The sequence below is a fragment of the Streptomyces sp. NPDC057280 genome, from assembly GCF_042668605.1.
In the GTDB taxonomy this organism is placed as follows: Bacteria; Actinomycetota; Actinomycetes; order Streptomycetales; family Streptomycetaceae; genus Streptomyces.
Genome location: NZ_JBHUYR010000001.1, coordinates 373,696 through 489,038 on the forward strand (window position 1 = coordinate 373,696; position 115,343 = coordinate 489,038).

The following is a 115,343-nucleotide window of genomic DNA, read 5'->3' on the forward strand; positions in this document are numbered from 1 at the left end:
GGCGGGGCGCCCGGCGGCGCCGGGGGGGGCCTCTCCGGCGGCCCCCGCCCCCCCCCCCGGCGCCGGGTACGCGCGACGGGACGAGGACGGCTCATCAGGACGGCCGGGACCGTTCCGTCCGTCCCCGTGCCGTCACGCGGTGGTGCAGGACGTGCCGTTCAGGCTGAACCCGGCCGGCTTGGCGAAGGCTCCGTTGTAGGTGCCCTGGAACCCGAAGGAGACCTGGCCGCCCGCCGGGATGGACGCGTTGTAGGCCATGCCGCCGGCCGTCACCGCCCCTGACGAGGGTGAGATCTGGGCGCTCCACGCACTCGTGATGGTCTGCCCGGACGGCAAGGTGAACGCGAGTTTCCACGCGTCCACGGGCGACGACCCCGTGTTGGTCACGGTGACGTCCGCCGTGAAGCCGCCCTGCCAGACGTTCGTGCCGTAGGCCACCTTGCAGGCCGAGGAGCCACCCGTACCTCCGCCGCCGCCATTGCCGCCGCCGCCGAGGTTCACGCTGGAGGAGAACGAGTTGACCGCCAGGCCCGCGCCGTTCTGCCAGGGCTCGAAGCCCGCCTGAATGCTCGTCAGGTACCAATTGTCCTGGGCGAGTCCGCGGGAGACGGCCTGGCGGACGAAGTCCATCACGTCGAAGTTCCAGCTGTCGATCGCCGACGGAGCGACGAAGGACAGGACGTCGTTGCCGCCGTTGTTGCCCGACCACACCTGCCACTGGCGTCCGCCCACCGTGGCGGAGCCGACGACCGAACCCACCGGCTGCACGGAGCCCACCCGGTTGAACCAGATCATGATCTCGGTGCGGTTCACCCCGTCGGTGCGGGGCGTCGGGTCCAGCCAGATGTCGTACGCGGCGTCGTAGGCCGCACCGCTCACATAGCTGTAGGAGATGCCCGAGGGCGCGCTGGAGATGGAGCTGAGCCGGGCCGGGAGGTTCGTGCCGGGCGAGCAGTTGGTGTAGTGGCAGCCGTTGTAGACGGAGGGGTACGACTTCGGGGCGCCGTTGGTGGGGACCGAGCCGTCGGCCTGGGTGATCCGGAAGCCGGAGTCGGTGACGGAGATGCACTGGGTGGCGCTGGTCCCCCAGCGGTTGTTCTGCACGACGTAGCGGCCCTGGATGGTGGTGGAGCCGAACTCCTCGCAGATCGTCGTGTCGGCCTGCGCGGCGGGAGCCGCGCCGAGCAGCGCGGCGAGTGCGACGAGAGTGGTGAGCACGGCGCCCCACAGGGCTCGTGCTCCTGGCTTGTGCTGTACGGATTGCATGCCGTTCCTCCGCGGGTGCTTTCAAGAAGTGGCCGAGCGTTGGCCAGAGCTTTGGGAGCGCTCCCAAAATTCGGACACACACGATTGCGTGCATGCCCCTGACAAGGGAGTGAGGGGCGTTCTCGTGCGATTCGGGTGCGCCGTCACTGATTTCGAGGTGCCGGACGGCCCCGAGGGGCGGGGCCGTCCGGCCAGGTGACCCCGTCCGCCTGGGGCGGGGTCAGGTACGCGGAGCCGTGGCGGGGGCTATTCGAGGAGCTCCGCGTACGAGCCCATGGCCAGTGCGATGTCGGCCTGGGCCCAGAACCGGTGGTAGGTGAAGACGGGGGCGGCGCCGCCCTTCAGGTAGGCCTCGATCTTCGACCACGCCGGGTCGTTCTTGTAGAAGGACCGGAGGGACAGGAAGGTCGACGAGGAGTTGATGGCCTCGCCGTTGGGCATCGTGCCGGTCCAGCCGCTCGGCACGTAGACGCTGTCGTTGAACCTGCTGTAGTCGGTGCGGGTCTCGGGGACGGCGATGCCCAGGCTGTCCCGGTAGTTGTTCCACATGCCGTCCAGCAGGGCCTTCGCCGTCGACTTGGCCGTGGCGTCCCCGGACTTGGCCCCGTAGTAGGCGAGCGTCTTGGCGTACGCGGCGGCCACCCCGACGTCGTTGGTGTAGTCGGCGACGGTGACGTGAAGTCCGCTGTTGGCACCGGGACTTGACGCGTTCCACGTGTCGGGCTTGCCCGACCACTGGAGCGTGGAGGGGATCTGGTAGGTGCCGTCCGGGTTGATCGTGGTCTTGGACAGCGCCCACTTGACCCACTTGTCGAGGACCGCCTTGGCCTGCGCGTTCCCCGTCTGCTGGTACAGCTCGGCCACCCGCTCCATCGACCACGCCTGGAACCCGAACCACTGGTTGGACGGCGGGTCGTGGTAGACCGGCTTCTCGTCGTAGTACATGCCGTAGAAGGTCGGTGTACCCGACGGCGGCGTGGCGTAGCGGCCCTGCCAGCTGTTGGTGGCCCCGCCCGCGATGGCGCCCTCGTCCGACTGCAGCCACCGGTAGAACTCGATCTGGCGCTGCAGGGACTTGCTCCAGTCACCCGCGCCCGTCGCCGACTTGGGCTTCAGGTCGGCGTAGGAGCTCAGCGCGTAGGCCGCCAGCGGGTTCTGGTAGCCGCTGTGGGCGTGGCTGGAGCCGATCCGCCAGGACCAGCCGGCGCTGGTGTCGGCGGCGCCGCCCCAGGCGTAGTACCAGGACAGCAGGTAGTGCGAGGCGTCCTTGCCGGTGCCGGCCGGGCAGGTGCTCGGGCCCACGCAGTTGCCGATCTTCTTGAAGTACTTGTCGAACATGGCGTACCTCAGGTAGTCGCCCATCTTGGCCGCCTTGGCGACGGTCGCCGACACGTCGCCGCCCTTGCCCTGTTCCTTCGCCCAGACGTCCGCCCAGTACGCGGCCTGCACGGCCCGCGCGTCGGCGTCCGGGGCGTCCGTGTACTTCCACTGCTTGGCGTAGGAGCTATCACCGGTGAACAGGTCCAGATAGCCGTTCTTGCCCCCGTACTTGAAGGCGTCGCAGGTCGGCTGCGGCACGGTCTCCCAGACCGACTCCTGCGGACCCCGCTGGAAGGTGTTGATGTACGACGGTCCGCTCGCCGTGGGGCCGGCCTCGCAGCTGCCGCCCGGCGTGTTGCCGAAGCCGTAGACGTTGTCCACGTCCTCGATCCAGTGCATGCCGTAGACGTCGTCCGTGCCGTAGGCGGACTTCAGCTCGCCGGCGATCGGGTCCGTTCCGACGGAGACCGACGCGTCGAGCTTCACGGGGTACTCGTTCGGCGTGTCCGCCTCCGGCGCGTAGGTGGCCGGCTTGGAGGCGTTGTAGGAGCCGCTGGTGGGCTGGTCGGCATGGGTGGGGATCATGTACTTCTCCATCAGCGCCCACGCACCGTTGAACTTGGACCAGTCCCCCGTGACCCTGCCGTACATCGCCTGCAGCCACAGCAGATAGCCGTAGGCCTCCGACGTCGTCTCGTGGCCCTGGTCCGGCGCCTCGACGATCAGTGTCTCCACCGAGTGGTACGGAATGCCCTGCGGGGAGAAGTAACCGTTCGCCGGGTTGGTGATCTTGCCGTAGAGGTCCAGGAAGCGCGCGTCGTACGTCTTGGACGCGGCCAGCTCCGTGACGGTGACGGCCGCCTTCGCGTAGCCGGTGGCCGATGCCGTGAACGTGGCCGCGCCGGTCCCCGAGGAGTCCGCGGTCACGGTCACCTGCTGCGCGGTGTCCCAGTTGGACGGCGTGAAGGTCAACGACGAGCCGCTGGTCACCGACAGTCCGGTGTTGCCGCTCGTACGCTCCACGCTCACGGTCACGTTCGAGGCCGGCTGCGTGGAGAGCTTCACAGAGAAGGTTCCCGACTTGCCCTGCTGCACGGCGAGTTGACCGGGCGACACGACAAGGGCCGGTCCCGCCGCGACGGTGACACCCACGGGCGTGGACTCACCGGAGGCGCCCAGGCTGTCGTACGCCTTCGCCACCAGGGAATGACTGCCCACGGTCAAATCTGAAACGGACAGCGAGTACGGGGCGCTCGTGTCGGTGCCGAGCAGGGTGGTGTCGTCGTAGAACTCCACCTTGCTGATCGTGGCGTTGTCGGCGGCCGCCGCGGTCGCCGCGAGCGGGACCGGGTCCCCCTTGGTGTAGACGGCGCCCGGCTTGGGGCTGGTCAGCACGGTCATCGGGGGCTGGTGCGCACCGTTGCAGGGCGTGCCGTTCACCGCGAAGGAGGTGGGCGCCGCATTGGTTCCGCTGTAGCCGAACTGCGCGCCGGCGGTCACCGCGGCGCCTGCGGCGATGGTGGCGTTGTACGGGGCGTTCTGCACGGTGACCGTCTGGCCGGACTGCGACCACGTGCCGTTCCAGCCGTTCACGAGCTTCTGGTTGCCCGTGTAGCCGTACGTCACGGTCCAGCCGTTGATGGCGTCGGTTCCGCGGTTGGTGAGGGTCAGATCGACGGTGAAGCCGGAGCCCCAGTCGTTGGTCTTGTAGTCGACGCTGCACTGAACACCTGCCGCCTGAGCAGGGGTTGGGGTGACGGCGAGCATCGACAGGGGCAGGGCGAACGCGGCCGCCACGGCGGTCCACAACCGCCGCGCGGCTCTGCGCTTACGTCCGGGATCCATGTGCTGGTTCCTCCTTGCCGTACACGGCTCGGTGGGGGATCAAGGCCTGAACCAGTGGGAGCGCTCCCATCTTGGGGACGGACACCGTGCGCGTCAATACGTTGAGGAGTTGAATCGTTCGAATGGGTTTCGCGTACAAAAAAGTTAAGCAACCACCCTGTGAAACCACGGCGGTTGGCGCTAGCGTCCCTCGCACCAGTGGGAGCGGTTCCATCACTAGGCGCAGCCATCACAATGCGCCCAGCTGAAAGGAGTCGCTCATGCGACACCCTCCGCACACCGCACCTTTCCGCGCCGACGCCTGCGGCGCGTGCCGTCGGTCGCCGAATCCGCATTCGGCGACGGCTACGGCTACGGCCGGCGCTTCAGCGCTTCTCAGCGCCTGATCGCAGGCCTTCCAGCACGCCGGCACCACCAACGCCTGTCCGCCACCGGGCAGTTGGCCGCCGTGCGGTGATCCGACGGGACCGCTCCACCCCGCCGGCATCTCGCCCGGACGCCTGCCCATGCCCTGATGGCGGCAGTCGCCCCCTACCGCTCCGGGTCTGCGATCACTTCCCCGCGTGGGAGCCGCTCGCACCCAGAAGGAGAAGGACTCCCCTCATGAGTCGCACGAGAATGTCACTGCTCACCGCGCTGGCCCTGCTCACCGGCACATCGGGCGCCGCGCTCATCGCTGCCCCGGCCGGCGCCAGCACGGCGGCCGCGCCCTGCACCGTGGACTACAAGGTGCAGAACCAGTGGGACACCGGCTTCACCGCCGCCGTCACGATCACCAACAACGGCGCTGCCAAGTCGAGTTGGTCGCTGAAGTGGTCGTACGCAGGCAACCAGAAGATCAGCAACGGCTGGAACGCGAAGGTCAGCCAGAGCGGCTCCGCCGTCACGGCCGCCAACGAGAGCTACAACGGCACGATCCCCACCGGTGGTTCGGCCAGTTTCGGTTTCCAGGCGTCCTACAGCGGGACCAACGCGATTCCGGCCACGTTCACGCTCGACGGCGTGACCTGCAACGTGGACAGCGGGCCCACCGACCCCGGACCGACGGACCCCGGACCGACGGACCCGGGGCCGACCGATCCCGGACCGGGCGGGAAGGCCGCCAACCCCTATGTCGGCGCGAAGGTGTACGTGAACCCCGAGTGGTCCGCGAGGGCGGCCGCCGAACCGGGCGGCAGCCGTATCTCCAACCAGCCCACCGCGGTGTGGCTGGACCGGATCGCCGCCATCAACGGCGTCAACGGCGGCATGGGCCTGCGCGCTCACCTGGACGAGGCGCTGAAGCAGAAGGGCAGCGGTGAACTCGTCGTCCAGCTGGTCATCTACGACCTGCCCGGGCGGGACTGCGCGGCGCTGGCCTCCAACGGCGAACTGGGGCCGAACGACCTCGACAAGTACAAGTCCCAGTACATCGACCCGATCGTCTCGATCCTCTCCGAGTCGAAGTACGCGGGCCTGCGGATCGCCACCGTCATCGAGCCCGACTCGCTGCCCAACCTGGTCACCAACGCGGGCGGCACCAACACCACCACCGACGCGTGCGTGACCATGAAGAGCAACGGCAACTACGAGAAGGGCGTCTCGTACGCCCTGGACAAGCTCGGTGCCCTGGCCAACGTCTACAACTACATCGACGCCGGCCACCACGGCTGGCTCGGCTGGGACAGCAACCTGGGTCCGTCGGTGCAGGAGTTCGCCAAGGTCGCCACGTCCAACGGCGCGAGCATGAGCGATGTGACCGGCTTCATCGTCAACACCGCCAACTACAGCCCGGCCAAGGAGCCGAACTTCAAGGTCACCGACACGGTGAACGGGCAGACGATACGCCAGTCGAAGTGGGTGGACTGGAACCAGTACGTGGACGAGCAGTCGTTCGCCCTCGGGCTGCGGGAGAAGCTGGTGGCAGCCGGATTCGACTCCGGGCTCGGCATGCTGATCGACACCTCCCGCAACGGCTGGGGCGGCACCGCCCGGCCCACCGGCCCCGGTCCGCAGACCTCCGTGGACGCCTACGTCGACGGCAGCCGCATCGACCGGCGCATCCACGCCGGCAACTGGTGCAACCAGAGCGGCGCCGGACTCGGCGAGCGACCCACCGCGGCGCCCGCCGCCGGGATCGACGCCTACGTGTGGGTCAAGCCGCCGGGTGAGTCCGACGGCAACAGCGCCGCCATCCCGAACGACGAGGGCAAGGGCTTCGACCGCATGTGCGACCCGACGTACGGCGGCAACGCCCGCAACGGCAACAACCCCACCGGCGCGCTGCCGAACGCACCGCTCGCCGGGCACTGGTTCTCCGCCCAGTTCCAGCAGCTCATGCAGAACGCCTACCCGCCGCTGCCGTAACCCTGTGACACGGTGAGTGGCCGCCGGGGCCGGTCGTCCAGCGACCGGCCCCGGCTCGGCGTGCCTCTGCGACCGGAAGAGCGGTGCAGGCGGGGCCGACCCTCCGCACCCCACTGGTCCGCTGCCTCTCGGCTGACGCCGCGGCCCGCGGACGCGCCCGCGGGCGCACGTCGCCGGTTCGGTCAGCCCTCGTCGCGCAGGCGCTCAAGTCCGCCGAGGAGAAGTTCGAGGCCGAAGGAGAACTCTTCCTCCAGCGGGACGGGCAGCTCGGAGGCAACGGTGAGGGTCGCCGGGAACAGGTTCGGATCCACGCTCTGGAAGAGAGCCGCCGCCTGTGCCTCGTCGGACTGGCCCGCTCCCCCCTCTCGGTTGACCTGTACGGCAAAGCCGAGAACGTAGCGGGCCAGGGTCGCATACGCGTGCGCGGCCTGCCGCGGCGGGAAACCGCCGTCGAGCAGCACCGCGACACAGCGCTCGCGCACTGCCATCGCCTTCGGCCCCAGGGGAACCTGCTCGACCATCAGGCGTGCCGCGTTCTGGTGCCGGGACAAGGCGTCGAACATGGCCTGTGCGCCTGTCCGCAGCGCCTGCTGCCAGGACATCGCCCGGAGCTCGTCGCCGTTGAGTTCCACAGCGCCGAACATGCGGTCCACGACGTGGGCGATCAGCGCTGACCGGCTATCGAAGTGCCGGTACAGCGTGGCCGTGCCCGAGCCCAGACGCTGGGCCAGCGTCCGCATCGACAGAGCGTCGGCGCCCTCCTCGTCCACGATCTGCAGGGCCGTGGCGACCATGCGTTCCAGCGGCATGGGCGGGCGCCCAGGAGAACGCCGCGCCGGTGCGGTGCCCGCTCGCCTCGGATCAGCTGCTGCCACGAAACGTCCCGCCTCCTCCGCAGACTCCATAACAGCAACACCGTATCCGGTATGAGGGCGGACCGGGCGCGCCGGCTGCCCGGAAGTCGACGTCCTCCGGCACCGCGCGGCCCTCGCCTACCGGTGGGTGCGGAGTCCGTCGAGGATGAGCGCGAGCATGTGGGGGGCCCGGTCCACGGGGCTGGACGCGGCCCGCCACAACGCGCCGGTCAGCTGGAGGAAGTCCTCGGGCGTGGCGTCGTCACGGATGCTTCCGTCCTTCTTGCCGGCGTCGAGGAGCTGGGTGATCGCGGCGATGACCGGGCCGTAGCTCTGCTCGTTGATCGCCTGGTGCACGGCAGGGGTGAGTGCGTCGCCGAGGCCGTGCTTGCGCCGCATGGCCTCGACGAGGTCCAGCGTCCAATGCCGGAGGGCTTCCAGCGGGGACATGCGGGCCAGCAGGTCGGACACGGTGCCGGTGATGCGGGCGACCTCGTCCTGGTTGACGGCCAGGACGAGCGCCTCGCGTGTGGGGAAGTTGCGGTACAGGGTGCCGGCGCCGACGCCGGCGCGCTGGGCGATCTGGTTCATCGACGTACTGCCGTCCGCGGCGAGCGCTTCGCGTGCGGCGGCGAGGATGCGTGCCCTGTTCTCACGGGCGTCTGAACGGACCACGGGACCTCACGTTGCTAAGTGGAGAGTTCTCCACTACGTTATCCGGAGAGCTCTCCACATACTTTAAGGAGCGTCATGCATTACATCAAGCTCGGCACGACCGGCCTCGACGTGTCCCCCATCGCGATCGGTGCGATGACCTACGGCGAACCCGACCGCGGGCATCCCGTCTGGTCGAAGGGCGAAGCGGACGCGCGCCCGCTCATCAGGCACGCGCTGGAGGCGGGGATCAACTTCTTCGACACCGCGAACATGTACTCCAACGGCTCCAGCGAGGAGATCCTCGGCCGCGCGCTCAAGGACTTCGCCGACCGCGATGCCGTGGTGATCGCCACGAAGCTGCGCCACCCGATGCGGCTGGGCCCCAACGGCCGCGGCCTGTCACGCAAGGCGGTCATGACCGAGGTCGACCACTCACTGCGCCGCCTCGGCACGGACTACATCGACCTCTACCAGATCCACCGCAACGACCACGCCACCCCCTGGGAGGAAACCCTCGAAGCGCTCAGCGACCTCGTGAAGGCCGGCAAGGTCCGCTATCTCGGCGCCTCGTCCATGCACGCCTGGGAGTTCGCGAAGGCGCTGCACCTGCAGAGGCAGCACGGCTGGGCGCGTTTCGTGTCGATGCAGGACCACTACAACCTGCTCGCCCGCGAGGAGGAGCGGGAGATGATCCCGCTGTGCCTGGACGAGGGCGTGGGCACGATCATCTGGTCGCCGCTGGCCCGCGGCCGTCTCGCCCGCGCGTGGGACGACGCCCGCTCGACGGCGCGCTCCGAGACGGACGGCGCCTACGCGGACCTGCTCTATTCGCCGGCCGAGGAGGCGTCCAACCACGCGATCATCGACGCCGTCGGGAGGGTCGCCGCCGCCCACGGCGTCACCCGGGCGCAGGTCGCGCTCGCCTGGCTGCGCCGCCAGCCGGTCGTCACCGCGCCGCTGGTCGGCGCCGGTTCGGTCCGCCAGATCGACGAGGCCGTGGCCTCCCTCGACATCGAGCTGACCGACGACGACGTACGCGCTCTGGAGGCCCCGTACACACCCCGTCACGACTGGCAGGGCATATCCGACGAAGCCGAGATGGAGGCCATCCGCCGTCGCGTGCCCGGGATGGCTCTGTCATGACCCCCATCGTCCGCTCCGGCGTCGCCGCCCGCGCCGGAGCCCTCCTCATCCTGCTCGGTCCGCTCGTGTCCTGGGTCGCCGAGTTCGTCACCGCCGCCGCATGGCAGGACCCGCCGTACTCGCCCCTGTACAACTGGGTCAGCCACCTCGGCCTGACCGGCCCGCCGCAGACCGCGTTCGGCCAGGCCGCCAACTCCCCCCTGGGCGCCGTCATGGACACCGGCTGGGTGGTCTACGGCACCCTCCTGATCGCCGGCACGTTCCTCGTGTTCGACCCGCGCAAGGGGGCACGCCCGATCACCATCATGATCCTCGCCGTCCTCGCCGGCACCGGGGTCTCACTCGTCGGCATCTTCCAGGGCTCCAACGCCAACGTCGACAACGGCCTCATCGCCTTCCACACCTTCGGCGCGCAGGGCGTCATGCTCGCCGGCAACCTCATGGCGATCGCCGTCGGAACCGGCGGCGCCCGCATCGGCCTCACCCGGCGCCGCTCGATCGCGAGCACGGCGCTCGGCACCGCCGGACTGATCGCGTTCCCCCTCTTCATGACCGACGTGTTCACCGGCTGGATGTGGAACATCGGCCTGTTCGAGCGCGCCGTCATCTACCCGATCATGATCGGCCACGCCCTCCTGGGAAGCAGCGTGGCCGCCACCCAGCGCCACCGCGCGACGCACCCGGTGGCCCCCCTCACCGCACGCACCAACAGCTGATGGAGAGACAGATGGCACACGTACTGGTCACCGGAGGGACCGGCTTCATCGGAAGCTGGTGCGTCCAGGCCCTGCTGGAGGCCGGGCACACCGTCCGCACCACGGTCCGCGACCTGCGACGCGAGCCGGCACTGCGGTCCTCGCTGCACGCGGCCACACCGTTCGACGGCGACCGCCTCACCGTCGTACGCGCCGATCTCGAGCAGCCCGAAGGCTGGGAGGCCGCCACAGCCGGCTGCGAGTTCGTCCTGCACGTCGCCTCGCCGACCCTGCGCCACACGCCGGCCCACGACGACGACCTGGTGATCCCGGCACGCGAGGGCGTCCTGCGCGTGCTGCGCGCCGCCCGCGACGCGGGAGTCCGCCGGGTGGTCCTGACCAGCGCCTTCGGTGCCATCGGAATCGGACACCCGCCGCGTTCGACCCCGTTCACCGAGGACGACTGGACAAACGTCGACAGCGACATCCCGCCCTACCAGCGCTCCAAGACGCTCGCCGAACGCGCCGCCTGGCAGTTCGTCCAGGACGAAGGCGGCGGCCTGGAACTGGCGGCGGTCCACCCCGTAGGAGTCCTCGGCCCCCTGCTCGGCCCGGACGACCCGCCCTCCCTGCGGCTGGTCCGCAGAATGCTCGAAGGACAGGTGCCCGCGTGTCCGCCCTTCGGGATGGGCTTCGTCGACGTCCGGGACGTCGCGGATCTGCATCTGCGCGCGATGACCGATCCGGCAGCCGCCGGCGAGCGCTTCCTTGCCATCGCCGGGCACAGCCTGCGCGTCATCGACATCGCCCGCATCCTGCACGACCGACTCGGTGCACGCGCCGCGAAAGCCCCCACCCGTGAACTGCCCCTGTGGGCCGCCCGCGCACTGGGTCTGGTGAACCCGGAACTGCGCCTGCTCCGCCATCAGCTCGGCCGGGACCTCGACGCCACAAGCGCCAAGGCGGAGAAACTCCTCGGATGGCGAGCACGCCCCATCGCCGACACCATCGAGGACACCGCCGAGAGCCTCCTCGCCCACGGCATCGGGGAGACGACAAAGAGCGCGTAAAGCGTGCTGGTCACGTGGCTGATCATCGCCTCTTCGGGACGGTTTTCGGACAATCCCGCGCCGAGGGCCGCGATGCCCCTGCCGACACATCCGGCCGCCCTATGCTTCTACGCACTTGTAGAAACCAGATGTGAAGGAGTGAACGCCGCGATGGTGTTCAAACGGCTGCTCGGCTCGCTCGGTGTGGGCGGCCCCACGGTCGACACGGTCCTCGATCCCGGCGCGGTCCGCCCCGGCGGCACACTCACCGGGCAGGTCCGTCTCAAGGGCGGCAACGTCGACTTCGACATCGAGCACATCGCCCTGGAACTGGTGGCCCGGGTCGAGGCCGAGCACGACGAGGGCGAGAGCGAGGGGACGGTCGCCTTCGACCGGTTCGTCGCCGGGGGCGGCTTCCGGCTCGGCGTGGGCGAGGAGCGGTCCGTGCCGTTCAGCGTGACGCTGCCCTGGGAGACACCGGTGAGCGAGCTGTACGGCCAGCCACTGGGCATCGTGCTGGGGGTGCGCACCGAACTGTCCGTCACCGGCGCCAAGGACAAGGGCGACCTCGACCAGCTCACCGTGGCCCCGCTGCCCGCCCAGGAGGCGATCCTGGAAGCCCTCGGCCAACTCGGCTTCGGCTTCCGCTCCGCAGACCTGGAGTACGGCCGTATCGGCGGCACGGGCCAGCAACTCCCCTTCTACCAGGAGATCGAGCTCACCCCGGCCCCGCAATACGCCCACCAGGTCAACGAGATCGAGCTCACCTTCCTCGCGAGCCCGGCCGGCCTGGAGGTGGTCCTGGAGGCCGACAAGCGCGGCGGTCTCCTCTCCGAGGGCCACGACACGCTCACCCGCTTCACGGTCGGGCACCACGACGACCGTGACTGGAACACGGAAGTCGACGGCTGGATCCGGCAGTTGGTCGAGCACCGGGCGTCGTACGGATCGCACGCGTCGTACGGGCACGAGGGCCCTTACGGCGGACACCACGACCATGACGACCACCACCGCTCCGGCCCCGGCGTCGGCACCGCGGTCGCCGCCGGTGCGGCGGGACTGGCCGTCGGCGTCGTCGGCGGCATGGTGGCCGCCGAAGTCGTCGACGAGATCGGCGACTTCTTCGAGGAAGAGGAGGGGGAGGACGAGGACTGACCCCTGCACCACCCGCTGCCCGGCGGCGCCCCGCTACAGGGGCGTCGCCGCGTGCAGCAGGACAGCCAGCGTGAGCGCGGAGTTGGCGGACGACATCGCCGATACGGCCGTGCCGGCGGCGGCCGTCCACGCCGCCATGCCCACGGCGGTGAACGCGGACGGCCAGGTACGGGCCGTGGGCGCCGGGCCGAGCAGCGCTGCCACGCGGCGTGGCACCGGGCCGGGGGCGGCGAGACCGGCGAGCGTCGGGACAGGAGTGCCTCGGGAGACGAGCGCCGCCTTGCCGATCGCGCGGGCCACGATGCGACGGCTGCCGACCGTCTCGGCCGCTTCCTCGTCCGCCCAGCGCTCGGCCGCATAGGAGACGGCCTTGCGCAGCGGGTGCAGGAACGGGTTGGCCTGTGCCGCCAGGCGTACCGCGAGCAGATGGCGGTGGTGGCGGGCGGCGAGATGGGCGCGCTCATGGGCGAACAGGGCGCGGCGTTCGGCCGGTTCGAGGCAGGTCAGCATCGCCGTCGACACGACGACCCGGTCCTGTGACGCGGCCCCGCCGGGCAGCGCGTACGCATAGGGCTCCGCGTCGGGCAGGACGGCCACCTCGGTGCGCGGCAGCCCGGCCAGCGCCTGGTGAGCGCTGCGGGTCAGACGCCGGTGCCGCGCCAGGGTGACCGCGCACGCGGCGACCACCGCGAGCAGTGCCGGTACGGCTGCCCGGCCGGCGATCCCGTCGTACGGCACCGCCGCCCGCACCTCCGGGTCGGACCAGCCGTCGGGCAGCGGGTTGCCGGGCAGTTGGGCCGTGCCCACCACCATCAGCAGACCCAGGCACACGGTGCTGCACACGGCCATGACTCCTGCCAGTGCGGTCAGCAGCCGAGTGGCGGCCCTCGGGTGCAGATGCCGGTCGGCGAGGCGGGCGATCGGCCATGCCGTGAGCGGCAGGACCAGTGGAAGAAAGACGAACACCCCCATGAGGCTTCAGTTTTCCCCTTCTTCCTTCGCGCGACCCAGCAGTTCCCTCAGGAGGCGCTCGTCCCCTGGCTCCAGCGAGGTGACGAAGCTGGCGAGGACCGCTTCCCGGTCGCTCTCGCCGTCCAGCAGCCTGCGCATCTTGTGCGCGGCGAGTCCGGCATGGTCGGACACCGGCGTCCAGACGAAGGAACGGCCCGCTCGCTCACGGGTGACCACTCCCTTGGCCAGCAGCCGGGTCAGGATCGTGATCACCGTCGTGTAGGCCAGGCCGCCGCCGAGCCGCTCCTGCACCGAGCCGGCCGTCTGAGGGCCGTCCGCCTCCCGCAGAGCAGACAGGACCAGCCCTTCCAACTCGCCCTGTCCCCGGCGCGGGCGCCGCTGCCGCTGGTTCGTCACGCCTTCTCTCCCTTCCGCCGCACCGCGGTTCATGAGCGGTCCATCGTAGAGGCGGCCTCTATCTACAGGAGTGTAGAAGATAGGCTGTCGGAACGTTCCTCCGCGGCGCGCGACGAGTACGCCGCTGACGATGGAGAAGGAGAGCACCATGGGAGTTTCCCTGTCCAAAGGCGGCAACGTCTCGCTCAGCAAGGAGGCGCCGGGCCTCACGGCGGTTGTGGTCGGGCTCGGCTGGGACGTGCGCACCACCACGGGCACCGACTACGACCTCGACGCCTCCGCGCTGCTCCTGGACGCCTCGGGCAAGGTCCTGTCCGACCAGCACTTCGTCTTCTACAACAACCTGCGCAGCCCGGACGGCTCCGTCGAGCACACCGGCGACAACCTCACCGGTGAGGGCGAGGGCGACGACGAGAGCGTCAAGGTGAGCCTCGCCGCCGTACCGGCCGAGGTCGACAAGATCGTGTTCCCGGTCTCCATCCACGACGCCGAGAACCGCGGCCAGAGCTTCGGTCAGGTCCGCAACGCCTTCATACGGGTTGTGAACCAGGCGGGCGGCGCGGAGATCGCCCGCTACGACCTCTCCGAGGACGCCTCGACCGAGACCGCGATGGTCTTCGGCGAGCTCTACCGGAGCGGAGCCGAATGGAAGTTCCGCGCGGTCGGCCAGGGCTACGCCTCCGGCCTGGCCGGCATCGCCTCCGACTTCGGCGTCAACGTCTGACGCACCACGGGCACCGCCCGGCCGGCGCCCGCGGTGCGGGCCGGGAGGCGCCCGGAACCGGAATGTGGCCAGAATCGTTTACCTGATCCGCTCACCCTTGGAGGAGTACCGACCGTGTCCGCCAGCCCGACGGACCCCTCGGGGCACAGTCCCCGACCATCCCGCCAGGACTCTCCTGAGCACGGCACAGGGCGGGGTGGTGTTCTGTGAGTGCCGTGGAAGCCTGGCTCGGCGTTCTGGCCGTCCTGGTGCTGACCGCCGGTACCGGCTATTTCGTCGCCCAGGAGTTCGCGTACGTCTCCGCCGACCGGCTGGCCCTGTCCCGTGAGGCCGAGGCCGGTGACAGGAAAGCCGCCCGAGCCCTGAAGGTGCTGGAGCGGCTGTCGTTCATGCTGTCCGGCGCCCAGCTCGGCATCACCGTCACCGGCCTGGTCGTCGGCTTCATCGCCGAACCGTCCGTGTCCGCCCTGCTCAAGCCCGTGCTGACCGGCATCGGCATCCCCGAGGGCGTGGTCGGCGGCGTCTCGGTCGTCCTCGCCTTCGTGGGCGCAACGGTCGTGCAGATGGTGCTGGGCGAGCTGGCGCCGAAGAACCTCGCGATCGCGGTGCCGGAACGCCTGGCCAAGTCGCTGGCGGGATCGACCCTGACCTATCTCAAGGCCGTCGGACCGGTCGTGCACATCTTCGACGGCGCCGCCAACCGGCTGCTGCGCAAGGCCGGCATCGAGCCCGTCGAGGAACTGCACCACGGCGCCACCCTGGAGGAGCTCGGCCATCTGATCGGTGAGTCCCATGAGCAGGGCGAGCTGCCCAAGGACACCGCTGTTCTCATCGACCATGCGCTGGAGTTCTCCGAGCGCACCCTGGACGAGGTCATGGTCCCGCGCGTGGACGCCGTCTTCGTCCGCAAGGACGCCACCGCGGCCGACGCCGTCGGCCTGATCGGCACACACGGCCACTCGAACTACCCGGTCCTCGGTGACCACCCCGACGACGTGTCCGGCGTGCTGGGCGTGCGCGAGCTGATGCGACTGCCCGCCGACGCGCTCACCGACACCCCCGCGGGTGCCGTCGCCCGACGTCCGCTGCTGCTGCCCGACACCCTGCCGCTGCCGGAGGCCGTGGAGCAGATGCGCGCGGCCGACGACGAGTTCGCGGTCGTCCTCGACGAGCACGGCGGCGTGGCCGGCATCGTCACCTACGAGGACATCGCCGAGGAACTGGTCGGTGACATCGCCGACGAGACCGACAAGGTCATCGAGGTGGCCGTGTCTGACGGCGAGGGCTGGCTGGTGGACGCCGGCCGCCGCCTCGACGAGGTCGCCGAGGCCACCGGCATCGAACTGCCCGAGGAAGAGGACTACGACACCGTGGCCGGTCTGATCGTGGACCGCCTCGGCCGCTTCCCGGCCGTCGGTGACCGGCTCACCGTCGACCTCGCCGACGGGGGTCGCGCCCTGATCGACGTACGCACCCTCGACCGACACGTACCGGAGCGGGTCCGCATCCAGCAGACGGCGGAGGAGCCGGCATGAGCTTCCCGATGGCGCTCTTCGTCACCGTACTGCTGCTGATCGGCAGCGGCTTCTTCGTCGCCGCCGAGTTCGCGCTCGTCGCCGCCAAACGGCACCGCGTGGAGAAGGCGGCCGCCGAAGGCCGCGGCGGCGCGAAAGCGGCGCTCGCCGGGATGCGGGAGCTGTCGCTGATGCTGGCGGGCGCCCAACTCGGCATCACCGTCTGCACCCTGGGCCTGGGCTCGGTCTCCAAGCCCGCCATCTCCCATGAACTCGACCCGCTGCTGCACAAGTTGGGCCTGCCCAGCGCCGTCAGCTACGGCATCGCCTTCGCCGTGGCCATGATCGTGGTCGTGTTCCTGCACATGGTGGTCGGCGAAATGGCCCCCAAGTCCTGGGCCATCGCCCACCCCGAGCGCTCCGCGATGCTGCTCTCGCCCCCGTTCCGGGCCGTGGTCAAGGTCGTACGACCACTGATCGGCGTCCTCAACCGGATCAGCAACGCACTCGTACGACTGTGCCGGGTGACCCCGCGTGACGAGCTGGCCTCGGTCCACAACCGCGAGCAACTCACGCATCTCGTCGAGGAGTCCGAGCGGCTCGGGCTGATCAGCGAGACCGACTCGGAGCTGCTCACCCGCTCGCTCGTCGAGCCCGAGACACCCGTCGTCGACCTCCAGATCCCGGCCGCCCGGATCACCTCGGTCGCCGGGGACGCCGGCATCGAGGAGATCCTTCGGGTGGCCGACGCCGACGACCGCACCCGGCTGCTGGTCCGTGACGGGGACACCGTCGTCGGCTCGGTGCACGCCCGCGACGCCCTCGTGGCCCGCGCGCGGGGCCGTACCGCCGTCGCCCGGGCACTGGCGCGACCGGTGCCGGAGCTGGCGGAGGAGACCACGGTCGGGGACGCGATCGAGGTGCTGCGCGGACGCCGTGCCTCACTGGCCGTCGTGCGGGACGGGTCCGGTCGCCTGACGGGCATGGTGACGCTGGACGACCTGCTCGCCCGCTATCTGCAGCCGCAGTCGGCCTGATCGTCTGCATCGGTGGCGTCCGGGCAGGGGCTCGGGGCGCCACCGGGGGTCAGGTGCGCGTCGGGGGCTCGTCCTGTTCCTTGAGCGCCTTCGCCTCGCTCTTGAAGATCCGGGCGGCCTTGCCCGCCGAACGCGTCAGCTCGGGCAGTTTCTTGATGCCGAGGACCACCACCACGACGAGAAGGATCAGGGCCAGTTCACTCATGCCGAACATCAGGGCTGCTCTCCCGGCGAGGCGATAGTGTCTACAGTGCTGTAGAAGTCTCTCCTGAATGTGATCGTTCAACAAGCCCGCCTTCCAGCCGCGTTGGCCGGCGGGGCTGCTCCCTTCACAAGTCACCCCCTTGGCTAGGCGGTGTCGCGGAGTCGCTTCCGCAGCAGGGCGGCGCCGGATTCGGCGAGCCAGTCCGCGAGCGTACGCAGTCCGGGATGGATGACCCGCAGCGCCTCGATGTCGGCGTGCCAGCGTGATCCGGCCGCCCAGCGTTCCCACGCCTGGGCGATCTCGGGGTTGAGGGCGGTCGCCTCGGTGTGGGTGATCTGCTCGTAGCGCATGGCGACACCCGTGGCCTCGCTGATCGCGGCGACCGCCGCGGCCGGGGTAGGTGCGTCGCCGGCCAGCTCCAGGCTCCGTCCCGCGAACCGGTCAGGCTGGTCGAAGGCCAGCGCCGCGAACTCGGCGATGTCCTCCACCGCGATGATCTGGGCAGGCTCGTCCGGCGGGAAGATGTGCCGGTGCATACCGCCGGTGATGCCGTCGATGCCGATGGCCGTCGACCCGAGATAGTTCGACATGAACCGCACGGGGCGCAGCACGGTCACCGACCGGATCCGCTCCCGCAGATGGTCCTCTACGCGCTTCTTCACCTCGGAGCCTCCCGGACGGCCCGGCGTGGACGCGACCCCCGTGAACACGACGTGCCCGACTCCCACCAGGGCCGCGGCGTCGGCCAGTGCCCGCCCACGGGCGAACTCCCGCTTCGTGTCGAGCCCGGTCGGCCCGACCGCCACGGGCGGTACGGCGAACAGTGCCGCTGCTCCCTCCAGCGCCGCGGGCAGACTCGACGGGTCGTCGAGGTCGCCGCGCACGAGCTGCGCTCCCGCGGCCTCAAGCGTCTTGGCGGCGGGGGCGGTCGTGTCCCGCACGAGAGCTCGCACCGGCCTGCCGGCCGCCAGGAGCCGGTGCGCGGTGGCGCCGCCCTGCCGACCGGTCGCACCGGTCACAACGACCAAGCGGTCTGTGGTCATGTCGTCCTCCACCCGGGATGGTCGGTGGGTGCGGTGCGGTTGGGCCCGGGATCGATGTGGAATGCTCCACCCGGTTGAGTGGCACGGACAAGGGATTACGTGACATGACGGCAGCTCCCCAGGACGCCGGCCGGGCCGATGCCCGCCGTAACCGCCGGAAGGTGCTCGCCGCCGCATCGAAGGCGTTCGACGAGCACGGCCTGGACGTCTCGCTCGGCGCGATCGCACGACAGGCGGGGGTCGGCGCCGGCACGGTGTACCGGCACTTCCCCAGCAAGGAGATCCTGCTGGAGGCCGTCCTCGCCCAGCAGGTCGACGACCTGGTGGAGACCGCTCGCCGGTGGGCGGCCCGTACCGATCCTGCCGGGGCATTCTTCGGCTTCCTTCTGGACGTCGTCGAGACGTCCCACGGCCGCAAGCACGCATGCGACGCCCTGACCGCGCAGACGAGCTGGCCCCGGCCGAGCCTGGCCGCATCGGCGCGACGGTTCCGCCAGGCACTTGAGCACCTGCTCCGCGCAGCTCAGCAGGCCGGCGAGGTCCGCACCGACGTCAGCACCGACGATGTCGCGGCCCTCACGGTCGGGTGCGCGACGATGCGGGCCGCCCACCGCGACCGCAACGGCGGCACCCGCATGGTGCGGCTCGCGCTGGAGAGCCTGCGGACTCCCTCCTCCGTCACGCAAGGGACGGGCTTTCGTGACAGCCCCGGCGCGCTTCACACAGCGCCGCGGTGCGAGGAGTGCGGGACCCGGATCGAGGCCCGGTCCACCGGCCGCCCGGCGCGCTACTGCGGGGCGACCTGCCGACAGCGAGCACATCGCCAACGCATCAGCACGGCAGCCCTTCCCAGCGGAGAACCTCGGCCGTAGGACCGTCCTGCAACAACGGGACGGCCTCGGCGGTCGCCCGTGCGGCGCATGGATGGCGGTCTCGTCAGTGACGGCGGAGCATGCTGGTGGGCGTACGAACGGCGGGAAGGGGCTGGGATGCGGTGGCGGGCCGGATGTTGCTCCATCGTCGCGGTGACGCTCCTGGCCGCGTGCGGCACGTCCGGCGAGGGTGGAGCGACAGCGAGCGGTGCCTCGTCGAGCCCCTCCACGACGCCTCCGGCCGGCACGCCGTCTCCCTCGGCCACGGACTGTGCCGCGGGCCGGACGGAGGTCACGGTCGCGCCGGGTGACCCGGGCCGGCGGCAGTTGTGCGTGCGGCCCGGAACGGTGATCTCGCTCGTTCTGAAGCCCCGTACGGACGACAAGCGGTGGACGGCCGCGCGGAGTTCGGCGCCGGTCCTCGTCCTGCTGTCGGGATGGCGGGTGGACGCGGACGGCACCGCGCACGCCTCGCTGCGGTGCGCGGGCACCCGGGGTGGCAGCGCCAAGGTCACCGCTTCGGCGAAGGCACCGGATGTCGCGGGTGCGGCACGCGTCGCGTTCACGCTGGACGTCGACGTGGTCCGGTACCCGCAGGAGGGGTGACCCCGAGAGCCGGGATCACCCCTGCGTTCACCCTCGTGTGTGCGTCAGCCGCAGTCGCGCACCTTGAAGGTATGGATGCCGCGTCCGTGGGTGGCCGCGTACAGGGTGCCGCCGTCCGGGCTCAGCTTCAGCTGGAGCACGGCGACGGCCGGGAGTGATCCGACCCGCTGCCACTTGGTGCGCCCGGGGGCGCGGTAGACGACGCCGAGGTCGGTGGCGACGGCGAGGCCGCCGTTCGGTGTGACGACCGCGGAGTTGGCCGGCACGTCGGGCAGGTCGGCGGAGATGTCCTTCCAGGTGGTGCCGCCGTCGGTGGACTCGAAGACGTGGCCGACGCCGGCGCCGGGCCCCTCGGTCCAGTGCCGGGAGAAGCCGTTGACGGCGAGGTAGACGTGGGCGGAGTTCTTCGGGTCGATGGCGAACCCGCTGAGGTAGCGGTTGGGCACGGTGCCGTCGACGGGCAGGGTGATGTCGTGCCAGCCGGTGCCGTCCGCGTTGCCGACGGAGATGCCACGGGCGAAGCCCTGGTTGTTGCAGGGGCCGCACCAGGCCGCGTACACCTTGCCGCCGGAGGACGCGACGGCGGTCGCGGTGCGGCCGGCCCCCAGGTCGTGGACGCTCTTCCACTCGTCGCCGCTGCGGATGGCGTAGCCGTGGGTCTGCACCCACACGTGCCGACCGCCCGCGATCCACGTCGAGCTGTCCTTCAGGTCGGCCGCGAGCGGGGCGATGAAGCGGGCCTCGCCGGTGGCGTTGTCGGCCGGGGCCACGTCGTACGACGTGATCTTGCTGGGGTCGTCGATCCAGGAGCCGTCGTTGACCGCGCAGTTCTGGGTGACCTGGACGGCGAGGTAGACGTATTCCTCGGCGATGTTGCAGCCGTTGGCCGGGTCCGTGAGCGTGTCGCCGCCGTCACCGCCGAAGTTGGAGCCCATCACCTTGTCATTGCCGCGCAGGATGGACTGGCCGTTGTCCTGCAGGCCGCCGGTGACCGACAGGCCACCGAACGTCGGGTCCTTGCCGACGCCCACCGAGTAGTACTGGAGGGTGTCCATCGTGCCGTCGTTGAGCGAGGTCCAGTCCGTGGCGTGCCCGGAGGCGTCCTGGGAGCCGGTGAGAGGGCGCTTGTAGACGCCGCCGTCGTTGCCCACGTACACCCAGGTCCTGCCGTGGTGGCGGCCGATCGCGACGGCGTGCTGGTCGGGGTGGGTGGTCTGGTGGCAGTCGCCGGTCTGCTTGGCCGGGTCGATGCTCCAGCAGGGGAAGCCGAAGTTCCAGTACGGGCCGACGGCCGACCAGCTGCTGCCGCCGTCCTTGGTCTCGAAGACCTCCTCAAGGCCGGCGTACACGTGCTCGGGGTCGCTCGGGTCGACCGTGAGGAACTGGTTGTACCAAGCCTGCACGCCCGGCATGTAGCCGCTGTCGGTCAGTGCCGAGCCGCTCGCGGCAAGCCCCTTGTAGTCGGCGATCTTCGTCCAGGGGCCGGTGGGAGAGCCGGACTTGGAGACGAAGATGCCCTCCAGGGCGCTGTCGGGGTTGGTGTTCAGCTGCTCCGGGGACTGGTCGATGGCGTAGTAGCGGGAACCGTCGGCGGAGCGGGCGAACGTGACGTTGCCGACGCCGTCCGCGTCCGTGGGCAGGTCGCCGAAGCCGCTCGTGATCCGCGTCCAGACGCCGTTGACCTTGGTGTAGAAGCCGTTGTAGTCGTCACCGCTGCGCCAGCCGATCGCGAGCACGACCTTGCCGGGGTTCTTCGGGTCGATCGCGATGTCGTTGGCGATGTTCTTGTACGCGGCCGACTCGTCGTCGGCCTTCGAACCGCCCGGCAGATAGTCCGGATTGGGGGCGAACTCCAGTTTCCAGGCGCCGCTGAGCGTCTTGGTGGAATGGCTCCACACGCCGGCGCTGGTCGCCGCCCACACCTTGCCGCCGCCGAAGCGCAGTTGGTGGACGGTGGTGGACTCCAGTTCGTCGCCGCCGACGCGGGTGCGCGCGGAGAACGTGCCGTGGTGCGGGTCGGACAGGAGATAGACGCCGCTGCCGAGGTAGGCGTCCGCGTTGGTGGTCGCCTCGCCGGTGCCCAGCCACAGCCGACCGGCCCGGTCGAGTGCGAGCGCTCCGGTGGACTGCGAGGACAGCCGGTCGCTGATGGGCTGCCACCGCCCGCCACCCGTCCGCGACCGCCACACCCCGCCACCGGCGCTGCCCGCGTACACGTACCCGTCGTCGTCCGCCGCCATCGCGGCCGTCCGGCCGGTGACATAGCCCGCGCCGCCACTGGAGTTGGAGGCGAAGTCGCGGTACCGCGGGTCGTCGGAGTCGTACGGCCGGTCGGTCACATGTCGCCAACTGCCGCCGGTGCCCGGCAGTTTGGTCAGGCTCGTCCAGGCGGCGCCGTAGGCGCCCGGCGCGACGACACCGGGTGAGGTGCGGGCTTCGGCGTACTGGGCCGCGCCCTCCGCTATCTCGTCCGCCTCGTTGCCGTCGTCGTCCTCCGCCGCCAGGCTGGGGCTCATGGCACCCACCGACTGCTCCCGCTCGGCGGCGAGTTGAGCCAGGGTACGCGCCCCGAAGGGACTGCTGTCTCCGCCGGGCGCCGCGCCGGCGGGTATCGCGACCAGCGTCGCGGATGCCGTGATGGCACAGACCGTGAGCCATCGTCTCTTACGGGTTGATGCTGACACCAGGTCCTCCGAAAACGGGTGGTTGTACAGCCGTCGTGGAGAACCCGACCACCGGCGACAGAGAACGTCCGGCATTTGACAAGCCTTTGACCGGAACCTGCCACAAGCCCGTGCCAGGAACGGACACCTGCGATGAGGAGCGCTGCCCGCAAAGCCCCCTGGATCGTTGCCCGCCCCGCGCAGGCGGCGATCGCGGTGGCCACCGTGGCGGACGTGTTCCGCGCGGCGACGGTCCGGGATCGCTACCTGCGCCCCACGGACGCGTCCCTGCACGCCTGGATCGTCATCGAGCGCATCACGGCGTTGCAGAGCGCCGCGCTGGGTGCCACCGACCCGGGCGCGGCTCTGGCCCAGAGGTGAGGCCGGTGTCTCTCATTTGCCGAACCCCGCCGTCAGTCCGCCGATGAGCTGGCGGCGGCCGAGGACGTAGAGGACGAGGATCGGCAGCGTGGACAGGACCACCGCGGCCAGGATCGCGGGGACGTTGATGGTGAACTCGCCTTGGAAGCTCCACACGAAGAGGGGCAGGACGCGCTTGTCGGGGCTCTGGGTCAGGATCAGCGGGAAGAGGAAGCCGTTCCAGACGTTCAGCGCGTCGTAGATCGTGACCGTGATCAAGGCCGGGCGTGACAGGGGCAGCGCCAGGCTCAGCAGCATCCGCCAGTGCCCGGCGCCGTCGGCGCGCATCGACTCGTAGAGCTCGTCGGGGATGTCCCGCAGGAAGTTGACCAGGATGATCACCGTGAGCGGGATGGCGAAGGCGGCCGAGGGGAGCACGATCGCGGGCAGGGTGTCGTACATCTGCGCCTTGGCGATCAGGTAGTACACGGGGATGATCGTGGCCTGCAGGGGGATGGCGAGCCCCAGCAGGAAGACGCTGAAGGCCCAGCGCAGGGCCCGGCTGGTGCCGCGGACGATGGCGTAGGCGGCCAGGAAGGACACCACCAGGGTCAGCAGCGTCGCGCCGGCGGTGACCAGGGTGCTGTTGAGGAGGTAGTGGGTGAAGCCGCTCTCCCAGACCAGGCGGTAGTTGTCGAGGGTGGGGCTGGTCGGCAGGGCGAGCGGGTTGGCGTCGAAGAAGCCTTCTCGGGTGCGCAGGCTGGTGACGAGGACCCAGTAGACCGGGACGAGGACGACTGACGAGGGCCCCATCGACCTGGACCCGCCCGCGCACCGGGCCATCGCCCGTGAACTGGCCGAACAGAGCATCGTGCTGCTGGACAACCGCCACGGACACCTCCCGCTGGCCGCGGACACCGGCTCCATCGCCCTCATCGGCCCGTGCGCCGACGATGCCAACGCCTTCTTCGGCTGCTACTCCTTCCCCAACCACGTCCTGCCCCACCACCCCGGCCACGACAACGGCATCGAGGCCCGCACACTGCTGGACGCCCTGGCCACGGAACTGCCCGGCACCCTCATCGCCTACGAACAGGGCTGCCCCGTCAAGGACGTCGACCGCGGCGGCATCGACGCGGCCGTGGCGGCGGCCCGGCAGGCGGACGTCTGCGTCGCGGTGGTCGGGGACCGTGCCGCCCTCTTCGGCCTCGGCACCTCCGGCGAGGGCTGCGACGTGGAGGACCTGTCGCTGCCGGGGGTCCAGGACGAACTCGTCGAGGCCCTGCTCGCCACCGGTACACCGGTCGTCCTGCTCGTCGTCTCCGGCCGCCCGTACGCGCTCGGCGCCTACACCGACCGCGCCGCCGCCGTCATCCAGGCCTTCTTCCCCGGCGAGGAAGGCGGCCCGGCGCTCGCCGGGGTGCTCTCCGGACGGCTCACCCCCTCCGGCAAGCTGCCGGTGCAGATCCCGCGGACTCCGGGCGGCCAGCCCGGCACGTATCTGCACGCCCCGCTCGGCGGCAACACCCAGGGCGTGAGCAACCTCGACCCCACCCCGGCCTACCCCTTCGGACACGGACTGTCGTACACGACGTTCACCTACCATGGGTTCGAGGTGAGCGCCGCGGAGATCGCCACCGACGGTGAGGTCGAGATCAGTTGCCTGGTCCGCAACACCGGTGACCGCCCCGGCTCCGAGGTCGTTCAGCTCTACACCGCGGATCCGGTCGCCCAACTGCCGCGCCCGGTGACCCAGTTGACCGGCTTCGTCCGAGTCCGCCTGGCGCCCGGCGAAGAACGCAGGGTCACCTTCCGCCTGCACGCCGACCGTCTCGCCTACACCGGCCCCGATCATCACCGCATCGTCGAACCGGGCGAGATCACCGTGCGACTCGGCGCCTCCAGCACCGACATCCGGCTGAGCGGCGGCATCCGACTCACCGGCCCGGTCCGCCGGGTCGGACACACCCGAGTCCTGCACACACCGACGTACATCACCTGAACCGTCGCCTGTGCCGCCGCGTCGGATCAGGCTCGGGCAGCAAGTCGCTTGCCGAGCGTTCTGTCGATGGCGATCCGCGTGAACCAGCCGAGGCCCGCGGTGAAAAGCGGTGGCCATACGACCGGCCCGAAGGAGTAGACGACCACTACCGCCAGCGGTATCCACACGCGATGCACCGCCTGATAGAGGAGGCCCGGTGGGCGGACCCCCGCCAGCCGGGCCAGGTCGGGCAGCGCGAAGAACACCAGCGCGGCAACTGTCGTCGCAAGGCCGTACTTGACACTCTCGAAGCCCGCGAAGGCGATCAGGAACAGCGCCAGAACACCCCAACCCACTGTCCGCACCCATCCGTTGCCACTTTGAGCGCCTTCGCTTGTCATGGCCCCAGCGTAGTCGCGAGGCCATGCCCCTCAGGCGTCCCGGGATTGCGTGGGTTCGACTACCTTTCCACCTCCCGAAATCGACCGCCACGAGCGTGCGGTTGTGATGAACTCGCGAAAATTTGACGGGGGTTGTGGAAGAGGACAAGAATTCGAGTCGCTCGCTGCGTCTGAAGTGAGCCAAGTGACGTGAGTGACTTACCACCGGCCTTCTTGGTCTCCGCCTATGTAGGCCACTCACGCCCATCCACCTCCCACACCCCCGATTCCACAGAGGCAGATCTTGACGCGCTCCCCCCGCTCCAGAACCTCGGCCGCCCTCGCCGCAAGCGCTCTCTTCGCCTGCGCCACCCCCCTTCTCGGGGCCGCTTCGGCGCACGCCACGACGGCAGGCGGCTGCCAGTCCGCCACCGTGCAGTACCGCATCGTCGACGCGGACGGAAAGCCGGTCGGCACCGACTGGACCTCGCAGGGCGGCTTCCACCAGTGGGACGCCGCCCCCGGCACGGTCGAGGTGCGTCTGGCCCCGGGACAGACGGTCGGCGACGACTGCAAGTACCCGGTGTCGCTGGCGGAATACACCACCGAAGGTTCCAACTGGTACACCTCCGGCCACCAGACCCTCGTCGACCACGCCACCGTGTACCTCACCGCCGCCGACGTCGCCGACAGCGACAAGCACACCTGGCAGAAGCTGAAGGTGAAGACGCCCGACTGCTACGGCCAGATCGACCTGTACGGCGACGACATCATCTACGACGGCAAGACGGAGGACGGCCACGGCCCGGCCCCGTACCAGCCCGACAACGTCGTCACCCCGTACCACCTCATCGCCGCGTGGAACGGCGGGGACAAGGCCTGCACTCCCGACAAGCCCGACTCCCCCACCCCGACGCCCTCGGAGTCGACGCCGGACACCCCGAGCACGCCTCCCACCAGCCAGCCGCCCGCCGAGGAGTCGACTCCCCCCGCCACCCCCACGAAGCCCTCCACCGAAACGACTCCGCCCACCACTCCGGACGTCCCCCCGGTGGAGTCGACGCCGCCCACCACCCCGACGCCCTCGCCCAGCGACAGCACCCCGCCGCTGGCCGAGACCGGCTCCAGCGCACCGGTCGGCCTGATAGCCGGCGGCGCCGCCGCGGTGATCGCCGTCGGCGCCGGCGCGATCTACACGACCCGCCGCACGCGTCGCTCCTGACCGCCGCCGCAGGGCAAGGCGTCACACCGTAGGACGCCCGACAGCTCCGCCGAACCCGCGCCTCCGTCCGACACGTAGGAGGTCGGGCGGCGGAGCTGTCGCAATCGAGTCGTTTTCGTGCTGCCTCAGCTCGGCTGGCTTCCTGTAAGCACAAGCCGCACGGCGGTGAGGACCTCAGCACCGCCGACGTGGCACTGCCCACCACCGAAACGCTGCTGAACATCCGCAGCGTGGGCGCCCGACCCGAGCTATCCGAACAGGCGCCGCTGGATCTCGCGCCGGTAGTCCTCCAGCGTCCTGTCGAGATGTGCCGCCGTGGCCTCGGCTGCCTCGTCGGGCCGGCCGTCGCGGATGGCCCGGTAGATCACCTCGTGCTCCGCGACCGCGGACTCGGTGCCTTCACCGAGCGTGTAGTGGATTCCGATCGCGCTGGACTGCCGCTGGAGTCGTCGCGCGTCACGCACCGCGCTGACGAGGAAGGCATTGTGCGAGGCCGTGGCCACGGCCCCGTGGAAAGCCTCGTCCGCCTCGTTGAACTCGTCGACCTGACCGTGGACGAAGCCGTGGCGGCACCGCTGCACGGCAACTTCGATGGTCCGCAGCTCCGCGGGGGTGGCGCGGGTGGCGGCCAGACTGCTCGCGGCCATCTCCTGAACCCTGCGGAACTCGAACAGCATGAACACGTGATCGAGGTCGACCGGGCGGAAGAAGCCGCCCCAGCGGCTGGTGATGAGCATGCCCTCGTCGTCCGCGACGAACAGTCCTCGCCCCTTGTGCGCCCGGACCCGGCCGAGGGCCGAAAGGATCTTCACGGCCTCCCGCACCACGGTCCTGCTGGTGTTCAGCCTCTGGGCCAGATCGTTCTCCGTGGGCATCCGGTCGCCCGCCACCAGACCCGACTCGGCGATGAACTCGAGAATCCGCTCCGCCACGACCTCGTAGGCGGGCCGGTACTCAGGCCGCACGTCCGCGCCGTTCACCGTGGCTGCCGCGGCACGAGAGGCCTGCGTCGGCAAGGCGGCGTCGGTCGCGGGTGTGTCGTTCATGTGACCTGCCTTCGGGATGACTGCTGCGAGGCCTTGACGGGGCCTTCGACACGACACCTGGTTTCTTCCCCACAGGGTTCCAGCGGCACATGTGACGGGCTCTCACCCCGAGGCGAGCTGTATCTCAAGGAGAGGTTCGAGCCGGGCGGCCAACTCCGGGTGCAGGGCGGCCTTTTCTCGTGCGGCGCCATGATGTCGTCGGCCAGTTCTGGGGCCATGTCGTCGGAAAGGTAACTTACGGCCGACGCGTGGACAACAGGCTCGGCGCCCTGTCGGTGGGACAGGGCGCCGGACCTGGTGCGGTGGTCTGCGTCCGGTCACCCGGTCACCCGGTCACTGGATCGTCCAGGTCTGGTTGGACTGGTTCAGGTGCATGTACTGGCTGATGGCGGCTCCGTTGGCCGTCGACGCGCCACCGACCTCCAGGACCTGCCTGCTCTCGAAGTTGCGGATGACGTACCCACCGCTGACCGGTTCGAAGTACCACAGCTGGTTGTTGCCGCCGTTGTACCCGTACTGCTGCACCGCGGTGCCCCTCCAGTGGCTGGCCCAGCCGAAGTCGAGGACCTTGCCGCTGTTGCGGTTCACGATCTTGAAAAGCTGACCGCTGACCGGGACAAAGCTCCACTGCTGGTTGGCACCACCGTTGCTCGGCCACTGGACGACGCTCCCGCCGTCGGCGGTGGAGTTCTGGTACACGTCCATCAGCTGTCCGCTGTTGACGTTCTTGATCGTGTAGTACGTCGACGGGTTGGTGTTCGGCGTGCCGGTCGCGTCCTCCAGCGCCCCGCCGCCCTGCTGCACGCTGAAGTCCGAGATGTAGAAGTACGCGCCGTCGGTCTTGGCGACCCGCACGTAGCGGAACTTCTGGCGGACGTCGATGTTGCCCGTGAGTGTCGCGGCGAGCGGCAGGTTGTCCGTCTGGCGTCCCACGACCGTGTAGCTGTCGAAGGACGGGTCGTTGGAGGCCCGGATCTCGAAGTGGCCGCGGGTCTCGGACTGGTCCAGGTCCTGCCGGGTGGTCAGGGAGAACTGTCCGAGCTGGTACGCCTGCCCGAGGTCGACCTGCCACCAGGCCGAACTGTCGCTGCCGGTCGGCGACCAGCCGGTCGAGGCGTTGTTGTCGTTGGCGTTCACCGCCGGCGTGCCGGAACCGTAGACCGACGACGCGGAAGTCGGCTTGTTGTAGGCCAGGTTGAGCTTGGCGACCAGCCCCTGGTAGGCGGACTCAAGACCGGACGCCTTGATCACCGAGTCGCCGGAGGACGTGTTGTTGGTGAGCGTGACGTTGGAGCCGTTGCGGTTCTGGTTGATGAACCCGTCCGTCCGTGACAGCACGTTGTTCGACAGGGTCATGTTGTTCGACCCCTCGTCTGTGTAGAGGCCGGCCACCGCCGAGCCGCAGGCGGCCGACGAACGCAGTACGTCGTGGATGTAGTTGCCGTTGAAGACCGTACCCGGGTCGTTGGAGAGGTGGTAGATGCCGGCGGAGTCGCACAGCCGGTTCATCACGTTGCCGATCCGGTTGTAGCTGACGCTGTTGTCGCCTTCGGCGTTGGCCGCCGACTGCCAGCCCCAGCCCAGCGAGATGGCGGCCCACGGAGTGTCGGAGATGTCGTTGTGGTCGATGGTGGTGCTGTTGACGAAGCCCGCGTCGATGCCCGCGGTGCCCGGGTAGTCCTCGCCGATCCGGGTGATCAGGTTGTTCTTGACGGTGACGTTCTTGACGACCTCCCGGGCGTCCTCACCGGACGGTGAGGTGGGCGGGTTGTAGATGGTGTGGTACTCGACAGTCGGGTCGGAGAACTTGCCGACCATGATTCCGTTGCCGGCGATGTCGTAGATGAGGTTGCCGGTCACGGTGCTGTCGTGCACGCCGTGGTGCAGGTCGAGGGCGCTGGCGCCCATCTGCGTGAAGGTGTTGCCGGTGAAGGAGAGCCGGTCGGCGTACGAGGCCTGGACTCCGGCCGGGGGACGGCCGACGTACTGGTTGTTGGAGGTGTCGGCCGAGAGGTTGTAGTTGCCGCCTTGGCCGTTGAGGTAGCCGTTGTCCGTCGGCTCCATCCAGGTGGTCTGGGCGAACGTGATCCCGGAGAAGCGCAGGTCGTGGGCGGGGCTGCCGAGGCTCGTGCCCTTGATGTCGAACAGCGTGGGCAGCGTGGGTGCCTGCACGGTGGCCGTGGACATGTTCTCGCCGGGGCGGGGCTTGTAGTAGACGGTCTGCGCGGCCGTATCGACGTAGAACTCGCCCGGTTCGTTGAGGAATTCGTGGGCGTTCTCGAAGTGCAGGGGGGAGCCGTCGGAGAGGACGGGGAAGGGCCGCTGGAAGAGAATGCCCGCCTCGTGGTCCTGGATCGACACATTGGCGGTGCCGCCCGCGGAGCTGATCGACTTCAGCCGCAGGTAGCTCTCGCCCCACTGCGTCTCCAGCATCATCTCGACCTTGCTGAGCTGGTCCCAGTTGGAGACCTGGGAGCTGAGCACCTTCAGCAGCTTGTTGGTCTTGTCGCTGCCCTGCAGCTGGAAGTCCGAGCCGACGTCGGGGTAGCGGGCCCGGGTGGCGCGGACCCCGTTGACGTACAGCTGCCGAAAGTTGAGGCTGCCCACCGACGCCTTGTACTCGCCGTTCGCGGACGCGGTCCAGCCGGTGATGGCCTTGCCGCCGGAGATCACGGGCGTCTCGCCGTTGTACGCCTGGTAGACGACCGTGTGGCCGTTCGTGCCCGAGTCGCTGGTACCGAAGGAGATCGGACCGGTGAGGGCGTAGGTGCCGCCGCGCAGGTTCACGACGATGTCGTCCGACATGTTCGCGTTGACGGCCCGCACCGCGGTCTTGGCGGCCTGGATGGTCTTGAACGCTGTGGTGGGGCTGGTGCCTGAGTTGCTGTCACTGCCGTTGACCGGGTCGACATAGAAGTTCGTCGTGGCCGCGTAGGCGGGTTGAGCGGGCAGCACGGCCGCGAAGACGACAGCCGCCGCTGCGAGCGCCTTGACCGTCCCCGCACCGATGCGTAGGGGTCTCATGTGGTGTCCTTCCTCCAGCCCCACTTCTTTGAGTTGCATTTATCGATGCATGGAGGCACACCGGTCAAGATATGAGGCAGACCTATTTTTCAGGGGGACAACATTGACGACATGAGGTTGTGACAGGCGCGGCACCGTGCGCAGTGCTCACGGTGGACAATAGTCGCAGGTAGAAGACGGGTTGCGCTTGATTGTCGGCCGCTTCTCGCCGGCCTGTCAGCGAACTGCCTCCTGAATGAGTAGTACTCATTCAGGAGGCAGTTAATCTCTTACATCTTTCGGCGCCGCACAGTCTGCCGCGGACCCACGTCAGCCGCTGCTGTCGGCGGGGGCGAGGACGATGTCGAAGCGGACCTGGGTCCAGGTGCCGTCCACGACCCGTCCGTCGGGTGTCGGCGTGCCCGCCGGGCGCTGGTCGAAGTCCTTGACCAGCGACTCCTTGACGCCGAACACCGTGTCGGAGTCGAGCAGTTCGTCGCCCCGGACGAAGATGTGCGTGACCAGGGTCCGGCACTGGGGGGCCTCGACCATGAAGTGCAGGTGCGAGGCCCGCATCGGTGAGCGGCCGGTCGACGCCAGCATCCTGCCCACCGGGCCGTCGTGCGGGATCGGGTACGGCGTCGGGGTGACGCCCCAGAAGCGGTAGCTGCCGTCGGCCTGGGTGAACAGGTGCGCGCGGGCGGCCACCCGGTCGTCGTCGTACTGGACGTCGTAGAACCCGTCCTCGTCCGCCTCCCACACCTCGATCTTCGCCCCGGCGATCGGGTTCCCGGCGGCGTCGGAGACGGTTCCCTCGACCCAGCAGGGCTCGCCCGCGGCACCGAAGGACATGTCCCCGCCCGGCTCGATCCTCGGGGAGTCCTCGACGAAGAAGGGGCCGACGACGGTGGCCTCGGTGGCATCGCCGTAGGCCTCGTTGTTGATGGCGATCGTCTGCATCGACGCCCCGAGCGTGTCGGAGAGCAGGATGAACTCCTGGCGCTTGTCGTCGGTCAGATGACCGACGGCGGTGAGGAAATCGATGCCCTGCTTCCACTCCTCCTCGGTGAGGCGGACGTCGCGCAGGAAGGCGTGCAGGTGCTTGACGATCGCCTGCATCAGCTCCTTCAGCCGAGGGTCCTCACAGGCGTCGAAGGAGCGCTGCACGCGCGCGATCAGGTCTTCCTCCCGGGCCGCCTGCTCGGAAGACACATCGTGGAGCGTCATACGGCGTCACTTCCTTCCCAGGCCGCACGCAAGAGCGCGGTGAGGTTCTCCTCGGTCACAGCAGTGGGGTTGTCGGCGGGGACGGCGGCGAGGACGGGGGTGACCGCCCGGGCGATGCCGTCCTCGGGCATGCCGTAGTCGCGCAGCGCCCGGGGGGCGTCGAGCGCCTCGCGCAGTGCGGCCAGTCCCGCCACCGCCGTCGGGCTGCCGAAGGCCTCGGCGATGCGCCGCTCGGTCTCCGGTACGGCCGGGGCGTTGAAGGCGAGCACGTGCGGCAGCACCACCGCGTGGGTCTGGGCGTGCGGGAGGTTGAACATGCCGCCCAGCACATGGCAGATCTTGTGGTGCAGGCCCGAGCCGGCCGAGGCGAACGCGACGGCGGCCAAGTAGGCCCCGTAGAGAGTCTGTTGGCGTCCTTCGAGCCCGGCCGGGTCGGCGACTACCGCGGGCAGGCCCTGGGCGAGGCCCCGGATCCCCTCCCCCGCCAGGGCCCGGTCGATCGGGTCGGCGCGCGGAGCCCACATGGAGTCGACACAGTGGGCCAGGGCGTTGAGGCCGCTGGCCACGGACATCTCCACCGGCAGGGTGAGCATCAGTGAGGCGTCGTAGACGATCGAGCGCGGCAGGACCCTCGGGTCGACGCCGGTGCTCTTCACCTCGCCCTCGGTCAGGCCCCAGACGTTCGTCGCCTCCGAACCCGCGTACGTGGTGGGGACGGCCACGATCGGCAGGCCGGTCGTCAGCGCCACCGCCTTGGCCAGACCGGTCGTCGAGCCGCCGCCGACACACACCAGCACGTCCACGGCGCCTTCCACCGCGGCCTTGCGGGCGCGCTCGGCGACGTCGACCGGGACATGCATCACGACCTCGTCGTGGCGCACCGCCACCGGCAGATCGGCGGCGACACGGTCGGCGAGGGCCGCCTCCGTCGACGCGGCGATCAGCATCGCCTTCGTCGCCTTCAGTGCGGCCACCTCGGCCACCACGGCGGTCATGGCCTCTCCGGGTGCGAAGACGACCCGTTGCGGCAGCGTCTCGTGGGTGAAGCGCACAGGTCAGGCCTTTCCGAGGAGCTGGGTGAGGGCGCCACGCAGCGCGGCCGCGGGGTCGTCGGCGAGGCTCATGGCGCGCCAGGCGACGTGCTTGTCGGGGCGCACCAGGATCGCGCCGGACTCCTCGACCTCACGCAGCTTGGCCCAGTCGTAGTAGAGGTCCGTCACCTCGCGGCCCGGGCCGATCACCACCGTGTCGAGCGGGATGCCGAGCTCCTGCGCGACCTTCTCGGCAGCGCCGGACCAGTCCTCACCGGCGATGCCCGTGAGCAGGGTCCAGCGGGTGTACGGCGCCAGGTCCATGAGGGCGAGTTTAGTGACGTTGTCGCCGACCCAGGCGTGTGGAAGGTGCGCGCCGGGGCTGGTGGACATGACGTGGTAGAGGTCCTCGTCCCTGCTCGGGACGGGCCGGGTGCCGTCGGAGACGACGGCGGCGGACTCGTAGAACTGGCCGAGTTCGACGCCGTGCGCGTTGAACTCGTAGTTCTTGGTCTCCATCGCCGCCACCAGGGCGGCCCGCTTGGCAGCGCCTTCGGGGGTGTTCGCCTTCCGCTCCTCGATCAGGGCCCGCATCTCGTCCTCGTCCTTGGCGTCGAGGACGCCGAGGGCCTGGAAGAGGTCGGCGAACTCGCGGCTGGACTTGTTGGCCCGGGTGACGATCCGCTTCGCGACCGGCGCCCGCTCCGCCGAGTACGTCTCCAGCAGCGACGGGTCGGCCTGCCCCCGCAGCACCGCCGCGAGCTTCCAGGCCAGGTTGTAGGAGTCCTGGACGCTGGTGTTGGAGCCCAGGCCGTTGCTCGGCGGGTGGCGGTGGATGGCGTCTCCGGCGCAGAAGACACGGCCTTTGTGCAGGTGGGTGGCGTACATCTCGTTGTTGCCCCAGAGGCTGGTGCCGGTGATCTCGACGTCGAGGTCCGGGATGCCGAGCAGCTGGCGCACGATGCGGATCGCCTCGGTCTCGTCGACGACGGGCGGCTCGGAGTTGATGTCGTAGCCCCATACGATGAGCCACTCGTTCCAGGGGCGGACCATCCGGACCAGACCGGCGCCGATGCCGCCGACGTTGGCGCCCGGCTGGATCACCCAGTACAGGACGGACGGCCGGTGGCCGACGTAGGAGGCGATGTCGGCCTTGAAGGTGATGTTCATCGAACCGGCGATGTCCATCGCGCCCTCGTAGGGCAGGCCGATGTCCTCGGCGACCCGGGAGCGGGCACCGTCGGCGCCGATGAGGTACTTCGCCCGGATGTCGTACTCGTGGCCGGTGAGCCGGTCGCGGACCCGGACGGTGACGCCCGTGTCGTCCTGGGTGTGCGAGAGGTACTCGGTGGAGAAGCGGGTCTGGGTGCCGCGGACGGTGGCGTTCTTGACCAGGATCGGTTCGAGGTAGGTCTGCGGGATGTCGACGGTGAGGCAGGGGGAGGCCAGCCGGTAGTCCGCCTCCCGGTCGGGCCGGGTGCCCCAGGTGTGGATGCGGCCGATCTCCTCGCCCGCGATGGAGGTGCAGAAGACGGTGTCACCGACGAGGTCGTGGGGGGTGGCGTCGGCCAGTACCTGGTCCTCGATCCCCATGTCGCGGAAGATCTCCATCGCCCGCTGGTTGGTGATGTGCGCCCGGGGCGTGTTCGCGGTCCACCGGTACTTGGTGATCACGATGTTGTCGATCCCCAGGGTCGACAGGAACAGCGCCGCCGAGGCGCCGGCCGGGCCGGAGCCGACGATCAGGACATCGGTCTCGACCTGCGACGATGTCGGGAGTCCGGTCTCTTGCTGACCGTCGTTGAACTCGGGCATGGGGCCTCTCACCTTCTTCTCGCGGTGCGTTGAAGGCAGCGTGCCCCCGGCCGCGGCCGCATCGGGCGGTACGGGCTGGAGGACGGCCGAAATCCGTATGACGCGGCTGTTTCGAAGGCGCTTCGTCGCTGTGGCGAGGGCGACGGTGGTGCGCCCGAGGTGGTTCAGTCCCGCTTCGCGGCCGTACGGCGCAACTCGCCCGCGGTGATGCCGAACCGGGCGTGGAAGGTCTGCGAGAAGTGGGCGACCGAGCTGAATCCGCATCTCGTCGCCACCGTCGCCGTACGCAGCTCGGCGGCGTCCGGGCCGGTCAGCAGCCCGTGGGCGACTTCGAGGCGCCGGCCGAGGACGTAGCGAGGGAACGTCGTGCCCGCGTCGGCGAAGACGCGGGTGAGCTGACGGACGCTGATGCCGACCGCGCCGGCGACCTCGGGGGCCGACAGGCGCGGATCGTCCAGCCGGTCCTCGACGAGGGCGCAGGCGAGCGCGCGATGCACGACGGGCGGGCGCGTGGCCCCGTCGCTCACGAGGACGGACGCCAGGTCGACGAGGGCCTGCTCGTCGGGGCGGGTCGCGCCCGCGACGCCGACGGCACGTCCGACGATGCGGGCGAGCGCGCGGCCGTAAGGATTGCTCTCGTCGCGCCGCACGATGAGCGGCTCTCCGACGTGCACGCCGTCCGGCAGCGCGCCGCGGTCCACGCGGACCGCCAGTTCGTCCAGCCCCTGGCCGAACCCGCGGACGAAGCTGCCGTCCGCGTCGCAGACCAGGACGTCGCCGGGGCGGACGACCTGCCGCCGGCCGGCCTGCTGGAACAGCGCCTCCCCGCGCAGGGAGACGTAGATCGCGACGGAACCCGTGGGCCGCCGTTCGATGAGGTCGGCGGGACGCTCGACCATGTGCGCCGTGGTACGCACCCGCGCCAGATGCACCCGCCCGAGGTCGAGGTTGTCCTCGCGCGCCCGGAAGTCCGCGCCGCCCGTGGTGCGGCACGTCAGGGCGATGAGGGCGTCGGCGTTGTGCTCCTCCCAGGCCCGCAGCCGCTCCCCCGGCGGCGTGTGTGCCGTCGAGAACACCTGCGCCGGACGGGGCGCTGCCGGGGGTGCTGCCGAGTGCATGGTTCAGAGCCTAGATCCGCGATGCCGCGTTCCCAACTCCTCAGGCCGAGACGGGGCCGGCTGAGCTCGGCCGAGGGCCGCCGGGTGTGATCGGCGGCCCTCGGTTTCACGGTGCTGTCCTGGCCGCATGGCGGCCGGTGCGGTCAGGCGTCGCCGGTGTCGGACGATGTCGCCTCACCGAGCATGGCGAGGGTCAGCACGTTGCCGGAGATGCCCCAGCCGCCGTCGGCGACCTCTTCGACCAGCACCATGGTGTTGGCGCGGGCGCGCTCGCCGTAGATCTCGACGTACAGCTCGGTGGTGCGGGTGACGATCTGCTCCTTCTGCTTCGGGGTGAGGGTCTTCTCGGGGACCTTGAAGTTCGCGAAAGGCATGGCTGGTTGTTCCTTCTCTCGGTGGGGCGTTACAGGGAGCTGCCTGCGGTGAGCAGGCTGTCCAGTCCGATGCGGCGGAAGAAGTCGGCGCGGACGCGGTCGGCGACCGCGGAGACGACTTCGCTGCCGTCGCGGCTGGGGTCTACGTGGGTGCGCAGCGGCCGAGTGCCGTGCGCCATCGCGACCAGGCGCACGACGGCTTCAGCGACCTCTGTCACATCGGCGTCCGGAGGGATGAGCGCGGCCAGACGCTTGCCCAGATCGTCCATCACGGGTCGGTGACGCTGGTCGTAGGCTTCGGCACGATCACGGTCCGCGGGGGCGCCGGCGTGGGCGAAGTGGTTGGTGCCGGTGGTGAACGCACCGGGCACCACGATCGCGGTGTCGATGCCGAACGGGAGCACCTCGGCGGCGTAGCTGACGGCCAGCGCGTCCATCGCGGCCTTGGCTGCGAAGTAGGGGGCCAGGAACGGGGGGCACCCGCCGCGGGTGCTGGAGCTGCCGATCCAGACCAGCAGCCCCGAGCCCTGCTCACGCAACGTCGGCAGGGCGGCGCGGTTGACGCGCTGTGTGCCCAGGACGTTCACGTCGTACAGGTCCGCGAGTTGGTCGGTGGTGAACGCCTCGGCGGCGCCCAGGACCATGTGGCCGGCGTTGTGCACGACCACGTCCAGCCGGCCGTGCTCGGCGAGGATCCGGTCGACCGCGGCGTCGGCGGACTCCTGGGAGGTGACGTCCAACTCAACGGCCTGTACGTCGAGTTGGTGGTCAGTGCCGAAGCGGGCCAGGTCGGCCACCGCGGCCACGTTGCGGGTCGCCGTCTGGCGGATGCCCGCGTACACGGTGTGACCGGCGAGGGCCAGAGCACGCACGGACAGCGCCCCGATGCCGCTGGAGGCCCCGGTGACCAGGATGACCTTTCGGGTGTCGTCGTTCCTCATGACAGGGCCTTTCGTTGATCGATGGGGTGGCTGCGGGCGGTTCAGACGATTCCGCCGTTGGCGCGGACGACCTGTCCGTTGATCCAGTGGCCGGCCGGGGAGGCCAGGAACGCGACGACCTCGGCGATGTCGGCCGGGGTGCCGAGCCGCTCCAGCGGAGGCTGGGCGGCCAGACGGGCGATGGTCTCCTCGTCCTTGCCGTCCAGGAACAGGTCGGTGGCCGTGGGGCCGGGCGCGACGGCGTTGGCGGTGACGTCCCGGCCCCGCAACTCCCTGGCCAGGATCAGCGTCAGCGCCTCGACCGCGCCCTTGCTGGCGGAGTACGCGCCGTAGTTCGGGAAGGCCAGCCCCACCACGGACGTCGAGAACGTCACGATCGCACCGCCGCGGCGCACCCGACGTACTGCCTGCTGGGCGACGACGAACGTGCCGCGGATGTTCGTGCGGTGCAGGTCGTCCAGGACGGCCAGGTCCAGCTCGGCGATCGGCGCCATGTGGGCCCGCCCGGCAGCGTGCACGACGACGTCGACACCGCCGAACTCCGCCTCGGCCGCGTCGAACAGAGCCTCGACGGCGTACTCGTCGGCGACGTCGGCACGTACCGCGATCGCCCGGGCGCCGGCGGTGACGGCCTCCTTCACGGCTGCTTCGGCCTCGCCGTGGTTGCCGGCATAGCCGACCACGACGTCGTACCCGTCGGCGGCCAGCCGGCCGACGGTCCGGCGGCCGATGCCGCGCGAGCCGCCGGTGACGATCGCGACTCGGGTCTGGGCCGGGGTTTCGAGCCCGTCGAGGGAAGTGGGGAGGGGCATGACTGACTCCTGGGGTGATTGCGGGTCGGGCCGCGGTCTCGCCGTCGCCCTGCTGCGCCCTCAACGATCAGCCGGTCCCCCACCCCTAGCCAGGGCTGCGTTTACCCAGGGGACGCCACCCCCTGGATACGACTCGACGCACGAGCGACCATGAAGAGGTGAACCTTCCAGAACTCGGCGCCTTCCTCCGGACCCGCCGCGACCGCATCCGCCCCGCCGAGGTCGGTCTCCCCCAAGGCCCGCGCCGGCGCGTCCCCGGGCTGCGCCGCGAGGAAGTCGCCCAGCTGGCAGGGCTGTCGGCCGACTACTACACCGAGTTGGAACGCGGTAGCGCGAAGAACGGCGTGCAGCCCTCGGCCCAGACCCTGGCCGCCCTCGCCCGGGCCCTGCGCCTCAACGGCGACGAGCGCGATCACCTGTTCCGCCTCGCCGATCGGCCGATCCCGCCGTCGGCCCATGGAACGTCGGCGCATGTGCAGCCCGCGCTTCTCGGGCTGCTGGACCGGCTGTCCAACACCCCCGCGCGCGTCATCACCGACCTGCACGAAACCCTGGTGGAGAACGACCTGGCCCGTGACCTGCTCGGCGAGTCCCCCGCACACCGCGGCCCGACGGCAAGCTTCGTGTACCGCTGGTTCACCGATCCGCAGGCGCGCGAGAGGTACCCGTCCGAGGATCACCCGCACCACTCCCGGGTGTTCGTGGCCGACCTCCAGGCGGCGTCCGCACGCCGCGGCCAGGACGCGGAGATCACCAGGATGGTCGCCGTACTGCGCCGCCGCAGCGAGGAGTTCGCAGCCCTGTGGGACACCCACGACGTCGCGGTGCGCCGCAAGGACCGCAAGAGAATCGTCCACCCCACGCTCGGCGTCATCGAACTCGACTGCTACAACCTGCTCAGCGAGGACGGACGCCAACGCCTGCTGTGGTTCACCGCGCCCCCCGGAAGCCGGGGAGCCGAGCAGCTGGAACTGCTGTCCGTGATAGGAGCCCAGGACCTGAGCGTCACCGACAGCACGTCGCTGCGACCGGGCCGGACTTCCAGCAGCTGGTGAGCCCCCCGGTGACCGCGCCGAAGTCACCTGAGCCGTGCGGCGGCCCCGGATCGGCCCGGCCGCACACCGGGCCGACGGGATTCACGCGGGGCCGATCGCGGCGAAGAACCGTTCCAGGCGCGGTTCGCCGGAGTGGTCGAAGACCGTCTCAGGCGGGCCCTGGGCCAGGATGCGGCCCTGGTTCATGAAGACCACCCAGTCCGCGACCTCGCGGGCGAAGCGCATCTCGTGGGTGACGACGACCATCGTCGTGCCGTCGGCGGCGAGGTCGCTCATCACCGACAGGACCTCGCCCACCAGCTCGGGGTCGAGGGCCGAGGTCGGTTCGTCGAAGAGCAGCACGCTGGGGTCCATGGCCAGGGCGCGGGCGATGGCCACCCGTTGCTGCTGGCCGCCGGAGAGCTGGTGGGGGTATTTGTGCGCATGGGAGTCGAGGCCCACCTTGCCGAGCAGTTCCCGTGCCCGGCGTTCGGCGTCCGCCCGGCCGCACAGCCGCTGCTGGAGGGGCGCGAGGGTGATGTTCTGCAGCACGGTCCGGTGCGGGAAGAGGTTGAACCGCTGGAAGACCATGCCGACGTGACGGCGCTGGGCGGCGAGTTCACGGTCCTTGCCGCCCATGAGCCGGCCGTCGATCTCCACACTGCCCTGGTCGGGCTGTTCCAGGTGGTTGAGCGTGCGGACGAAGGTGGTCTTGCCCGAGCCCGAGGGGCCGATGACGGCCACCACCTCACCACGGTGCACATCGAGGTCCACGCCGTCCAGGACGGTCACCGGGCCGAACGACTTCCGCAGTCCGCGGGCCCGTACCACCACCTCGCCCCCGTGCGGGGTGCGGGGCCGCGTCCGTGCCAGGGTCGCGGGGACGGCCTCGGTCTCCGGGGCGGTGTCGGCCCCGGCCTTCGTACGGCGTCTGCGGACGTCGAGGCGGCGTTCGAGCAGGGCCCGCAGCCGGTCGAAGACGGTGACCAGCATGACGTAGTAGAGGGCGACGGCCAGCAGCGTCTCCAGGACCAGGAAGTTCTGGGTGTACAGGCGCTGGCCGACCAGCAGCAGCTCGGCCAGGGAGATGGAGCTGACCAGCGAGGTCAGTTTGAGGATGCTGATGAACTCGTTGCCCAGCGCGGGAAGCGCGACCCGGAACGCCTGCGGCACCACCACGTGCCGCTGCACGCCCGCGTACGGGATGCCCAGCGCCTGTGCGGCCTCGCCCTGTTCCTTGCCCACGGCCAGCAGACCGCCGCGGTGGATCTCGGCGATGTACGCGGTCTCGCTGAGCACGAGGGCGACCAGACCCGCGGTGAAGGGGCTCGACAGCAGGGGCCTCAGCTCGGGGAAGAGCTGCGGCGAGTTGTAGACGAAGATCAGCAGGACCAGCAGGGGCAGGCTGCGGAAGAACCAGACGTACGCGGAGGCGAGCAGCCGCAGCGGGCGTAGCCGCGACTGCTGGGTGAGGGCGACGAGCAGGCCCAGCGCGGTGGACAGGACCCAGGCGGCGACGGCCAGTTCGACGACGAGCAGGGCCGCCCGCCACAGGTCGGCGTCGGCGAGCAGGCCGATGGTGTAGTGCCAGTCGAAACTGCCCATGATCAGCTCGCCTCGGCCCGGCCGAGGTTGTACTTCTTCAGCAGCTCGGCGTAGGTGCCGTTCTTCTTCAACTCGGCGAGTGCGTCGGTGAGGGTCTTCTTCAGGGCGGTGTCGCCCCGCTTGACCGCGAGTCCGGACTGGACGGGGTAGATCAGTTCCGTGCTGGAGATGGTGAGCTTTCCGCCGGTCTTGTCGGCGGCGGCCTTGGCGACCGCGCCGTCGGTGACCTGAGCGTCCACCTGGCCGGACAGCAGTGCCTGGGTGCCTTCGGGATCGGTGGCGAACTCCCGTACGTCGATGGCCTTGCCGCCCTTGGCCTCGCACTCCTTGCTCGCCTCGTCGCGCAGTTTCTGGACGATCTGGCCGCCCTTGATCACCGCGACGGTCTTTCCGCACAGGCCGGTGACCCCGGTGGGCTTCAGGCTGCCGGAGGTCTTCACCACGATCGAGTTGCCGGTGGTGAAGTACGGGATGAAGTCGACCTGCTTCTTGCGCTCGTCGGTGATGTAGAGGTCGGACGCGATCACGTCGAAGTGACCGGTGCCGAGGCCGGCTATCAGCTGCTCGAAGCGCGTGTCGACGAAGGTCGCCTTCAGCCCGGAGGCCTTGGCCAGGGCCCGGGAGATGTCCGGGTCGAAGCCCGCCGGGGTCTTGCCGTCCAGGTACGCGTACGGCGGATACGTCAGGTCCGAGCCGACGGTCAGGGTGCCGGCGGTCATGGTGCCTGAAGCGTCCGCCTCGGCCGTCGAGGAACCGCCGGAGCAGCCGGACAGGGCGAGGAGTACGCCGATGGCCCCGAGGGCCGTGGCGGAGCGGATGAGGGCGGGGACGGGGACGCGCATGAGGGGGCCTCTCGACCGGAACTGAGACTGTTGAACAATCTGGTTGCCGACGATGGTGGCGCCTCATTGTTTCAGCCAGGTAAAAGGTCAAAATTTCCCTGAATGCTGCATGTCGACAGGTCTCATCAGGCCAGTAGCGAGGCCTTTTTTGTTCAACAAATCCTGCGCTAGGGTGTGGCCATGTCGACTCAGAACAGTGCGGCGGCCGCCGGACGGCCCGTCCTGGTGACCGATGTGCTGCGCGAACGCATCGTCGAGGGAGACCTGCCACCGGGCACCCCGCTGCGGGACGTGGCGCTCTCCGCCGAGCTCGGGGTGTCCCGCAACACCCTGCGGGAGGCCCTGCGCACCCTGCACGACGAGGGCCTGGTGACGCAGCGGCTGCACAAGGGCACAGCGGTGAAGACCCTGTCCGCCGAGGACGTGACGGACATCTACATCGCCCGCCGGACGCTCGAACTCAGCGCCGTCGAGGCGAGCCCGCTCGCCCCGGAACCGCTGCTCGACGCGATGGAGACCAAGGTCGCCGCCGCCGAACTGGCCGTGTCCGCGGAGGCGTGGGACAAGGTCGGCACCGCGTCCCTGCGCTTCCACCAGTCGCTGGTGGCGCTGTTGTGCAGCGCCCGGCTGGACGGCTTCTTCCGGGTGACGATCGCCCAACTGCGCCTGGCCTTCGCCGTCATGGCGGACGAGGGCGCCTTCCAGGCTCCGTGGGTCGCCCGCGACCGCGAGATCTGCGACCTGATCCGCGGCGGCCGGCGCACGGACGCCGCCGCCGCACTGCGGCTCTACCTCGACGACTCGGAACGCACGGTGCTCGACGCCGTACGCGCCAACTCCCGTACGACAACAGCACCGAAAGGCAAGCGATGACCTCCCCCACCGCATCCGCGTCGTCCAAGGCGGCGGCCGCCTACCAGAGCACGAAGGGCGGCGCCCTCGACATCGACCGCGCCTTCTACGACCGCTTCGCCGGCGTGGAGCACGAGCTGGTGGACTCCTTCGAGATCCCGATACGCTCCGGCCGCGCCTGGACCGTCCCCCAGGGACACCTGTGCCGGATCGTCACCGTCGACGGCCCCCAGGTCGGCGACCTCAACGTGTGGAACCTCAACGACCCGCGCGAGCGCATGTGGGCCGCCCGCACCCGCCAGTTGCAGCGCGCGCACATCTCGACGTACGACCGGATCTGGTCGAACCTGCCGTTCCTGCGCCCCCTGCTGACCGTCACCGCCGACTCGCTGGCGGACTACGGCGTCGACGCCGACGGCGGACGCGTCCACGACCTGCTGGGCACCCGCTGCGACCCGTACGTCAACCGCATGCTCACCGGCGAGGACTTCGACTTCCACTGTCACTCGAACCTGGTCCGGGCCGTACTGCCGTACGGACTCACCGAGTTCGACGTGCACGACGTGCTCAACGTCTTCCAGTGCACCGGCCTCAACGACGCCGACCAGTACTTCATGAAGGACTGCCCCGCGCGCCCCGGCGACCACTTCGAGTTCTTCGCCGAGACCGATCTTCTCTGCGCCTTGTCCACCTGTCCCGGCGGTGACCTGTCCGTGCCGCTGTGGGGCCCGGACGCCCGCGACCCCCTGGACGTCTGCCGCCCCCTCGGCGTCGAGGTCTACCGCCCCGACCCCGCCCTGCTGGACGGCTGGACCCCACCCGCCAGGGCCGCCTACCGCAACCTTCACGGCCTGCGCCGGCCCGACCACACCGAGGCCGCCGGCATGTGAACCGGGCACGACCGGGGGGCCGCCCGTGCGTTCAACTAGCAAAGAAATGCACAGATCAATGCGGCACATCTTGTCAAAGGTCAAACGGAATCCTACAGTCCAGCGACAAGTGGAGCGTGGGATCGCTCCCAACCCCCCTCGTTCATCCAAGCAATGGAGCTGCGATGACCCTCCCACCTCGCCGGCCCAGCCGCAGACGCATACTCGGTGCCGCACTGGCCGTGCCTCCCGCGCTCATGCTGGGTTCGCAGACCGCACGGGCCGCATCCTGGGGCAGCCCGGTGACCGTCAACTCGTGGAACAAGATCAACGCGAGGTGGACCGCCAACAACGAGCTGGAGACGTACCGGCCGGACTGCATCTGGTACGAGGGCAACACTCTGGTGATCAAGGCGTACAACGCCGGGGGCGGGGTCTACTACTCGGGTCGTGTGGAGTCGACGGCGGCGTACGGGTACGGCACCTACAGCTTCACCGCCAACATGCCCAACGGACGGGGACTGTTGCCGGCCGTGTGGGCGGCAGCCCTGAATCCGTGGCTGCCCGAGTTCGACGCCGCTGAGATCGTCGGACAGAACCCGAACGTCGTCTACCAGACGTCCCACGACATCAACAACGCCCAGCAGCAGTTCTCCAGGACCAACTCCTCCGGCTGGACCAACGCGTACCACACCTACTCGTTCAGCTGGTTCCCGGACCACATCGACTTCGCCGTGGACGGCAACATCACGGGCACCACCTGGTACAGAACCCCGGCCGGGACGAGCCTGCGCTTCATCGCCAACATCGCCGTCGGCGGTGACTGGCCCGGCAACCCGGACTCCTCCACCTGGGCCACCTCTGACGGCGCCCGCTACCTCAAGGTCTCCTCCATCACCCACACGCCGTACAACCCCTAGGTGCCCCCCGCTGTGCCCTCTGGCTGGTCGAAGGGCTTCCAGGGGGCACGCGAAACGGGCGCGGGCGGCAGTCTCCACGTGCCGGACCCGTGTTCAGCCTTGGTCGGCGGCCAGAGCGGTCAGCCGATCCCGCAGACGGGTGTGCCGGAATTGATAGGTGGGGCCGGTCTCCCGCAGCACCTGCCGTTTGCAGGCGTCGTCCAGGAAACGCATGGCGCGCAGCGGGACGACTCCCTGCGCCCACAACTGCACGAACACGACCGCGGTCCGCCAGCTGTTGGACACGGTGAGCCCGGCCGCGGTCCCGGTGACGACCCCGATCACCACTCCGGTGATCAGTCCTACCGGTACCGCCACACTGAGCGGATCATGGCGGGCGGTGGCGAGGGCATCGGTGAGCCCTGCGGCGAACCCCATGGCGAGGCCGAAGACAACCCCCGTTGCCAGGCCGTGCCTTCGGTCCTGGACCCAGACCGACAGCGGGCCGACCGGAGAGTCCTGGTCGGGCGTGATGCGGGTGAAGCCGTCCAGGAGCCCGAACGCGAGGACGTAGGCGAAACCGATCGCCAGGCCGACACCGAGCCCGCGCTGCAGGCCCTGCGCGAGTCCGAGCGGGATACCGCCGGCCAGCCCGGCCGGTATCCCCGCGCCGAGGCCGGCCTGGATTCCCGCGATGAGCCGACCCAGAAACCGTTCCGCCGGCTTGGCGTTCGGGTCAGTGGTGAAGTGCGGAGGAGGCACACCATCTCCGCCTGCGGCCCTTCCCGTCGCGGTTCCGGCCGTCAGAGCGGCGGCCAGACCCACCGTGGCGGCTGCTGCCGGACCGGACGCAGGGCCGACGGTCAGCGCCACCGCGCTCCCGACAGCGAGACCGGCCATCAGCCCCATCCCCAGGTTGAACCGGGTTTCGCCGGAACCGCCGGGGAAGTTGACGTGCGTGGCCCGCCGTTCGGTCACGATCGCGGTGGCGAGTCCCAGGACGCCGCCCACCGCCGAGGCCGGGAGAAAACCGATGACGGTCCGCTCACCGAGATCATCGGTGAACCAGGAGACGAGTGCGGCAGCCAGCCCCGCGGCGAGTCCGCCACCGACCACACCCCCCGCGATCCGCCACGAGGCGGAGGCCCACTCGTGCATCTGCCACCATGCCAGCTCGGGCGTCCCGTGGGCGGTCATCCTGGCGGCGATGAGACGCAGCCAGCGCTCCGCTTGATCCCGGGTGTACGGAGTGGGGGCACCCGGACGGCTCGGGGGGTACGCGGCGGGCAGGACGCGATCGAGCAGATAGTCGTTGATCTCCTCGGCGGAGGTGAACTCCGAAGGCGAGAGGAGCTTGTCCACGACTTCCGTGGCCTCCGCAGCGTCCATGCCGCGGAAGGCGTCTCTGAGCAGGGTCAGCATGAGCGGCGTGCTGAGCGCCTGCCCCAGAACGCCGTCAGGATGTGCCCACAGGTGTTCCGCCAGGCGTTCGCGCAGACGGGGCGGCAGTCCGGCGGTCTGCCAGTCCGCGAAACAGTCCGCAGCCGTCTCGGCGGCCACCGGTTGAAGCTCGAGCACGGCGGCACCGGACAGCGGCTGTGCGTGCAGCGCCTGGATGAATTCCTCGCTCCTGCTGAAGATCACCACCCGGACTTGGCGACTGAGCCCGTGCAGAGCTTCCAGGGCCGCCACTCGTTTTCCGGTGTCGATCTCGTCGAAGCCGTCGAGGAACACCGCGATGCGCCCCTCGTCGATCAACCGCGCCGGCGTTCGCGGGTCGAAGCGGCGCCCTCGAAAGCTCTTGAAGTCGCTCACGAGCCGTTCGGCGAGCCATTCCTGCGCTGTCTGCCGCTCAGGGTTCCACCCGTACGGGGTGAGCAGGACCGGTACGGGCACCTGTTCACGGTTCGCCGGCTCGCGAATGTCTTCACGGTGCGCAAGCGCCTTTACCGCCAGGAGAACCGCAGCCGCCGACTTGCCGGCTCCGAGTTCCCCGAGTACGACCATGCGCCCGGTCTGGATACCGGCGTAGACATGGAACAGGTCGTCGAGCTCCCCCTCGTTCAGGGTGACCGGCGAGGCAGCCTCGGCGTCGGGCAGTACGGCGAAGGACGGCGTGCCGACGCCGGCCCCCGGCCCGACGACTGCCTCGGGCAGGCCGACGCCTTCATGGTGCGCCCATGCCCAGCGCACCGGAACCGGACGCTCTGTTGGGTCCAGACGCCGGTTTCCCTGCCGCTTCCTGTACAGCGCACTGGCATCCTTCGCCAGCGCCTCGGCCGCCTTCGCCAACAGCTCGGATGCCTCGTCACCGGTGGACCTGATGTTCTCCGCCAGGATGCGACCCGCCCAGAGCAGCGGCGCCACCAGAAGCGTCCCCGCGACGGCGACGACGAGGTCGAGCGCCTTCTCGTTCTCGACGAAGGTGAAGGCGGCCCAGAACCCCGCGGCCAGAATCAATACGAAGACACCAAGCGCTGCCAGCCTTTTCGGCTTCAACTCCCCCGTACTCCACGACACATGACGGAGTGTGGCAATGTTGGCGCGTTGCGGCCACCGTATTCGCGAAGCTGTACCCCGTCGTCATGCCGCTCTGCCGAGTCGGATCGCCGCCGCTCGCGTGCCCAGGGCCGTCACAGTCCCACTGGCTGCCATTCCTGGTTGGAGCCGCCGTTGGCCGGCCACTGGATGATCTTGGCGCCGTCGGCGGTGGATCCGCTCTGCACGTCCGCGCACAACCCGCTCCTGATGTTGACGAGGCGGTAGTAGCCGCTGGTGGCCGCCGGAACGAGCTTCCACCACTGGTGGCTGCCGTTGGCGTCCGACGACTGGTCCAGGGCTGTGCCGTTGCTGGTGGCGCCGCCCGGGACGTCGAGCACCTTGCCGCTGTTGACGTTGGACACGCGGAACGAGCCGTCGTGGTCGGGGAGCAGCTTCCACTGCTGGTTCGCGCCGCCGGACCAGGTGTTCTGGATGACGGGCCCGCCGTCGGCGGTGGACGAGCCGGAGACGTCCATGACCTTGCCGCTCCTTCGGTTGACCAGCTTGAAGGGGCCGGTCAGCAGGCCGATCGTGATCGTGGTGCGCGTTCCGGCGGTCAGCGACACCCTGCGGGCGTGGTTGCCCAGCGACGACGTGGTGACCGTCGCGCCGGTGCTGACGGAGGTGATGCCGCGCCGGCAGATGAAGGTGATGTCCTGGTCGACGTCGGAGGTGAGTGTGACGGTGGCCGTGCGGGCCGCCGTGTCCCAGGACAGCGACTGGACGGTGATGCGGTTGCGGCCGCGGACGCCGTTGATCGTGCCCTTGGCGAGCTGGGCGGGGAGGGCGGGGAGGATCTCCAGGACACCGGGGCGGGTGTAGACGAGTGCTTCGCCGAGGACGGCGGGGATGGTGTTGGCGGCGTCGCAGTTGTAGATGTCCAGGTTGGGGTTGTGGGAGGTCATCAGGGACCGCCACACCATGTTCTTGCCGTAGATCTTCAGCAGGTTGCCGTAGACGCCGGGGCCGTCCTTCAGGCGGGCGCGGGCCAGCGCCCGGTGGAGGCTGCCGTGGGCGGAATAGTTCTGGTCGGCTCTCTTGTCCAGGGCCTTGGCCGCGTACCTGACCAGGTCGGGCTCGTCCTCGGGGTTGATCTCGTGCAGCGGCCAGGCGCCGTACAGGTGTTGGACATGCCGGTGGTTGTAGTTGTCGGTCAGGCCGGGCCAGGACCACTCGGCGAGCGCCCCGTCGCTGTTGACGGTGTAGTCGGGCAGCGTGGCGAGCAGGGCGGTCCAGCGTTGTACCCCCTGGCCGTTGCCCTGTTCCAGGCCGAGGGTCTGGGCCGCGTCGATGGCGGCCTGGAGGGCGTGCCGGCCGGCCATGATGTCGCCGGTGGCGTTGATCGAGAACGCCTGGCGTGTGGTGGCCGGGCTGTTCTCCATGGAGTAGGAGGGGACGAAGACGGCCTTGCCGCTGGAGTCGGTCCGGGTGAGGAAGTCCTCGTAGAACAGGGCCAGTTCCATCAGGGCCGGGCCCAGTTTGTTCTTGTAGAAGGCCGCGTCGCCGGTGACCTGGTAGTACTCCAGAAGCGGGTAGAGCAGCCAGTCGGCGCCGCCGGTCCAGGCCTCGCTGGGGAAGCTGGTGTTGTTGAAGTGCAGCATGTGCCCGTACTCGCCGTCGGTCCGGGACGGGGCGAGGAAGCCGCGGGCGCCGTAGAGGTTGGTGGCGTTGTCGCGCCAGTGCTGCAACTGCCCGAGGATCAGGTCGAAGTAGCCCTGCATGGCGTCGGTGAGGTCGAGGATGTTGCCGCCGGCGACCTGGAGATTGATGTTGGCGTCGGTGGTGAAGTCGTCGGCCCAGGAGCCGTTCCAGGTGCCGGTCCAGATGCCGGTCAGGCGGGGTGGCAGGACGCCGCTGGAGCTGATGAAGAGATAGCGGCCGGAGTCGTACATCCGCTCCAGCAGTGCGACGTCGATGGCGGACGCGTTGCCGTTCTGGCGGGCTATGAGCTCGCTGGTGGCCAACTGGCGGTCGGCGGCGGAGACGTTGAGGTCGATGCTGGAGCGGTCGTACATGGCCTGGTGCTTGGGCGCGTGGCGGCCGAGGAGGGTGGCGTAGTCGGCCGTCAGCGCGGCGAGGGCCGTGTGCAGGGGCCGGCTGTTCCAGCCGGTGGAGGTCTCGTAGCGGCCGAGCTTGGTCAGCAGCAGCACCTTGGTGGCCTTGGCGACCACCAGGGTCTGCCCGTCGGCGGTGACGGAGGAGCCGTTGCCCAAGGCCACGACGCGGGTGACGCCCTCATAGCCGAAGGCGCCCTTCCCGGAGGGGTAGGTGCCGCGCAGGTTCAGGTATCCGTCGCCACTGGTGACGGTGGCGGTGGCGGAGAAGGCCACGCTGGTCGGCACGCCCGTGAGAGCGGTGTTGACGCTGACGGTGGTGTCCACGGTGCGCCCGGTGGCGGGCAGCAGTTCGTGGACGATGACCTGGTCGGCGCGGGAGACGAAGACGCGGCGCTTCCAGGTGCCGTACTGGTCGGTCCAGGTGTGGGTGATCTCGCCGGTGCGGAAGTCGGTGAGGCGGGCGAAGTCGTTGACGGTGGTCATGCCCGGGGTGCTGAGCTGGAGTTCGTAGCCGGGGTGGAAGGTCTGGGTCCAGCGCAGGCTCCAGCCGTGGGCGAAGGTGGTGGAGGCACCGGAGTAGTCGCCGGCCAGCGCCTGGTCCCGGGCGGCTTCGAGGTACGGCGAGATCACCGGGGGCATGACGCTCCGGCTGCCGTTGGGCAGCACGAACCGGTGATGATTGACGATCATCTTCTCGAGTGTCGGCTCCCCGTAGTAGACGGCCCCGTACTCGCCGTTTCCGCTCAGGAACCCGTCGGTCCAGGCAGAGGCGGTGGCGTGGTCCCAGATGCCACGGTCGGGCAGGGTGACCTGGGGCGGTACGGCCGCGGCGGCCCGGGAGGCGAAGACGGAGCCGGGCAGGCCGCGGCGCCGGCGGCGAGGGCGGCCGTGGTGAGGAAACGCCGACGGTTGAGGGGCGACTCGGGCAGGGACATGGGGCGGCTCCGTTGTCGGACGGCGAGTGCGGCAGAGCACAGGGGTGGGTGCGGTGGTGGGCAACAGCGCTGTGTCAGACCTGCGGTGGCCGGATCAGCCGTCGACGGCGGACCCGGACGGCTGAGGCCGGCCCGTCCCGCGGGGACGGACCGGCCTGGAGTGGCTACGGGGTCACGGTCACCCCGGGCGCCATCTCGGCGGTCCCGTTGGTGAGCTTTCCGGAGCCGGTGGCGCCTTCCGAGCTGACGAACCGCAGCTCGTGGTTGGTGCCCCCCGCGTTGCCGACGGCGAGCAGGAGTGTGGCCTGCTTGGCCGCGTAGGCGTCCTGGACGAAGGAGGTGATGTCGACGGTGATGTCACGGCCGTCGATGGCGTTGCCCTGGTGGGTCCCGCCGCCCTCGGGGACGAGGGTCGAACCGAGGGTGAACGTGGCCGACTTGGCGACGGAGGAGGCCGTGGCCGTGAAGCTCGGCCGGTTCTGCCAGGTCATCGTGTTGACCGGGCAGGACGTGCCGCCGCCGGTGCAGGTGGTGTCGCTGACCGGCTGTACGAGGAGCTGGTCGGTGTCGGTCGACGGGACCGACGAGTAGCGGTGGCCGACGTAGGTGAGATGGAGTGTCGCCTGGGTCGGTGCCTTGGTGAGACTGGTGAGGGGGAACTGGACGTAGGAGAGCTTTCCGTCCCCGGACCCGGTGGTGTACTGCTCGCCCATCAGGCCGACCCCGGTGTTGCGGGTGATGAGGGTCAGGTCCGAGGAGTTGTTCTTCGTCTGGTCGCCGGTCCACGCACCCACCCAGGTGTCACCACTGGTGAGGGCACCGGCCCTGACGTTCTGGGTCTGGCCGTTAGCGGCCGTGTAGGTGCTGGTCAGGGTGCCGATCCCGCTCGTCGTCAGTGGGAGCTGGCTGGTGTATTCGACGAGCCGGCCCGCGACGCGGATGTTGTTCAGCGTCGCGTTCGTGGTGCCGTTCAGCGAGCTGCTCGTGTTCTGCTGCGAGAACCACACGTTGTCGAGTGTGAAGGTGCCGATAGGGGCCCTGGTGTAGGTGTACGCGGCGCCCGACCCGTCGGGGTTGGGGGCGTACCCGTACGTCGCCTGCTGGTCGGCGGTGATGGTCTGGGTGGATCCGTTGCCGCCGTTGAGCCCGATCGGTCCCTTGGTGAACCGGGAGGTGTCGATCGAGCTGTTCTTCACCACGATGCTCTGGATGCGCGGGTACGGGTTGGGGCTGTTGTGGGTGAAGATGCCGCCGGCCGCCGGCGACACGGAGTTGAAGTTGTCGAACGAGTAGTTGGTGAGCCGGTACCCGTACGAACTCCATCCGATCCGGATCGCGTTGCCGGCCGCGACGGACCAGTTCAGGGTGTTGCTGACCGAGATGTTCTTCGAGTCCGCGTTGTCCCAGTGGTAGTTGTCGAACCCGAGATCGTCGGCGACGGTGTCGTGGGCGGCCACCGCGTTGACATAGCCCTGGACGTCGGCGCTGGAGGTGCCGAGCTGGAAGTTGTTCCACACGCCGGTGGCCAGCGGGGTGAAGCCGTCGCTGGGGTTGTAGTGGCCGGAGGCGAACGCGTCGTCGTTGCCGAGCGTGAAGACGCCGTTGGCGGTGATGTCCTGGCCGCTCGCGAAGTCCGTCCCGTCGATCCACGGCTGGCGGTACGGGGTGAGGGCCTTGATGTTGTTGAACGTCACGCGGTTGGCGCTGTGGGTCTCGTAGTTCCACTGCTTCGCGTTGCGCTCGTAGGTGTCGTTGAAGGTGATGTCCGACGAGTGCATGACCATGACGCCGCCCTGGTGCTGGCTGCGGTACGCGTCGTGCAGATCACCGCTGCTGGAGGCGTTGTAGTTCGCCACGCCGTTGCCGTCGAAGACGCCGCGGCCGTCGATCTCGATGTCGCTCGAGTTGATGATCCCGATCGCCGGCTCGAACGCCTCCATGTACGCCTGGATGCGGTTCTTCAGCAGGGCGCCTTCGTCGGTGTAGATCTTCAGCTTGCCGCCCTTGAGCTTGCCGCCGTCCAGACCGTTGACCAGGAGACCTGACCACACGTATGTGCCGTTCGGGAAGTAGAGCGTGTTCAGCGCCGTGGGGTTGGCCTTGATGGTGTCGAGGGCGGCCTGCAGGGCGTAGGTGACGTCGCCTGCGGCCATCGCCCGCACCTTCGGGTAGCGCACGTTGACGCTGCTCGCGCTCACCAGGCTCCCGGCCGAGCTCTGCTGACCGGCGGGTATCGCGGTGCCGTTGACGGTCTTGCCGGCCATGGAGCTCGTCGTCGCGGCGGGAGCCTTCTGCGCCGCGCTGTTGGGGTGCGCCGCGAGGTACTTGGCCGCGAACTCCTGGAAGTTGAGGACACCGGTCTGCAGGTTGACGCCGGAACCGTCCGGTGCGCTCGTGGTGTCCGGACGCTGCGCCGGGTCCTCCAAGGGGTCGTTGACGACCGCCAGGTAGGGCTGCCCCGTGGCGTTGGTCGAGTCGCCGTTGACCATCACGATCGCCTGGTTCAACCCGGCGGCGGCCGACATCTGGAACGTCAGGGTGTGCTTGTCCGCACTCACCGAGATGCTGCTGGAGGGGTAGTAGCGGGCCGGATAGACGTTCACCGTGTCGATCGTGGTGCTGGGCAGCGTGACCGTGATCGTCGGAGTCCGGGAGTCCGAGGCGAAGCGGGCGATGTCGAAATTGTGGCCGTTCTGGGTGTACTGGACGGCCTGGACGGGCGTGCCGGCGACTTGCACCTGGTACTTGGTGGACGCCACGTCCGGGGACGTCGTCGTACCGCCTCCCACTCCCGTCGGGGCATACGTGTGCACGGTGGTGGCCGCCTGTGCGGGGCCGACGGCGGTGAGCATGAGGCTCGCCGCCGTGATGGTGGCGCCGGCAGCGGCCGCGATGAAGCGCTTCACGCGCGAACTGCGGCGCGCCGGGACGGGGTTCGGGTCGGCGTCGCCGCCGGCCGGTCTGATCATGCCTGTCTCTCCTCCGGACGAGACCTTCCAGGTCTGTTGAGGCGCTCACCGCCTGCTGGAGACGGGGGCGGAGCATTCGCGAGGGGTCAGGGTGACAACAGCACCACGTTGACCGATCCATGGGATCCAGCGTGGCGGGGACGTTACTGCCGCATTTCCGGAGCCGTCAATGCTCCGCGCACGTCGAGTGGCGAAAAGAATCATGACCTGCGCCTGGCGCCCTCGCCCTGCTTCGTAACGGCTGGATCACTGCCGTGACGCAAAGTCTTGCCCTGCCGCGACAGCCGTCCTACAGTGACGCCACTTTCGTGGATCGATAAATGTTTCGGGGAGACTACGTGGTGACCATGGCGGACGTGGCCGCGAGGGCGGGCGTCACCAAACAGACCGTCTCCAACGTGGTGTCGGGCAAGAAGGTGCGGCCGGAGACCCTGGCGAAGGTGAACAAGGCGATCGCCGAACTCGGCTACAAGCCCAACCTGGTCGCGCGCTCACTGCGCACGGGCAGCACGTCGACGGTGGGGCTGTTCGTGCCGTCGGTGGCCAACGCCTTCTATGCGGAGTTGGTCGAGGAGGTGGAGAACCTCCTGGTCGGCCGCGGATACAACCTGCTGCTCGCCACGACGCGCGACGACCCCGACTACACGCGGGCCCACCTGGAGAACCTCACCGCGCGTTCGGTGGACGCGCTGCTGGTCGCCGGGGACAACGGCGTCGAACAGCAACTGCCGATGCTCGCCGAGGCCAACTTCCCGGTCGCGCTGTTCGCCTGGGAGGGCGACCCGCCGACCACACTGCCGGTGGTCTCCATCGACTACCAGCACGCGGGGTTTCTGGCCGGGTCCCACCTGCGGGATCTCGGCCACCGGAACGTCGCGGTGATCGCCGACCTTCCCGCACACACGCCGCGCGTCGAGGGGTTGCGCCGGGCGTTCGCCGCCGACGGGCTGGACGACCGCAAGGTGTTCGCCTGCACCAGCGACGACGCCGCCGGCGGTTACGCCGCGGCCCTCGCGGCACTGGAGGCGGATCCGGAGCTGACGGCGATCTTCGCCACCCACGACATCCTGGCCGTCGGTGCCATAGAGGCGGTGGCCAGGTCCGGGCGGCGGGTCCCTGAGGACGTCAGTGTCGTCGGCTTCGACGACATCGCCCAGGTCGGGAGGATCCGGCCGGCACTGACCACGGTCACCTTCCCCAAGCGCGAGATGGCCCAGCAGGCCGTCGAACTGCTGCTGCGAGCCGTCGACTCCGGCCGGCCGCCGACCAACGTCGTGTCACTGCTGCGCCCGACGCTGACCGTCCGGGACAGCAGCGGCCCCCCGCCCGGGGCGACCGCTTAGCGCTCTGCCTGCCACGGCACCGCTCCTGCGCCCGCCACCACGGGCATTTCGAGAGGAAACACCTTCACTGATGAACGCCCTCAACCCCCACGCCTATGTCGAAGACCGGTCGCCGGGCACCGGACGGCTGCGGCCGCGCGCCGCGTTCGCTTCCGACCTGCCCACGATCACGCTCGACGGCGACTGGAGATTCCGACTGGCGTCGGGGCTGGACGACCTCACCGAGGGCTTCGCCGCGCCGGACTTCGACGACGCCGCCTGGGACCTGCTCGCCGTGCCGTCCTGCTGGCAGATGACCGGCCTGCCCGGCGAGCCGCGCTACGGCGCCCCGGCCTACACCAACATCCTGTACCCGTTCCCGGTCGACCCGCCGCGGGTGCCCGGGGACAACCCCACCGGCGAGTACCGTCGCGCGTTCGACGTTCCGGACGGGTTCCCGGCTTCGGCCGCGGTGCTCCGGTTCGAGGGGGTCGACTCCGCGTTCGCGGTGTGGCTCAACGGGATCCGGCTCGGCGACGGCAAGGGCAGCCGTCTGACCACCGAGTTCGACGTCTCCGCCGCTCTGCGGCCCGGCCGGAACGTCCTCGCGGTCCGCGTGCACCAGTGGTCGTCCGGCAGCTACCTGGAAGACCAGGACATGTGGTGGCTGTCCGGGATCTTCCGGTCGGTGACCGTGGCCGCCCGCGGGGTCGAGGACTTCTTCGTCCACGCCGCCTACGACCACACGACGGGGCAGGGCACCCTGGCCGTCGACGTCACCGCCCCCGCCCGGGTGTCCCTGTCCGTGCCCGAGCTCGGCATATCCGCCGCCGATCCGGCCGGCCCGCACGTGATCGACGGCATCGAGCCCTGGTCGGACGAGCAACCGCGCCTGTACTCGGGGGAACTGGTCTCCGAAGCCGGGGAGCACATACCGCTGCGCATCGGCTTCCGCACCGTGGCCGTCGTGGACGACGTCCTGACCGTGAACGGCAGGCCGATCTCCCTGCGGGGCGTCAACCGCCACGAATGGCATCCGCTGACGGGCCGGACCCTGACCGAGGACACCATGCTGACCGATGTGCTGCTCATGAAGCAGCACAACATCAACGCGGTGCGCACCAGCCACTACCCACCCGACCACCGTTTCCTGGACCTGTGCGACGAGCACGGCCTGTGGGTGTTCTGCGAGGGCGACCTCGAGACACACGGCTTCGAACCCGGCGGCTGGCAGCGCAACCCCAGCGACGACCCCGCGTGGCGCGAGGCCTACCTCGACCGGACCGCACGGCTGGTGGAACGCGACAAGAACCACCCCTCGGTCGTCGTCTGGTCGCTGGGCAACGAGTCCGGCACCGGAGCCAACCTCGCCGCCGCGGCCGCGTGGATCCGGCAGCGCGACGACAGCCGCCTGATCCACTACGAGGGCGACTTCGCGAGCTGCGCGTACGTCGACCTGTACTCCCGCATGTACATCGATGCGGACGAGCTGTCCTCCGTGGGACGCGGCCAGGAGGCACCGACGCCCCGCCCGGCCGACGACGCGCACCGTCGCGCCCTGCCGTTCGTGCTGTGCGAGTACGGACACGCCATGGGCACCGGCCCCGGCGGGCTCTCCGAGTACCAGCAGGTCATCGAGGCTTATCCGCGTCTGGCCGGTGGGTTCATCTGGGAGTGGATCGACCACGGCATCGCCCGGCTCACCGGGCGGGAGGACCCCCACACGTTCTACGCCTACGGCGGCGACTTCGGCGAGGAGATCCACGACGGCAATTTCGTCGCCGACGGACTTCTCTTCCCCGACCGCACACCGTCACCGGGCCTGGTCGAGTACAAGCAGGTCATCGAACCGGTCCGGATCCACATCGCCCCGGCGGCTCGGCAGATCAGCGTGCACAACCTGCACCACGTCCGCGACACCGGCTATCTGGACTTCCAGTGGACCGTCGAGGACGGCGGCGAGCTGGCCGGCTCCGGCGGCCTGACCGTGCCCGCGACCGCTCCGGGCGCCACGACGACCGTCGACTGGCCTGCCGACGTCACCGCCGCGCTCGATGCGGCGCGCAAGAACGACTCCGGCCACGAGGTGTGGCTGACCGTGACCGCGATGCTCGCCGCCGACGAAACCTGGGCCGCGGCCGGTCACGAGATCGCCTGGGCCCAGGGGCTGGTCGTGGCTCCGGCCGCCGCGCCCGTCCCCTTCACGCCGGCACCGGCGACCGCCCACGACGGAGCCGTCACCCTGGGCGCCGCGCGGTTCGACGCCCGCAGCGGAGTGCTGACACAGCTCGGCGACCTGGAGCTCGACGGTCCGCGGCTGGACATCTGGCGGGCCCCGATCGACAACGACCTGCTCAGCGCCTTCGGCGAGGCGCAGATCGACGCCTGGCTCGCCGCCGGACTGCACCGGATGCGCCACGATGTCCTGAGCGTCCAGCCGGACGCACAAGGGCTCACGGTCACCGCCCGGCTCGCGGCCGCCGGATCCTCCTCCGCGCTCGGCGCGGTCTACCGCTGGACGGCCTACGACGGACCGGAAGCCGGTGAGAACCGGCTACGGCTGGAATGCACCGTCACCCCTGACGGCGCCTGGTCGGTGCCGCTGCCCCGGCTGGGGATCGCGATGTCACTGCCCGGCACCGACGCCGAGGTCGAGTGGTTCGGCCTCGGCCCCGGCGAGGCGTACCGCGACTCCCGTACCGCCGCGCGCACCGGCCGCCACCACTCGACTGTCTCAGCGATGCAGACCCCCTATGTCCGCCCGCAGGAGAACGGCAACCGCCACCAAGTCCGCCGCGCCCGGATCACCACCGCGGACGGCACCCTGCTCATCACGGGCGATCCGGTCATCGACCTGACCGCACGCCCTTGGAGCACCGCGGCCCTGGCTGCCGCGGCCCACCAGCACGATTTGGCCTGCGACGGCCGGCTCCATCTCCACGTCGACCACGCGCATCACGGCCTCGGCAGCGCGGCCTGCGGCCCGGGCCCGTCGGCAGCGGAGGTCCTCGCCGCGGTCCCGACGGTGTTCAGCGTGGAGTTCAGCACCGGTCGGTAGGCGGGCCTGGCCGCCCGCCCACCGACAGTCCAGCAAGTCAGTCCCCATCACGAAGGGTTCCCTCACATGGACAGCACCACCATACGCACCCGCAGACTCCTGGCGCTCGCCACCGCGACCGCCATCGCGTTCGGCGTCGGCGCGTGCAGCAGCGACAAGAAGGACTCCACCGAGGGATCGGGCCAGGCCGGGCCGGTGAACATGGAGTTCTGGGGCTGGGCCGGCTACGAGAAGATCGTCGACCAGTGGAACACCGCGCACCCGAACACCAAGGTCACCTTCAAGAAGATCCCGTCGGGCCCCAAGGGCGGCTACACCCAGATCAGCAACGCGCTCACCGCCGGCAAGGGCCCGTGCCTGGCCCAGATCGAGTACCAGAACATCCCGTCGATGCTGGTGAAGAACTCGGTCATGGACATCACGCAGTACGCGAGCGCCGACATGGACAAGTACATCCCGTCGGCCGTCTCCGCCTCCAGCGTCGGCGGCAAGATCTACGGGGTTCCGGTGGACGTCGGCCCGATGGTCCTCTTCTACCGCAAGGACCTGTTCGCCAAGTACGGCATCAGCAAGCCGCCGGCCACCTGGGCCGAGTACAAGGCCGACGCCGAGAAGGTCACCACCACCGACCCCGGCGTGAAGTTCGGCACCATGCTCGGCGACGCCAGCGGTTTGGCGTCCTTCACCCTGCAGACCGGCCAGTCCTGGTACTCGACCAAGGGGGACAGCTGGACCGTCAGCATCGACAACCCGGGCACCCGCAAGGTCGCCTCCTACTGGCAGGACCTCAAGGACAAGGGGCTGGTGGCGAAGACCGGCAGCGCCTGGGACCCGCAGTTCAACAAGGCCTCCGAAGCCGGCAAGGTGCTGACGTTCGTCGGCGCGGCCTGGGCCGCCGGCGGTCTGAAGTCGGACCTGCAGAACCTGTCCGGCAAGTGGCGGGTCGCCCCGATGCCGACCTGGGCGGCCGGCGACGGCAAGAGCGCCAGCAGCGGCGGCTCGGCCACCTCGGTGATGACCGGGTGCAAGACGCCCAAGGAAGCAGTGCAGTTCGCCGATTTCCTGTCCAGTGACCCGCAGGCCGTGAAGTCGGGCATCGAAGGCGGACTGTACCCGGCGTCGAAGGCCGGACAGGAAGACCCGTCGCTCACGGGCGGTGACCCGTACTTCGGCGGCCAGAAGGTCGGTGACGTGTACAAGGCCTCCGCCGCGCAGGTGCCCAGCACCTGGACCAACGGCCCGACCTTCCAGCAGGTCGAGACGGACTTCACCGGTGCCATCGGCAAGGGCACCCTGCCGGACGCGGTCACCACCGTCCAGGCCTCGACGGTCGCCGCGATCAAGAAGCTCGGACTGTCGGTGACCAACGGCTGAGGCAGCGGAACTCCAGCAGCCCCGAAGGATTCCCGCGGCCGCCCGTGTCCGGCGCCGCGGGAACCCGCTCCCTGACGACGAACCGCCCAGCGAGGTTTCCATGAGCAGTCCCAGCAGCACCCGGACCGCGTCACCGCCGCGACCGGCGCCCGCGGCCACGCGCCGCGTCTCCCCCGCCGGCCGGCCGCGGCGCACCGGCCGCCGCAGCGCGCTGACCGCGTCGGGTTTCCTGGCGCCGTTCGCGGTGCTCTTCCTGTCCCTGATGGTCGCGCCGATCTGTTACGCGATCTACCAGAGCTTCTTCACCGTCCATCGGGCGGGGCTGTTCGGCGGTGCGCAGAGCACGGAGTTCGCGGGACTGTCCAACTACGCCGACGCCTTCCGCGACCACGACTTCATCGCGTCGATCGTCCGGGTCGTGCTCCTTGGCTGCGTCCAGGTCCCGGTCATGCTCGGCCTCGCCCTCCTGCTCGCGCTCCTGCTGGACTCCCGCTCGGCCCGGCTGCGCAAGACCTACCGGCTCACGTTCTTCCTGCCCTACGCGCTGCCGGGTGCGATCGCCGCGGTGATGTGGTCTTTCCTGCTGGTCAAAGACCTCTCCCCGTTCACCGGACCGCTGTCCCACCTCGGGATCCACACCGACTTCCTGTCGCCTTCGTGGGTTCCGGTCTCGATCGGGAACATGATCACGTGGGGTTGGACCGGCTACAACATGCTGATCATCTACTCCGCGCTGCAGACGATCCCGGCGGAGGTGATGGAGGCCGCCGCGCTCGACGGCTGCACCGGGTGGCGGCTGGCGTGGGCGGTGAAGATCCCGCTGGTGCGTCCCGCGCTGGTGCTGACCACAGTGTTCTCCATCATCGGAACGGCGCAGATGTACACCGAACCGGCGGTGCTGGTCGGCGCGCGCATCCCGGGCGTCGATCCGAAGTTCACCCCGATCATGAACACGACCCTGGGCATGGACGTGGGCGGCCAGAACCTCGCCGCCGCCGAGTCCGTCGTGCTCGCGCTGATCACCCTCGTGCTCTCGTTCGGATTCCTCAAGTACAACCAGCGCAAGGGAGCGATGGCATGAGCGTGATCCGGGCCGACCGACCGACCCGACCGCCCCGCCGCGGCACCGACGTCGCGAGCAAGACCGTCGTCAACGGCGTGCTCGGCCTGATGGCCCTGTACACGCTGATCCCGCTGTGGTGGCTGTTCGTCTCCTCGACCAAGGCCTCGGGCTACCTCTACACCGGTACGCCGCTGTGGTTCTCCCACTTCGACCTGGTCACCAACATCAAGAACGTGTTCAGCTTCGAGGACGGCATCTTCTCCACCTGGCTCGCCAACAGCGCGCTGTACAGCCTCGTCGGCGCCACCGTCGGCACCCTGCTGTCCGCGATGGCCGGCTACGCGCTGTCCAAGTTCACCTTCCGCGGCCGCGAAAGCGTCTTCAACGTCATCCTCGCCTCGGTGCTCATCCCGGCGCCGATGTTCGCCCTGCCGTTGTTCCTGCTCATGGCGAAGCTGGACATCACCGACTCCTACTGGTCGGTGCTGCTGCCCAGCTGTGTCAGCCCGTTCGGCGTCTACCTGTGCCGGATCTTCGCCGTGTCGTCCGTCCCGGACGAACTCCTGGAGGCCGCTCGGATCGACGGAGCCGGCGAACAGCGCACCTTCTTCCGGATCGCCCTGCCGCTGATGTCCCCGGCACTGGTGACCGTCTTCCTGTTCCAGTTCGTCGCCATCTGGAACAACTACCTGCTGCCCTCGCTCATGCTCAACACCCCCTCTCTGCAGCCCGTCACGGTGGGTTTGGTGCAGTGGCGCGCGGAGTTCGCCAACGGCGTGCCCCCGCTGCTGCCGATCACCGGTGCCTTCCTGTCGCTGATCCCCCTGCTCGTCGCCTTCGTCAGCCTCCAGCGGTTCTGGCGCAGGGGCCTGACCGCAGGTGCCGTCAAATAGCTCACTCTCCAGGCCTATTCAAAGGACCACTGCAATGCCCCGCGCACACGTCATTCTCGACAAGCAGGCCGTCATCGCTCCCGTCCGGCGCCGCACCTTCGGCTCGTTCGTCGAACACCTCGGCCGCTGCGTGTACACCGGGATCTACGAGCCGGGACACCCGAGCGCGAACGACGACGGATTCCGTATGGACGTCGTCGAACTGGTCAGAGAGCTGGGCACCAGGACCATCCGCTACCCGGGCGGCAACTTCGTCTCCGGCTTCCGCTGGGAGGACTCGGTCGGCCCTCGCGAGAAGCGCCCGGTGCGCCGCGACCTCGCCTGGCATTCGCTGGAGTCGAACCAGGTCGGCCTGGACGAGTTCGCCCGCTGGCTGGGGCTCACCGACTCCGAGATGATGCTCGCGGTCAACCTCGGCACACGCGGCATCCTGCCCGCCCTCGACCTGCTCGAGTACGCCAACCACCCCTCCGGCACGGCGCTGTCGGACCTGCGTGTCGCCAACGGCACACCGGAGCCGCACAACATCCGCATGTGGTGCCTCGGCAACGAGATGGACGGACCCTGGCAGACCGGCTACATGACGGCCGACGACTACGGCAAGCTCGCCGCCCGTACCGCCGGCGCGATGAAGATGGCCGACAAGGACCTCGAACTGGTGGTCTGCGGCTCCTCCAACTCCGGGATGCCGACCTTCGGCGACTGGGAGCGCACGGTGCTCGAACACGCCTACGACCACGTCGACTACGTCTCCTGCCACGCCTACTACCAGGAGCACGACGGCGACCTCGGCTCCTTCCTCGCCTCGGCGATCGACATGGACTACTTCATCGACACCGTCGTCGCGACCGCCGACCACGTGGGCTACAAGAAGCGCTCCAGCAAGAAGATCAACATCTCGTTCGACGAGTGGAACGTCTGGTACCAGAAGGAGCACGAGGCCTCCGACGAGGTCAACGACGAGTGGCGGCACGCCCCTCGGCAGCTGGAGGACGTCTACTCGGTGGCGGACGCCGTCGTCGTCGGGAACCTGCTGATGACGCTGCTCAAGCACAGCGACCGCGTCACCTCGGCCTCGCTCGCGCAGCTCGTCAACGTGATCGCGCCGATCATGACCGAGCCCGGCGGCCCTGCCTGGCGGCAGACGATCTTCCACCCGTTCTCGATCACCAGTCGGCTCGCCGCCGGTGAGGTGATCCGGCCCGTCGTCGAAGCGCCCACCTACGCGACGGCACGCCATGGCGAGGCCTCCGTCGTCGACGCCACAGCGACCGTCGACGAGGACCGGGCCGCGGTCTTCCTCGTCAACCGCGAGCTCACCGAGACCACTCAGGTCACGGTCGATGTGCGCGGCCTCGGCTCCTCGCGGATTCTGGAGGCGCTCACCCTCGCCGACAAGGATGCGTACGCGAAGAACACACGCACCGAGCAGAACCGCGTGACCCCGCACCCGAACGCGAGCGCGACCCTGTCCGACGGGCTGCTCAGCATCGAGCTGCCGCCGGTGTCGTGGACCGCGATCTCCCTGGGCTGAGGACGACGAGTGAGGCCGGAAAGCGACCGCTTTCCGGCCTCACCGCCTGCTGTCCCGCGTCCCTATCCGGTGACGCGTCGGAAGGTCCATTGCTGGTTGGTGCTGCCCCTGTCGGAGTACTGGATCAGCGCGGCGCCATCGGCCGTGCTGCCTGCGCTGACGTCGAGGACCTTGCCGCTGTTGCGGTTGACCACGACGAACGCGCCCCCGGTCAGCGGGCGCAGTTGCCATTGCTGGCTGGTGCGGCCGTCGGCGGTCGTCTGTACGATCCGCGCGCCGTCCGCGGTCGAGGAGCCTGATACGTCGAGGACCTTGCCGCTGCGGACGCAGGTGATGGTGTGATAGCCGTCCCCAGTGGACTGGAAGGTCCAGTGCTGGTTCGTTGCGCCGGTGTCGGTTGCGGGCCACTGGATCACGCCGGCGCCGTCCGCGGTCGACCCGCCGGCGACGTCGGCGACCTTGCCACTGCGCACGCTGACGCATGTGTAGGCCCTGGTGGGCGCGATGGTGTACTGCACGGAGTCGAAGTCGACGTAGCCGGTGTTGTTGGGGTTGTAGGTGTACAGGCCGATCCGGTCGCCACGGTACCCGCCCCAGGTGAGCTGGTACGTGCCGCCGAAGGCGGTGTAGGTGGTGCCGTCGAGGCTGTAGGAGAACTGGCTGGCCCCGTTCACGTCCCAAGTGGTGCGCAGCCACACGGCGTTCTGCGTGATCACCGGGCCGCTGGTGAGGGTGCCGCCGGCGTTGTGCGCGATCGTGGTGGTGGTCCCGGAGCGGCGGACGCCCAACCCGGCGTAGCCGCCGGCGTAGTGGCACAGTCCGGCGTGCTGGCCGTCGGCGAGGCCCGTCAGTTCGAGGCGGACGGTCACCGTCCCCCCGCCCGCCGTGCGCAGCACCCGCTGGGTGAGGGTGTTGCCGACCTTGGTCAGGTTGTCGCCCGCCAGCGGTGCGAACGCCTTCAGCCGCAGACAGCCGGGACGGTCGGTCAGCGACCAATAGCCCGCGCGCGGCTGGTAGTACCACTCCCATTGGGGCTTGAGGCGGGTGTCGGTGAACAGGTCGCTGGTCACCACGGAGGGAAGCGCGTCGACCGGTAGGCCGGGCGTGCCGCCGGCGGGGACCTGGCCGGTCCACACCATGGTGCCGATCCCGTCCGTGCCGACCTGGCCCAGGATGGGCCAGCCGTCGATCCAGGTCACGGGCAGCAGGGACAGCACGCGCCCCTCCCAGTCGCCGTGGCCGTGATGGGTGACGAAGTACCAGGCGCCGCCCGGGGTTTGCACGAGCCCTCCCTGGTTGGGCTCGCGGTCCACCGAGGTGTTGACGTGTTCGAGCTGTTTGGTCTCGTAGGGGCCGTAGAGGTTGGAGCTGCGGTTCATCATCAGCACCCGGCCCTCGGACTTCACCTCGCTGTACAGGTGGTAGTAGAGGCCGTTGATCTTGTACAGCTTGTTGGCCTCGCTGCCCGACGACTGGTGGATGACGGTGGGCGAGCCGACCAGCGCCTTGCCGTCCGCGGACAGCTTGAACAGGTTGATCTTGTACCCGTCCGAGTAGTGCGAGGTGACCAGGTAGCCCTGTCCGTCGTCGTCCCAGAACGGGCACGGGTCGTCCCAGCCGGAGGTCCGCCACACCGCGGTCAGCGGGTCCCACGGCCCTTCCGGTGACGCGGCCGAGGTCATGAAGAAGCCTTCGTCGGGGGTGTTGAAGTACACCCAGTACCGGCCAGCGTGGTAACGGATGGCGCCGGCCCACACGCCGCGGCCGTAGCGGTTCATCCGGTCCCAGTTCAGCTCCGGCCCGATCTGGGTCACATCACCGACCGCGCCGCCGAGCGTGCGCCAGTTGACCAGGTCCTTGGAGTGCAGGACGGCCACGCCGGGCGAGTACCCGAACGTGCTGGTGATGCCGTAGTAGTCGCCGCCTACCCGGATGCAGTCCCAGTCGCTGAAGTCGCCCGGGAGGATGGGGTTGACGTAGGTGCCGTCGCCCTGGTCGCCCCACTTGCCGGCCGACAGTGGGGCCGCCGCCGCTCTGCCCGCTGACAGCAGGCCCGGCAGCAGGAGAGCCCCGGTGCCGACCGCGGCGAGTCGGCCGAGTTGTCTTCTGGTGATGTCCACAAGTCCCGTCCCTTGGTAGGGGTCATCACAGGTGAGGTGGTGCTGCTCGATGCGCACGCGCGGTGCTGGAGATCAGTCGACGTTGACGACCTTCCACAGCTGGCTGTCGGCGTTCGTGTCCGTCGACTGGACGAGCTGAGTGCCACCCGAGGACACGTCGAGCACCTTGCCGCTGTTCACGTTCTTGATCTTGTAGTAGCCGTTCCCGGTGGCGGTCAGTGTCCAGTGCTGGTTCGCGGCGTTGGTGTCGGACGACTGGATGACGGACGCGCCGTCCGCGGTGGTTGCACCGCTGACGTCCATGAGCAGGGCACTGTTCCGGGTGACGATCTCGTAGCTGCCGTCACCCACCGGGACGAAGCGCCAGTTCTGGTTCCCGGCTCCGGAGTCCGTCCACTGGATGATGTTGGCTCCGGCGGTCAGCGATCCGCCCGACACGTCGACGGCCTTGTTGCTGCTCTTGTTGACCACCTTGTAGTTGGCGTTCTTCGCGGGGAACTGGAGGGGGGCGAACGCGTCCAGCGCGCAGACGGCGGAGGAGGCGGCGGAGTTCTTCGTCCCCGTGCACACCACCTTGATCGTGTGCGGGCCCGCGGCCAGGTTCGTCTTCTCGAACAGCGGTACCTGCTTCGTCACCGTCGAGGCGTAGGCGTCGATGCCCGCCTGGGCGAGGGTGCCGTCGATGTAGACGTCCACCTTGCCCATGTTGGGCTGCGTCATGCTGAGATAGCGCACGCCCGTGCCGGTGAACGAGAACTCGGCGTAGTCGCCGGCGGTGTTCGTGAACTTCTCGGACCCGTTCATGTCCTTCGTGTCGTTCCAGTTCGACCAGGTGCCGGAGTAGGTCACGCCCGCGGCCTTGTCGTCGACGTGGTTCCAGCGCTGCCGCACCAGCGCCTTCGAGGCGGGGGACGCGTTGCCCTGGGCGTCCACGACGTAGAGCCGGTAGTCACCCGCCGTCTGCGGGACGGCGATGGCCGTCGCGGTTCCGGCCGCCTTCGTCATGGTGGGGCCGACGGCGAACGTCGTCGTACCGGCGGGAGCCAGCCACAGCGTCTTCGTCGCGTCCTTGGGGCTGCGCACCGGGACGGTCATCACGCCCGTGCCGGCGAACGTGCTCGCAGGCAGGGCATAGTCCTGCGGCGCCGTGACCGCGGCGGGCAGCAGGTTCTTGTAGGCCTCCTCCAGACCCGCGTTCAGGGCGATGCCGTACGCCTGCGACGGCCACACGTTGTCCCCGTAACCCCGCACGTCCTGGATCGTGCTGTTCGGGACGTTCCTGTCGAAGATCTTGTTGACGGTGCCGTAGTTGTTGGTGATGGTCAGGTCGTGCTGCCGGCCCCAGGTGCCGGAGTTGACGGTGTACGCCAGGCCGGGGTCGACGTCGAACACGTTGTCGTGGTAGCTGATCAAGGCAGAGCCTTCATCAGGGTGCAGGCCGTATTTGTGACCGGCCGGGACGCCCTTGATGTAGTTGTTGCTGATCTCCGTTCCCGGCTGGCTGCCCAGTGTGTAGATGGGTGCGGAGTCGCCCAGCACCTGCATGGTGTCGATGAGCTCGTTGTACTTGACGGTGTTGTTCCTGGCCGTGGTGGTCGGGTTGCCGGGGTTGACGGAGTTCGTCGAGCCGTCGAAGTTCCACCATCCCCAGCCGAGGGTGATGCCCGCCCACGGGGACTTCTCGATGCGGTTGTGCTGCACGGACAGCGAGTCCACGAAGTACGCCGACACGGGGCTGGAGCCCTGGAACAACACGGCGCTGTCGTAGAGGTAGTTGTCGGTGATGGAGATGTTCTTGCAGAGTCCCTCGACGCTGACGGGGTACTTTTCGTTGTTGGTCGAGGTGTAGTCACCGATGTACACGTGCTGGGGGTGCCCCACCGTGATGGCGGACCCGGCGATGTCGTTGGTGACGTTGCCGGTCAGCTGCGTGTCCGTCACGTCGTTGGCCAGGGTGATGCCGTCGGCTCCGGTGTGCTGAACGGTGTTGCCCCGCAGGACGATTCCGTCGGCGTTCTCGATCTGGACGGCCGCGGGCGGCAGGTCGACGTTGCGGTAGGTGTACGCGTGGAAGTTCTTCTTCGCGTACACGGTGGAGCTGGCGTTGCCCTGCGTTCCCTGCCGGAAGACGGAGCCGGCGACCTTGACCAGGTTCCAGTCGGAGTGCTCGACCGTGAGCCCGGAGAACGTGATGTTCCGCGCGTGGTCGGTCGTCGACGTTCCGGCGATCTCGAGGAGGGTGGACACGTTGTTCGGCGCGAAGGCCTTCGCCGTGGTCATGTCCTCGGAGCCGGACTTGTAGTAGTAGACCGTGTGTGTCGTCTTGTCGAAGTAGAACTCGCCCGGCTTGTCCAGGAATTCGTACGCGTTCATGAACGTGTGGCTGCCGCTGGCTCTGAACGGGCCGTACGGCGGTGCCTGGGCGATGGCCGCGCCCGGCTGCTGGAACAGGGCGACGCGGTTGGCGCCGTCCGAGCTGGTGGTGATCTGGCGGACGCCCACGATGGCCGTGGTCCAGGTCGTGGCCGACACGATCTCGACGTCGTCCTGGTTGGACGCGATGGCCGGCAGGTCGGAGAGGCTGTACTTGGCCCCGTCGCACTGCGAACCCGACTCCCAGGCCCAGGGAGCCTGGCCCGCCGTCACGGTGTAAGTCCCGTAGCAGCCAGCCGTGTTGATGGTCTTCGAGGCCATCTCGGCACGCTTGCCGTTGACGTAGAGCGCGCGGAGCTTGTCGTCCCGGTTGAGCGTGGCCTTCCAGATGTTTCCGCTGTGCTGGGTCCAACCGGACACCTGTACACCGCCGTCCAAGACCGGCTTCTCGTTCTGGTAGGCGGAGTACACGACGTGGTGGCCGTTGGTGCCGGAGTCGGCCGCGGTGAAGCCGATGGTGCTGCTCACCGGGTAGGTGCCGCCGCGGAGAAAGACGTTGATGTCTCCGGTCATGTTGTCGTTGACCGTGCGCACGACGTCCCGGGCGTGCTGCAAGGTCTTGAACGGCGCGGAAATCGTGCCGGGGTTGGTGTCGCTGCCGTCGGGGGCGACGTAGTAGGTCGCCTGGGTCGCGGCCGAGGCCGGGGTCGGTGTCGCGAGGGAGGTCAGCAGCACGGCGGGGAGTGCCGTCACGAGCAGTGCTGACAGTGTGCGGATCGAGGTGACGGGCTTCATCGTCTCCCTCTCCTGCTGGGGCGGACGGTCGGGTAAGCGTTCATGTGGCGGCTCCGTGGGCGTTGTCCGTGCGGTTGCCGTGGGACGGAAGCGATGGGCTTCGTCAGTTCACGGAGAACTGGCTGAACTTCGCGGTGCCGGGCGCTCCGCCGTGAGCCGTGAAGAACACCCCCGCGTCCTCGGTGCTGTTCGCCCCGGTCAGCGTCGCGGTGCCCACCGTGGTCCAGGTGGTGCCGTTGGCGGAGTAGGAGCCGGTGACCGAGGTGCCGTTCCTGACCAGGCGGAGCCAGACCGGGGCGACGGCGGTTGCGCCGGTGTTGGTGATGTTGGAGTCGAGGTAGCCGTCACTGTTGGAGTCCGACGACAAGGAGACGCCCTGGCCCGGCGTGGCCACGAGGACGGCGTATCCGGTGGAGGCGCCGGTGCCGGTGATGTCGTTGCGCAGTATCAGGCCGGCCTTGCCCCAGGTGTTGGTGTTGTCCTGGCTGTCGACGTGGACGGTGACGGTCGACGACGTTCCCGCCGCTCCCGGCTGGTAGGCGGCGGAGTACTCGTCGTCGTGCTGCGTGCCCGTGGCCCAGACGTCGATGCCCGCGTTGGTCAGGGAGGTCACTCCCTGGCTCTGGCTCACCGCGGCCGGAAGGGAGCCGTAGGCCTTGAAAGGCGAGGTGACGATCCGCAGGTTGCTGAAGGTCGCGCTGCCGGCTGTGGTGCTGTGGGCGGTGTGGATGACACCGGCGTCCTGGGTGGCGGCCATGGACGGCAGGGTCACCGCCGAGCCGATCTGGGTGAAGGTGGACCCGTCGGTGGAGTAGTAGCCGGACACCTGGGTCGCGGTACGGGTCAGCCGCACCCAGACCGGTGCCTTGACCGAGGCGGCCGTGGAGGTCAGCTGGTCGAGATAGCCGTCGCCGTTGGAGTCCCACTGGAAGCTCACTCCGTTGGACGGAGTCGCCACCACGGTCGCGTAGCCGGGTGAGGAGCCGCTGCCGGTGAGGTTGTTGCGCAGCACCACACCGGCCTTGGCCCAGGCGTTGGTGTTGTCGACGTTGTCGACCCGGGCGGTCACCGAGGTGCCGTTGACGGCGGCGCCTGAGCGGTAGACGGTGCCGTAGGCGTCGTCGTGCTGGCCGCCGGCACCCCAGATGTCGGCTCCCGCGTCGGTGACGGTGAAGCTGCCGCCGCTCTGCCCGGTGGCGGCGGGGGTGGAGGAGTAGCCGCTGTAGGGGGCGGTGACGGGGTCCGTGGTCAGAGGCCGGTACTGGGGCTGGATGCCCGCGTTGTTCATGACCGTGCGCGCGCCGGACGGCCAGGTGCCGTCGGAGACGACGACGGTGCCGCTCACGACGTTGCCACGGTTACCATCGGTTATGTCGGTCGAGGAGTTGCTCGTCCAGTTGTTCTGGACGGTCAGGGCACCGGTGTTGTTGGTGGAGTTGGCGTTCTCGTGGGCCCACTCGCCCACGTTGCGGAAGACGTTGTTGGTGTCCGTGAAGTGCCGGGATCCCTCGTCGTGGTAGAAGCCGAAGTAGCCGTTGTTGGTGTGGCAGTAGTTGCGTTCAAAGGTGCTGCCGGGCGAGTCCGACAGGGTGTACAGACAGCCGCCGTCGTTCATCTCCCGCATGATGTCGTGGATGTAGTTGTCGGTGACGTGGTTGTTCGCGGCGGTGGTGGGAGTCGAGTAGACGGGCTGGTAGGCGTACAGGCCGCGGTTCACGTAGTCCTGGCTGCCGCCCGGGTCGTTGACGCCCCAGCCGTAACCGATGGTCAGCCCTGAGTAGGGCAGGTTGTACACCTCGTTGTGCGCGATGGTCGCGCCGTTGACGTAGGTGGCCAGGATGGCCGACATGTCCCGGTAGTCGATCGCCACGTCATGGATGAGATTGTTGCTCAGGGTGATGTTCTTGTTGGTCATCCGGTTGTCACTGGGATGATGGGCGTCCGCCTGGAGCCCGCCGACGGCTATGCCTCCGCCGGCGTCCTGGGTGAAGACGTTGCCGTTGGCGGTGATGGTGTCGGCCCCGAGGCCGACCCCGGTGGCGTGGGCGTTGGCGTCCTGGCCGATGCCTAGCGCCACCTGCCCGAGCTGGGTGAACCGGTTGCCGGTGAAGGTGATGTGGTCGGCGGCCGAGACCTGGACGGCGGCCGGCATCTGGTCCCAGTGGGGGCGGGTCGCCTCGAAGAGCGGGCAGCCGCTCTGGCAGGAGGTCAGCGCGTCGGAGGGACGGTTCCAGGTGCCGGTGAGGTACGCGCCGGTCTGCTGGCTGGCGTAGCCGCGGGTGCTGGGGTCCAGCCAGCTGGTGCCCGAGAACTGCAGCCCTGAGAACGTGATGTGGGTGGCAGGAGAGGCATAGCTTCCCCCGACATCGACGAGCGAGTCGAGCTTGGGCACCTCGACGTCCGCGGTGCTCATGTTCTGCCCCGGCAGCGGCTTGTAGTAGAGGGTGCCGGAGCTCGTGTCGAGGTACCACTCGCCGGCCGCGTCGAGGAATTCGTAGGCGTTCTCGATGTAGAGCGGTGCCGCCCGGAAGGGCTGGGTCAGGGTGTCGTAGCCGAAGGTGTTGTCGTCCCAGGCCGGCTGATCCATGGTGATGGTGCCGTTGCTGATGCCGGACACCGGGGAGTAGCGGTCGGTGAAGGAGCCGATGCCGTGGATCTCGGTCCGGCCGGGCTTCGCAAGGCTGTTGAGGTAGTTCAGCGCGCTGTTGGTGAAGGTGTAGCCGCTGGTGGTCGCGGTCAGGTCGGCGCGGTTGACCGAGGAGCGGGCCCTGGTCGCGAGGACGCCGTCGACGTACAGCTGCCGGGTGTCGAACCCGGTCCCGACGTTGGCCTTCCAGATGTTCTTCGCGGAGTCCTGCACGGTCCAGCCCGTGGCCCGCTGCGCGCCGGTGATGACCGGATGCGCGCCCAGCGCGGCCTTCCAGATCACCGAGTTGCCGCCGGTGCCGGAGTCCGCCGCGGTGAACGTGAGGGGGGCCGTCAGCCGGTAGGTGCCGTCGGCGACCTCCACGACGATGTCGCCCGTCATGGAGTTGTTCATGGCCCGGACGTTGGTCTTGGCCTGGGTGAGGGAGCACGGCTGGCTGGTCGAGCAGGCGGTACCGGTGCCGTTGGGCGACACGTGGAGGGTCGCGGCGGTGGCGGCGGAGGCGGGTACTGCCTGCGCGACGACGGCCCCGGCGGAGGCGGTGAGGAGCGCGAGTGCGGCCAGACATGGTCTGAGCCGGTCACGCAGCGCGGTGCGGGAGCGGGTGGGGCGCATCTGAGACCTTCCGAATGTGAGGGAGGAGGGCACGCGCGGGGAGCCTCCGGCTGAGGGGAATACGGCCCTGCGGTGATTGCGGAGGCGATACGGCGACGTAACGTTAGTCGTCATACGTATGCTGTCAATATCTGCCGCAGAAATAGCTCCGCGCACCAAAAAGAAACCCGCCCCCGGCCTGACGGCTCGGGGGCGGGTTTCCGGTGTACGCGAGGGCGGGGGATGTTCCTCAGCCGGTGATTCCCGGGAGCGGGATACGGCGGCGGCTCCAGGCCGCTTCGATATGGGCCGTCATGGCCTGCGCGGCGCCCTCGGGGTCACGGGCCAGGAGTCGCTCGACGATCCGGCGGTGCTCGGCGTTCGCCTGCTCGCACGAGTGGCCGTCGGGAGTGCCGTTGTACAGGAACGTGCTGCGGGCCTGGGTGTGGACGGTCCGGATGATGGAACGGCCCAGCCGGTTCCGGGACGCCTGCATGATCCGGTCGTGGAAGAGCACATCGGTCTCGATGAACCGGGCAGGAGCGGCCACCTCCTCGTCGAGTCGGCCGAGCAGCCGCTCCACCTCCCGGAGATCGCCGTCGGTGGCGAGCTCGGCGGCCTGGGCGGCCATCTGCGCCTCGAGGACCGCACGCACGCCGACCAGCTGGTCCAGTACGACGAGTTCGTCGTCGTGCTGGACGGTGGCCGCCAGCACGACGGGATCCAGGAGATTCCACTCCTCGGACGGGGTGACCGTGGTGCCGGAACCCTGCCGGGCCCGCACCAGCCCCTTGGCCTCCAGCGACTTGACCGCCTCACGGATCGTGATGCGGCTGACGCCGAACGTCTCGCACAGTTCGGGTTCGACCGGCAAGGTGGAGCCCGACGGGACGGCGCCCGAGACGATGCTGTCGGTGAGGGACTCCACCACCGCTTGGGCCAGCCGCGCCGGACGCTTGGGCCAGGGTTTCAGGGCCGACGGATCCTCGACGCCGCTTCGACCGTTCTTCGCCATATGGCCCCCTCACCGGTGTGGACGATCGCCGAGTCTACTGCTCCCGACATCTTGACAGCATTCGTATGACGACTTACGTTACACGAAAATTACGCGGCAGTAGCTGCTGAGGCGGGGGGGACGGCGTGCGCATTACCGACGTGGAGAGCTATCCGGTCCGGGTACCGGGTGCCCGTCCGCCGTTCGTCTGGCGTGACGGGCTGCTGGGCAGCCCGCCGGACGGCGAGGCGGCGGTGCTGCGCATCTGCACCGACGAAGGAGCCGAGGGCGTTGCGATGGCCCCGCGCCGCGGCAGCGCCGTCATCCTGGCGGACCTGCTGGACCGCTTCCTGCGCAAGGAGCTCGTCGGCGAGGACCCGCTGCAGCGGGAATGGCTGTGGCACCGCATGTGGGAGCTGGACCGCACCGAGGAGCTGCCGCTCTATCTGCTCGGCCTCGTCGACACCGCGCTGTGGGATCTGGCCGGCCGCCTCGCCGACCGGCCCACCTGGCAGGTGCTGGGCGGTTTCCGCACCTCCATCCCCGCCTACGCCTCGACCGTCACCTACTCATCGGTGGCGGAGTACCTCGACATCGCCGACCAGGCCCTGGAACTCGGCTACCCGGCCATCAAGCTCCACGCCTGGGGCGACGCCCGTCGCGACGCCCGGCTGTCGGCGGCCCTGCGCGAACACGTGGGAGACGCCGTCCCCCTGATGTTCGACGGGTCCGCCGGATTCGACCTCCCGGACGCGATCTACCTCGGACATGCCCTGTCCGACGCGGACTACCTCTGGTACGAGGAGCCGATGCGGGAGTTCAGCATCACCGCCTACAAGCGCCTCGCCGACGCGGTGGCGGTACCCCTGCTGGTGGCCGAGACCTCCGACGGGGCTCACATGAACTCGGCCGACTTCATCCAGGCCGGTGCCGCCACCTTCGGCGTCCGCGCCTCCACCCAACTTCGCGGCGGCTTCACGGGCGCCCTGCGCACCGCCCACCTCGCCGACGCCTTCCGGCTGCGCGCCGAGGTGCACGGGCCGGAGATCCCCAACCGGCACCTGTGCATGGCGATTTCGAACACCACCTACTACGAGTCCCTGGTCATGGGCAATCCGATCAGCCGCGAGAGCGGCATCGACGCCCAGGGGCTCGTCCACGCCCCCACCGGGCTCGGCGTGGCCCTGCCCGCCGGCCTGGACTACCCGCCGGCCCTCCAGCAGTACGTCGACAAGGAGACCTTGACGCCGCCGCAGGCCTGACCAGCCCGATCCACACCGTCCCGGATGCTGACCGAACACGGCGCCACGGTGGCTCCGCCACGGCCGGCCGCACCGAGGTGTCGTCGCCGAGGTCGGCCTTGATGCCGACAGCGACTCGGGGGCGCGGCAGGGGTCGAGGGGCCGCCGAGCGGCTCGATGGCCTGGACATCCTGGTCAACAACGCAGGCGTCCGCGCCACACCGCGTCCTCGACGTCAACGTCCTCGGGACGGTACGCACCAGGCGGGCCGCTCTGCCGTATCTGCGGCGCTCGTCGCACGCGGCGGTCGTCAACACCTGCTCCATCGCGGCCACCGCGGGCCTCCCCCAGCGCGCCCTGTGATCCGCCGGCAAGGGCGCGGTGCTGCCACTGACCCTGGCGAGCCCCGCCGCGGCCTCCGTCACCGGCATCGTCCTCCCCGTTGACGATGGCGTGCAGGGGGCCCGGCTGCACCCGGCGGCCGGCTCATGAGAACGACCACGCCGGCCACCACCGACGTCAGGGGCACGTCCAACCTGGGTGGGGCCGCGGGTGGTTGTGGCCGCGGCCCCGCCTTAGGGTCCTGGGGTCAGGACGGGTCGCCGTACTGCAGGCCGCGTCCGTTGGTGCCGATGTAGACGCGGCCGTAGGTGTCGGGGTCGCCGGTGATGATGCCGAGGCTGCCGATGGCGCCCCACTGGTGGGCGTCGTCGTTGACGCGGACCCAGGTGGCGCCCTTGTCGGTGGAGCGGAAGACGCCGGTGACCTTGTCGACGGTGCCGATCAGGTAGAGGGCCTGGTAGCCGGTGCCCGGCTTGGCCTTGCCGAAGCCGAGGGCGGAGGCGGACTTCACCGTGGTGAGTGTGGTGAAGGTGCGGCCGCCGTCGGTGGAGTGCAGCAGCCCCCTGTCGCCTCCGGCGAGCCACAAATCGCCGTTGATGCCGGGGACGGCGGTGAGCCGGCCGGAGGGCAGGCCCGTGGCGCGGGGGGTGAAGGTCGCGCCGCCGTCGGTGCTGGCGTAGAGCTTGCCGTCGGACAGGGAGTAGAAGGTGTCCGCCGAGGAGCGGTCGGCGACGACGACGGCGTCGGTGCCCAGGCCGCTGACCTTCGACCAGTGCGCTCCCTTGTCGGTCGAGCGATAGGGGGCCTGGCCTGATTCGGCCCAGACGATGATGGAACCGTCCGCCGAGAGGGCGACATGGCCCATGTTCGCGCTGGGGACCGGTTCGGCGGTGAAGCCGGTCCAGGTGCTGCCGCCGTCGGTGGAGTAGGCGCCGTCCTGGTCGCCGCCGGTACCGACACGGACCATCATCGACGGCTTGGACTGGGCGAAGTCGATGTCGGTGCTGCTGCTCATCAGCGGGTTCTTCATTCGTCCGCCGGGCACCTCGGTCAGGGAGTCGTGGCGGAAGCCGCCCTGGTCGCCCATGGAGGTGATGACGGTGGCGCCGCCGGGAGGAGCGATCGCGTCGGCCAGCGCGGTCTCCTCCAGCCCGCGGGCCCCGGAGGCGGCCCAGTGGCTGGTGCCGCCGCTGTCGGAGGCGTTGGCGTCCTTGCTGCGCCAGATGCCGTTGCCGGTGCCGTACAGCACGTGCCCGGAGTTGAAGGGATCGATGGCCAGGGCGGTCATCCAGTGGCCCGTGTGCGTGCCGACGAACGGAGCACCGGAGGCATCGCGCTGCGACTTGTCGGCCAGTGCCTTCCAGGTCGCGCCGCCGTCGGTGGTGCGGTAGATCTCGTCCTCCGGCCACCAGCGGTCGAGGGTGGTGACCATCACCGTGGAGGGCTTCTGCGGATCGACGGCCAGACCGGAGAACCCGTAACTGCCCTGCGAGGGCGAGATGTTCTTCCACGCGCCGCCCGACGGGGTGTACTTCCACACCGAGCCCGCCGTCGCGTCCATGGGGCCGATGCTGTTGCTGTAGGTCAGGTACAGCGAGCCGTCACCGGTGACCACACCGTGCTGCGGCATCTGGCCGGTGGGCTGCCCGGAGACGGCCTGCCAGCTGCTGCCGCCATTGGCCGAACGGTACAGGGGCGTGGACTTGTCGTTGACGCCGACGTAGACCGTGTTGCTGCCGGCCGGGCCGTACGTCACGAAGGAGATGCCCGCGCCGCTCCCCGCCCCGTCCTTGACGGGGAACGACGACACCTGACGCCACGTCACCCCGTAGTCGGTGCTGCGCCACAGGCCGTTCTTACGGGTGCCCAGCAGCAGGGTGGAGTGGTCCGCGGGGTCGATCACCAGCCGCTCGCCCGCCCCGCGGCCGGGTTCGTTGCCGCCCAGCTTGAACGGCAGATCGGTGCGCTGGAAGGTGCGGCCCCGGTCGGTGGAACGCAGGATCGCGCCGTTGCCCGCCCACTCGTTGGTGTAGGTGCCTGTGCCGAGGTAGAGCCGGTCGGGGTCGACGGGGTCGGTGGCCAGCGAGTCGATGCCCAGCAGGTTCCAGTCCTTCTCGCCGAGGAAGTCGGTCAGCGGGATCCACTGCTCGGCCCCGGTGTCCCAGCGGTAGGCGCCACCCATGTCGGTGCGCGCGTACAGCAGGCCCTTCTCCTTCGGGTTGAACACCAGCCCGGTGACGTAACCGCCGCCCGCCACCTGGGCGTTCTTCCACACATACGGCCCGGACGCGGCCACCGTCTGCTCCCCGGCGGACCCGGAGGCCTGGGTCTCGGCCACCTTCACCAGCTTCCACTGCTGGTTGCTGCCGCCCGTGCCCGGATACTGGATGACGGCCGCGCCCTCGGCCGTGGAGCCGCCGGAAACGTCCAGGACCTGCCCGCTCCTGCGCGAGACGAAGGTGACGGCTTCGGAACCGCTCACCTCCTCGATCTTCCACTCCTGGGAGGTCGCGGACGTGTCGGTCTGCTGCTCGGCGGCGGCCTTCTGAGCGGTGGATTGGTCGGTTATGCCCAGCACTTTGCCGCTGTTGCGGTTCACCAGCTCGTAGTAGCCGTCCCCGGTGGGCTTCAGCCGCCACTGCTGGTTGGCGGTGTTCTGGTCGGTCCACTGCTGGATACGTGTGCCGTCGGCGGTGGAGTACCCGTTGACGTCCAGCACCTTGCCGCTGCGCACCGAGACCAGCCGGTAGTAGGCGTCGGCGTCGACCGTCGCGGCCTGCGAGTCCTCCTGTGCGTAGAGCAGGTACGGCACGAGAACGGCGGGCACGCCGAGCAGCAGACCGGTCGCGGTCCAGCGGCGGCGGTGACGACCGCGGCGCCCGCCGTTCGTGGGGTTGTTCATGAAGGGTGTTCTCCTTGCAGGCCGTTCTCAAGGTCAGCGGAACCGGGCACCGGAACTGGCCGGATCCGCCCCCTTGTTGTCACAGGCCACGTCAGGGGTTGCCGCGAGCCGGGAACTTTCTTTCCGTTGCTGCCTCTCCGCGGCGTCCTCTCCGCGGCGTCCCCTCCGCGGCGCAAGCCCCGTAAATGTTCCGGGTCGCGAATCCTGCGCGAAGTATTGACGGCACCCGCGGGTTCTCTCATGATCCAGTCTGCTCGATATTCCGACACGCATTCGTAATATCGAACGAACCACCTACTCGAGGATGATGAGGTCCCCATGCGCAGACGTGGTTCCAGCCCCAGACGGCTGTTCGGGGTGTTCGCAGTCCCCGTTGCGGTCATGGCCTCGTTGGCGGCGATGCTCGTCGCCACCCCGGCTCAAGCCGCAACCACCAGCGCCGTGCGAGGCGTTGCCTCCGGCCGGTGTCTCGATGTGCCGGGCGCCGCCCAGACCGACGGCACGAACGTGCAGATCTGGGACTGCCATGGCGGGACCAACCAGCAGTGGACGCTGACGGACAGCAACCAGCTGACCGTCTACGGCAACAAGTGCCTCGACGTCCCGGGCCACGCCACCACAGCCGGTACCCGGCCGGTCATCTGGTCCTGCAACGGCGGCACCAACCAGCAGTGGCGGGCGAACACCGACGGCACGATCGTCGCCGTGGAGTCCGGACTGTGCCTCGACGTCTCGGGGGGCGGCACGGCCAACGGCACAGCGGTGCAGCTCTCGAACTGCACTGGCAGCAGCAGCCAGAAGTGGAGCGGCCTGTCCGCCGCGTCCAACTCGTGTGCTCTTCCCTCGACGTACCGGTGGAGCTCGACCGGCCCGCTGGCGCAGCCGGCCAACGGGTGGCTCTCGCTGAAGGACTTCACCACCACCACGTACAACGGCAAGCACCTCGTCTACGCGACCTACTCCGACGGCAACTGGCACTCGATGGGCTTCGCCCCGTTCACCAACTGGTCGGACATGGCGTCGGCCGGGCAGACCGCGATGAACTCGTCCGCCGTGGCGCCCCAGGTGTTCTACTTCGCGCCCAAGAACGTCTGGGTGATGGTCTCTCTGGGATGGGGCACCGCCTGGCCCTTCACCTACCGCACGTCCAGCGACCCCACCAACCCCAACGGCTGGTCCGCACCGCAGGCGCTGTTCACCGGCACCCTCCCCAGCGGCGGCCCGATCGACCCGACCGTGATCGCCGACGACCAGAACATGTACCTGTTCTTCGCGAACGACAACGGCGGCATCTTCAAGTCGACCATCCCGATCGGGAACTTCCCCGGCAGCTTCGGCTCGTCGTACACCACGGTCATGACCGACACGGTCAAGAACCTCTTCGAGGCGCCGCAGGTCTACAAAGTCCAGAGCCAGAACCAGTACCTCATGATCGTCGAGGCGCGCGGTGTGAACGAGGACCGCTTCTTCCGCTCCTTCACCGCCACCAGCCTCAACGGCCCGTGGACCGCCCAGGCCGCCACCGAGTCCAGCCCCTTCGCGGGCAAGGCCAACAGCGGTGCCACCTGGACGAACAGCATCAGCCACGGTGACCTGGTCCGCAACAACCCCGACCAGACCATGACCATCGACCCCTGCAACCTGCAGTTCCTCTACCAGGGTCTGGACCCCAACACCCCGAGCAGCACCCCCTACGAGAAGCTGCCATACCGGCCGGGTCTGCTCACCCTGCAGCGCTGACCCCCTGATCCGCGGCACCCGCCGCATCGCGGAACCCCAGCCGTACACCGGCTGGGGTTCCGGGATGAAAGAGGGGCGATGCCGGAGTTGGGTCTGACGACAGGGCGGTCGCCGATCGCCATGTCACCGTCGGACCGCCGTCGAAAGGCACTCTCATGCCCCTGCGCCTCGGTGTTTCCCTCCAGCCTCGCTGGCCGGTCGACGACGGAGCCGCCGTGCTCCGCGCCGCACGCCACGCGGAGGACCTGGGCTTCGATCATGTCGCGGTCGGCAACCGCCTGCTGGACAGCGGTTTCGGCCTCGACACGGATCCGCTCGTTCTGCTCTCGGCCGTGGCGGGGGCGACGACGCGCCTGCGGCTGCTGACGTCCGTACTCGTCGCGCCGTTCTATCCGGCGGTGGTGCTCGCCAACCAGGCGGCGACGCTGGATGTCGTGTCCGCAGGGCGCTTGCTGCTGGGCGTCGGCACCGGCTGGAATCCCGACGAATTCGCCGCCGTGGGTGTACCCGCCCGTGAACGTGGTGCGCGTACCGACGACCATCTCGCCGCTGCCAAGGCCCTGTGGGCCCAGCGCCCCGCGGACTTCGACGGACCGTTCACGACACTGCGCCAAGCGCAGTTGGGAGTGCCCCCGATCACCCCCGGCGGTCCGCCGGTGTGGGTCGGCGGACACAGCGACGCCGCCCTGCGCCGGGCGCTGCGTTTCGGTGACGCCTGGTACGGCACAGGCGCCGACGCCGAGGAGCTCACCGACGTACGGCGCCGCCTGCGGGACCTCGGCGGCGCGGAGAACGCCGACCGGCTGACGCTCGCTTCGGCGCTGTTCCTCACTCCTCCTGGTGTCCCCGCGGTCATCGCGCCACCGGGACGGCCGCTCGGCGGCACCGCGCCCACCGCGTCGAGTGTCGCCGACGACCTCGGGCGGCTCGCCGAGGCAGGGCTCACCGCCGGCACCCTGTGGCTGCCCATCGCGGCCGAACACGTCGAGAAGGCCATGGAGTGGGTCGCAGCCGAGGTGGCACCCCGACTCACCTGACACCAGGGGCCGTCGGGGCCCAGGCCGTTCTTCAGATCGCCGGACGCGGCACAGTACCCTGACCGTCGAACAGACCGGGTCCGGCGGCCCGGTCTGATGGGGGAACGTGGAGCTCATCGGGCGGGCGGCAAGGCTCTCGGGGTTCTGCCGCGCTTCCTCGACGGTGTCGGGGTCGCCGGGCCACCCGGGTGCGGAGGGTGCGTAGCCCTCCGCCCGGAACAGATCGATCCAGGGTTGCCAGGAGGTGCTGTGCAGCCAAAGGCCGTGGATGAAGACCACGGGATGCGGGACTGTCATGGGCGGGCCTCTCTTGGGTGGGTGCGCTGACCCGGCATGCGCCCACGAAACCCGAACCCCGCCGCCCTCGCACCGGGGTGACACCCCAGTGCTCAGGGGAGAGGCGGAAGGGGCAGTCCTGCTCGCGCTCCGGCACACCACAGCGCCGCTATCATCCAATATGAGTAATTTGTACGCGTCCTTTGTGTCGAGCACCCTCAAAACGGTGCAGATCGTTCGGAGCGGTCCATGTCCCGCAAGGGCCCGGCGCACGACGGCGACGAGCTGCTGGCCAGGCTCGGCTCGCTGACCGCGCAGGCGCGTGAGCAGGCGGAGCTGCAGCGGTCCCAGGTCGAGCTGGCCATCGCCCTGCAGCGCGGCATGCTGCCCGCGAAGATGCCCACGGTGCCCCGCTACGACCTCGCGGTGCGCTACGTACCGGCACACCACGGCCTCAATGTGGGCGGCGACTGGTACGACGCCTTTCACCTGCCGGACGGCCGGATAGGGCTGTCCATCGGGGACGTACAGGGCCACAACATCGAGGCCGCCGCCTTCATGGGACAGGTACGCGTCTGCCTGCGCGCACTCGCCTCCGTGACGAGCGACCCCGGCGAACTCCTCGCACAGACCAACGATCTCCTCCTGTCCCTCGGCGCCGACCTCTTCGCCACCTGCACCTTCCTGCGCCTCGACCCGACCACCGGGACGCTCGAGAGCGCCCGCGCCGGCCATGTCCCCTCCGTCTGGGCGACGGCGGACGGCAAGTCCGGCATCGGCAGCGACGAGGGCGGTCCGCCGCTGGGAGTGGGCGCCGGCATGACCTACCCCGTGACCCGGTACCGGCTCACCACGGGCGGCGTCTTCGTCCTGCTCACGGACGGCGTCGTCGAGGGGCCCTCGATGGAGGTCGACCAGGGCCTGGACCAGGTCGTGCGCCTCGCCGGCATCGCCGCCGTGGCCGGCCTGGACGCGCACGCCCTCGCCACCGCCGTGATCCGGGGCGCCGACCAGGTGGGACACGAGGACGACGCCGCCGTGCTGGTCGTCGGCCACGAAGGAACCGAAGCTCAGCTGTAGGGCGGTATGCCGCCGCTCCCACGTCGCCGGAACGGCCGCGCCGGTGTCTGATGGCTTGTGTGGTGGGTACCGAGAATCTGCGCCGGACCGGCGTCGTCGCCCTCCAGGTGCTGGCCGTCGCCGGCTGCTACTACGCCGCGGGACGGCTCGGGCTCCTGCGCAACCTGGCCGTCGAAGGGGCGGTGTTCACCCCCATCTGGCCGCCGACCGGTATCGCGGTGGCCGCCCTGCTGATCTTCGGGCTGCGGGTCTGGCCCGGCATCGCACTCGGTTCCCTGCTCGTCATCATGCACCTCACCTCGCTGCAACCCGAGGTGCTCGGCAACCTGGCGGGCAACACGGCCGCGCCCGTCTGTGCCTGCCTCATGCTCCGTGCGGTGGGCTTCCGTACCGACCTCAGCAGGTTCCGGGACGGCCTGGCCCTGGTGTTCCTCGGGGCCCTGACCGGCATGCTGATCAGCGCCACGGTGGGCGTCGGCATGCTCGTGATCACCGACCGGCTCCACGGTCACGGCCTCTGGGAGGTGTGGCTGGCGTGGTGGGTGGGTGACGCGATGGGGGTCCTGATCATCACACCGCTCCTGCTGGCGCTCCACCGGGCCAGCTGGCCTCCCCATCTGTCCCGCTGGCAGGAGGCCACCGGGCTCGCCCTCATCACGTGCGGCTCCGTATGGCTGGTCACGCACAGCAGCCTCAGTGTGCTGTTCCTCGTCTACCCGCTCCTGATCTGGACGGCGCTACGCTTCCAACTGGTCGGCAGCATGCTCTGCGCACTCGTCACGTCCGTCATGGCCACCGTCGCCGCCACGGAGCGGGCCGGCCCATTCGAAGGCCTGGACCGCATCGAAGTGATGCTCAAACTGCAGGCGTTCAACGGCACCATGGCCCTCACCGCCCTGCTGCTCTCCGCCGTGATCACCGAGCAGCGCAACACCCGGCGCTCGGTGGAACGGGCCTGCCAGGAACTGGTCGAGGTGCTCGAGCATCTGACCGCGGGCAACACGCCACCGGGCGGCCCGACACGGCCGGGCGGTGAGCCCGAGGGCAGGCCCCGTCAGGGGGAGACAGGCGGTTGAGCCGCGGCCGCGCCTGGCACGTCAGGATTCCGTCGTGGGTTCGGCGGTACAGCCGGTGAGTGCGGCCGGAGTCTGCGTGAGGTGCTGGACCAGGACCTCGGCCGCGGTGTCGGCGTCGCGGGCCAGCGCGGCCTCCTCCAGCCGGCGGTGCTCGTCGACACCCACCTGCTCACCGATGCGCAGCGCCGCCCAGCGGCGGGCGAGCTCGCTCGCGGTCCACATCCGGTCGAAGGTCTCCAGCAGCACGGAATTGCCGCACCCTTCCAGCAGGGTGCGGTGGAAGACCCGGTGGGCTTCGGACCATGCGCTGCTGTAATAGGCCCCCTCCTCCGGCACGTACGCCGGGGTGCGGGCCAGACGGTGGTGTGCGGCCCGTAGGCGGGCCTCCCAGTCGACGTCGCCGCGCTCGATGGACATGCGCAGCACCACCGGTTCTACGGTCCGGCGGGCTTCGGCGATCTCCTGCCAGCGACGGTCGGAGAGGGCCGGGACGGCGAAGCCCCGGTTGGGCAGCCGGTCCGCGAGGCCCTCTCCGACCACCCGCACCAGCGCCTCGCGCACGACGGCCAGGCTCACACCCTGCTCCCTGGCGAGATCCTGCGGCTTGAGGGCGTCACCGGGGGCGTAGTCGCCGCGCATGATCGCGTCCCGCAGGTGTGCGTAGACCTGCTCGGAGAGCATCTGCTTGCCCGGCGAGGCCGAGGTGTGGGCCGTCTGAGTCATGCCGTCATCATAGACGATGCAGACAATAATCGATTATCAATGCTAGGGTCGATTAAGACGGCCGCCGACGACCGCCCACAGCACGTCCGGAAAGGAACGACACGATGAGCGCCAACGACCCCTTCGCCCGCCTCCCCGAGGCGGCCTCCTTCACCGTCACCAGCAGCACCGTCAGCGACGGCGCCCCCTGGCCGCCCGAACAGTTCTCCGGCATCTTCGGCGTCCCCGGCGGGAAAGACCTCTCCCCGCACCTGTCCTGGAGCGGCGCGCCGGAGGGCACCAAGAGCTACGCCGTCACCGTCTACGACCCCGACGCCCCCACCGGCTCCGGGTTCTGGCACTGGGCGGTCGCCGACATCCCCGCCGCCGTCACCGAGCTGCCCGAGGGCGCCGGCGACGACACCGGCTCGGGCCTGCCCGAGGGCGCGTTCCAGCTGCCCAACGACGCCCGCGCGGCCCGCTTCATCGGCGCCGCCCCGCCGCCCGGCCACGGCCCGCACCGCTACTTCGTCGTGGTCCACGCCCTCGACGTCGAGTCCATAGGCGTCCCGGCCGACGCCACGCCGGCCGTCCTGGGCTTCACCATGACCGGTCACGTCCTCGGCCGCGCGGTCCTCACCACCACCGCGGAAACCCCCGCCTGAGACACGGCATGTCCCGACTCATCGACACCACCGAGAGATATCTCCGCACCATCCTGGAGCTCGAGGAGGAAGGCGTGGCCCCCCTGCGCGCCCGCATCGCCGAGCGTCTGCACCACAGCGGCCCCACCGTCAGCCAGACCGCCGCCCGCATGGAGCGTGACGGCCTGCTGCACGTCGCCTCCGACCGGCACCTGGAGCTGACCGAGGAGGGCCGGCGGACGGCCGTCCGCGTCATGCGCAGGCACCGGCTCGCCGAATGCCTGCTCATCGAGGTGATCGGGCTGGAGTGGGAACAGGTCCACGCCGAGGCCTGCCGTTGGGAGCACGTGATGAGCGAGGCCGTCGAACGCCGCATCCTCAAGCTGCTGCGGCACCCGACACGGTCGCCGTACGGCAACCCGATCCCGGGCCTGGAGGAACTCGGCGAGAAGCCCGCCGCGGAGCCGTTCCGGGACGAGGGCGTGGTCAGCCTCAACGAGCTGGAGCGGGGGCCCGACGGCGCGAGCGCGGTCGTGCGGCGCATCGGCGAGCCGCTCCAGGCGGATGCCGAGGTGATGCACACCCTGCGGCACGCCGGAGTTCAACCCGGCGCGGTCGTGAGCGTGACGTCGTCGCCCGGCGGTGTGACGGTCGGCAGCGGCGGCCGGACCGCCGAACTCCCCGTGCGGACCGCCGCGCACGTTCTGGTGAGCCGGCACCGCAGGGGCTGTGCGGATCCTGCGCCCCAGCATGTCGGTTGACTGACGGCCGGGACCAGGCGAAAAGGAGGTTTACCGGCGCGTTGCCGCGCGCCAACGACTCGGGGGCTCGGGGGCGACCGACGCGGTCGCCCTCGACCAGGTGTCTCAGACCCCTGGCTTCCTCACTCCTGCTTGTGGCCGTCGCCGTGGCCGTCGGGATGCAGCACCACCTTCGTCCAGCCCTCGTCACGGGCGTCGAAGTGCTCGTAGGCGGTAGGAGCCTCGTCCAGGCTGAGCTCGTGGGAGACGATGAACCCCGGCGTCGCCTTCTCACCGGCGATCAGGTCCCGCAGCGCCCGGTTGTACCTCTTCACCGGTGCCTGCCCCGTGCCCATGTGCTGGCCCTTGAACCACATCATGCCGAAGTCGATCGGCACCTTGCCCTGCGCCTCCAGCTCGCCCTGGGCCTCTTCGCCACCGGGGTCCTGCGGCAGGAAGACGCCCACCACACCGATGTCGCCCGTGAACCTGACCGCGTCGATCAGGCCATTGAGCGTGAGGCCGGCGTCCTCCCGCCCCTCGTGGTCGTGTGCCTGGTAGCCGACACACTCACACCCGTTGTCGGCGCCGAGACCGAGGGTGGCTTCCTTGACGACCTCCGCCGGGTCCTGCTCTGCGGTATTGATCGGGATGGCCCCGATCTCCTCCGCAACGCGCAGCCGGTCGGGCTGATGGTCGGCCACCCAGACGCGGCCGGCGCCCTTGAGCAGGGCGGAGTAGGCCGCCATCAGTCCGACGGGACCGGCGCCGAAGACGATCGTCTGGTCGCCCGGCTTGACGTTGGCCATCTCGGTGGCGTGATAGCCGGTGGGGAAGATGTCGGCGAGCATCACGTAGTCGGTCTGCCGCTCGGCGGCGTCCTCGCCCAGGCGCAGCGCGTTGAAATCGCCGTAGGGCACACGCAGCAGTTCCGCCTGACCGCCCTGGTAGGGGCCCATGTCGGCGAATCCGTAGGCGGCTCCGGCGAGGGCCGGATCCGGCTGCATGGTCAGGCAGTAGTTGGTCAGACCCCGCTCGCACTGCTTGCAGAAGCCGCAGGCGATGTTGAAGGGCAGGACCACGTACTCGCCGACCTGGACCTTGCGGACGGCCGGGCCGACCTCCACGACCTGGCCCATGTTCTCGTGTCCGAAGGCACGGCCGGTCTCGAACGAGGTGCGGCCCTCGTACATGTGCAGGTCCGAACCGCAGATGTTGGTTGTGGTGATCTTGACGATGATGTCGCAGGGGTGCTCGATCTTCGCGTCCGGCACGTCCTTCACCGCGACCGTTCGCGGTCCTTCGTATACCGCTGCTTTCATGATGACTTCCCTCGGTGTCACGGCAGGACCGCGGCACGGCGATGATGAGACGTGCGAAGAGCCTGACGCTCGTGAGTGCTGCGACGGGCTCCGTGGCTCCGGCACGCCTCTGCGGGCCGTCCACCAGGACCAGGTGGATCGGCGGTTCGGGCCGTCGGCCCGCCAGGCGCTGCTTCGGCGCTCCGACGGCGTGCGGTGCGGGTCCCCGTGGGCCTTCGACGCGAAACAGCTTTCACCGATCGATCAGCCGACCCTTTTGTACCGGACCACCAGCGGTCGAGGATCGCCTCTCCGAGTCCGGTCACCCGCTAGTCATCGTCCTCGAGCGTGCGGCGACGCTCCTGTTCACGCTTGGAGTAGGCGGCCGAGCGGATCGCCTCGTCACTCTCCAGACCCGATCCCAGCGCACCGCCCACCGTGGCGACCGAAGCGACGAACCAGGCCAGCGTCCAGTACTCCGCGGCGCGCAGCGGAGTTCGCGTCATGGAGGCGAACACCGGGCCGTTGAGGATGAAAAGCGCCCACAGCAACGAGATGAGGAGCAACCCCACGTAGCAGATGAGCACTCCGATGCACACGGTCACGACCGTGGACGCGTTGTAGAGGACCGCTCGCTTCCTCTCCTCCGGCGAGTGCCCCGCCGCTCGATGCCACAGGTGCGCGTCCACGATCAGCCAGCCGATCATGAGTGCGACGGATCCGACCGTGGCGATCACGAGTCGTGGGGTGTCGAGGGACACGGCCAGACTCCAGATGGTGGAGTTCACGATGGCGATCGCTCCTGCCGCGAGTGCGGCCGCGAGGGCCTTCGACAGGCCCGGGACCAAGCGCCACGGCCGATTGGCCCGGACCATACCGCCGAGCACCCTCAGATAACCGCCGAGCCCGCCGACGACGTACCGGAGATCCGCCGCCTCGTCGTCACCGACCGGGGCCTGGTGAACCGATGACAGGCGACCGGTGAAATCGGCCAACGGCCCACGGTGCCCGGCCCCCACGGCCTCAGCTTGCGCGTCCGCCAGGCTGAGCACGGCCCCTTCGACCGCCCGCCGGGCCTTGCTCTCGAAACGCAGTCCGCCCAGCGAGGGGAGGGACAGGAGCGCCAGACCGTGTTCATGGCTCAGATCCACGACGAGCTTGTGCCCCCGGGAGTGCAACGGCAGGTCGGTGAGGGCTACCACGATGTTCCACCTCTCCTCACCGACACGGTCCATGAGCCGTCGTGTCAGTACAGTCGGGTCCTCGGTTCCTGCGGTGAAAGGCTCGCTCACGACCTCGACGTCGAACCGTCGGTGCCGACCGGAGGCGTCCGCGAGTCGAGCGGGCAGCTGCCGGGCCATGCGCCGCGCGACCTCGGTCGGCGCGTCCGGATCCGCCAGGAGAGCAACGACCGTGACGTCCTGCGACGACTCCACCATGACGGCCCCTTCTCGTCGTCCGCCCCGGCGTTCAGCAGTGCCCAGGATGTCCCCGCCGTAACATCGGCGCCGCCCGGATCGGGGATCCGGGCGGCGTCGTTCGGTGGGACCGGATGTCAGGGGGTCAGCTGCCAGCGGGCGATGTACCCGACGTCGATGGCTGCCCAGTCCTGCACGCGCAGGGTCCAGGTGCCGTTGATCGGTTGCGCGGAGGCGTCGACGGTGAAGGTCTGGTCGACGTTGTCGGCGGAGCCGCCGCTGCGGTTGAGCAGGGAGTAGACGGTGCCGTTGGGGCCGACGAGGTCGACCGTGAGGTCACCGCGGTAGGTGTGGACGATGTTGACGTAGACCGAGGTGGTCGCGGAGGCGTTGCCGTCGCGGCCGGTGATGGTCAGCGGTGACTCCACGGCGGGCCCGACGTCGGGGATGTCGACGCGGGTGGTGCTGGCGTAGACGTAGCCGATCTTCCAGGTGAAGGTGTCCGTGGCGGTCGCCCCGGTGCTGTCGGTCACGGTGACCGTGACGTCACTGGTGCCGACGGTCGTCGGGGTGCCGCTGATCAGACCGGTCGGGCTGATGCTGAGGCCGGCGGGCAGTCCGGTGGCCTCGTAGGTCAGGGCGGCGCCGGTGTTGGTGGTGTAGGCGTCGAGTTGGAGGCTGACGCTCTGGTTGATGCCGCTGATCTGGTCGGCGGTCGGCGCGAGGTTGACGCCGAGGGCGATGCGGTTGCCGACGTTGATCGCGGCCCAGGCGTCGGCGACGGCGAGGTAGGTCGGGCTGTAGGCGCCGAACAGGTCGCTCGCGGCCGACAGGGTGGCGGTGCGGGCGCCGGCGTAGTTGGTCGTGGAGGTCATGTACGTCGTCAGCGCGCGGTACCAGATCGCGGCGGCGTTCTGGATGCCGATGCCGGTGACGGGCCGGCCGTCGTAGGTCGGGCTGTCGTAGGCCACGCCGTTGACGGTCTTGGCGCCGCTGCCCTCGGAGAGCAGGTAGAAGAAGTGGTTCGCGGGGCCCGAGGAGTAGTGGACGTCGATGCCGCCGAGGGTGGAGCTCCAACTGTCCCGGGAGTCACCGTCCTTGGAGGGCTTGTCCATGTAACGCAGCGGTGTGCCGTCACCGTTGATGTCGATCTTCTCGCCGACGAGGTAGTCGCCGGGGTCGGCCGGAAGGTTCTCGTAGAACTCGACGGCGGCGGCGAAGATGTCGGAGGTCGCCTCGTTGAGCCCGCCGGACTCCCCTGAGTAGTTCAGTCCCGCGGTGGCCGCCGTGACACCGTGGCTCATCTCGTGGGCCGCCACGTCGAGCGCGGTCAGCGGGTGGGTGTTGCCCGAGCCGTCGCCGTACGTCATGCAGAAGCAGGAGTCCTGCCAGAAGGCGTTGACGTAGTTGCTGCCGTAGTGGGCGCGGCTGTAGGCGGCGACACCGTCGTTGCGGATGCCGTTGCGGCCGTAGGTCTCCTTGTAGTAATCCCACGTGGCCGCCGCGCCGAACGCCACGTCGACACCGGCGGTCTGACGGTTGGACGGCAGACCGTTGCCCCAGACATCGTTGTCGTCCGTGAACAGGGTGCCGGTGCCCGAGGTGCCCTGGTTGAGGTCGTACGTACGCTGCCCGGCGCGATCGGGGTCGACGAGCTGGTACGTCGAACCGGACAGGGTGGTGCCGAGGGGGACCTCGCCGGCGTACTGGCCGGTGCCGGTGCCGGTGTGGACGTGCTCGGCGGCCAGGAGTTCCTTGCCGGTGCCGGCGTCGGTGACGACCTGGAGTTCGCTGGGGGTGCCGTCCTTCTGGACGCCCTCGACGAGGGTCTCCCAGGCCAGCACGGGCTTGCCGGTCCCGGCCCAGACCACCAGGCGGGGCGCCTGTTCCGTCTCGGCTCCCTTGACCTTGGTCTTCTTCGAGATGCCGAGGGCCTTGGTGGCGGCACCGGCGGCGGTGAGCTTCGGGTGGAGCGAGGGGACCTGGAGTCGGGCGGGGCTCGCCTTGGTGACGGTCGTACGACCGCTCTGGTCGTGGACGACCAGGTCACCGCCCAGGACGGGCAACCCCGCGTAGGTGCGCTCGTAACGGGTGTGCGTGGTGCCGTCGGCGTCCTTGATGACGTCCTTGACGACGAGCTTCTCCTGGGCGCCGAGGCCGATCCGCTGTGCTGTGCGGGGCGCTGCGGACCGGGCGCTCTTGATGAGGGCGGCGCGGCGGGCGGGCGTCAGGGACGACTGGGCGGCGCCGGCCCTGGGGGTGGCGGTGATCTTCGTGGGGCCCGGATCCGCCGGGACCGCGGTGGCGAGACCGGGGGCGGCGAGGGCGAGCAGGGAGCCTATGGCCGTGAAGGCGAGGACGGTGGTGTGTCTGCGCCCGATGAGAGCGCGGCGTCGCTGGGGCAACGGGTTCTCCTTCGATACAACGGACGGCCCGGGGTGGGGGGTCGTGGCGGTGACGGAGCGGCGGTGTGTGCCGGTCCGGAGTGCTGCACGGCATGCGGGTTGAAGGAGGTGGGGGGTGGAGGGCGGAGGCTTGCTCCGTGTGGGGATTCCGTCAAGGAAGCGTGAACTTCCGCAGAAGAGTGGCATCGCGCGCACAGTTTTGTCATGGGAATGCCAAAGCAACGGCTGGAATTGACCTTGCCGGGCGGGCATATCGGCACAGACGGCGTCGGTTTTCGGCCTCGCCTCACGGAGAGGTCCCGGATGCGCCGCGTCCTCGAACCCGGGACGCGAACTCCCCTACGAATGCAGCCCACTTGGAGCAGTCGGTCGCAGGCGCCGGGACCGCGGTCGCGGCGGTGACGGCGACACCGTGACGGTGGCCATGGTCGCCGGCGCCCACAAGCAGTCGACCAGCGCGGCCCGCCCTCCGTGGGCGGGCCGCGGCGGGCGCCTCCGGCATGGTCGCCCCGGCTGCGGCGTACACCGCCGCCGAGGCCCATGTTCCTTTCGCTGCCCGGCAGTTCGTACCCGGACCTGTGCTAGAAGGTCAGGTTCCAGGCGTCGATCTTGCCCGTGTCGGAGGCGGCGTTGTCGTTGACGCGCAGCTTCCAGGTGCCGTTGGCGACCTCCGAGGAGGCGTCCACGGTGTAGGTCTGGGCGATGTTGTCGGCGCTGCCGCCCGCGCGGTTGTGCAGTGTGTAGACGGTGCCGTCCGGCGCCACCAGGTCGACCTTGAGGTCACCGATGTAGGTGTGCTTGATGTCCACACCCACCTTGAGGGTGGCCGGGGCGTTGCCGGTCACACCCGTCACGGCGATCGGGCTCTCCACGGTCGCGTTGTCGCTGATGGCGAAGTCCGCGAGGTTCTCGAAGTACTTGCCGGGCGGCGGGGTGGCCCCGACGGCCTTGAGGGCGTCGACCTGTCCCTCGCCGAAGAAGGAGTTGTTGGCCGTGGTGCCCGTGCAGCGGCTGTCCGAGGGGCAGGCGATGTCGTTGGCCTGCTCGGCCAGCTTGGCGCGGATCTGCGCAGGCGTGATGCCCGGGTTGGCGCTGGCGATGAGTGCCGCCACACCGACCACGTGCGGGGTGGCCATCGAGGTGCCGCTCTTGCTGCCGTAACCGCCGCCGGGGACGGTGGAGTACACGTTGCTGCCCGGCGCAGCGACGTCGATGACGCCCTGGCCGTAGTTGGAGAACGAGGCCTTGGTGACACCGGTGCCGTTGGCCGCGACCGTGACCACGCCCGGCAGCTCGGTCGGGATGTCGAGGCAGGCGTTGGTGATGGTGCGGGTGACCGGCGTCGAGTCGTTCGGGCTCGCGGAGTCGGTCGTCTTGTGGGCGAGGTCGTAGTTCTCGTTGCCCGCGGCGGCGATCTGGAGGGAGCCCTTGCTCTCGGCGTACTCCTGGGCGCGCGTGACGCCCTCGATGATGGCGGCCTGGTCGATGTTGTCCGGGCAGTTGAACTGCCACGGGTCCGTGTAATAGCTGTTGTTGGTGACCTTGAAGCCGTGGTCACCGGCCCAGACGAAGCCGCAGATGGTGTTCTCGGCGAAGAAGAAGGAGTTGCCCGGCTCGGCGACACGCACCGCCGCGATCTTCACCCCGGGGGCCACACCGACAACGCCCTTGCCGTTCTTGGCCGCGGCGACGGTGCCCGCCACGTGGGTGCCGTGCGTGTCGACGTCCCGCCACGCGCCGGTACGGGTGTCGGGCTTGCCGTAGGCGCAGGAGACCGAGTCGGCCGCGTCGAAGTTGGGCGCCAGGTCCTGGTGCTGGTCGTCCACACCGGTGTCCAGGATGCCTACCTTGACGGAGGCGGAGCCCGGGTTCACGGCCCAGGCCTGGTCGGCCTTGATCTGGCTCATGTCGGCCCGGACCGGCTCTCCGGCCGGCGTCGAGGACTGGGCCGGGTTGGCCGGGAGCGCCGGGTTGTAGGCGTCGGCCGGGACGTCCGAGGTACGTGTGGCGCCGACCTGCTGCACACCGGTGACGCCGCGCATGGTGGCGGCGAAGGTGCCGGACGCCGAGTGGGCGACGATCACACCGATGGCGTCGAAGCTCGAGAAGACGGTGCCGCCGTTGGCCGTGATCGCCGAGCGGACCGCCGAAGTGTCACCGGGCGCGGTGATCACGAGGTAGGCGCGCGTGCCGGCCACCCAGGCCGCACTCTGCGAAGCCGACGTGGCGGCCGAAGCGTGGGACTTCGCGGCCGGCGCGGGCGCCTTGGCGGCCGGGGCGGCGGAGGGGACGACCGGAAGCGTGCCCGCGAGGGCGCCCGGGGCACCGAGCGCGAGGGCGGCGCCGAGGGTGGCCGCCAGCACCAGCGTGCGTCTCGGTCGGCTGGATCTGTGGGGTATCAATGCGTCCTCCGTAGACGGCCCGGCCGTGCTGGTGGCACTGACCGGGCCGTACGAAACCAGTGGTGGGAGCAAGATGTCAGGTGCATGCCTGGGTAGGGAAGTACCTTTCCGTACAGGGACGTCAGGGAGGCATGGCTGAAAAGCGACGCACTGTGTTCCGACGTGGAGGCGCGGGTGTCAGGCGCGATCGGCACGCCGTGGTCGTCGTCGCCCGGGGCGCGGTGCCTGGCTCGTTCGGCGGCTTGCGGGTCCAGGATCGGTCGACGTGCGGCGCCCCTGTTCAGCGCTCCGACGGCTTGGCCTCGCCCGTGCTCACTTTGCGAGCGTGTTGCTGAAGTGGGTGACCGGGCGCTCGAGGAGTTCGTCGTCGACGGTGATGGCGACCGCCTCGTTGTAGAAGGCGAGCAGTCCCTGGATGGCGCCGACCGCCGGCAGGGGTTCCGGGTAGCTCCAGACGAGGTTCGAGGGGATGTCGGTCCCGCCCTGCCATGACCAGTACTCGGCGGTCCCCTTGTAGGGGCAGCCGGTGTGGTGGTCGGTGGGGGTCAGCAGGTCGAGGCGGACGTCCTCGCGCGGGATGTAGTAGCGCGTGGGCAGGCCGGTCTCGAACAGCAGCACGGGGCGGTGGGTGTCCGCGACGACCGTGCCGTCGATCTCGACCACGACGTGGCGACTGCTCGCGATGGCGTCGACGCGTTTGTGCGGGTCGCGGGGGTGGATGAAGATCTCTTCCTCCTCCTCGTACCAGTGGTCGAGGCCCCGGCCCACGCGCCGGAACCATTCGAAGGCGATGTGATCGGCGAGGTCGGCGGCCGGGAAGGTCCAGGCCGCGTTCTCCAGCAGGTCGCCGTCGACGCCGAGGTCGTAGAAGATCTGCGAGCCGGTGTGGGTTCCCATCGGGGGATTCTTCGCGGGGCGGAGCAGGTCCTCGCGGACCTCCGCGCGCGGGAAGGCGTACAGCGGGACGGGGACACCCGGTTCCCAGACCAGGACGGGGTGGCGGCTGTCGACGACCGTGACCTCGCCCTTGCGGCCGCGTACCCAGCGCTCGCTGGGTTCCCACAGGAGGCCTTCCGGGGTGGTCCGCACGCCCTGTGCGGTGGGGAACGTGGTCATGAGCGGCTCTCCTCCGGCCGGCGAACGCGGTGACGTCGGCGACGTACGGGCGGTTCTCGCGCCAGAACGCGAGTTGCTCGGGGCGGCCGAACACGCGCAGGTACTCCTCGACGTTACCGCCGGCCCGTTCCCCCACCGACGGGTTCGAAGTCGGAGCCGTCCGGGTCGGCGAACTCGGGCAGCGGTGCGACGGCCGTATCCAGACTCGGGTGGACGAAGACCGGTGGAGGAGCGCCGGGTCGCCGAGCCACCGGCAGCTGCGGCCGACCGAGATGTGGCAACGCCACCGCTGGAACGTCGTGGCCACCCGCGACCTCCACGAGGCGGTCCTGCTCGCGGACACCGTCCATGTGCTGTCCCCGCGCCCCGCCACGGTCGTGGACCGCGTCGAAGTTCCGCTCCCCCGCCCGCGCGGCGCGGCGGACTTCACCGCACCCCAGTTCGCGGCGACCGAACGCCGCGCCCTCTCGATCCTGCGCGGCACAACGGCGGTGAAAACGGCGCGAGTTCGCATCCGGCGCACGGCCTGGGCACCGACCCGGTCGGACCCCACTGGGCATCGCTCACCCGATGCCGCTCGCCTCGCCGCCGTGCCCAGATCCACGGACACCCTGCGGCCACCGTGTGAAGCTCGTACAGGAACGGGTCGTCCTGTTGCGGCATTGACGTTCGACAAGTCCGCTCCGTACGATCACGAACGGCATTGAGTGTCAGCGTCAAGCCCTGGCTCGCTGACCGGCAACCCTCCCGCGCGGTGGGGTGCTCCAGGTGAAAGCCCGGCGGGATCACCGGCGATCCCCGCAAGCGCGTGGCCCCTTGAGCGGGGCCGGGATGGGGAGGACCGGCATGCGTCGTCACAGCGATGACCGCAGTGCCTCCTTCGCCGTCGCTGTGGTGTTCTCCCGGCTCTCGCGCCGTCGGCACATCGATCTGAAGCGTTCGACCAGCTGCCTGTGTCAGGCGTGACGCTCTGACGGACATTCCGTCCGCCGGTCGACGTCCGGCACCGGTCGTCGCCGCGCTCCTCTCCGTCTGATCCGCACTTCTGCCGGATCTCCTTTTCCCAGTTGGTCTTTGCTTGCACAGCGCTCCCCCGTCACCGGCACCACGTCGGCCGGGGCCGCACTCCCATGCACGCCCGTGCCGCGTACGGCACCCCGTGCCTGGTGACACACATGAGGAGAACCACCCCGTGACTGCACTTCCGGATTTCAGAACCTCCCGATGGGCGTCGCTGACCGCCCTTCTCACCGCCGGCGTGCTGCTGACCGCCTGCGGATCCGGCTCCGACGGGGGCGGATCCGGCAACGACAGCGGCAAGCCGAAGTCCGGCGGCACGCTGACGTTCGCGGTCGGTTCGGATGCCGGCTGCGTGGACCCGCAGCAGGTCGGCAGCAACGAGAGCATCTACTCGGTACGCCAGACCGTGGACTCCCTCACCGACCAGGACCCCGAGACCGGCAAGATCGTGCCCTGGCTGGCCAAGAGCTGGGACATCAACTCCGACGCCACGGAGTTCACGTTCCATCTGCGCTCGGGGGTCACCTTCAGCGACGGCTCCAAGCTGACCGCGCAGGTCGTCAAGGACAACTTCGACGCGGTGCCGAAGCTCGGCGCCCTCGGCGTCCTCGCCCAGGGCTATCTGAGCAGCGTCAAGAGCACCACGGCGGTGGACCCGCTCACCGTCAAGGTGTCCTTCAAGGAGCCCAACGCCCAGTTCCTCCAGGCGACTTCGACCCACTCGCTGGGCATCGAGTCGTCGGCGAGCGTGAAGAAGACCCCGCAGCAGAAGTGCAGTGACGGCGTGGTCGGGTCGGGGCCGTTCGTGCTGAAGCAGTACGTGCAGAACCAGTCGATCACCCTGGCCAAGCGCGCCGGTTACGACTGGGGCTCCTCGCTGTGGTCCAAGAAGGGTGAGGCCTACCTGGACAAGCTCGTGTTCAAGGTGGTGCCCGAGGCGGGCGTGCGGGCCGGCAGTCTCCAGTCCGGTCAGGTGGACGCGATCAGCAGCGTCGGCAAGGCCAACGAGGCGGCGCTCCAGGGCGGCCAGGTCACGCTCCTGCGCCGGGCCAACCCGGGCGTGGTGTTCGGGCTGGGCATCAACAACTCGCGGCCCGCCCTGAAGGACGTGAAGGTGCGCCAGGCGATCCTGGCCGCCCTCGACCGCAAGCAGGTCGCCGACACCGTCTTCCCCACCGGCACCAAGCCGGCGACCAGCGTCCTGGCACACACCACGCCCGACTACGCCGACCTCTCCACGGACCTCGCCTTCGACGCGGCCAAGGCCAAGTCCCTGCTGGACGAGGCCGGTTGGAAGGCGGGCGGTGACGGGATCCGCGCCAAGGGCGGCAAGAAGCTGAGCCTGGCCATCAGCTGGTTCCCCAACGCGGCCACCAACCAGCCCGCGCTGGAACTCGTCCAGCAGCAGCTGAAGGCCGTCGGGATCGACGTGACGCTCAAGCAGGGCCAGGTCAGCCAGTTCGCCACCACCCTCCAGGGTGGCGACTACGACCTGGTGTGGGGCAACGTGACCCGCGCCGACCCCGACATCCTGCGCAGTTCCTTTTCCAGCAAGCTGGCCAACTTCTACCGCCTGCCCGCCAGTTCGCTCGACACGGTGCTTTCCGGGCAGGCCGCGACCACGGATACCGCCAAGCGCAAGCAGCTGGTGGCCGACGCGCAGAAGCTGATTGTGCAGAACGCGTACAACGTGCCGGTGGTGGAGCTCCAGACCCAGCTGGCCGTGGCGAACAAGGTGCACGGCCTCGCCTTCGACTCGGGCAGCCGCATCCAGCTGCACGACACCTGGATCGGCTAGCGCGTGCGCCGCTATGTGATCAAGCGTCTGGCGCAGGCGGTCGGGGTGCTGTGGGCGGCGTACACGCTGTCGTTCCTGGTGCTGGACTTCCTGCCCGGTGACCCGGTCACCGCGATGGCCGGTGCCGGGATGGACTCGGGGGACGTCGACCCGGCCCGGCTGGCCGCGCTGCGGCACGAGTACGGCTTCGACAAGCCGATCCTGGCGCAGTACGCCGACTATCTGGGCCGGGCGGTGCGCGGGGACTTCGGCGACGCGGTCTCCACGGGCCGCCCGGTGACCTCCACGCTCGCCGAGGCGCTGCCCCAGACCCTCCAACTGACCGGTGCCGCACTGCTGTTGGCGGTACTGCTCGGCGGGGGCCTCGCGGTGGTGGCGACGTACACCTCACAGCGGTGGCTGCGGCAGCTCCTGCTGTCGCTGCCCCCGCTGGGGGTGTCGGTCCCGACGTTCTGGGTGGGGCTCCTGCTCGTGGAGGTCTTCTCCTTCCGGCTGCACTGGTTCCCGGCGTTCGGCAACGACGGGCTGCGAGGGCTGGTGCTGCCCGCGCTGACGCTGGCGATCCCGACGGGCGCGCTCGTCGCCCAGGTGCTGGCCAAGAGCCTGCTCACCGCGCTGGACCAGGCCTATGTGGAGACCGCCCGGGCCAAGGGCGCCGGCCGGTGGCGGGTGCATCTGCGGCACGCGCTGCGCAACGCGTCGCTGCCCGCGCTGACGGTCGTCGGCCTGCTGGTGGGGCAGCTGATCGCCGGTTCGGTGGTGGTCGAGACGGTGTTCTCCCGCGACGGCCTCGGCCGGGTGACCGCCGCGGCGGTCACGGTGCAGGACATCCCGGTGGTCCAGGGGGTGGTGGTGTTCGGAGCGCTGATCTTCGTGGCGACGAACCTGCTCGTCGACCTGGTCTACCCGCTGCTCGACCCGCGGATCGTGGTGGCCTCGAACAGAAGGGCGAGCTTGGTATGAGTCAGAGCCTTGTCGACGACATCGACGACCCGGCCGAGGCCGCCCTGGGCCTCGCCCGGCCGGTCGAGACAGGACCGGAACCGTCCTCCGCACCGGGCCGTGGCGCGGGCGTGGGACGGTTCCTGCTGCGCCGCCCCGGTCTGCTGCTGTCGGGTGCCGTTCTCGTCCTGGTGGTGCTGGCCTCGTTCTGGCCGGACCTGTTCACCTCGCAGGACCCGTTGAAGGGGGTGCCCTCGGAGAACTTCCGCGCCCCGAGCGGCAGTCACTGGTTCGGCACGGACGAACTGGGCCGCGACGTCTTCTCCCGGGTCGTGCACGGTGCCCAACTCTCCCTGAAGGCAACGCTCATCGCGGTCCTGGTCGCGTTCGTGGTCGGCGGACTGCTCGGCGTGGTCGCCGGGTTCGTCGGCCGCTGGGTGGACGACGTCCTGATGCGCTTCGTCGACGTCCTCCTCTCCATCCCCGCGCTGTTCCTGTCCCTCGCCCTGGTCACCGCGCTCGGCTACGGGACGGTGAAGGTGGCGGTCGCGGTCGGCATCGCCAGCGTCGCCTCGTTCGCCCGGGTGGCGCGCGCCGAGGTGCTGCGGGTGCGGCAGGCGGTGTTCGTCGAAGCATCGCGCGCGAGCGGCGCCCGCTGGTACGCGGTCCTGGGCCGGCATGTGCTGCCCAACGCCGCGGGCCCGGTGATCGTCCTGGCCACCTTGGACTTCGGCGCCTCCATCCTGGCCGTGTCGGCCCTGAGCTTCCTCGGCTACGGCGCGCCGCCGCCCGCCCCGGAGTGGGGGACGTTGATCTCCGACGGCCGCAACTACCTCGCCAACGCCTGGTGGCTGACCGCGCTGCCCGGCCTTGCGATCGCGGCGACCGTACTGGCCACCAACCGCATCGCCCGGGCGCTGGACGGCGAATGGTCCCGGCGGCGATGACCGACGAACGTGAGAACGGTGAGGACGTGACCACACCCCTGCTGGAGATACGGGGCCTGTCCGTGTCGTACCGCACCCGCGGCGGCGCGGTCCCGGCCGTCCGAGGCGTGGACCTCGACGTCCTGCCGGGACAAGTGACCGCCGTGGTAGGCGAGTCCGGCTCCGGCAAGAGCACGACCGCGCACGCCGTCACCCGCCTGCTCGCGGCCAACGCCACCATCGACGCGGGCACGGTCCGCTTCGGCCGCCACGACCTGGTCACCCTGTCGGAGGCGGAGCTGCGCACCGTGCGCGGAGCGCGGATCGGACTGGTTCCCCAGGACCCGACGGTCTCCCTCAACCCCGTCAAGCGGATCGGCGAACAGGTCGCCGAGGTGCTCCGCATCCATGGGCTGGCGACCCGCCGCTCGGCCCCGGTGGAGGCGATCGCCGTCCTGGACCGGGCCGGACTGCCCGACGCGGCCGTCCGGGCCCGGCAGTACCCGCACGAACTGTCCGGCGGCATGCGGCAACGCGCCCTGATCGCCATCGCCATCGCGGCGAAACCCGAGCTGATCATCGCCGACGAGCCCACCAGCGCGCTCGACGTCACCGTGCAGCGGGTCATCCTCGACCATCTCCAGCACCTCACCGAGGAGTCGGGCACGGCGGTCCTGCTCGTCACCCACGACCTGGGGGTCGCCGCCGACCGGGCACAGCGCCTGGTGGTCATGGAGCAGGGCAGGGTCGTGGAAGCGGGCCCGACCCGTGACGTCCTCGCCGACCCCCGGCACGAGTACACCCGCCGACTGCTGGCCAGCGCACCGAGCTTGACCACTCCCCGGCCCCGCACCCCAGCCGCCGCGCCGAAGGCGGATGCGGTCCCCTTGGTCGAAGCGCGCCATCTGGTCAAGGAGTTCCGGCTGCCCCGCACCGGGGACGGGCCCCAGGTCCTGCGCGCGGTCGACGACGTCAGCTTCACGCTGCACCGCGGTCGGACCCTGGCGCTGGTCGGCGAGTCGGGCTCGGGCAAGTCCACCACCGCCCGCCTGGCCCTCCGGCTCACCGACGCGAGCGCCGGACACATCCTGTTCGACGGCACCGACATCACCACCGCGCGCGGCGCCCGGGCCAGAGAGCTGCGCCGCCGCGCCCAGCTGGTGTACCAGAACCCGTACGCCTCCCTCGACCCGCGCTTCTCCATCGGCGAGGTGATCACCGAGCCGCTGCGCGCCTTCAAGGTCGGCGACCGCGCCTCCCGGCTCGCCCGGGCCCGCGAGCTGCTGGACCGGGTGGCGCTTCCCGCCGCCACGCTGGAGCGCCGTCCGGCGGAGTTGTCGGGTGGTCAGCGGCAGCGCGTGGCGATCGCCCGCGCCCTCGCCCTCTCCCCCGACCTGGTGGTGTGCGACGAGCCGGTCTCCGCGCTCGACGTGTCCGTGCAGGCCCAAGTCCTGGAGCTGCTGGCCGAGTTGCAGGCCGACACCGGGGTGGCGTACCTGTTCATCTCCCACGACCTGGCCGTCGTACGGCAGATCGCCCACCAGGTCGCCGTCATGCGGGCCGGCCGGATCGTCGAGTCGGGCCCGCCGGAGGAACTGTTCACCCGCCCCGGCCACGCATACACCCGCGAACTGCTCGCGGCGATCCCCGGCGGCCGCGCCCCCTCCCCCGCCGCCACCGTCGAATCCACCACGAGCTGAGGGTCGTATGAGCACTCCCACCATCACGTCACTGGCCTTCCTCACCCCGGGCAACTTCGCCGACGACGACCCGTACACGGGCCTGGAGGAGACGCTCCAACTCTTCGAGTACGGCGAGCGGTTGGGGTTCGACGGTGCCTGGATCAGGCAGCGCCACCTCGAACACGGCGTCGGATCTGCGGCCGTGTTCCTCGCCGCGGCCGGCCAGCGCACCGAGCGGATCGAACTGGGCACGGCGGTCATCCCGATCGGCTACGAGAACCCCTTCCGCCTCGCCGAGGACCTCGCGCTGGCCGACGTCCTGTCCCGGGGACGGCTCCAGGTCGGCTTCAGCACCGGGATGCCGCACGCCGACCTGCTCGGCGATCTCGTGCACGACGGTGACTGGCGCGGCTTCGACCTGTCGTACGGCAGGATCGCCCGTGTCCTCGACAACCTCCGGGGCGACTACCTCGGCGGTCCGGACACCGTCATCCACTCCCCGGGCAACGTCCAGCGCCCGCGCCTGCAACCGCACAACCCCGGCCTGGTGCAGCGCATTTGGTACGGCGGCGGCAGCCTGCGGTCGGTCCGCTGGGCGGCCGAGCACGGGCTGAGCCTGCTGTCCGGCAACATCGTCACCGGCGAGGGCACCGACGACTTCACCACGGCCCAGCTCAACCTGCTGGCCGAATACCGTCGCACGCTCTCGGCGGGCACCGCGCCCCGGGTCGCGCTGGGCCGGGTCGTCGTGCCCTTCGACAGCGCCGACGCGGCCGGCCGGGCCCGCTACCGCGCCTACGCCGCCGGCCGCCACGAACGGACCCTGGCGCCCCAGGGCCCGAAACGGACCCTGTTCGCCCCGGACGTGGTCGGCACCGCCGAGCAGATCCTCGAACAGCTCACCGCCGATCCGGTCCTCGCGCAGGTGTCGGAGCTGCGGCTGGAGCTGCCGTACGAGTTCCACCGGGAGGAGTACGAACAGATCCTCCATGACGTACAGCGCCTGATCGCACCGGAGTTGGGCTGGCGCCCCGCCTCGGTGGCGGCGCAGGAGACAGCGGTCCGATGAGCCCCGTCCCGGAGCCGTCCGTGCGCCTGGGCCGGTACCGCCTCACCTGCCGCCCCTGGGGTCGGCGCCGGACAGCGCCGGGAAGGTGGCGCGGGTGAGGTCTTCGGAGATCTGCCAGACGCGCCGGGCCTCCTCCTGATCGCGGAGCCGGGAGTAGAGGGGCTGTTCGGCGGGCGGGCCGGACAGGTGCTGGAAGCCGCTGGGCCCGTAGAACCGGCCCCCGCGTGCGTCCGGGGAGGTGGCGGCGTACAGGGCCGGCAGTGCCGCGCTGTCCACCGTGCCGAGGATGCCGCGGCGGGACAGCAGGCGGATCATGCGTACTGCCGTGGTGTCCCTTGACCGGCCGACCTCGGGGCGGGCCGCCAGCAGGCTGGTGGGTGCGATACCGGGGTGGGAGATGTTGCTGGTGATCCCCCAGTCCGCGGTCCGGCTGCGGACGTCCAGTTCCAGGGCGAAGAGACCGAACGCGATCTTCGACTGACTGTACGCGCGGCGGCCGTTGTAGGACCGCTCCCAGTTCGGGTCGTCCCAGTTGATGGAGCCCTCGTTGGCGGCGACGCTGAGCTGACTGGTCACCCGCGCGCGGCCCGCGCGCAGCAGCGGCAGCAGGTGGGAGACCAGCGCGAAGTGACCCAGATGATTGCTGCCGAACTGCAATTCGAACCCGTCCGCGGTGGTCTGCCGGTCCGGTGGCGTCATCACGCCGGCGTTGTTGACCAGGATGTGGATCGGACGGTTCTCGGCGACGAGGGCGGCGCCCAGCGCGGCGACCGAGCTCAACGACGACAGGTCGAGGTCGCGCAGCGACAGGACCGCCTGCGGGTGCTGCCGCTTGACCTCGGCGATCGCTGCCTCGCCCTTGTGACGGTTGCGGACGGGCATGACGACCTCGGCGCCGGCGGCGGCCAGCCGGCCGGCCAGCACCAGTCCGACACCGTCGCTGGCGCCGGTGACGACGGCCAGCTTCCCGGAAAGGTCCGGAACGGTGATGTCCGGTCGGGTACGTGCCATGGGTCTTCCTCGCTTCTCTCGTCGCTGCCTACGGCCATGCGGTTCAAAGCTGCACCTGATCAGCGCCGGTATCCACGGCCTCTCGATCCGAGGCTGGGCCGGCCGAGGAGGGCCGCCCAAGGGGGGATCGACAAGCCCAGGCTCCGGTTCGGAACGGGTGGTAGAACGAAAGAGCACTGGCGCTCAGGGAGGAAAAGCCGTGATCGATCGAGGCGGGCTCGCCGAGTTCCTGCGTCGCCGCCGGGAGTCACTGCAGCCCGAGGACGTCGGCCTTCCACGGGGCCGGCGGCGCAGGACAGCCGGTCTGCGCCGGGAGGAGGTCGCCGCGATCTGCCACATCTCCGCCGACTACTACAGCCGGCTGGAGCGGGAGCGCGGACCGCGCCCGTCCGAGCAGATGATCGCGTCGATCGCGCAGGGTCTGCATCTGTCCCTCGACGAACGCGACCACCTGTTCCGCCTCGCCGGGCACAACCCACCCACCAGGGGCGCCACCAGCGAACACATCAGTCCGGGTCTGCTGCGCATCTTCGACCGGCTCACCGACACCCCGGCCGAAATCGTCACCGAGCTCGGCGAGACGCTCCGGCAGACCCCACTCGCCGTCGCGCTCACCGGCGACCTCACCCACTACACCGGCCCGGCCCGCAGCATCGGCTACCGCTGGTTCACCGACCCGGCCGTCCGCGCCCTGTACCACCCCGACGACCACGCGCTGCACTCCCGCGTCTTCGCCTCCGGACTGCGGCGACTGGTGACCCTGCGCGGGCCCGAGTCGCCGGCCGCGCACCTCCAGCAGCTGCTCATGGCCAGCAGCGAAGAATTCCGTGCCGTCTGGAACGAACACGAAGTCGGTATCAGCTACAACGACACCAAGCGATACGTGCACCCTGATATCGGCGATCTGGAGCTCAGTTGCCAGGTGCTTCTCGACCCCGATCAGTCACACATGCTGCTGGTCTACACCGCCGTCCCCGGCAGCGAGAGCTACGAGAAGCTTCAGCTTCTCTCCGTCATCGGGGATCAACAGATCTTCCAGACGTGACGCGCTGGCCACGTATCTGCTACCCGAGACCCACACCGCACCGCCGGCGCGGTCCCGCGTGCGTAAAATCTGGCCCCGCATCTCGAACGCGGATCGCCCTCCATGAGAAACGAAGACGTCAAGAGCATTAAGTCGGAGTTTCACAGGACCCGCAAGCTAAAAACCTTCAAAAAACCCTGCAAACGCAGGGTGTTTGCGGGAGCGTTTTGATCAATGCCTGTTGCACTCATGTAACGCTGAGGGGGGTAGGCTCGAGGTGCCCCGTTGTGATCCGACGGGGCCGCATCACGTTGACGGGGAGTACACCATGGCAATTGCCGAGCAGCAACGAAAAGAGCTCGCCGCCTTCCTTCGCAACCGACGCGAGCGGGTTGCACCGGAAGCCGTCGGCATCAAGAACTCGTACGGACGCCGTCGTACGCCGGGGCTGCGCAGAGAGGAACTCGCACAGCTCGCCGGCGTGAGTGTGACGTGGTACACGTGGCTCGAACAGGCCCGCAGGATCAGGGTGTCCAGTCAGGTCCTGAACGGTCTCGCGCGGGCCCTGCAGCTCGACACGACGGAGACCGGACATCTGTTCCGGCTGGCCGGTGAGTTACCGCCGGCGGGGCGGGTGCCGTGCTCGCGGGAGCACATTCCGGAACAGTATCTGACCTTCCTCGAATTCCAGGATCCGCTGCCCGCCTTCATCGTGAATCATCGGTTCGATGTGCTGGCCTGGAATCAGGGATTCTGTGCACTGTTCCCCTATTTCGAATCCCTGGAGCACTACCGTCGGAACACTCTCGTGATGATGTTCGACGAACGGGCCCGGGAAATGCACCCGAACTGGGAGCAGGACGCCCTGGAAGCGGCGGCCCTTTTCCGCGCGCAGGCCGCCGATCAGCTCGCCCATCCCGCATACGCGAAGATGATCGAAGACCTGGAGGCCGAGCACCCCGAATTCCGGGAACTGTGGGAGCGACTCGACCTGGCCCCGTCCGTGCCGTCCGTCCGTTGCTTCGACCACCCGACGCTGGGTCGGATCGAACTCGGATACGTGAAGCTGCGGCTCGCCGGCGTGGACGCCACCCTCGTCGTCTACCAGCCCGTTCTGGACAGTCGGCTGATCGACCGCTTCCGCGACCTGGTCGAGGCGCGGATCCGGGTGCGGCTCCGCTCGGCCGGTGGCTCAGTCGGACGCCCGTACCGACAGAGCGTGCCGGAAGACGTTCCGCGGATCCCAGACGGCCTTGACCCGCTGGAGTCGAGGGTAATTCCCTTTGAAGTACAGCCTGTTCCAAGGAACGCCTGAGGTGTTCCAGCGCGGATCGGCCAGATCCACGTCCGGATAGTTGATGTACGAGCCGTCGGTGCGTGCGTCGGAGACGGGTACTCCGCCTGTCTCCGCGTACAAAGCCCGGTAGAGCTCCCGGAGTCTGCGGATGTGCCGCTCGTCGTCGGCGGGATCGGTCCAATAGGTCCCCAGATAGCTCTTGAGGACCGAATCCCGCTGGGCGACCGCGGTCGCCGCGGGGTCCACGGTGTTGACCTTCCGGCCGTAGGAGAACAGCACCACCGTGGTGTGACCGTCGTAGTCCGGGTCGGAGAGATACCGAAAGAGCAGCTCCGTCTCGGCGGCCGCGTACGGCCGGCGCAGATAGGCACCCTTGCTCTTGGATCGTGTCAGCTCTCCCCGGTTCTCCACGTCCCGCTGCGTGGCCCGCAGCCAGGGCATCTGCGTGTACGTGATCCGGCACGGGGTCCGCACACCGCTGCCTATGGCGGCGACGTACTCCTCGAGCCGGCTGCGGGCGCCGGGAGCCGAGCCGTCCAGCTGCGCGCTGAGGGTGATCCGGCCGACCGCGTGCTGGTTGAGGTAGAGGGCGCTGTACAGACTCTCGTACGTCGGGTCGGTGGGGTCCTCCGTGGCGTGCCAGTCGCCGTGGTTGCGGACGAGCGTGGCGAAGTCCCGCTCGCTCAGCGACTCCCAGGGCCATTCGGCCGAAGCGAACAGGACCGTCTTCGGCGGCCGGGGCAGCACATCCCACGGGGCGTCCGAGGCCGCCTCCGGGGAGCGGAACCAATAGCGGGTGACCACGCCGAAGTTGCCGCCGCCCGCGCCGGTGTGCGCCCACCACAGATCATGGTGCGGGTCGGAGGGGGAACGGGAGGCGACCACCGTGCGGGCCTGCCCCGCGCTGTCGGCGACGACGACCTCCACCGCCTCCAGGTGGTCGACGATCAGCCCGTGCTGCCTGCACAGCGCGCCGAAGCCGCCGCCCTGGACATAGCCGCCGAGTCCGACCGAGGGGCAGGTGCCGCCGGGCAGGGCCACGCCCCAGTTCAGATACAGGGAGCGGTAGACCGAGCCGAGCAGCGCGCCCGCCCCGATGCCGAAGGCCGCCCGGCCTGCGTCGTACGTGATGTCGTCGAGCGCGGAGAGGTCGATGAGGGTGCGCACCGCCGGATCGTCCACCAGGCCCTCCAGGCCGTGGCCGCCGCCCCGCACCGCGAGCCGCGCCCCGTCGCGGACGGCGGCGGCCACCGCCCGGCGCACCTCTTCGGCGGTACGCGGCACATGGACCCGGTCCGGCCGGCCGGTGAAGCGCGTGTTGCGGGACCGCGTGGTGAGGGAGAGGTAGCGGGGGTCGCCGGGGGTGATCGCCGGGATGCCCTGTGCCGGGATGCCGGGCGCCGCCACGACCGGGTCGGATATGTCAGTCATCGATGGCCGCCATCGCCTTTCGTGAGGTCGCTGCGCGGCGCACCGCCGCGTGGCCGAGAAGCAGGAGCAGGGCGGCGGCGCCCGCGGCACAGCCGAGCAGGGCGGTGTCCGGCCAGCCGCCGTGCGCCCAGAGGGGACCCGTCAGCGCGGAGCCCGCTGCCCCGCCGAAGAAGTAGCAGGTCATGTAGACGGTCGTGACGCGGCTGCGCATCTCGTCGCCGACCTGGGCGAAGACCGTCGTCTGGTTGGAGATGTGCGCGGCCTGGACCGCGAAGTCGATCAGGAGAATCGCCGTGCCGAGCATGAGCAGTGAGGACGACAGGACCGACACGACGGCGAACGACACGGTGATGAGCGCGAACGCGGCGGCACTGACGGTCCGCTGACGCCCCCGGTCGGCGAACCGGCCCGCCAGGTTGGCACCGAGGGCCCCACCCGCGCCGAGGAGGCCCATCGCGCCGATCGCGGCGGAGCCGTAGTGGTAGGGCCCCTGGATCAGGCGGAGCGGCACGGCGGTCCACAGCACGGTGAAGGCGGCGAACCCCAGGGCGCCGTACAGGCAGCGCTCCACGATCACCGGGCGTGCCCGGAGCAGGGAGAACAGCGAGCCGATGAGTGCCGCGTACCCGCGCAGGGTCAGCGGCGTGACGGCGGGCTGCGGGGGCAGGATGCGGCGCAGCATCACGCCCACCCCGAGCATCAGGGCCGACGCCCCCCAGAACACGGCCCGCCAGTCGACGAGGTCGGCCACCACGCCGGCGAAGGTCCGGCACAGCAGCGCGCCGAGGATGACACCGGTCATCACGGTGCCCACCACCTGCCCGCGCCGCTCCGGCGGTGCCATGCCCGCGGCCTGCGGCACGATCACCATGGCGGCCACGCTCACCAGGCCGAGCAGGAAGAACAGGCCGACGAGGAGCCCGCCGTCGGCCCAGGGAATCAGCGCGAGCACCGCGGCCGCCGTGGTCACCAGAGCGGTGAGCAGCCGTCTGCGGTCGACGGCGTCGCCCAGCGGTACCAGCGCCAACAGGCCGAGGGCGTAGCCGAACTGAGTGGCCGACACGGACGAGGTGAGCGAGCCGGGGGTGCGGTGCAGCGAGGCCGCGAGCTCGGGCAGGATCGGCTGGAGGTAGTACAGGTTGGCCACGCACAGACCGCACGCGGCCGCGAGCAGCAGCACAGTGATCCGGCCGGCCGGCGGCCGCGGCGGCGCGGCGGGCCCCGCCAGGCCCGTCGCGCCGCCGTGTGCCGCCTCGCTCACAGCGTGCCGCCGCCGTCGACGTGCAGCACCGCGCCGGTCACGAAGGTGTTCTCCAGCAGGTGCAGCACCGTCGCCGCGACGTCGTCGGGCTGTCCGACGCGGCCCACCGGGGTGCTCTGCGCGGTCTGCTCGAAGAGGCCGGCGCGGGCGTCCTCGGGCAGGAAGGACCACAGCGGGGTGTCGATCAGACCGCCGACGACGACATTGACGCGCACCGGGGCGAGCTCCACGGCGAGGGAGCGGCCCATGCCGCCGATGCCCGCGTTGGCGGCGGCGGTCGCGCTCATGTCGGCGTACGACTTGAAGCCGGCCGCACCGGCGATCAGCACGATCGAACCCTGGCCCGAGATCTTCTTGCCGGCGTGCCGAACGCTCAGCAGCTGGCCGACGATCTTGGTGTCGAGGGCGGCGCGCACCGCGTCGAGGGACACGTCGTAGACGGAGCCGACGGCCATGTCGCCGGGGCAGACGACGAGGTGGTCGAGGGAGTCGATGCCCGCGAAGAAGGCGGCGACGCTCTCCTCGTCGGTCACGTCCACGACACCGGTGGTGATGCCGTCGATCTCCTTGGCGGTCTGCTCCAGCTTGTCCTTCGAGCGGGAGCCGACGACGACCTGCGCACCCGCGGCGGCGGCCTGCCGGGCCACCGCCTTGCCGATGCCGGACGAGCCGCCGATCACCACGACACGGGCGCCGGAAAGGGAAGAGGGGGAAGTGGACAAGGCTGTCTCCTGGTGACGAGCGAACGGGATGCGTAGCGGCCGACCGGAGATGACCGCCCGGCCTGGAACGAGGCTGTCAGCCGACGCCAGAGGCAGGGAGACGAAGTTTCATGCTAGTTGGAACACCACCTGGTTAGGCCTCCGCGAGCGGGCCACCATGAGTTGTTGTCGGGTGCATCGACCTGCCCGGCACCATCGCGTTGTTCCGATATTCCGAGGCGGTTGTCTGTGCGTACGGAAAGTCCCCTCCCGCACGACCCGGTGCCGACGGTGCGCGGGCCGGTCGCCGCGGCGGACCTGGGTATCACGCTCGCGCACGAGCATCTGTTCGTGCTGAGTTCCGAATTCCAGTCGAATTTCCCCCACTTGTGGGACCGTGAGGCCGGAGTGCGCGAGGCCGTGCGCCAGTTGGAGGAGGCCTACGCGGCCGGGGTGCGGACCCTGGTGGACATGACGGTGCTCGGACAGGGCCGCGACATCAACCTGGTGCGTGCCGTCGCCGAGCGCACCGCGGTGAACATCGTGCTCGCCACCGGCGTCTACAGCGTCGACGGCATACCGCTCTTCGCCCGCTTCCGGGGCCCCGGCGCCGCAGTCGAAGGGGACGACCCGCTGATCGAGCTGCTCCTGCGGGACGTCACCACCGGCATCGCGGACAGCGGAGTCCGGGCGGGCCTGGTGAAGTTCGCCTGCGAGCGCACCCCGCCTGACGCGTCCGCGCACCGGATGGCGGCCGTCGTCGCCGAGGTGCACCGGCACACCGGCGTACCGGTGGTGGTGCACTGCGACCCGTTCGAGGGCAACGGCGTCCACCTGGTGCGGCTCCTGGAGAAGGAGGGCGTGGCGGCGGGTTCCGTGGTCGTCGCGCACGCCGGGGACTCGGCCGACCTCAACGGCCTGCGCGCCCTCGCGGACACCGGCTGCGTCCTCGGCTACGACCGCTACGGCATGACGCCCTTCGCCTCCGACGAGCAGCGCAACGCCACCCTGGCCGCGCTCGTCCGGGCGGGCCACACGGCCCAGTTGCTCGTCTCGCAGGACCACCCCGTGCACATCGACTACCTGACGGTCGAGCAGCGGGAACGGATCTACCCGGGCTGGAGCTACGTGCATCTCTTCGAGCGCGTCCTGCCCCTCCTGCTGAAAGAGCCGGGCGTCGACGAGGAGACCGTGCGCACCTTGCTGGTCGACAACCCCCGGCGGCTGCTCTCGCGGATCGCCGCGCCCCGCCCCTCCGGCGAGCGTCCGGAGGTGCGGGATGCCGCTTGAGCCCTGGGAGGAACTGGGGGCCGAGCTGCTCATCGACGACGAGCAGGTCAAGTGCTGGGTGGAGACCGTGCCCCCCGGCGAGCAGCGGCCCGCTCACACCCACCGCCACCCCTGGGTGACCGTAGTGCTCTCCGGGGCGCACGGTGAATCCCTGGACGAGAACGGCGACTTGATCAAAGCGGTGTCGCTGGAGACGGGTCAGGTCGTGCACAACCGCGGCGAGCACCTGCCCATGCGGCACTACGTCCACAACCTTTCCGACCGGACTCTCGTCATGGTCGCCATCGAACTCCGCACGCCCAGCGCGCCGGAGGAAGGACCGCACTCATGAGCCGACACGAGCGCTCAGCACGACACCTGCCGCCGAGCGCCCCCGCCCTGGTCACCGGGGCCACCTCCGGTCTCGGCCGGAGCCTCGCGCGGGCCCTCGCCGACCGGGGCTGGACCGTTCTGGTGCACGGCAGGGACGAGACCAGGTGTGCCGCTGTCGTCGACGAGTTGCGAGCGGCGGGCGGTACGGCCCATCCGTACGTCGCGGACCTCGCCTCGCTGGAGGAGGCCGCCGAACTGGGCCGGCGGGTGGCCGCCGACCACCCCTCGCTGGGACTGCTCGTCAACAACGCAGGCGTGGGCGCGGGGCGTGACGCACGCCGCCGTGAACTGAGCCGGGACGGCTACGAACTGCGGTTCGCCGTCAACTATCTGGCGCCGGTGGTCCTCACCCGCGCACTGCGCGCACCCCTGCGGGCGGCGGGTACGGCACAGGTGCTCAACATCGGTTCGATCGGGCAGAGCCCCGTCGACCCGGACGACGTGCAGTTCACCCGGCGCTACGACGGCATGGAGGCGTACACCCGCAGCAAGTTCGCGCTGGCCGCCTTCACGTTCACCATCGCGGAGGAGTACGCCCGCGACGGCATCAGCGTCAACTGCGTGCACCCCGCGAACTACATGGACACCACGATGGTCGTCGAGGCCGGGGTGCGTCCCTGGTCCTCGGTGGCCGAGGGAACAGCCGCCGTACTGCACGCCCTCGACGAGGGCGCAGGGGGCGCGAGCGGCCAGTACTACAACGAGAGCCGAAGGGCCAAGGCGCACCGTCTCGCCTACAGCGCCGACACCCAGCAGCAGCTGACCTCCCTCACCGACCAGCTCATCGCTCCCGCGGAACGGGCGGGCGGCACGTCCTGGTGACGGACGACGGACACGGGGAAGGGCCCGGTGCGGCGATCGCACCGGGCCCTTCCCCGTCTTCTCAGTCCTCCTGGACCATGGCGAGCAGGTGCTCGGGGAACCGCTCGCCGGCGAAGGCACCGGGCGGCGCGATCTCGTCGACCTCCCGCAGCACTTCGGGGGTCAGGGTCACGGCTCCGGCGGAGGCGTTCTCGTTCATGTGCGTGCGCTTCTGAGCCCCCGGGATCGGTACGACCCCCTGCGCGACCAGCCACGCGAGCGCGAACTGTGCAGGTGAGCAGCCCAGTCGGGACGCCAGCTCGCCGATCCTGGCGACCAGTCGCTGGTTGACGTCCAGGTTGTCCTCGAAGAAGCGGGGCAGACCGCGCCGCAGGTCGTCCGGGGCCAGCTCGGCCCCGGAGAGCTCGCCGGACAGCAGCCCGCGGCTGAAGGGGCTGTAGGCGACGAAGCCGATGCCGAGTTCCCTGACCGTGGGCAGCACCGAGCGCTCGGGGTTGCGGCTGGCGAGGGAGTACTCGGTCTGCACCGCCGTGATGGGGTGTACGGCGTGCGCGGCGCGGATCGTTTTCGATCCGGCCTCGGAGAGTCCCAGGTGCCGGACCTTCCCGGCGGCGACGAGCTGCGCCATGGCGCCGACCGACTCCTCGACGGGCACCTGGGGGTCGACGCGGTGCAGGTAGTACAGGTCGATGCGGTCGGTGCCCAGGCGCTTGAGGCTGGCGTCGACGGCCTCGGCGATGTGCCGGGGGCTGCCGTCGACCCGTACGCCGTCGGGGGTCCGGATCAGCCCGCACTTGGTGGCGAGCGTGACCCGGTCGCGTCGGCCGCCGGCCAGCGCGCGGCCGACGATCTCCTCGCTCAGGCCGGCGCCGTACATGTCCGCCGTGTCGAGGAAGTCCATGCCCCGGTCCAGGGCCGCGTGGATGGTGCGGACCGACTCGGCTTCGTCGCGGTCGCCGTAGAACTCGGCCATGCCCATGCAGCCGAGGCCGATCGCGGACACCTCCAGCCGGCCGCCGAGCAGCACGCGGTCCAGGGTGTGCGGTGTGGTGGTGGTCATGCCTTCTCCTCGTGGGCTACGGGTGGTGGGTCGAGGTGGTGCTACCGGGGCCGCCCTGGCGGGCGGGCAGGAGCTGTTCGAGGCGGCGCAGGGCGGTGGGGTCGGCGAGGGCGGCGGCCGCGGCGACGACGCCGTCGGGACGTACGAGCACGGCTCCCGGACGCCGCGCGCCCAGGGCGCGGGCGGTCCGCGCGTCCAGATGCGTGCAGACGGGTACGTCCCGCTCGGCGAACGGGGTGCGCCCCGCGAGGACGAGCAGCGCGTGCCGCCCCTCGCGCAGCAGGTCGTGGGTGCGCCCGCCGGACGGAAGGGGGATGTCCGGCAGCCGGGTTCCGGGGCCGAGGGGCCCGAGTGCGGGGCCCTCGGCGGGATAGCGCAGGTCCATCTGCGCGAAGCGGGACGGCAGGACGCGGTCGAGGACGCCGCTGCGCTCGGCGGCGGACGCCGCGAGGTCGCGGGCCCGTTCGCGCCAGCCGCCCCAGGTCCACAGCCGGGTCTGCCAGTCGGTGTCGGTGACCACGGCTCGCGCCACATGCATGCGTTCGCGCTCCCACGCCCCGAGCGCGGCCTCGGGCAGCCGGCCGCGGATCACGTCGGCGAGGCGCCAGGCCGCTTCGTGCGCGTCCTGGATGCTGGTGTTCAGGCCCTGCCCTCCGGCCGGGCTGTGCACATGCGCGGCGTCGCCCGCGAGCAGCACCCGCCCCTCGCGGAACCGGTCGGCCATCTTGCGGTGCACCCGGAAGTGGCCCGAGCCGGCGACGGAGGCCAGCCGCAGCGGGACCGGGCTGCGCTCGGCGGCGATCGCCCGCACCGTCTCCTCGACGTTCTCCTCGGTGGCGCCCTCCGGGGCGCTGCCGAAGACACGTATGAGGCCACCGGGGAGACCGACGACGACCAGAACGCCCGCGGGGCCCATGAAGTAGTGCGCCTCGGCAGGGGCGAGCGGGGTCTCCCACTCCCCGTCGACGAGGACGAACGACTGGGGGTAGGTCGGCCCCGTGAAAGCGACACCGAGCTGTTCGCGGACCGCGCTGTACGCGCCGTCGCAGCCGAGCAGCCGGCCCGTGCGGTGGGCGGTCCCCGACAGGTCGGCCGCCACGCTGTCGGCGTCCTGCGCCAGGCCCGTCAGCCGATGACCGTACTCGACCCGGCCGCCCGCTTCGTGCAGCGCCTCGAGCAGCAGTCCCTCGGTCTCGTTCTGCGGGAGGGAGAGGGGGGTGCCGAAGCGACTGCCCTTCAGACCGCGGAAGTTGATGCGGGCGACGCGGCGGCCGCGGGTGTAGTAGTTGGCGGCGACGAGCGGCAGGGCCGCGTCGCGGATGCGTTCTTCCAGGCCGAGGCGGGCCATCACCTCCAGCGCGCGCGGCTGGAGGACAATCGCCTTTGCATGGGGGTTCCTTCGGGCCGCGCGATCGACGATTCTGGTGTCGATCCCGCGGCGGAGCAGCTCGGTGGCCATCATCAGGCCGGTCGGCCCTGCGCCGACGACCAGTGCTTCGCTGTCCACGGTGAGCGTCACACCTCCTGCGTTCGGGGGAACGGGCGTGCGGGGGTACGGGTGTGGGGTGAGGGAGAAGAGGGCGCCCCGTCGGCTCATGCGGCCGGTGCACGCCGGATGACCATCGTGCACGAAATCAATGGGTGTGGCGTGGTGGGTGTGATACCCCTGAGCCCGGCACCACTCTGGCGTGACTTTGCGGTGGCGGCTCCGGTCGCCGGCGGCCGTCGGCTCCGCCGCCGAGGTGTCCTCGACAGGACGCGGGCATCTGTCAACGGGTGCGAACCGGGCGGAGCGGGCGTTTCACCCCCGGGTAACTGGTACCAAGTTCAAGGGTATGAGCCGCACAGGTGGCAGAACGCTCTGGCTGACGGCTGTCCGGCGTTCGAACAATGTGAGCCACGAGCCCGGCCCACTGCCCAAGGAGCACCACACGATGCCCCTCCCCCAGAGCGCCCTCGCCCCGGACGCGGTCACCGCCGCTCCCACCCTCTCCTACCGACGCACGGTCGACCGCACGGACGTCCACCGCTGGGCGGTCGGTGAGGTCTTCCTCACCGACTACGCCGACCTGTCCGCGGACACCTACCTCGCCGCGGCCCAACTGCCGCCCGCACACCACTACTTCGGCGACCACACAGGTCCGGCCGCCGACCGTCCCGACAGCATGCTCCTGCTGGAGTGCTGCCGGCAGTTCGCCACCTGCATCGCCCACCGCGGCCTCGACGTCGCAAAGGACAGCGCCTTCCACGTCACCGAATGGACGCTGGCCCTCACCGGCGACACCCCGCTCCCGCCCCAGGAACGGCCCCGCGAGCTGGACATCAAGGCCGCGGTCACCCGCAGCCAGGTCCGCTCCGGGGCGGTACGGGCCGCACGCTACGTCATGGAACTCTCGCTCGGTGACACGTTCCTCGGCCGCTGCGACATCTCCGCCCGCTACTCGCCCGCGGAGGAGGCGGAGCTCGTCCGCCGTTACCACCGCAGGTCGGCGCCCCCGATGTCCGACGCGCTGCCCGCAGTGCCGCCCGGCACGCCCGTGCCGCCCGCCGGCGTGGCCCGGCGCGATCCCGCCAACGTGGCCCTCACCGACGCCCGCCACGTGGCCGGCGGGGTGTCCGCCGTGGTGGCGGTGCCGTCAGGGCACCGTACGCACTTCGATCACCCGCAGGACCACTACACGGCGATGATCCTCATGGAGGCCGCCCGGCAGGCGGCGCTCCTCGCGGCGGGCACCGGCGTGCGGATCACCGGCTACCGGTCGAGGTTCGCCCGGTTCGCCGAACTCGACGCCCCGGTCCGGGTCGCCGCCGTGCGCCACACCTGCGACGAGGTCGCCGTGCGCTTCCGGCAGGAGGGCATCGTCGTCAGCGAGATAGCCGTCAACATCGCGGAGGAGCACTGATGGCGCCCGCGACCGGGCCGGTGCGCGCGGTCTGGACCGACTACGGCGGCGTGCTGACCCCACCGGTGACCGAGACACTGGAGCCCTTCTGCGCCCGGCTCGGGGTGCCCTCGGCCACGCTCCTCGCCGCGATGCGGCAGGTGGCCCGCGACTGCGGGGCCGGTGACGACGTCATGGCACCCCTCGACACCCCGCTGCTCACCCAGGAGACCTGGGAGCGCCGGATGGAGGAGGTTCTCGCGACGCACAACGGCCTCCACGTCGACCTCAGCGACTACCCCGCGCGCTGGTTCGCCGACCGCGCGGTCAACCAGCCCTGGCTGGACACCCTGCACCGGCTGCGCCGGCAGGGCGTGTTCATCGGGCTGCTGTCCAACATGCCGCCCGCCTGGGACCGGCACTGGCGGCTGGCCGTACCGCCCGAGGGGCTCTTCGACGCGGTGGTGCTGTCGTACGAGTCCGGCTGCCGCAAGCCCGAGCAGGAGATCTTCCGCGGCGCCGCCGAGCGGGCCGGGGTGCCCGGCGAGCAGTGCGTGCTCGTCGACGATCTCGCGGTCAACTGCGCCGGCGCCGCGCAAGCCGGCTGGCACGCCGTGCATTTCACCGACGCCGCGGACGCCGCGGCAAGGGTCGAGGCGCTGGTCACCGCGGGCGCGGCAAGCGCCGGCCCGGCCGTCGCCGCCCGGGTAGGCCACCTGTGACGGCGGCCGTCATCAGCGGTATCGGCGCCTGGCTGCCGCCCGACGTGGTCGGCAACGACGACCTCGCCGCCCGCATGGACACCTCCGACGAGTGGATCCGCACCCGCACCGGCATCCGCACCCGGCACTTCGTCTCCGCCGGCATGCCCACCTCCCATCTCGCCGCCGAGGCCGGGGCGCGGGCCCTGCAGTCGGCGGGTACCGCGGACGTCGACGCGGTGGTGCTCGCCACCACGACACCCGACCGCCCCTGTCCGGCCACCGCCCCCGAGGTGGCCCGCCGCCTCGGTCTCACCGGACGCCCGGCCTTCGACGTCTCCGCCGTCTGCACGGGCTTCCTCTACGCACTCACCACCGCGGCCGGGATGATCGCGTCCGGGGCCGCCGAACAGGTCCTCGTCATCGGCGCCGAGGCCTTCAGCACCCTCATCGACCCGCAGGACCGGAGCAGCGGCGTCGTGTTCGGCGACGGCGCGGGCGCCGTGGTGCTGCGCGCCGGTGCGCCCGATGAGCCCGGCGCTCTCGGCCGGATCGTGCTCGGCAGCGACGGTTCACTCGCCGACCTGATCACGGTGCGGGCCGGCGGCTCCGAGCAGCCCCGCCCGCATCCCGGCGCCGATCCGGCCGACCGCTACTTCTCCATGCGCGGCCGGGAGGTGTTCGGGCACGCGGTGACCCGGATGACCGAATCGGCCCGCGCCGCCCTCGCCCACACCGGATGGCAGCCGGACGACGTCGACCGGCTGGTCGGCCACCAGGCCAACCTGCGCATCCTGCACGCTGTCGCGGAGCAGCTGGACATCCCCGTGGAGCGGCTGGTGATCCACCTGGACCGGGTCGGCAACACGGCGGCGGCCTCCATCCCGCTCGCCCTCGCCCACGCACACGGGACCGGAGAACTGGCCCCCGGATCCCGTGTCGTCCTGGCCGCCTTCGGAGGCGGCGCCACCTGGGGAGCCACGGCACTGACCTGGCCCACGCTGAAGTCCGCGTAGCCGGCGGCACGTCGACGCCCGGCACCGTCAACGCCCCCTTCGCACCAGCACGTTCACACCCTCACCCCGGCCCGCCCGAGCCGGGTCCCCACACCCGAAAGGCACCTTCACCATGAGCACCTTCGTGCCCCCCACCTTCGAGATCCTCTCCCAGGTCCTGGAAGAGAAGTTCGGCGTCCTGCGCGACGACATCAAGCCCGACACCGTTCTCGAGGACATCGAACTGGACTCGCTCGCGCTCATCGAGGTCGCGCTCACCCTGCAGAAGCAGCTCGGCGTGGTGATACCCACCGAGGACCTCAACAGCAGCGGCACCGTCTCGGACCTCTTCGAACTGGTGAACACGGCGGCGAGGAACGCCTGATGGCCGAGCTCGCCGGACGGGACGCACCCGTCGCGATCACGGGCATCGGTCTCGTCACCCCGGCCGGCATCGGGGTGACGGCGAACTGGGAGCGGCTGCTGTCGGGCCGCCCCACCGCACAGCGGGACCCGGCGCTCGCCGGACTCCCGGTGGACATCTCCTGCCGGGTTCCCGGCTTCGACGCCAACGCCCTGCTCGGCCGCTCCACCGCCTGGCGCCTGGACCGGGTCAGCCAACTCGCCCTGGTGGCCGCCCAGGAGGCCCTGTCCGACGCCGGCCTCGACCCGGACCGGTGGGACGGCGCCCGGGTCGGCGTGGTCATGGGCAACGCGCTGGGCGGCACCGCCTCCTACGAGGACGCCCACACCGCGTACCACCAGGAGGGCCCCGACCAGGTCTCACCGCTGGTGATGGTGAACTGGCCGGTCAACATGATCTCCGGATACCTCGCCATGCACTGCCGGGCGCTCGGCCCGAACCTCGTGGTCGCCACCGCCTGCGCCTCCGGTGTCACGGCGATCGGCACCGCACGGCACATGCTGCAGTCCGGCATGTGCGACATCGTGCTCGCCGGTGCCTCCGAGGCACCGCTCAGCCCGACCCCGATGGCCGCCTACCACCGCATGGGCGCACTGTCCCGGCGCACCGAGGACCCGGCGGGAGCGTCCCGCCCCTTCGACGCGGACCGCGGCGGCTTCGTGGCCGCGGAGGCGGCGGCCGTGCTGGTCCTGGAGCGCGAACGGGACGCGACGGCGCGAGGCGGCACGGTCCGTGCGCTGGTGGCGGGCTTCGGGGCCAGCGCCGACGGGCACCATGCCTCCGCGCCCGACCCGGCGGGCGCGGGCGTGGAACGCGCCCTGCGCTCGGCGCTCGCCGACGCGGACATCGCCCCCGAGGCCGTCGATCACGTCAACGCCCATGGCACCTCTACCAAGTTGAACGACCTGATGGAGGCCCAGCTGATCAACCGGGTCCTGGCCGGCCGGCCGTCGGTGACCTCCACCAAGGGCGTCACGGGGCACGCGCTCGGTGCCGCGGGCGCCATCGAGGTGGCGTACGCGGCCCTGACCGTCGAACACGGTCTGGTACCGCCCACCGCCAACCTCGACAAGCTCGATCCCCAGATCGACCTCGACGTCGTCAGCGGCGCACCGCGCGAGCAGCGCGTCGAGACCGCGACGAGCCATTCCTTCGGGTTCGGCGGGCAGAA

Annotated in this window: 89 protein-coding genes, 2 pseudogenes and 1 riboswitch (1 of these 92 running past the window's edge); of the genes and pseudogenes, 47 read left to right on the plus strand and 44 right to left on the minus strand. The window is 69.9% G+C overall.

Annotated features, from left to right (window positions below; all coding sequences use genetic code 11):
- Nucleotides 1-132 precede the first annotated feature (132 nt).
- Nucleotides 133-1,266, minus strand: coding sequence for a cellulose binding domain-containing protein (locus ACFUO4_RS01665; RefSeq protein ID WP_383478682.1), 1,134 nt, complete (start codon nt 1,264-1,266; stop codon nt 133-135).
- A gap of 246 nt (nt 1,267-1,512) precedes the next feature.
- Nucleotides 1,513-4,431: a glycoside hydrolase family 48 protein gene (locus tag ACFUO4_RS01670; protein ID WP_383478685.1), complete on the minus strand. Its 2,919-nt coding sequence runs from the start codon at nt 4,429-4,431 to the stop codon at nt 1,513-1,515.
- 603 nt (nt 4,432-5,034) lie between these two features.
- On the opposite strand from ACFUO4_RS01670, the gene ACFUO4_RS01675 reads away from it, so the two are divergent.
- Entirely contained in the window at nt 5,035-6,777 is a 1,743-nt protein-coding gene (locus ACFUO4_RS01675; RefSeq protein WP_383478688.1) for a glycoside hydrolase family 6 protein, read from the plus strand.
- A gap of 182 nt (nt 6,778-6,959) precedes the next feature.
- Here the strand turns inward: ACFUO4_RS01675 and ACFUO4_RS01680 are convergent, their stop codons facing one another.
- On the minus strand, nt 6,960-7,586 hold the full coding sequence (locus ACFUO4_RS01680) for a TetR/AcrR family transcriptional regulator (protein ID WP_079309176.1): 627 nt from the start codon (nt 7,584-7,586) through the stop codon (nt 6,960-6,962).
- Between the two features lie 183 nt (nt 7,587-7,769).
- A complete protein-coding gene (locus ACFUO4_RS01685) occupies nt 7,770-8,306 on the minus strand; it encodes a TetR/AcrR family transcriptional regulator (RefSeq protein ID WP_383478691.1) in 537 nt (178 codons plus the stop codon).
- 75 nt (nt 8,307-8,381) lie between these two features.
- Between ACFUO4_RS01685 and ACFUO4_RS01690 the strand changes: the two genes are divergently transcribed.
- The 4 genes from ACFUO4_RS01690 (at nt 8,382) to ACFUO4_RS01705 (ending at nt 12,330) form a co-directional block, all read left to right on the plus strand.
- On the plus strand, nt 8,382-9,431 hold the full coding sequence (locus ACFUO4_RS01690; protein WP_383478694.1) for an aldo/keto reductase: 1,050 nt from the start codon (nt 8,382-8,384) through the stop codon (nt 9,429-9,431).
- Nucleotides 9,428-10,147 (plus strand): DUF998 domain-containing protein, encoded by a 720-nt coding sequence (locus ACFUO4_RS01695; RefSeq protein ID WP_383478697.1) that lies wholly within the window; start codon nt 9,428-9,430, stop codon nt 10,145-10,147. The genes ACFUO4_RS01690 and ACFUO4_RS01695 overlap by 4 nt, the downstream gene beginning before the upstream one ends.
- A gap of 11 nt (nt 10,148-10,158) precedes the next feature.
- Entirely contained in the window at nt 10,159-11,196 is a 1,038-nt protein-coding gene (locus tag ACFUO4_RS01700; protein WP_383478700.1) for an SDR family oxidoreductase, read from the plus strand.
- Nucleotides 11,197-11,346: 150 nt separating this feature from the next.
- Nucleotides 11,347-12,330: a sporulation protein gene (locus tag ACFUO4_RS01705; RefSeq protein ID WP_383478702.1), complete on the plus strand. Its 984-nt coding sequence runs from the start codon at nt 11,347-11,349 to the stop codon at nt 12,328-12,330.
- 33 nt (nt 12,331-12,363) lie between these two features.
- Here the strand turns inward: ACFUO4_RS01705 and ACFUO4_RS01710 are convergent, their stop codons facing one another.
- Nucleotides 12,364-13,302, minus strand: a complete 939-nt coding sequence (locus ACFUO4_RS01710) for a M56 family metallopeptidase (protein WP_383478705.1) — start codon at nt 13,300-13,302, stop codon at nt 12,364-12,366.
- A 6-nt stretch (nt 13,303-13,308) separates the two neighbouring features.
- A complete protein-coding gene (locus tag ACFUO4_RS01715) occupies nt 13,309-13,731 on the minus strand; it encodes a BlaI/MecI/CopY family transcriptional regulator (RefSeq protein ID WP_079309171.1) in 423 nt (140 codons plus the stop codon).
- A gap of 115 nt (nt 13,732-13,846) precedes the next feature.
- On the opposite strand from ACFUO4_RS01715, the gene ACFUO4_RS01720 reads away from it, so the two are divergent.
- The 3 genes from ACFUO4_RS01720 to ACFUO4_RS01730 all read left to right on the plus strand — a co-directional run bounded on the left by ACFUO4_RS01720 (nt 13,847) and on the right by ACFUO4_RS01730 (nt 16,973).
- Nucleotides 13,847-14,422, plus strand: coding sequence for a TerD family protein (locus ACFUO4_RS01720; RefSeq protein ID WP_383478708.1), 576 nt, complete (start codon nt 13,847-13,849; stop codon nt 14,420-14,422).
- A gap of 206 nt (nt 14,423-14,628) precedes the next feature.
- Entirely contained in the window at nt 14,629-15,957 is a 1,329-nt protein-coding gene (locus ACFUO4_RS01725) for a hemolysin family protein (protein WP_383478711.1), read from the plus strand.
- Nucleotides 15,954-16,973 (plus strand): hemolysin family protein, encoded by a 1,020-nt coding sequence (locus tag ACFUO4_RS01730; protein WP_383478713.1) that lies wholly within the window; start codon nt 15,954-15,956, stop codon nt 16,971-16,973. The genes ACFUO4_RS01725 and ACFUO4_RS01730 overlap by 4 nt, the downstream gene beginning before the upstream one ends.
- Nucleotides 16,974-17,022: 49 nt before the next feature.
- On the opposite strand, the gene ACFUO4_RS01735 is transcribed toward ACFUO4_RS01730, so the two are convergent.
- A complete protein-coding gene (locus ACFUO4_RS01735; protein WP_059190718.1) occupies nt 17,023-17,187 on the minus strand; it encodes a twin-arginine translocase TatA/TatE family subunit in 165 nt (54 codons plus the stop codon).
- A 134-nt stretch (nt 17,188-17,321) separates the two neighbouring features.
- Nucleotides 17,322-18,221, minus strand: a complete 900-nt coding sequence (locus ACFUO4_RS01740) for an NmrA family NAD(P)-binding protein (RefSeq protein WP_383478717.1) — start codon at nt 18,219-18,221, stop codon at nt 17,322-17,324.
- Between the two features lie 104 nt (nt 18,222-18,325).
- On the opposite strand from ACFUO4_RS01740, the gene ACFUO4_RS01745 reads away from it, so the two are divergent.
- Both ACFUO4_RS01745 and ACFUO4_RS01750 read left to right on the plus strand, forming a co-directional pair.
- Nucleotides 18,326-19,093: a TetR family transcriptional regulator gene (locus tag ACFUO4_RS01745; protein ID WP_383478720.1), complete on the plus strand. Its 768-nt coding sequence runs from the start codon at nt 18,326-18,328 to the stop codon at nt 19,091-19,093.
- Between the two features lie 348 nt (nt 19,094-19,441).
- Nucleotides 19,442-19,699: an acetyl-CoA synthetase gene (locus tag ACFUO4_RS01750; RefSeq protein ID WP_383478723.1), complete on the plus strand. Its 258-nt coding sequence runs from the start codon at nt 19,442-19,444 to the stop codon at nt 19,697-19,699.
- 44 nt (nt 19,700-19,743) lie between these two features.
- Here ACFUO4_RS01750 and ACFUO4_RS01755 read toward each other — a convergent pair whose 3' ends face one another.
- Nucleotides 19,744-22,383: a glycosyl hydrolase gene (locus tag ACFUO4_RS01755; RefSeq protein ID WP_383478726.1), complete on the minus strand. Its 2,640-nt coding sequence runs from the start codon at nt 22,381-22,383 to the stop codon at nt 19,744-19,746.
- A 132-nt stretch (nt 22,384-22,515) separates the two neighbouring features.
- On the opposite strand from ACFUO4_RS01755, the gene ACFUO4_RS01760 reads away from it, so the two are divergent.
- Nucleotides 22,516-22,743 carry a hypothetical protein gene (locus ACFUO4_RS01760; protein WP_383478729.1) on the plus strand — a complete coding sequence of 76 codons (228 nt, stop codon included), beginning with the start codon at nt 22,516-22,518 and terminating at the stop codon, nt 22,741-22,743.
- A gap of 12 nt (nt 22,744-22,755) precedes the next feature.
- On the opposite strand, the gene ACFUO4_RS01765 is transcribed toward ACFUO4_RS01760, so the two are convergent.
- Nucleotides 22,756-23,535, minus strand: coding sequence for a carbohydrate ABC transporter permease (locus tag ACFUO4_RS01765; protein WP_383478732.1), 780 nt, complete (start codon nt 23,533-23,535; stop codon nt 22,756-22,758).
- A 58-nt stretch (nt 23,536-23,593) separates the two neighbouring features.
- Between ACFUO4_RS01765 and ACFUO4_RS01770 the strand changes: the two genes are divergently transcribed.
- Entirely contained in the window at nt 23,594-24,724 is a 1,131-nt protein-coding gene (locus tag ACFUO4_RS01770) for a glycoside hydrolase family 3 C-terminal domain-containing protein (protein WP_383478734.1), read from the plus strand.
- Between the two features lie 26 nt (nt 24,725-24,750).
- Here the strand turns inward: ACFUO4_RS01770 and ACFUO4_RS01775 are convergent, their stop codons facing one another.
- Nucleotides 24,751-25,104: a DUF4260 domain-containing protein gene (locus ACFUO4_RS01775; RefSeq protein WP_383478737.1), complete on the minus strand. Its 354-nt coding sequence runs from the start codon at nt 25,102-25,104 to the stop codon at nt 24,751-24,753.
- Between the two features lie 283 nt (nt 25,105-25,387).
- Between ACFUO4_RS01775 and ACFUO4_RS01780 the strand changes: the two genes are divergently transcribed.
- Entirely contained in the window at nt 25,388-26,305 is a 918-nt protein-coding gene (locus ACFUO4_RS01780) for a hypothetical protein (protein ID WP_383478740.1), read from the plus strand.
- 248 nt (nt 26,306-26,553) lie between these two features.
- On the opposite strand, the gene ACFUO4_RS01785 is transcribed toward ACFUO4_RS01780, so the two are convergent.
- The 9 genes from ACFUO4_RS01785 to ACFUO4_RS01825 form a co-directional block, all read right to left on the minus strand.
- Nucleotides 26,554-27,351, minus strand: coding sequence for a FadR/GntR family transcriptional regulator (locus ACFUO4_RS01785; RefSeq protein WP_383478743.1), 798 nt, complete (start codon nt 27,349-27,351; stop codon nt 26,554-26,556).
- A gap of 333 nt (nt 27,352-27,684) precedes the next feature.
- Nucleotides 27,685-30,375, minus strand: a complete 2,691-nt coding sequence (locus tag ACFUO4_RS01790) for an RICIN domain-containing protein (RefSeq protein ID WP_383478745.1) — start codon at nt 30,373-30,375, stop codon at nt 27,685-27,687.
- Between the two features lie 309 nt (nt 30,376-30,684).
- The gene (locus ACFUO4_RS01795; protein ID WP_383478748.1) at nt 30,685-31,581 is read right to left on the minus strand and encodes an intradiol ring-cleavage dioxygenase; all 897 of its coding nucleotides are present in this window, start codon (nt 31,579-31,581) and stop codon (nt 30,685-30,687) included.
- Complete coding sequence (locus ACFUO4_RS01800) at nt 31,578-32,633, minus strand: maleylacetate reductase (RefSeq protein ID WP_383478751.1); 1,056 nt, start codon at nt 32,631-32,633, stop codon at nt 31,578-31,580. Before ACFUO4_RS01800 ends, ACFUO4_RS01795 begins: the two co-directional genes overlap by 4 nt.
- A 3-nt stretch (nt 32,634-32,636) precedes the next feature.
- On the minus strand, nt 32,637-34,427 hold the full coding sequence (locus ACFUO4_RS01805; RefSeq protein ID WP_079309154.1) for an FAD-dependent monooxygenase: 1,791 nt from the start codon (nt 34,425-34,427) through the stop codon (nt 32,637-32,639).
- Nucleotides 34,428-34,591: 164 nt separating this feature from the next.
- Nucleotides 34,592-35,545 carry a helix-turn-helix domain-containing protein gene (locus ACFUO4_RS01810; RefSeq protein ID WP_383478754.1) on the minus strand — a complete coding sequence of 318 codons (954 nt, stop codon included), beginning with the start codon at nt 35,543-35,545 and terminating at the stop codon, nt 34,592-34,594.
- 143 nt (nt 35,546-35,688) lie between these two features.
- Nucleotides 35,689-35,919: a tautomerase family protein gene (locus ACFUO4_RS01815; protein ID WP_383478757.1), complete on the minus strand. Its 231-nt coding sequence runs from the start codon at nt 35,917-35,919 to the stop codon at nt 35,689-35,691.
- A 29-nt stretch (nt 35,920-35,948) separates the two neighbouring features.
- Nucleotides 35,949-36,860, minus strand: coding sequence for an SDR family oxidoreductase (locus ACFUO4_RS01820; protein WP_383478760.1), 912 nt, complete (start codon nt 36,858-36,860; stop codon nt 35,949-35,951).
- Nucleotides 36,861-36,901: 41 nt separating this feature from the next.
- Entirely contained in the window at nt 36,902-37,672 is a 771-nt protein-coding gene (locus tag ACFUO4_RS01825) for an SDR family oxidoreductase (protein ID WP_079309151.1), read from the minus strand.
- A 158-nt stretch (nt 37,673-37,830) separates the two neighbouring features.
- Between ACFUO4_RS01825 and ACFUO4_RS01830 the strand changes: the two genes are divergently transcribed.
- On the plus strand, nt 37,831-38,727 hold the full coding sequence (locus tag ACFUO4_RS01830; RefSeq protein WP_383478763.1) for a helix-turn-helix domain-containing protein: 897 nt from the start codon (nt 37,831-37,833) through the stop codon (nt 38,725-38,727).
- Between the two features lie 81 nt (nt 38,728-38,808).
- Here the strand turns inward: ACFUO4_RS01830 and ACFUO4_RS01835 are convergent, their stop codons facing one another.
- A complete protein-coding gene (locus tag ACFUO4_RS01835) occupies nt 38,809-40,311 on the minus strand; it encodes an amino acid ABC transporter permease/ATP-binding protein (protein WP_383478766.1) in 1,503 nt (500 codons plus the stop codon).
- Between the two features lie 2 nt (nt 40,312-40,313).
- Nucleotides 40,314-41,153, minus strand: coding sequence for an ABC transporter substrate-binding protein (locus ACFUO4_RS01840; RefSeq protein ID WP_079309149.1), 840 nt, complete (start codon nt 41,151-41,153; stop codon nt 40,314-40,316).
- Nucleotides 41,154-41,333: 180 nt separating this feature from the next.
- Between ACFUO4_RS01840 and ACFUO4_RS01845 the strand changes: the two genes are divergently transcribed.
- From ACFUO4_RS01845 to ACFUO4_RS01855, 3 genes are all read left to right on the plus strand, one after another.
- Entirely contained in the window at nt 41,334-42,026 is a 693-nt protein-coding gene (locus ACFUO4_RS01845; protein ID WP_383478770.1) for a GntR family transcriptional regulator, read from the plus strand.
- Nucleotides 42,023-42,895, plus strand: coding sequence for a DUF1989 domain-containing protein (locus tag ACFUO4_RS01850; RefSeq protein ID WP_383478773.1), 873 nt, complete (start codon nt 42,023-42,025; stop codon nt 42,893-42,895). Before ACFUO4_RS01845 ends, ACFUO4_RS01850 begins: the two co-directional genes overlap by 4 nt.
- Nucleotides 42,896-43,059: 164 nt before the next feature.
- Entirely contained in the window at nt 43,060-43,794 is a 735-nt protein-coding gene (locus ACFUO4_RS01855; protein ID WP_383478775.1) for a family 16 glycosylhydrolase, read from the plus strand.
- Between the two features lie 93 nt (nt 43,795-43,887).
- On the opposite strand, the gene ACFUO4_RS01860 is transcribed toward ACFUO4_RS01855, so the two are convergent.
- From ACFUO4_RS01860 to ACFUO4_RS01875, 4 genes are all read right to left on the minus strand, one after another.
- The gene (locus tag ACFUO4_RS01860) at nt 43,888-46,293 is read right to left on the minus strand and encodes an NACHT domain-containing protein (protein ID WP_383478778.1); all 2,406 of its coding nucleotides are present in this window, start codon (nt 46,291-46,293) and stop codon (nt 43,888-43,890) included.
- Between the two features lie 113 nt (nt 46,294-46,406).
- Nucleotides 46,407-49,175, minus strand: coding sequence for an RICIN domain-containing protein (locus ACFUO4_RS01865; RefSeq protein WP_383482216.1), 2,769 nt, complete (start codon nt 49,173-49,175; stop codon nt 46,407-46,409).
- Entirely contained in the window at nt 49,115-49,306 is a 192-nt protein-coding gene (locus tag ACFUO4_RS01870; protein ID WP_383482218.1) for a twin-arginine translocation signal domain-containing protein, read from the minus strand. The genes ACFUO4_RS01865 and ACFUO4_RS01870 overlap by 61 nt, the downstream gene beginning before the upstream one ends.
- A 164-nt stretch (nt 49,307-49,470) precedes the next feature.
- Nucleotides 49,471-52,275: a DNRLRE domain-containing protein gene (locus ACFUO4_RS01875; RefSeq protein ID WP_383478781.1), complete on the minus strand. Its 2,805-nt coding sequence runs from the start codon at nt 52,273-52,275 to the stop codon at nt 49,471-49,473.
- A 347-nt stretch (nt 52,276-52,622) separates the two neighbouring features.
- Between ACFUO4_RS01875 and ACFUO4_RS01880 the strand changes: the two genes are divergently transcribed.
- From ACFUO4_RS01880 to ACFUO4_RS01905, 6 genes are all read left to right on the plus strand, one after another.
- Nucleotides 52,623-53,618, plus strand: coding sequence for a LacI family DNA-binding transcriptional regulator (locus tag ACFUO4_RS01880; RefSeq protein WP_383482221.1), 996 nt, complete (start codon nt 52,623-52,625; stop codon nt 53,616-53,618).
- A 70-nt stretch (nt 53,619-53,688) separates the two neighbouring features.
- Nucleotides 53,689-56,655 (plus strand): glycoside hydrolase family 2 TIM barrel-domain containing protein, encoded by a 2,967-nt coding sequence (locus ACFUO4_RS01885; RefSeq protein ID WP_383478784.1) that lies wholly within the window; start codon nt 53,689-53,691, stop codon nt 56,653-56,655.
- A gap of 66 nt (nt 56,656-56,721) precedes the next feature.
- The gene (locus ACFUO4_RS01890) at nt 56,722-58,029 is read left to right on the plus strand and encodes an ABC transporter substrate-binding protein (RefSeq protein ID WP_383478787.1); all 1,308 of its coding nucleotides are present in this window, start codon (nt 56,722-56,724) and stop codon (nt 58,027-58,029) included.
- A 100-nt stretch (nt 58,030-58,129) separates the two neighbouring features.
- Nucleotides 58,130-59,110, plus strand: coding sequence for a carbohydrate ABC transporter permease (locus tag ACFUO4_RS01895; RefSeq protein ID WP_383478790.1), 981 nt, complete (start codon nt 58,130-58,132; stop codon nt 59,108-59,110).
- Nucleotides 59,107-59,985 carry a carbohydrate ABC transporter permease gene (locus ACFUO4_RS01900; protein WP_383478793.1) on the plus strand — a complete coding sequence of 293 codons (879 nt, stop codon included), beginning with the start codon at nt 59,107-59,109 and terminating at the stop codon, nt 59,983-59,985. The genes ACFUO4_RS01895 and ACFUO4_RS01900 overlap by 4 nt, the downstream gene beginning before the upstream one ends.
- Nucleotides 59,986-60,019: 34 nt before the next feature.
- Complete coding sequence (locus ACFUO4_RS01905; protein WP_383478796.1) at nt 60,020-61,519, plus strand: alpha-N-arabinofuranosidase; 1,500 nt, start codon at nt 60,020-60,022, stop codon at nt 61,517-61,519.
- A 62-nt stretch (nt 61,520-61,581) separates the two neighbouring features.
- Here the strand turns inward: ACFUO4_RS01905 and ACFUO4_RS01910 are convergent, their stop codons facing one another.
- The 4 genes from ACFUO4_RS01910 to ACFUO4_RS01925 form a co-directional block, all read right to left on the minus strand.
- A complete protein-coding gene (locus ACFUO4_RS01910; RefSeq protein ID WP_383478799.1) occupies nt 61,582-63,639 on the minus strand; it encodes a family 43 glycosylhydrolase in 2,058 nt (685 codons plus the stop codon).
- A 72-nt stretch (nt 63,640-63,711) separates the two neighbouring features.
- Nucleotides 63,712-66,807: an RICIN domain-containing protein gene (locus tag ACFUO4_RS01915; protein ID WP_383478802.1), complete on the minus strand. Its 3,096-nt coding sequence runs from the start codon at nt 66,805-66,807 to the stop codon at nt 63,712-63,714.
- 103 nt (nt 66,808-66,910) lie between these two features.
- The gene (locus tag ACFUO4_RS01920; protein ID WP_383478805.1) at nt 66,911-70,069 is read right to left on the minus strand and encodes a DUF1349 domain-containing protein; all 3,159 of its coding nucleotides are present in this window, start codon (nt 70,067-70,069) and stop codon (nt 66,911-66,913) included.
- Between the two features lie 229 nt (nt 70,070-70,298).
- Entirely contained in the window at nt 70,299-71,063 is a 765-nt protein-coding gene (locus tag ACFUO4_RS01925; protein ID WP_079309133.1) for a FadR/GntR family transcriptional regulator, read from the minus strand.
- A gap of 125 nt (nt 71,064-71,188) precedes the next feature.
- Here ACFUO4_RS01925 and ACFUO4_RS01930 point away from each other — a divergent pair, with 125 nt between their 5' ends.
- Together ACFUO4_RS01930 and ACFUO4_RS01935 are read left to right on the plus strand one after the other, a co-directional pair.
- Complete coding sequence (locus ACFUO4_RS01930) at nt 71,189-72,304, plus strand: enolase C-terminal domain-like protein (RefSeq protein WP_383478808.1); 1,116 nt, start codon at nt 71,189-71,191, stop codon at nt 72,302-72,304.
- A gap of 140 nt (nt 72,305-72,444) precedes the next feature.
- Nucleotides 72,445-72,775, plus strand: a pseudogene (locus ACFUO4_RS01935) (SDR family NAD(P)-dependent oxidoreductase); the annotation flags it as partial.
- Between the two features lie 97 nt (nt 72,776-72,872).
- On the opposite strand, the gene ACFUO4_RS01940 reads toward ACFUO4_RS01935, so the two are convergent.
- Complete coding sequence (locus ACFUO4_RS01940) at nt 72,873-75,527, minus strand: RICIN domain-containing protein (RefSeq protein WP_383478811.1); 2,655 nt, start codon at nt 75,525-75,527, stop codon at nt 72,873-72,875.
- Between the two features lie 318 nt (nt 75,528-75,845).
- On the opposite strand from ACFUO4_RS01940, the gene ACFUO4_RS01945 reads away from it, so the two are divergent.
- The 4 genes from ACFUO4_RS01945 (at nt 75,846) to ACFUO4_RS01960 (ending at nt 80,736) form a co-directional block, all read left to right on the plus strand.
- Nucleotides 75,846-77,267, plus strand: a complete 1,422-nt coding sequence (locus ACFUO4_RS01945; protein WP_383478814.1) for a non-reducing end alpha-L-arabinofuranosidase family hydrolase — start codon at nt 75,846-75,848, stop codon at nt 77,265-77,267.
- A gap of 155 nt (nt 77,268-77,422) precedes the next feature.
- Entirely contained in the window at nt 77,423-78,304 is an 882-nt protein-coding gene (locus tag ACFUO4_RS01950; protein WP_383478817.1) for a TIGR03619 family F420-dependent LLM class oxidoreductase, read from the plus strand.
- 525 nt (nt 78,305-78,829) lie between these two features.
- Nucleotides 78,830-79,660: a PP2C family protein-serine/threonine phosphatase gene (locus ACFUO4_RS01955; RefSeq protein ID WP_079309131.1), complete on the plus strand. Its 831-nt coding sequence runs from the start codon at nt 78,830-78,832 to the stop codon at nt 79,658-79,660.
- 50 nt (nt 79,661-79,710) lie between these two features.
- Nucleotides 79,711-80,736, plus strand: coding sequence for an MASE1 domain-containing protein (locus ACFUO4_RS01960; RefSeq protein WP_383478820.1), 1,026 nt, complete (start codon nt 79,711-79,713; stop codon nt 80,734-80,736).
- 21 nt (nt 80,737-80,757) lie between these two features.
- Here the strand turns inward: ACFUO4_RS01960 and ACFUO4_RS01965 are convergent, their stop codons facing one another.
- Nucleotides 80,758-81,459, minus strand: coding sequence for a GntR family transcriptional regulator (locus tag ACFUO4_RS01965; RefSeq protein WP_383478823.1), 702 nt, complete (start codon nt 81,457-81,459; stop codon nt 80,758-80,760).
- Nucleotides 81,460-81,563: 104 nt separating this feature from the next.
- On the opposite strand from ACFUO4_RS01965, the gene ACFUO4_RS01970 reads away from it, so the two are divergent.
- Together ACFUO4_RS01970 and ACFUO4_RS01975 are read left to right on the plus strand one after the other, a co-directional pair.
- Entirely contained in the window at nt 81,564-82,103 is a 540-nt protein-coding gene (locus ACFUO4_RS01970; RefSeq protein ID WP_383478826.1) for a YbhB/YbcL family Raf kinase inhibitor-like protein, read from the plus strand.
- 8 nt (nt 82,104-82,111) lie between these two features.
- On the plus strand, nt 82,112-82,843 hold the full coding sequence (locus ACFUO4_RS01975) for an iron dependent repressor, metal binding and dimerization domain protein (RefSeq protein WP_383478829.1): 732 nt from the start codon (nt 82,112-82,114) through the stop codon (nt 82,841-82,843).
- 122 nt (nt 82,844-82,965) lie between these two features.
- On the opposite strand, the gene ACFUO4_RS01980 is transcribed toward ACFUO4_RS01975, so the two are convergent.
- The 6 genes from ACFUO4_RS01980 to ACFUO4_RS02005 all read right to left on the minus strand — a co-directional run bounded on the left by ACFUO4_RS01980 (nt 82,966) and on the right by ACFUO4_RS02005 (nt 91,814).
- The gene (locus ACFUO4_RS01980; RefSeq protein ID WP_383478832.1) at nt 82,966-84,144 is read right to left on the minus strand and encodes a glutathione-independent formaldehyde dehydrogenase; all 1,179 of its coding nucleotides are present in this window, start codon (nt 84,142-84,144) and stop codon (nt 82,966-82,968) included.
- A 308-nt stretch (nt 84,145-84,452) separates the two neighbouring features.
- The gene (locus ACFUO4_RS01985) at nt 84,453-85,562 is read right to left on the minus strand and encodes a hypothetical protein (RefSeq protein ID WP_383478835.1); all 1,110 of its coding nucleotides are present in this window, start codon (nt 85,560-85,562) and stop codon (nt 84,453-84,455) included.
- A 116-nt stretch (nt 85,563-85,678) separates the two neighbouring features.
- Nucleotides 85,679-87,946: a M4 family metallopeptidase gene (locus ACFUO4_RS01990; RefSeq protein WP_383478838.1), complete on the minus strand. Its 2,268-nt coding sequence runs from the start codon at nt 87,944-87,946 to the stop codon at nt 85,679-85,681.
- Nucleotides 87,947-88,527: 581 nt separating this feature from the next.
- Nucleotides 88,528-90,309, minus strand: a complete 1,782-nt coding sequence (locus ACFUO4_RS01995; RefSeq protein ID WP_383478841.1) for a S8 family serine peptidase — start codon at nt 90,307-90,309, stop codon at nt 88,528-88,530.
- A gap of 351 nt (nt 90,310-90,660) precedes the next feature.
- Entirely contained in the window at nt 90,661-91,464 is an 804-nt protein-coding gene (locus tag ACFUO4_RS02000; RefSeq protein WP_383478844.1) for a DUF427 domain-containing protein, read from the minus strand.
- Between the two features lie 113 nt (nt 91,465-91,577).
- Nucleotides 91,578-91,814, minus strand: coding sequence for a hypothetical protein (locus ACFUO4_RS02005; RefSeq protein ID WP_383478847.1), 237 nt, complete (start codon nt 91,812-91,814; stop codon nt 91,578-91,580).
- Between the two features lie 349 nt (nt 91,815-92,163).
- Nucleotides 92,164-92,277, plus strand: a riboswitch (SAM riboswitch).
- Nucleotides 92,278-92,310: 33 nt separating this feature from the next.
- On the opposite strand from ACFUO4_RS02005, the gene ACFUO4_RS02010 reads away from it, so the two are divergent.
- The 6 genes from ACFUO4_RS02010 (at nt 92,311) to ACFUO4_RS02035 (ending at nt 98,901) form a co-directional block, all read left to right on the plus strand.
- Complete coding sequence (locus ACFUO4_RS02010; RefSeq protein ID WP_383478850.1) at nt 92,311-92,430, plus strand: putative leader peptide; 120 nt, start codon at nt 92,311-92,313, stop codon at nt 92,428-92,430.
- Nucleotides 92,431-92,656: 226 nt separating this feature from the next.
- Entirely contained in the window at nt 92,657-94,282 is a 1,626-nt protein-coding gene (locus ACFUO4_RS02015; RefSeq protein ID WP_383478853.1) for an ABC transporter substrate-binding protein, read from the plus strand.
- 3 nt (nt 94,283-94,285) lie between these two features.
- Entirely contained in the window at nt 94,286-95,245 is a 960-nt protein-coding gene (locus tag ACFUO4_RS02020) for an ABC transporter permease (protein ID WP_079309123.1), read from the plus strand.
- Nucleotides 95,242-96,171: an ABC transporter permease gene (locus ACFUO4_RS02025; protein WP_079309122.1), complete on the plus strand. Its 930-nt coding sequence runs from the start codon at nt 95,242-95,244 to the stop codon at nt 96,169-96,171. The genes ACFUO4_RS02020 and ACFUO4_RS02025 overlap by 4 nt, the downstream gene beginning before the upstream one ends.
- Complete coding sequence (locus tag ACFUO4_RS02030) at nt 96,168-97,850, plus strand: ABC transporter ATP-binding protein (RefSeq protein WP_128112138.1); 1,683 nt, start codon at nt 96,168-96,170, stop codon at nt 97,848-97,850. Before ACFUO4_RS02025 ends, ACFUO4_RS02030 begins: the two co-directional genes overlap by 4 nt.
- A gap of 7 nt (nt 97,851-97,857) precedes the next feature.
- Nucleotides 97,858-98,901 carry an LLM class flavin-dependent oxidoreductase gene (locus ACFUO4_RS02035; protein WP_383478858.1) on the plus strand — a complete coding sequence of 348 codons (1,044 nt, stop codon included), beginning with the start codon at nt 97,858-97,860 and terminating at the stop codon, nt 98,899-98,901.
- A gap of 42 nt (nt 98,902-98,943) precedes the next feature.
- On the opposite strand, the gene ACFUO4_RS02040 is transcribed toward ACFUO4_RS02035, so the two are convergent.
- Nucleotides 98,944-99,912, minus strand: coding sequence for an SDR family oxidoreductase (locus ACFUO4_RS02040; RefSeq protein WP_383478861.1), 969 nt, complete (start codon nt 99,910-99,912; stop codon nt 98,944-98,946).
- Nucleotides 99,913-100,111: 199 nt separating this feature from the next.
- Between ACFUO4_RS02040 and ACFUO4_RS02045 the strand changes: the two genes are divergently transcribed.
- Nucleotides 100,112-100,957 carry a helix-turn-helix transcriptional regulator gene (locus ACFUO4_RS02045; protein WP_383478864.1) on the plus strand — a complete coding sequence of 282 codons (846 nt, stop codon included), beginning with the start codon at nt 100,112-100,114 and terminating at the stop codon, nt 100,955-100,957.
- Between the two features lie 307 nt (nt 100,958-101,264).
- Nucleotides 101,265-102,038 (plus strand): annotated as a pseudogene (locus tag ACFUO4_RS02050) (helix-turn-helix transcriptional regulator); the annotation flags it as partial.
- A gap of 90 nt (nt 102,039-102,128) precedes the next feature.
- Here ACFUO4_RS02050 and ACFUO4_RS02055 read toward each other — a convergent pair.
- The 3 genes from ACFUO4_RS02055 to ACFUO4_RS02065 are packed head-to-tail and all read right to left on the minus strand — an operon-like array spanning nt 102,129 to nt 105,647.
- The gene (locus tag ACFUO4_RS02055; RefSeq protein ID WP_383478867.1) at nt 102,129-103,664 is read right to left on the minus strand and encodes an FAD-binding protein; all 1,536 of its coding nucleotides are present in this window, start codon (nt 103,662-103,664) and stop codon (nt 102,129-102,131) included.
- Nucleotides 103,657-104,925 carry an MFS transporter gene (locus ACFUO4_RS02060; RefSeq protein ID WP_383478870.1) on the minus strand — a complete coding sequence of 423 codons (1,269 nt, stop codon included), beginning with the start codon at nt 104,923-104,925 and terminating at the stop codon, nt 103,657-103,659. The genes ACFUO4_RS02055 and ACFUO4_RS02060 overlap by 8 nt, the downstream gene beginning before the upstream one ends.
- On the minus strand, nt 104,922-105,647 hold the full coding sequence (locus ACFUO4_RS02065) for an SDR family oxidoreductase (RefSeq protein WP_059190834.1): 726 nt from the start codon (nt 105,645-105,647) through the stop codon (nt 104,922-104,924). Before ACFUO4_RS02065 ends, ACFUO4_RS02060 begins: the two co-directional genes overlap by 4 nt.
- Nucleotides 105,648-105,875: 228 nt before the next feature.
- Here ACFUO4_RS02065 and ACFUO4_RS02070 point away from each other — a divergent pair, with 228 nt between their 5' ends.
- The 3 genes from ACFUO4_RS02070 to ACFUO4_RS02080 are packed head-to-tail and all read left to right on the plus strand — an operon-like array spanning nt 105,876 to nt 108,110.
- Entirely contained in the window at nt 105,876-106,916 is a 1,041-nt protein-coding gene (locus ACFUO4_RS02070) for a phosphotriesterase (RefSeq protein ID WP_383478873.1), read from the plus strand.
- Nucleotides 106,906-107,247 carry a hypothetical protein gene (locus ACFUO4_RS02075; RefSeq protein ID WP_079309111.1) on the plus strand — a complete coding sequence of 114 codons (342 nt, stop codon included), beginning with the start codon at nt 106,906-106,908 and terminating at the stop codon, nt 107,245-107,247. The genes ACFUO4_RS02070 and ACFUO4_RS02075 overlap by 11 nt, the downstream gene beginning before the upstream one ends.
- Nucleotides 107,244-108,110 (plus strand): SDR family NAD(P)-dependent oxidoreductase, encoded by an 867-nt coding sequence (locus ACFUO4_RS02080; protein WP_383478876.1) that lies wholly within the window; start codon nt 107,244-107,246, stop codon nt 108,108-108,110. The genes ACFUO4_RS02075 and ACFUO4_RS02080 overlap by 4 nt, the downstream gene beginning before the upstream one ends.
- A 61-nt stretch (nt 108,111-108,171) precedes the next feature.
- Here the strand turns inward: ACFUO4_RS02080 and ACFUO4_RS02085 are convergent, their stop codons facing one another.
- Both ACFUO4_RS02085 and ACFUO4_RS02090 read right to left on the minus strand, forming a co-directional pair.
- Complete coding sequence (locus ACFUO4_RS02085) at nt 108,172-109,170, minus strand: aldo/keto reductase (RefSeq protein ID WP_383478879.1); 999 nt, start codon at nt 109,168-109,170, stop codon at nt 108,172-108,174.
- A 16-nt stretch (nt 109,171-109,186) separates the two neighbouring features.
- Entirely contained in the window at nt 109,187-110,677 is a 1,491-nt protein-coding gene (locus tag ACFUO4_RS02090) for an FAD-dependent monooxygenase (RefSeq protein WP_383478882.1), read from the minus strand.
- A 427-nt stretch (nt 110,678-111,104) separates the two neighbouring features.
- Between ACFUO4_RS02090 and ACFUO4_RS02095 the strand changes: the two genes are divergently transcribed.
- The 5 genes from ACFUO4_RS02095 to ACFUO4_RS02115 all read left to right on the plus strand — a co-directional run.
- Complete coding sequence (locus ACFUO4_RS02095) at nt 111,105-112,073, plus strand: AfsA-related hotdog domain-containing protein (RefSeq protein WP_383478885.1); 969 nt, start codon at nt 111,105-111,107, stop codon at nt 112,071-112,073.
- Nucleotides 112,073-112,774, plus strand: coding sequence for an HAD-IA family hydrolase (locus ACFUO4_RS02100; protein ID WP_383478888.1), 702 nt, complete (start codon nt 112,073-112,075; stop codon nt 112,772-112,774). Before ACFUO4_RS02095 ends, ACFUO4_RS02100 begins: the two co-directional genes overlap by 1 nt.
- On the plus strand, nt 112,771-113,769 hold the full coding sequence (locus ACFUO4_RS02105) for a beta-ketoacyl-ACP synthase III (protein WP_383478891.1): 999 nt from the start codon (nt 112,771-112,773) through the stop codon (nt 113,767-113,769). The genes ACFUO4_RS02100 and ACFUO4_RS02105 overlap by 4 nt, the downstream gene beginning before the upstream one ends.
- 112 nt (nt 113,770-113,881) lie before the next feature.
- A complete protein-coding gene (locus ACFUO4_RS02110) occupies nt 113,882-114,133 on the plus strand; it encodes an acyl carrier protein (RefSeq protein ID WP_383478894.1) in 252 nt (83 codons plus the stop codon).
- Nucleotides 114,133-115,343, plus strand: the 5' portion of a protein-coding gene (locus ACFUO4_RS02115) for a beta-ketoacyl-[acyl-carrier-protein] synthase family protein (protein ID WP_383478897.1). Its footprint extends 37 nt past the window's final position; 1,211 of the gene's 1,248 nt are visible here — the first part of the coding sequence; it begins with the start codon at nt 114,133-114,135; its stop codon lies beyond the right edge, outside the window. The genes ACFUO4_RS02110 and ACFUO4_RS02115 overlap by 1 nt, the downstream gene beginning before the upstream one ends.

Bases quoted from the DNA above. Each gene is read 5' to 3' on its own strand.
- ACFUO4_RS01665 (WP_383478682.1), bottom strand. From the start codon at position 1,266: ATGCAATCCGTACAGCACAAGCCAGGAGCACGAGCCCTGTGGGGCGCC.
- ACFUO4_RS01670 (WP_383478685.1), bottom strand. From the start codon at position 4,431: ATGGATCCCGGACGTAAGCGCAGAGCCGCGCGGCGGTTGTGGACCGCC.
- ACFUO4_RS01675 (WP_383478688.1), top strand. From the start codon at position 5,035: ATGAGTCGCACGAGAATGTCACTGCTCACCGCGCTGGCCCTGCTCACC.
- ACFUO4_RS01680 (WP_079309176.1), bottom strand. From the start codon at position 7,586: ATGCCGCTGGAACGCATGGTCGCCACGGCCCTGCAGATCGTGGACGAG.
- ACFUO4_RS01690 (WP_383478694.1), top strand. From the start codon at position 8,382: ATGCATTACATCAAGCTCGGCACGACCGGCCTCGACGTGTCCCCCATC.
- ACFUO4_RS01695 (WP_383478697.1), top strand. From the start codon at position 9,428: ATGACCCCCATCGTCCGCTCCGGCGTCGCCGCCCGCGCCGGAGCCCTC.
- ACFUO4_RS01700 (WP_383478700.1), top strand. From the start codon at position 10,159: ATGGCACACGTACTGGTCACCGGAGGGACCGGCTTCATCGGAAGCTGG.
- ACFUO4_RS01705 (WP_383478702.1), top strand. From the start codon at position 11,347: ATGGTGTTCAAACGGCTGCTCGGCTCGCTCGGTGTGGGCGGCCCCACG.
- ACFUO4_RS01710 (WP_383478705.1), bottom strand. From the start codon at position 13,302: ATGGGGGTGTTCGTCTTTCTTCCACTGGTCCTGCCGCTCACGGCATGG.
- ACFUO4_RS01715 (WP_079309171.1), bottom strand. From the start codon at position 13,731: ATGAACCGCGGTGCGGCGGAAGGGAGAGAAGGCGTGACGAACCAGCGG.
- ACFUO4_RS01720 (WP_383478708.1), top strand. From the start codon at position 13,847: ATGGGAGTTTCCCTGTCCAAAGGCGGCAACGTCTCGCTCAGCAAGGAG.
- ACFUO4_RS01730 (WP_383478713.1), top strand. From the start codon at position 15,954: ATGAGCTTCCCGATGGCGCTCTTCGTCACCGTACTGCTGCTGATCGGC.
- ACFUO4_RS01735 (WP_059190718.1), bottom strand. From the start codon at position 17,187: ATGTTCGGCATGAGTGAACTGGCCCTGATCCTTCTCGTCGTGGTGGTG.
- ACFUO4_RS01740 (WP_383478717.1), bottom strand. From the start codon at position 18,221: ATGACCACAGACCGCTTGGTCGTTGTGACCGGTGCGACCGGTCGGCAG.
- ACFUO4_RS01745 (WP_383478720.1), top strand. From the start codon at position 18,326: ATGACGGCAGCTCCCCAGGACGCCGGCCGGGCCGATGCCCGCCGTAAC.
- ACFUO4_RS01760 (WP_383478729.1), top strand. From the start codon at position 22,516: ATGAGGAGCGCTGCCCGCAAAGCCCCCTGGATCGTTGCCCGCCCCGCG.
- ACFUO4_RS01765 (WP_383478732.1), bottom strand. From the start codon at position 23,535: ATGGGGCCCTCGTCAGTCGTCCTCGTCCCGGTCTACTGGGTCCTCGTC.
- ACFUO4_RS01775 (WP_383478737.1), bottom strand. From the start codon at position 25,104: ATGACAAGCGAAGGCGCTCAAAGTGGCAACGGATGGGTGCGGACAGTG.
- ACFUO4_RS01785 (WP_383478743.1), bottom strand. From the start codon at position 27,351: ATGAACGACACACCCGCGACCGACGCCGCCTTGCCGACGCAGGCCTCT.
- ACFUO4_RS01790 (WP_383478745.1), bottom strand. From the start codon at position 30,375: ATGAGACCCCTACGCATCGGTGCGGGGACGGTCAAGGCGCTCGCAGCG.
- ACFUO4_RS01795 (WP_383478748.1), bottom strand. From the start codon at position 31,581: ATGACGCTCCACGATGTGTCTTCCGAGCAGGCGGCCCGGGAGGAAGAC.
- ACFUO4_RS01805 (WP_079309154.1), bottom strand. From the start codon at position 34,427: ATGCCCGAGTTCAACGACGGTCAGCAAGAGACCGGACTCCCGACATCG.
- ACFUO4_RS01810 (WP_383478754.1), bottom strand. From the start codon at position 35,545: ATGCACTCGGCAGCACCCCCGGCAGCGCCCCGTCCGGCGCAGGTGTTC.
- ACFUO4_RS01815 (WP_383478757.1), bottom strand. From the start codon at position 35,919: ATGCCTTTCGCGAACTTCAAGGTCCCCGAGAAGACCCTCACCCCGAAG.
- ACFUO4_RS01820 (WP_383478760.1), bottom strand. From the start codon at position 36,860: ATGAGGAACGACGACACCCGAAAGGTCATCCTGGTCACCGGGGCCTCC.
- ACFUO4_RS01825 (WP_079309151.1), bottom strand. From the start codon at position 37,672: ATGCCCCTCCCCACTTCCCTCGACGGGCTCGAAACCCCGGCCCAGACC.
- ACFUO4_RS01835 (WP_383478766.1), bottom strand. From the start codon at position 40,311: ATGGGCAGTTTCGACTGGCACTACACCATCGGCCTGCTCGCCGACGCC.
- ACFUO4_RS01840 (WP_079309149.1), bottom strand. From the start codon at position 41,153: ATGCGCGTCCCCGTCCCCGCCCTCATCCGCTCCGCCACGGCCCTCGGG.
- ACFUO4_RS01845 (WP_383478770.1), top strand. From the start codon at position 41,334: ATGTCGACTCAGAACAGTGCGGCGGCCGCCGGACGGCCCGTCCTGGTG.
- ACFUO4_RS01850 (WP_383478773.1), top strand. From the start codon at position 42,023: ATGACCTCCCCCACCGCATCCGCGTCGTCCAAGGCGGCGGCCGCCTAC.
- ACFUO4_RS01855 (WP_383478775.1), top strand. From the start codon at position 43,060: ATGACCCTCCCACCTCGCCGGCCCAGCCGCAGACGCATACTCGGTGCC.
- ACFUO4_RS01870 (WP_383482218.1), bottom strand. From the start codon at position 49,306: ATGTCCCTGCCCGAGTCGCCCCTCAACCGTCGGCGTTTCCTCACCACG.
- ACFUO4_RS01875 (WP_383478781.1), bottom strand. From the start codon at position 52,275: ATGATCAGACCGGCCGGCGGCGACGCCGACCCGAACCCCGTCCCGGCG.
- ACFUO4_RS01880 (WP_383482221.1), top strand. From the start codon at position 52,623: ATGGCGGACGTGGCCGCGAGGGCGGGCGTCACCAAACAGACCGTCTCC.
- ACFUO4_RS01885 (WP_383478784.1), top strand. From the start codon at position 53,689: ATGAACGCCCTCAACCCCCACGCCTATGTCGAAGACCGGTCGCCGGGC.
- ACFUO4_RS01890 (WP_383478787.1), top strand. From the start codon at position 56,722: ATGGACAGCACCACCATACGCACCCGCAGACTCCTGGCGCTCGCCACC.
- ACFUO4_RS01895 (WP_383478790.1), top strand. From the start codon at position 58,130: ATGAGCAGTCCCAGCAGCACCCGGACCGCGTCACCGCCGCGACCGGCG.
- ACFUO4_RS01900 (WP_383478793.1), top strand. From the start codon at position 59,107: ATGAGCGTGATCCGGGCCGACCGACCGACCCGACCGCCCCGCCGCGGC.
- ACFUO4_RS01905 (WP_383478796.1), top strand. From the start codon at position 60,020: ATGCCCCGCGCACACGTCATTCTCGACAAGCAGGCCGTCATCGCTCCC.
- ACFUO4_RS01915 (WP_383478802.1), bottom strand. From the start codon at position 66,807: ATGAAGCCCGTCACCTCGATCCGCACACTGTCAGCACTGCTCGTGACG.
- ACFUO4_RS01920 (WP_383478805.1), bottom strand. From the start codon at position 70,069: ATGCGCCCCACCCGCTCCCGCACCGCGCTGCGTGACCGGCTCAGACCA.
- ACFUO4_RS01925 (WP_079309133.1), bottom strand. From the start codon at position 71,063: ATGGCGAAGAACGGTCGAAGCGGCGTCGAGGATCCGTCGGCCCTGAAA.
- ACFUO4_RS01940 (WP_383478811.1), bottom strand. From the start codon at position 75,527: ATGAACAACCCCACGAACGGCGGGCGCCGCGGTCGTCACCGCCGCCGC.
- ACFUO4_RS01945 (WP_383478814.1), top strand. From the start codon at position 75,846: ATGCGCAGACGTGGTTCCAGCCCCAGACGGCTGTTCGGGGTGTTCGCA.
- ACFUO4_RS01950 (WP_383478817.1), top strand. From the start codon at position 77,423: ATGCCCCTGCGCCTCGGTGTTTCCCTCCAGCCTCGCTGGCCGGTCGAC.
- ACFUO4_RS01955 (WP_079309131.1), top strand. From the start codon at position 78,830: ATGTCCCGCAAGGGCCCGGCGCACGACGGCGACGAGCTGCTGGCCAGG.
- ACFUO4_RS01960 (WP_383478820.1), top strand. From the start codon at position 79,711: ATGGCTTGTGTGGTGGGTACCGAGAATCTGCGCCGGACCGGCGTCGTC.
- ACFUO4_RS01965 (WP_383478823.1), bottom strand. From the start codon at position 81,459: ATGACTCAGACGGCCCACACCTCGGCCTCGCCGGGCAAGCAGATGCTC.
- ACFUO4_RS01970 (WP_383478826.1), top strand. From the start codon at position 81,564: ATGAGCGCCAACGACCCCTTCGCCCGCCTCCCCGAGGCGGCCTCCTTC.
- ACFUO4_RS01975 (WP_383478829.1), top strand. From the start codon at position 82,112: ATGTCCCGACTCATCGACACCACCGAGAGATATCTCCGCACCATCCTG.
- ACFUO4_RS01980 (WP_383478832.1), bottom strand. From the start codon at position 84,144: ATGAAAGCAGCGGTATACGAAGGACCGCGAACGGTCGCGGTGAAGGAC.
- ACFUO4_RS01985 (WP_383478835.1), bottom strand. From the start codon at position 85,562: ATGGTGGAGTCGTCGCAGGACGTCACGGTCGTTGCTCTCCTGGCGGAT.
- ACFUO4_RS02000 (WP_383478844.1), bottom strand. From the start codon at position 91,464: ATGACCACGTTCCCCACCGCACAGGGCGTGCGGACCACCCCGGAAGGC.
- ACFUO4_RS02005 (WP_383478847.1), bottom strand. From the start codon at position 91,814: ATGGACGGTGTCCGCGAGCAGGACCGCCTCGTGGAGGTCGCGGGTGGC.
- ACFUO4_RS02010 (WP_383478850.1), top strand. From the start codon at position 92,311: ATGCGTCGTCACAGCGATGACCGCAGTGCCTCCTTCGCCGTCGCTGTG.
- ACFUO4_RS02025 (WP_079309122.1), top strand. From the start codon at position 95,242: ATGAGTCAGAGCCTTGTCGACGACATCGACGACCCGGCCGAGGCCGCC.
- ACFUO4_RS02030 (WP_128112138.1), top strand. From the start codon at position 96,168: ATGACCGACGAACGTGAGAACGGTGAGGACGTGACCACACCCCTGCTG.
- ACFUO4_RS02035 (WP_383478858.1), top strand. From the start codon at position 97,858: ATGAGCACTCCCACCATCACGTCACTGGCCTTCCTCACCCCGGGCAAC.
- ACFUO4_RS02040 (WP_383478861.1), bottom strand. From the start codon at position 99,912: ATGGCACGTACCCGACCGGACATCACCGTTCCGGACCTTTCCGGGAAG.
- ACFUO4_RS02055 (WP_383478867.1), bottom strand. From the start codon at position 103,664: ATGACTGACATATCCGACCCGGTCGTGGCGGCGCCCGGCATCCCGGCA.
- ACFUO4_RS02075 (WP_079309111.1), top strand. From the start codon at position 106,906: ATGCCGCTTGAGCCCTGGGAGGAACTGGGGGCCGAGCTGCTCATCGAC.
- ACFUO4_RS02080 (WP_383478876.1), top strand. From the start codon at position 107,244: ATGAGCCGACACGAGCGCTCAGCACGACACCTGCCGCCGAGCGCCCCC.
- ACFUO4_RS02085 (WP_383478879.1), bottom strand. From the start codon at position 109,170: ATGACCACCACCACACCGCACACCCTGGACCGCGTGCTGCTCGGCGGC.
- ACFUO4_RS02095 (WP_383478885.1), top strand. From the start codon at position 111,105: ATGCCCCTCCCCCAGAGCGCCCTCGCCCCGGACGCGGTCACCGCCGCT.
- ACFUO4_RS02100 (WP_383478888.1), top strand. From the start codon at position 112,073: ATGGCGCCCGCGACCGGGCCGGTGCGCGCGGTCTGGACCGACTACGGC.
- ACFUO4_RS02110 (WP_383478894.1), top strand. From the start codon at position 113,882: ATGAGCACCTTCGTGCCCCCCACCTTCGAGATCCTCTCCCAGGTCCTG.